This window comes from Geodermatophilus sp. SYSU D00742, assembly GCF_054049935.1.
The window spans coordinates 57,672-146,446 of sequence record NZ_JBJGYJ010000010.1 but is presented as its reverse complement, the minus strand read 5'-3'; the positions used below and the strand labels follow the sequence as shown (position 1 = coordinate 146,446).

Annotated in this window: 72 protein-coding genes and 1 pseudogene (1 of these 73 only partly in view); 39 read left to right on the top strand and 34 right to left on the bottom strand. The window is 73.4% G+C overall.

What is annotated here, in order from left to right:
• Positions 1–85: 85 nt before the first annotated feature.
• The 4 genes from ACI78V_RS09650 to ACI78V_RS09635 form a co-directional block, all read right to left on the bottom strand.
• Positions 86–1,474 carry an MFS transporter gene (locus ACI78V_RS09650; protein WP_456850663.1) on the bottom strand — a complete coding sequence of 463 codons (1,389 nt, stop codon included), beginning with the start codon at positions 1,472–1,474 and terminating at the stop codon, positions 86–88.
• Positions 1,475–1,832: 358 nt separating this feature from the next.
• Entirely contained in the window at positions 1,833–3,437 is a 1,605-nt protein-coding gene (locus ACI78V_RS09645; RefSeq protein WP_456850661.1) for an AMP-binding protein, read from the bottom strand.
• A gap of 138 nt (positions 3,438–3,575) precedes the next feature.
• Positions 3,576–4,055 (bottom strand): hypothetical protein, encoded by a 480-nt coding sequence (locus ACI78V_RS09640; protein WP_456850660.1) that lies wholly within the window; start codon positions 4,053–4,055, stop codon positions 3,576–3,578.
• Positions 4,056–4,300: 245 nt separating this feature from the next.
• Positions 4,301–4,801: a single-stranded DNA-binding protein gene (locus ACI78V_RS09635; RefSeq protein WP_456850658.1), complete on the bottom strand. Its 501-nt coding sequence runs from the start codon at positions 4,799–4,801 to the stop codon at positions 4,301–4,303.
• Between the two features lie 291 nt (positions 4,802–5,092).
• Here ACI78V_RS09635 and recD2 point away from each other — a divergent pair, with 291 nt between their 5' ends.
• The 4 genes from recD2 to ACI78V_RS09615 all read left to right on the top strand — a co-directional run bounded on the left by recD2 (position 5,093) and on the right by ACI78V_RS09615 (position 10,759).
• Positions 5,093–7,345: an SF1B family DNA helicase RecD2 gene (gene recD2 / locus ACI78V_RS09630; protein WP_456850656.1), complete on the top strand. Its 2,253-nt coding sequence runs from the start codon at positions 5,093–5,095 to the stop codon at positions 7,343–7,345.
• A gap of 292 nt (positions 7,346–7,637) precedes the next feature.
• Positions 7,638–7,937: a hypothetical protein gene (locus ACI78V_RS09625; protein WP_456850655.1), complete on the top strand. Its 300-nt coding sequence runs from the start codon at positions 7,638–7,640 to the stop codon at positions 7,935–7,937.
• Between the two features lie 330 nt (positions 7,938–8,267).
• Positions 8,268–9,713 carry a hypothetical protein gene (locus ACI78V_RS09620; protein WP_456850653.1) on the top strand — a complete coding sequence of 482 codons (1,446 nt, stop codon included), beginning with the start codon at positions 8,268–8,270 and terminating at the stop codon, positions 9,711–9,713.
• Positions 9,710–10,759, top strand: coding sequence for a PD-(D/E)XK nuclease family protein (locus ACI78V_RS09615; protein ID WP_456850651.1), 1,050 nt, complete (start codon positions 9,710–9,712; stop codon positions 10,757–10,759). Before ACI78V_RS09620 ends, ACI78V_RS09615 begins: the two co-directional genes overlap by 4 nt.
• A gap of 60 nt (positions 10,760–10,819) precedes the next feature.
• On the opposite strand, the gene ACI78V_RS09610 is transcribed toward ACI78V_RS09615, so the two are convergent.
• Both ACI78V_RS09610 and ACI78V_RS09605 read right to left on the bottom strand, forming a co-directional pair.
• Complete coding sequence (locus tag ACI78V_RS09610; protein ID WP_456850649.1) at positions 10,820–11,365, bottom strand: hypothetical protein; 546 nt, start codon at positions 11,363–11,365, stop codon at positions 10,820–10,822.
• A gap of 298 nt (positions 11,366–11,663) precedes the next feature.
• Entirely contained in the window at positions 11,664–12,887 is a 1,224-nt protein-coding gene (locus ACI78V_RS09605; protein ID WP_456850648.1) for a hypothetical protein, read from the bottom strand.
• Positions 12,888–13,065: 178 nt separating this feature from the next.
• Between ACI78V_RS09605 and ACI78V_RS09600 the strand changes: the two genes are divergently transcribed.
• Entirely contained in the window at positions 13,066–14,067 is a 1,002-nt protein-coding gene (locus ACI78V_RS09600; RefSeq protein ID WP_456850647.1) for a site-specific integrase, read from the top strand.
• A 220-nt stretch (positions 14,068–14,287) separates the two neighbouring features.
• Positions 14,288–14,560 carry a hypothetical protein gene (locus ACI78V_RS09595; RefSeq protein ID WP_456850645.1) on the top strand — a complete coding sequence of 91 codons (273 nt, stop codon included), beginning with the start codon at positions 14,288–14,290 and terminating at the stop codon, positions 14,558–14,560.
• A 53-nt stretch (positions 14,561–14,613) separates the two neighbouring features.
• On the opposite strand, the gene ACI78V_RS09590 is transcribed toward ACI78V_RS09595, so the two are convergent.
• The 9 genes from ACI78V_RS09590 to ACI78V_RS09550 form a co-directional block, all read right to left on the bottom strand.
• Positions 14,614–15,525 (bottom strand): DUF4231 domain-containing protein, encoded by a 912-nt coding sequence (locus tag ACI78V_RS09590; protein ID WP_456850644.1) that lies wholly within the window; start codon positions 15,523–15,525, stop codon positions 14,614–14,616.
• 169 nt (positions 15,526–15,694) lie between these two features.
• Positions 15,695–18,511, bottom strand: coding sequence for an NB-ARC domain-containing protein (locus tag ACI78V_RS09585; RefSeq protein ID WP_456850643.1), 2,817 nt, complete (start codon positions 18,509–18,511; stop codon positions 15,695–15,697).
• Positions 18,508–21,099: a tetratricopeptide repeat protein gene (locus ACI78V_RS09580; protein ID WP_456850641.1), complete on the bottom strand. Its 2,592-nt coding sequence runs from the start codon at positions 21,097–21,099 to the stop codon at positions 18,508–18,510. Before ACI78V_RS09580 ends, ACI78V_RS09585 begins: the two co-directional genes overlap by 4 nt.
• A gap of 230 nt (positions 21,100–21,329) precedes the next feature.
• Positions 21,330–22,376, bottom strand: a complete 1,047-nt coding sequence (locus tag ACI78V_RS09575; RefSeq protein WP_456850639.1) for a hypothetical protein — start codon at positions 22,374–22,376, stop codon at positions 21,330–21,332.
• Between the two features lie 4 nt (positions 22,377–22,380).
• Positions 22,381–23,073, bottom strand: coding sequence for a hypothetical protein (locus ACI78V_RS09570; protein WP_456850638.1), 693 nt, complete (start codon positions 23,071–23,073; stop codon positions 22,381–22,383).
• Positions 23,067–23,894, bottom strand: a complete 828-nt coding sequence (locus tag ACI78V_RS09565; protein WP_456850636.1) for a hypothetical protein — start codon at positions 23,892–23,894, stop codon at positions 23,067–23,069. The genes ACI78V_RS09570 and ACI78V_RS09565 overlap by 7 nt, the downstream gene beginning before the upstream one ends.
• 350 nt (positions 23,895–24,244) lie before the next feature.
• Positions 24,245–25,300: a TIR domain-containing protein gene (locus tag ACI78V_RS09560; protein WP_456850634.1), complete on the bottom strand. Its 1,056-nt coding sequence runs from the start codon at positions 25,298–25,300 to the stop codon at positions 24,245–24,247.
• A 93-nt stretch (positions 25,301–25,393) separates the two neighbouring features.
• Complete coding sequence (locus tag ACI78V_RS09555) at positions 25,394–27,319, bottom strand: M6 family metalloprotease domain-containing protein (protein WP_456850632.1); 1,926 nt, start codon at positions 27,317–27,319, stop codon at positions 25,394–25,396.
• Positions 27,320–27,401: 82 nt separating this feature from the next.
• Entirely contained in the window at positions 27,402–27,593 is a 192-nt protein-coding gene (locus ACI78V_RS09550) for a hypothetical protein (RefSeq protein ID WP_456850630.1), read from the bottom strand.
• Between the two features lie 339 nt (positions 27,594–27,932).
• On the opposite strand from ACI78V_RS09550, the gene ACI78V_RS09545 reads away from it, so the two are divergent.
• The 3 genes from ACI78V_RS09545 to ACI78V_RS09535 all read left to right on the top strand — a co-directional run bounded on the left by ACI78V_RS09545 (position 27,933) and on the right by ACI78V_RS09535 (position 34,542).
• A complete protein-coding gene (locus ACI78V_RS09545; protein WP_456850628.1) occupies positions 27,933–30,077 on the top strand; it encodes a DEAD/DEAH box helicase in 2,145 nt (714 codons plus the stop codon).
• Between the two features lie 231 nt (positions 30,078–30,308).
• Complete coding sequence (locus ACI78V_RS09540) at positions 30,309–31,826, top strand: hypothetical protein (protein ID WP_456850626.1); 1,518 nt, start codon at positions 30,309–30,311, stop codon at positions 31,824–31,826.
• A gap of 121 nt (positions 31,827–31,947) precedes the next feature.
• Positions 31,948–34,542 carry a DUF4062 domain-containing protein gene (locus ACI78V_RS09535; protein ID WP_456850625.1) on the top strand — a complete coding sequence of 865 codons (2,595 nt, stop codon included), beginning with the start codon at positions 31,948–31,950 and terminating at the stop codon, positions 34,540–34,542.
• Positions 34,543–34,800: 258 nt separating this feature from the next.
• Here ACI78V_RS09535 and ACI78V_RS09530 read toward each other — a convergent pair whose 3' ends face one another.
• From ACI78V_RS09530 to ACI78V_RS09520, 3 genes are all read right to left on the bottom strand, one after another.
• Positions 34,801–35,283 (bottom strand): SRPBCC family protein, encoded by a 483-nt coding sequence (locus ACI78V_RS09530; RefSeq protein WP_456850623.1) that lies wholly within the window; start codon positions 35,281–35,283, stop codon positions 34,801–34,803.
• 174 nt (positions 35,284–35,457) lie between these two features.
• Positions 35,458–37,197 (bottom strand): Dyp-type peroxidase, encoded by a 1,740-nt coding sequence (locus ACI78V_RS09525; protein WP_456850621.1) that lies wholly within the window; start codon positions 37,195–37,197, stop codon positions 35,458–35,460.
• Positions 37,194–38,189, bottom strand: coding sequence for a hypothetical protein (locus ACI78V_RS09520; protein ID WP_456850619.1), 996 nt, complete (start codon positions 38,187–38,189; stop codon positions 37,194–37,196). Before ACI78V_RS09520 ends, ACI78V_RS09525 begins: the two co-directional genes overlap by 4 nt.
• A 526-nt stretch (positions 38,190–38,715) precedes the next feature.
• Between ACI78V_RS09520 and ACI78V_RS09515 the strand changes: the two genes are divergently transcribed.
• Both ACI78V_RS09515 and ACI78V_RS09510 read left to right on the top strand, forming a co-directional pair.
• Positions 38,716–38,919 carry a hypothetical protein gene (locus ACI78V_RS09515; protein WP_456850618.1) on the top strand — a complete coding sequence of 68 codons (204 nt, stop codon included), beginning with the start codon at positions 38,716–38,718 and terminating at the stop codon, positions 38,917–38,919.
• 244 nt (positions 38,920–39,163) lie between these two features.
• Positions 39,164–39,865: an AfsR/SARP family transcriptional regulator gene (locus ACI78V_RS09510; RefSeq protein WP_456850617.1), complete on the top strand. Its 702-nt coding sequence runs from the start codon at positions 39,164–39,166 to the stop codon at positions 39,863–39,865.
• 21 nt (positions 39,866–39,886) lie between these two features.
• Here ACI78V_RS09510 and ACI78V_RS09505 read toward each other — a convergent pair whose 3' ends face one another.
• The 8 genes from ACI78V_RS09505 to ACI78V_RS09470 form a co-directional block, all read right to left on the bottom strand.
• Positions 39,887–41,734, bottom strand: a complete 1,848-nt coding sequence (locus ACI78V_RS09505; RefSeq protein WP_456850616.1) for a CHAT domain-containing protein — start codon at positions 41,732–41,734, stop codon at positions 39,887–39,889.
• A complete protein-coding gene (locus ACI78V_RS09500) occupies positions 41,731–43,044 on the bottom strand; it encodes a CHAT domain-containing protein (protein WP_456850614.1) in 1,314 nt (437 codons plus the stop codon). The genes ACI78V_RS09505 and ACI78V_RS09500 overlap by 4 nt, the downstream gene beginning before the upstream one ends.
• An 18-nt stretch (positions 43,045–43,062) precedes the next feature.
• Complete coding sequence (locus ACI78V_RS09495; protein WP_456850613.1) at positions 43,063–46,530, bottom strand: caspase family protein; 3,468 nt, start codon at positions 46,528–46,530, stop codon at positions 43,063–43,065.
• Positions 46,531–46,711: 181 nt separating this feature from the next.
• Complete coding sequence (locus ACI78V_RS09490) at positions 46,712–47,167, bottom strand: hypothetical protein (RefSeq protein WP_456850611.1); 456 nt, start codon at positions 47,165–47,167, stop codon at positions 46,712–46,714.
• A gap of 131 nt (positions 47,168–47,298) precedes the next feature.
• Positions 47,299–49,518 (bottom strand): catalase/peroxidase HPI, encoded by a 2,220-nt coding sequence (gene katG, locus ACI78V_RS09485; RefSeq protein ID WP_456850609.1) that lies wholly within the window; start codon positions 49,516–49,518, stop codon positions 47,299–47,301.
• On the bottom strand, positions 49,515–49,982 hold the full coding sequence (locus ACI78V_RS09480) for a Fur family transcriptional regulator (protein ID WP_456850608.1): 468 nt from the start codon (positions 49,980–49,982) through the stop codon (positions 49,515–49,517). The genes katG and ACI78V_RS09480 overlap by 4 nt, the downstream gene beginning before the upstream one ends.
• A 108-nt stretch (positions 49,983–50,090) precedes the next feature.
• A complete protein-coding gene (locus ACI78V_RS09475; protein ID WP_456850606.1) occupies positions 50,091–50,918 on the bottom strand; it encodes an MOSC domain-containing protein in 828 nt (275 codons plus the stop codon).
• 139 nt (positions 50,919–51,057) lie between these two features.
• Positions 51,058–51,201 carry a hypothetical protein gene (locus tag ACI78V_RS09470; RefSeq protein WP_456850604.1) on the bottom strand — a complete coding sequence of 48 codons (144 nt, stop codon included), beginning with the start codon at positions 51,199–51,201 and terminating at the stop codon, positions 51,058–51,060.
• A 444-nt stretch (positions 51,202–51,645) separates the two neighbouring features.
• On the opposite strand from ACI78V_RS09470, the gene ACI78V_RS09465 reads away from it, so the two are divergent.
• Positions 51,646–52,473: a DUF5602 domain-containing protein gene (locus tag ACI78V_RS09465; RefSeq protein WP_456850603.1), complete on the top strand. Its 828-nt coding sequence runs from the start codon at positions 51,646–51,648 to the stop codon at positions 52,471–52,473.
• Between the two features lie 150 nt (positions 52,474–52,623).
• On the opposite strand, the gene ACI78V_RS09460 is transcribed toward ACI78V_RS09465, so the two are convergent.
• On the bottom strand, positions 52,624–53,514 hold the full coding sequence (locus tag ACI78V_RS09460; protein ID WP_456850602.1) for a universal stress protein: 891 nt from the start codon (positions 53,512–53,514) through the stop codon (positions 52,624–52,626).
• A 589-nt stretch (positions 53,515–54,103) separates the two neighbouring features.
• Here ACI78V_RS09460 and ACI78V_RS09455 point away from each other — a divergent pair.
• On the top strand, positions 54,104–55,555 hold the full coding sequence (locus ACI78V_RS09455; RefSeq protein ID WP_456850601.1) for a CHASE3 domain-containing protein: 1,452 nt from the start codon (positions 54,104–54,106) through the stop codon (positions 55,553–55,555).
• A 306-nt stretch (positions 55,556–55,861) separates the two neighbouring features.
• Here ACI78V_RS09455 and ACI78V_RS09450 read toward each other — a convergent pair whose 3' ends face one another.
• The gene (locus ACI78V_RS09450) at positions 55,862–57,202 is read right to left on the bottom strand and encodes an alpha/beta fold hydrolase (RefSeq protein ID WP_456850599.1); all 1,341 of its coding nucleotides are present in this window, start codon (positions 57,200–57,202) and stop codon (positions 55,862–55,864) included.
• Positions 57,203–57,302: 100 nt separating this feature from the next.
• Complete coding sequence (locus ACI78V_RS09445; RefSeq protein WP_456850598.1) at positions 57,303–57,746, bottom strand: hypothetical protein; 444 nt, start codon at positions 57,744–57,746, stop codon at positions 57,303–57,305.
• A gap of 164 nt (positions 57,747–57,910) precedes the next feature.
• On the opposite strand from ACI78V_RS09445, the gene ACI78V_RS09440 reads away from it, so the two are divergent.
• From ACI78V_RS09440 to ACI78V_RS09430, 3 genes are all read left to right on the top strand, one after another.
• Positions 57,911–58,879, top strand: coding sequence for a GlxA family transcriptional regulator (locus ACI78V_RS09440; protein ID WP_456850597.1), 969 nt, complete (start codon positions 57,911–57,913; stop codon positions 58,877–58,879).
• A gap of 297 nt (positions 58,880–59,176) precedes the next feature.
• The gene (locus ACI78V_RS09435; protein WP_456850596.1) at positions 59,177–60,046 is read left to right on the top strand and encodes a patatin-like phospholipase family protein; all 870 of its coding nucleotides are present in this window, start codon (positions 59,177–59,179) and stop codon (positions 60,044–60,046) included.
• Between the two features lies 1 nt (position 60,047).
• Positions 60,048–61,145 (top strand): lysophospholipid acyltransferase family protein, encoded by a 1,098-nt coding sequence (locus tag ACI78V_RS09430; protein WP_456850595.1) that lies wholly within the window; start codon positions 60,048–60,050, stop codon positions 61,143–61,145.
• 252 nt (positions 61,146–61,397) lie between these two features.
• On the opposite strand, the gene ACI78V_RS09425 is transcribed toward ACI78V_RS09430, so the two are convergent.
• Positions 61,398–62,507 (bottom strand): ScyD/ScyE family protein, encoded by a 1,110-nt coding sequence (locus ACI78V_RS09425; RefSeq protein WP_456850594.1) that lies wholly within the window; start codon positions 62,505–62,507, stop codon positions 61,398–61,400.
• Between the two features lie 432 nt (positions 62,508–62,939).
• Here ACI78V_RS09425 and ACI78V_RS09420 point away from each other — a divergent pair, with 432 nt between their 5' ends.
• From ACI78V_RS09420 to ACI78V_RS09385, 8 genes are all read left to right on the top strand, one after another.
• The gene (locus tag ACI78V_RS09420) at positions 62,940–63,590 is read left to right on the top strand and encodes a hypothetical protein (RefSeq protein WP_456850593.1); all 651 of its coding nucleotides are present in this window, start codon (positions 62,940–62,942) and stop codon (positions 63,588–63,590) included.
• Between the two features lie 300 nt (positions 63,591–63,890).
• Positions 63,891–64,316 (top strand): large conductance mechanosensitive channel protein MscL, encoded by a 426-nt coding sequence (mscL, locus tag ACI78V_RS09415; RefSeq protein ID WP_456850591.1) that lies wholly within the window; start codon positions 63,891–63,893, stop codon positions 64,314–64,316.
• A gap of 44 nt (positions 64,317–64,360) precedes the next feature.
• Positions 64,361–65,959, top strand: a complete 1,599-nt coding sequence (locus tag ACI78V_RS09410) for a CHAT domain-containing protein (RefSeq protein WP_456850589.1) — start codon at positions 64,361–64,363, stop codon at positions 65,957–65,959.
• A gap of 513 nt (positions 65,960–66,472) precedes the next feature.
• Positions 66,473–67,054 (top strand): helix-turn-helix domain-containing protein, encoded by a 582-nt coding sequence (locus tag ACI78V_RS09405; protein WP_456850587.1) that lies wholly within the window; start codon positions 66,473–66,475, stop codon positions 67,052–67,054.
• Positions 67,055–67,340: 286 nt separating this feature from the next.
• Complete coding sequence (locus ACI78V_RS09400; protein WP_456850586.1) at positions 67,341–67,604, top strand: hypothetical protein; 264 nt, start codon at positions 67,341–67,343, stop codon at positions 67,602–67,604.
• A 264-nt stretch (positions 67,605–67,868) separates the two neighbouring features.
• Positions 67,869–68,468, top strand: coding sequence for an adenylate/guanylate cyclase domain-containing protein (locus ACI78V_RS09395; protein WP_456850584.1), 600 nt, complete (start codon positions 67,869–67,871; stop codon positions 68,466–68,468).
• The gene (locus tag ACI78V_RS09390; protein ID WP_456850582.1) at positions 68,468–68,980 is read left to right on the top strand and encodes a Pycsar system effector family protein; all 513 of its coding nucleotides are present in this window, start codon (positions 68,468–68,470) and stop codon (positions 68,978–68,980) included. Before ACI78V_RS09395 ends, ACI78V_RS09390 begins: the two co-directional genes overlap by 1 nt.
• Before the next feature lie 279 nt (positions 68,981–69,259).
• A complete protein-coding gene (locus ACI78V_RS09385; protein ID WP_456850580.1) occupies positions 69,260–70,003 on the top strand; it encodes an adenylate/guanylate cyclase domain-containing protein in 744 nt (247 codons plus the stop codon).
• Positions 70,004–70,331: 328 nt separating this feature from the next.
• On the opposite strand, the pseudogene ACI78V_RS09380 reads toward ACI78V_RS09385, so the two are convergent.
• Positions 70,332–71,269: pseudogene (locus tag ACI78V_RS09380) on the bottom strand (IS481 family transposase).
• Positions 71,270–71,905: 636 nt separating this feature from the next.
• On the opposite strand from ACI78V_RS09380, the gene ACI78V_RS09375 reads away from it, so the two are divergent.
• The 4 genes from ACI78V_RS09375 (at position 71,906) to ACI78V_RS09360 (ending at position 74,927) form a co-directional block, all read left to right on the top strand.
• Entirely contained in the window at positions 71,906–72,109 is a 204-nt protein-coding gene (locus tag ACI78V_RS09375) for a hypothetical protein (protein WP_456850579.1), read from the top strand.
• Positions 72,110–72,198: 89 nt separating this feature from the next.
• Positions 72,199–72,963 carry an AfsR/SARP family transcriptional regulator gene (locus ACI78V_RS09370; protein WP_456850577.1) on the top strand — a complete coding sequence of 255 codons (765 nt, stop codon included), beginning with the start codon at positions 72,199–72,201 and terminating at the stop codon, positions 72,961–72,963.
• Positions 72,964–73,197: 234 nt separating this feature from the next.
• The gene (locus tag ACI78V_RS09365) at positions 73,198–73,803 is read left to right on the top strand and encodes a hypothetical protein (protein WP_456850575.1); all 606 of its coding nucleotides are present in this window, start codon (positions 73,198–73,200) and stop codon (positions 73,801–73,803) included.
• Positions 73,755–74,927 carry a hypothetical protein gene (locus ACI78V_RS09360; RefSeq protein ID WP_456850573.1) on the top strand — a complete coding sequence of 391 codons (1,173 nt, stop codon included), beginning with the start codon at positions 73,755–73,757 and terminating at the stop codon, positions 74,925–74,927. Before ACI78V_RS09365 ends, ACI78V_RS09360 begins: the two co-directional genes overlap by 49 nt.
• A 605-nt stretch (positions 74,928–75,532) precedes the next feature.
• Here ACI78V_RS09360 and ACI78V_RS09355 read toward each other — a convergent pair.
• The 3 genes from ACI78V_RS09355 to ACI78V_RS09345 all read right to left on the bottom strand — a co-directional run bounded on the left by ACI78V_RS09355 (position 75,533) and on the right by ACI78V_RS09345 (position 77,284).
• Positions 75,533–75,673: a hypothetical protein gene (locus ACI78V_RS09355; protein WP_456850571.1), complete on the bottom strand. Its 141-nt coding sequence runs from the start codon at positions 75,671–75,673 to the stop codon at positions 75,533–75,535.
• Positions 75,670–76,047 carry a hypothetical protein gene (locus tag ACI78V_RS09350; RefSeq protein ID WP_456850570.1) on the bottom strand — a complete coding sequence of 126 codons (378 nt, stop codon included), beginning with the start codon at positions 76,045–76,047 and terminating at the stop codon, positions 75,670–75,672. Before ACI78V_RS09350 ends, ACI78V_RS09355 begins: the two co-directional genes overlap by 4 nt.
• A gap of 241 nt (positions 76,048–76,288) precedes the next feature.
• Complete coding sequence (locus ACI78V_RS09345) at positions 76,289–77,284, bottom strand: endonuclease/exonuclease/phosphatase family protein (RefSeq protein ID WP_456850569.1); 996 nt, start codon at positions 77,282–77,284, stop codon at positions 76,289–76,291.
• Positions 77,285–77,760: 476 nt separating this feature from the next.
• Here ACI78V_RS09345 and ACI78V_RS09340 point away from each other — a divergent pair, with 476 nt between their 5' ends.
• The 11 genes from ACI78V_RS09340 to ACI78V_RS09290 form a co-directional block, all read left to right on the top strand.
• The gene (locus ACI78V_RS09340) at positions 77,761–78,585 is read left to right on the top strand and encodes a tyrosinase family protein (protein WP_456850568.1); all 825 of its coding nucleotides are present in this window, start codon (positions 77,761–77,763) and stop codon (positions 78,583–78,585) included.
• Between the two features lie 8 nt (positions 78,586–78,593).
• Entirely contained in the window at positions 78,594–79,115 is a 522-nt protein-coding gene (locus tag ACI78V_RS09335; protein ID WP_456850566.1) for a hypothetical protein, read from the top strand.
• 884 nt (positions 79,116–79,999) lie between these two features.
• Complete coding sequence (locus ACI78V_RS09330) at positions 80,000–80,632, top strand: class F sortase (RefSeq protein WP_456850564.1); 633 nt, start codon at positions 80,000–80,002, stop codon at positions 80,630–80,632.
• Positions 80,633–81,239: 607 nt separating this feature from the next.
• The gene (locus tag ACI78V_RS09325; protein WP_456850563.1) at positions 81,240–82,103 is read left to right on the top strand and encodes an AfsR/SARP family transcriptional regulator; all 864 of its coding nucleotides are present in this window, start codon (positions 81,240–81,242) and stop codon (positions 82,101–82,103) included.
• Between the two features lie 993 nt (positions 82,104–83,096).
• Positions 83,097–83,690, top strand: a complete 594-nt coding sequence (locus ACI78V_RS09320) for a DUF4255 domain-containing protein (protein WP_456850562.1) — start codon at positions 83,097–83,099, stop codon at positions 83,688–83,690.
• Positions 83,687–84,400, top strand: coding sequence for an Ig-like domain-containing protein (locus tag ACI78V_RS09315; RefSeq protein WP_456850561.1), 714 nt, complete (start codon positions 83,687–83,689; stop codon positions 84,398–84,400). The genes ACI78V_RS09320 and ACI78V_RS09315 overlap by 4 nt, the downstream gene beginning before the upstream one ends.
• Before the next feature lie 110 nt (positions 84,401–84,510).
• Positions 84,511–86,013: a phage tail sheath family protein gene (locus tag ACI78V_RS09310; protein WP_456850560.1), complete on the top strand. Its 1,503-nt coding sequence runs from the start codon at positions 84,511–84,513 to the stop codon at positions 86,011–86,013.
• 37 nt (positions 86,014–86,050) lie between these two features.
• On the top strand, positions 86,051–86,485 hold the full coding sequence (locus ACI78V_RS09305; RefSeq protein ID WP_456850559.1) for a phage tail protein: 435 nt from the start codon (positions 86,051–86,053) through the stop codon (positions 86,483–86,485).
• Complete coding sequence (locus tag ACI78V_RS09300; RefSeq protein WP_456850558.1) at positions 86,482–88,200, top strand: phage tail sheath C-terminal domain-containing protein; 1,719 nt, start codon at positions 86,482–86,484, stop codon at positions 88,198–88,200. Before ACI78V_RS09305 ends, ACI78V_RS09300 begins: the two co-directional genes overlap by 4 nt.
• On the top strand, positions 88,190–88,627 hold the full coding sequence (locus ACI78V_RS09295) for a phage tail protein (RefSeq protein ID WP_456850557.1): 438 nt from the start codon (positions 88,190–88,192) through the stop codon (positions 88,625–88,627). Before ACI78V_RS09300 ends, ACI78V_RS09295 begins: the two co-directional genes overlap by 11 nt.
• Positions 88,627–88,775 carry the 5' portion of a hypothetical protein gene (locus tag ACI78V_RS09290; protein ID WP_456850556.1) on the top strand. The gene runs 55 nt beyond the window's last position, so the window shows 149 of its 204 coding nt (coding positions 1–149); its start codon is at positions 88,627–88,629; the stop codon falls past the right edge of the window. The genes ACI78V_RS09295 and ACI78V_RS09290 overlap by 1 nt, the downstream gene beginning before the upstream one ends.

The following is an 88,775-nucleotide window of genomic DNA, read 5'->3' as shown; positions in this document are numbered from 1 at the left end:
CCCCCCCCCCCCCCCCCCCCCCCCCCCCCCCCCCCCCCCCCCCCCCCCCCCCCCCCCCCCCCCCCCCCCCCCCCACGACGGTGGGTCAGGGGGTGGGGTCGGGCAGGGGCCGCGCGCGTGCCACGGGCAGGTCGAGGGCGGACGTGGCCTCACCGGGCAGCGGCGGCGGCGGCGCCGGCTCGGGCTCCGCGTGGATGCGGACGTCCTTCGACAGCAGCACCGGGATGATCGCCAGGAGGAAGACGACGCCGCCGACGATCCAGAGGGTGTCGAGCTGGTTGAGGCCGCTCGCCGAGCCGTTGATCCAGCTCCCCGACGCGTTCACCAGGACGTACCCGAAGGCGACCTGCAGGCCGGCTGCCACACCGTTGAGGGTGCCGGTCAGCTCCGGCTTGGCCACGCCCAGCCAGTAGGTGTTCAGGCTGCCCCAGAACAGCGGGTCGACCATGAAGCCGAGCATCCCGATGGCGAACAGCCAGGCCAGCCACGGCAGGTCGAGCAGGCCGGCGGACAGGAAGCCCACCGCGCCCAGCGCGGCACCGAGCACCATCGGGGGGCGCAGCCGGCCCCGGAACGGGCCGGCGACGGCCCGGCCGTGCCCGAAGGCGTAGAGGATGACCGGGACGGCGGCCAGCGGGGCCACGTAGGTCACCACGTCGGGGTCGATGCCCTGCAGGGTGATCAGGCCGTAGGTGCTCCACGTCCCGATGAGCCAGGTGGGCGTGGTGGCCAGGGCGCCGGCGACGACCATGAACAGCACGCTGCGCGACCTGAACACCTTGGCGATGTCGCGCAGCGGGACGTTGGCCCGGGCGGCCTCGTCCCGGCCGACGTTGATGTGGGCGAGCTCCTCGGCGCTGATGCCGGGCAGCTGGTCGGGGCGGTTCCGGGTGAGCACCACGATGGCGACGATGGCCGGGACACCGAGCGCCGAGATGACCAGGAACGCCACCTCCCAGCCCCAGGCGGAGGTGATGGGCAGCGCGACCAGCGGCGCGACGACCGACACGATCATCAGCGAGGCGACCCACGCCGCGGTCACCTTCGCCGTCTCGATCGGGGCGAACCAGACGGCGAGCATCCGCTGGCACGGGGCCCACAGGAAGCCGAAGAAGACGCCGAAGAGCATGTTGCGCCAGTACATCTCGTCGACGGTCGTGACGAAGGCCATGCTGCCGCCGAGCACGGTGACGCCGGTGAGGCAGATCAGCAGCATCAGCCGCGGCCCGATCCGGTCGGCGAGCACCCCGGCGAGGAAGAGCATCGGGAAGTAGCCGAGCAGGTACGACGCCGAGATGCTGGCGATCTCGGCGGGGCCGGCCCCGAGGTCGGCTGCCCAGAAGGGTGTCAGGACGCTGAACTTGGCGGTGTCCAGCCACACCACGAAGTTCGTGTACAGGACGGCGTAGAACACCCACCGCCGTTTCCCGTCGATCTTGATGGACGGTCGAGCCGCCCCTGTCGTCACGCTCACTCCAGCTCCTGCCCGCATGGGACCGCGACTCGACGCGTGTCCGTGGAGGTGTCCGCCCTGCTCGGCGGTCGGGAGGAACTGTGGAGTGGGTCACAACCAGCGACAATGGAACCGTGTCCATGACGCAGCCCGTCCGGGTGTGCGTTTCCGTCGCGGACGGGGAGCCCTCGCCGCGATGCCGCGGCCGGCCCCTGCCCGGGGGACGGGCACCGGGAGACGCCACGGAGGACCCGACAGGTCCGTTGGGCCGGCGGCCGGCGCCCCGCCGACGACCTCGCCGTCGGGCCCCGGTGGTGGGCGGAGTGGCCCCCGCACGCCCCGCGCGCCTCGTGCAGCGAGGCCCGGGTGTCGGGCGCGGTCAGGCCTGCGCGGTGTGCCGATCCGCCGAGAACTCCGCACGCAGCCGGTACTTCTGGATCTTCCCCGACCCGGTCAGGGGGAACCCGTCGACGAACCGCCAGTGCCGTGGCGTCTTGTGTGGCGCGAGGTGCTGTCGGCAGTGGGCGACGAGGTCGGCCTCCGTGGGGCGCGACCCGGCCGCCGGCCGGACGAACGCGGCGACCTGCTCACCCCACACCGGGTCCGGTACCCCGACGACGGCCACCTCGGCCACCCCGGGATGGGCGAAGAGGACGTCCTCGATCTCGCGCGGGTAGATGTTCTCGCCGCCCCTGATGATCATCTCCTTGAGGCGGCCGGCGATCCGGCAGTAGCCACGCTCGTCCATGGACGCCAGGTCGCCGGTGTGCAGCCACCCGTCGCCGTCGATCACGGCCGCGGTCTGCTCGGGCGAGTCGAAGTAGCCGGTCATCACGTGGTAGCCGCGGGTGCACAGCTCGCCGACCCGGCCCGGGGCCACGGTGGCGCCGTCCGCGGGGTCGACGATCCGCACCTCGGTCGCCGGCAGCGGGCGGCCCAGCGTCTCCGCCCGGTCGTCGGCCGCGTCGTCGCTGCGGGTCATGGTGATGCCGGGCGACGCCTCGGTCTGCGCGTAGATGATGTGCATCGGCACCCCGAGCGTCTGCTCCATCCGCCGGACCAGCAGCGGCGGGACGGGGGCGCCACCGGACAGCGCCCACCGCACCGACGAGGTGTCGGTGCCGGGCAGCGCGGGGTGCGCGAGCAGTGCGAGGAGCATGGTGGGGACACCGGCCACCCCGACGCTGTGTTCCTCCTCGATCAACCGCAGGTGCAGCCCCGGGTCGAAGGAGGGCATGAGCACCTGCGTGCCCTGGCTCGCGACCGCCGACAGCGTGGCCAGGACGCAGCCCGCGGTGTGGAACAGCGGCATGGCGTTCACGGTCGCCTCGCCGGGGCGCATGTCGAGGGTCTCGACGTAGGCCAGCCGCGCGTTGTTGGTGATCCCGCGGTGGTGCAGCACCGCGCCCTTGGGCAGCCCGGTCGTGCCGGAGGTGTACTGGATCTGCGCCGGGTCGTCCGGGGACACGGTCGGCAGCACCTCGGTGGGCGTCCCGGAGGCGCAGAAGCGGTCCCAGTCGTCGAACAGGACGCTCTCCCGCAGGTCGGGCAGGTCCGGTTGCACGGCGGCGAGGGTGTCGGCCATCGGGTTGCCCCGGTAGTCGTGGAGCAGGAACAGTCCGGACGCGCGGGACTGGCCCAGCACGTGGCGGAGCTCGTCGGCGCGCAGCGCGGGGTTGACCGTGACGAGGGTCAGCCCCGCCAGCGCCGCGGCCATCTCCAGGACGATCCACTCGGGGATGTTGTTGGCCCACACCGCCACCCGCTCGCCCGGGGCGAAGCGGCCGAGCAGCGCCCGCGCCGCCCGTTCGGACTCGGACGACAGGCGGTCGTAGGACCACCGGCGGCGTTCGGTGCCGGCCACCCCCTCGACCAGCGCCGTGGTGTCCGGGACCCGCTCGGCGGTGCGTCGCAGCAGGTCCCCGACGGTCTCCTCCCGTACCGACCCGGTGCGTTCGGCGGGCCAGTACGCGCTCGTCAGCACGGCGTCCCCCTTCGTCACGACCCGGCTATCGACGATCGTCCGGGCGCCGCCGCCGGTCCTCCACGGCCCTTCGTCCCGGCCGGCGACCGACGTCGCGGGCCGGCCGGGACCGGGACGGACGGCGGTGGGCCGCCGCCATCAGGCCATGGCGCCGGCCGGGGTCTCCTGCCGTGGGATCGACGGGACGCCGGCGCCCGTCCACGCCCACATGGTCCAGTGGTAGCTGCCGTCCTCGTCGACCTCGTACTCGATGACGTCGGCCACCTCGGCCAGCCGCCCGAGCCGGCCGGTCGCCGTCGGGCAGGAGCCCCAGACCCCGAAACTGGCCTGGTAGCCGGGGCCGGTCTGGCGGCCCACGCCGCCGCCGACCCAGTCGGCGACGTCGCCGTTCGTGGCGATCATGAGCACGTGGCCCTCACCGGCGAGGACGCCCCCGGGACGGAACGTCTGCCGGTAGGTGCCGGTGTCGGTGATCTCCTGCCCGAGGAGGGTCCCCCGGCCCTGGAAGGACACCTCCAGCCACACCTGCTGCCCCTCGGAGGGCAGGACCCGCACGACGGTGAACTTCCCCGAGGACTCGCCCAGTCGATCGCCCAGCATGGCGTCCACCTCCTCCACGTCAGCTCCCGGCCGGTCCCGGCGGGGAGCGGACGTAGTCGGTCTGCTCGTTCGGGATCGAGGCGGGGCGGGGGCGCCGTCGGACGAGTCGGTGGTCCGTGCACCGCCGGACGTCGTCACGGACGTCCCCGGCAACCGCCTCGGGCATCCACCGGTGCCGGGGCGCCGCTGGACACCGACTCCAGCGTGGTGCCGGTGGCGCGGACGGGCCAGGGCCGGAAGGCACTCCTCCACCGGGGTGGAGCTCAGAAGGGCGGTTCCTCGCCGGCGGCGCCGACCGGCGTCGCCCAGGGATCGGCCGGGGCGCGGCGCCCGGCCTCGGCCCGGTCGTCGCCCGCGCCGTTGCCGCCGCCGAACCCGTTGCCGGGGCCACTCCCGGACCGGGCGACCTTGACGACCGACGCCGTCGCGTAGCGCAGCGACGGGCCGATCTCGTCGACCTCCAGCTCGATCACGGTGCGCTTCTCGCCCTCCTTGGTCTCGAAGGACCGCTGCCTCAGGCGCCCCTGGGCCATGACCCGCGAGCCGCGGGTGAGGGACCCGGCCACGTTCTCGGCCATCTGCCGCCAGCAGCTGCAGCGCAGGAAGAGTGCGTCGCCGTCCTTCCACTCCTGGGTCTGGCGGTCCAGGGTGCGCGGGGTGGAGGCGATGGTGAAGTCGGCAACCGCCGCTCCCGAGGGCGTGAAGCGCAGCTCGGGGTCGCTGGTCAGGTTGCCGATGACGGTGATGACTGTGTCGCCGGCCATGATCCGGTCCTCCGTGTCGTCGGTGCATCGCTCGGGTGAGCGTCTGGAGGCTAGGGGGACCTGCCGACAGTTCCGTGCCTGCCGGGGTCGCAGGCACTCCGCCGGGCGCCGCGTCCCGGCCGCCGCCACCCGGTGTCGGCGCGCGGCCCGACCGGGGGGCGGTGCGCGGGCCGCCCCGGGGGCCGCGGCGGTCGGGGTCGCCCGCGTCACGGACCCGCACCGAGGCCCCCGAGGTGTCCCCGGTGCGTGTGACCATCGGAGGGCGGAGGGTCCGGTGGCGGAGGGACGGCGGTGGCAGAGGCGCGGACGGCGACGGTCCTGGAGGCGACGCTGGAGCGCGTCACGTTCGCCAACCCCCAGACCGGCTACACCGTGGCCCGCGTGGACACCGGGCGGGGCGGTGACCTGGTCACCGTGGTGGGCTCACTGCTGGGCGCCCAGCCGGGGGAGACGCTGCGGCTCCGGGGGCGGTGGGGAGCGCACCCCCAGTACGGCCGCCAGTTCCAGGTCGAGGACTACACCACCGTGCTGCCGGCCACGGTGCAGGGCATCCGCCGCTACCTGGGTTCGGGCCTGGTCAAGGGCATCGGCCCGCGACTGGCCGCGCGGATCGTCGACCACTTCGGCACCGACGCCCTCCAGGTCATCGAGGAGCAACCGGCGCGGCTGGCCGAGGTGCCGAACCTGGGCCCCAAGCGGACCCGGCTGATCACCGCGGCCTGGGAGGAGCAGAGGGCCATCAAGGAGGTGATGGTCTTCCTGCAGGGGGTGGGGGTCTCCACCTCCCTGGCCGTGCGGATCTACCGGCAGTACGGCGACGCCGCGATCGGCGTGGTCCGCGCCGAGCCCTACCGGCTGGCCGGCGAGGTGTGGGGCATCGGGTTCAAGACGGCCGACACGATCGCCGCCGCGGTGGGGATCCCGCACGACAGCACCGAGCGGGTCGAGGCGGGGCTGCAGTTCGTGCTGTCCGAGGCGACCGGGCAGGGGCACTGCTTCCTGCCCGAGACCGAGCTGGTCGCCCGGGCGGTCGAGATGCTGCAGGTCCCGGCGGGCCTGGTGGGGCACTGCCTGGCGCTGCTGGTCGCCGACCAGGGGTTGGTCCGGGAGGAGTGCCCGGGCGCGGACGGGGAGCCGCCGACGGTGGCGTTCTACCTCGTCCCCTTCCACCGGGCGGAGGTCTCCCTCGCCGCGGGGCTGAGGAGGCTGGCGGCCGCGGACACCGACCGGATGCCGGCCTTCGCCGGGGTGGACTGGGACGCCGCGCTGGCCTGGCTGCACCGGCGCACCGGCGTGGAGCTGGCGGCCGGCCAGCAGGAGGCGGTGCGCCTGGCGCTGACCGAGAAGGTCGCCGTCCTCACCGGTGGCCCCGGCTGCGGCAAGAGCTTCACGGTGCGCTCGATCGTCACCCTCGCCGCGGCCAAGGGCGCGCGGGTCGTGCTGGCCGCCCCGACCGGCCGGGCGGCCAAGCGGCTGACCGAGCTCACCGGCGTCGAGGCGGTGACCGTGCACCGGCTGCTGGAGCTGCGGCCGGGCGGGGACGCCGCGTACGACCGGGAGCGGCCGCTGCAGGCCGACCTGGTCGTGGTCGACGAGTCCTCGATGCTGGACCTGCTGCTGGCCAACAAGCTGGTCCGGGCCGTACCGCCGGGCGCGCACCTGCTGCTGGTGGGCGACGTCGACCAGCTGCCCTCGGTCGGCGCCGGGGAGGTGCTGCGCGATCTCCTGGCCGAGGGCACCCCGGTCCCGCACGTGCGCCTGACCCAGGTCTTCCGGCAGGCCAGCCGGTCGGGGGTGGTGAGCAACGCCCACCGGATCAACGCCGGCAGTGCTCCGCAGGTCCGCGGCCTCGACGACTTCTTCCTCTTCAGCACCGACGACGCCGAGGAGGCCGCCCGGCTCACCGTGGACGTCGTCGTGCGGCGGATCCCGGCGCGGTTCGGCCTCGACCCCCGTCGCGACGTCCAGGTGCTGACCCCGGTGCACCGCGGGCCGGCCGGCGCCGCCGCGCTGAACGAGCTGCTGCAGGAGGCGCTCACCCCGGCGCGGCCCGACCGGGCCGAGAAGCGCTTCGGTGGGCGGGTGTTCCGCGTCGGGGACAAGGTCAGCCAGATCCGCAACGACTACGACAAGGGCACGAACGGGGTCTTCAACGGCACCCAGGGCGTCGTCACCGCCATCGATCCCGTCGCCCAGACGCTCACCGTCGTCACCGACGAGGACGAGGCGATCGACTACGACTTCGGCGAGCTCGACGAGCTGGTGCACGCCTACGCCGTCACCGTCCACCGTTCCCAGGGCAGCGAGTACCCCTGCGTCATCGTCCCGCTGACCACCAGCGCCTGGATGATGCTGCAGCGCAACCTGCTCTACACGGCGGTGACCCGGGCCAAGCAACTGGTCGTCCTCGTCGGCTCGACCCGGGCGCTCGGCCAGGCCGTACGGGCCACCGGCTCCGGACGCCGGCACACCGCCCTGGCCCACCGCCTCCGCGCCCGGCGACGCTCGCCCGACCACGCCGAGCCGGTGCCCGCCACCGCCTGACCGGGGGCGACCGGGGCCGTTGCTCCGGACCCTCCGCGTCGCGGCTGCTCCCGGCGCCCGTGGGCGGCGCACCCCGCGCGGCCCCCGTGTCGACCGGCGGGTCCTCGAGCGGGCCCCGCCGCCGTCGACGGGTGCTGTCCCGCCCCGTCGGCGGGCGGGGTCGGGCGGTCGGCGTGCGACGGCCCGGGGGCGCGCGCCTCCGGGGGCTGGCGGCGGCGGGGCGGCGCAGCTCACACCCCTGCTGGGACGAAGTGCCCTGGGACAGCCGCGGATCGCCCCGGACCGTGGTCGCGTGAGCCGAGACGAGGCCGAGCACGGTCGGTCCTGGCCTGACCCGGGTCACCGGGCCGGCCGGGTCGAGCGGGAGTACTGGACGGTCGGCGCCGATGCGGTCGCGCCCCGGCCCTGGGAGCAGGAATGGGTCGACATGCCCGCCGGACGCCTGCACGCGGTCAGCGGCGACGGGCTCGTCGTCGGCCGCGCGGTCTGCCTGGCGCCGGTGACACTGCTCGACCCGTTCGACTGGGCGTGGCCCGACGACGGCGACCGCGAGTGGCCGCTGTGCGGCACCTGTCTCGCGCTGACCGACTGACGTCCCCACCCGTCCGCACGCACGGCGGGCAGGCCCCGCAGCAGCAGGCGGCGCGCGGAGTCGGCTGACGAGCACCGGACCCGAGGACCCGATCGACACCCGGTCGACGTCGGGCCCGCGCGCCGCCCGGGTCGGGACGGTGACGGGTCGGCGCGGGTGCGGGTGCGGGTCGGTTTACGCCCACAGCGAACGGCCGACACGCCGACCGGGGCCCTGAGCTGCGTGTTCACCGTCATGCCGCGAGGTGCTTGCGGAAGGGCGCGCGGATGTGTCAGTACCCGTTCCTAGCGTTCGGGTCGACATCTTCCCCGTGTCGGCAAGGAGCTCACGATGGCCATCTCCGGCCTCAACACCCGCAAGCCCACCGGCCGCGTGCCGTGGCCGTGCATCCTCCTCGAGGGCGAGGAGAAGGCTGGGAAGAGCTGGGCGCTGGCCCAGCTCAGCACCAGCGCCCGGATCGGTGCGCTCTACTGGATCGACCTCAACGAGGGTGCCGGTGACGAGTACGGCGCCATCCCCGGCGCCACCTACGAGCTCGTCGAGCACGACGGCTCCTACGCCCAGGTGCTGGCCGCCGTCCAGGCCGTCAAGGCCGAGGCGCGCCGTGCCGCCGACGCCGGCGAGCCGCCGGTGGTCCTCGGCATCGACACCGGCTCGGCGATCTGGGACGGGCTCAAGGACTGGGCGAGCGCGCGCGCCGCGACGTCCGCCCGCAACCGCGAGCTGCTCAAGCGCGATCCCAACGCCGAGATCGTCATCAGCCAGAACCTGTGGAACGACGCCGGCGCCCGCTGGCGGAAGCTGCAGACCGAGCTGCTGACCTTCCCGGGCATCGTCGTGGTGACCGCCCGTGGCAAGGAGGTCACCGAGGTCGACGCCAACGGCCGCCCCGTCGAGGGGCAGAAGACCTGGTCGGTGCAGACCCACCGCGAGTTCCCCTACGCGGCCAGCGTGTGGGTGCGGCTGCGTCGTGGCCGGCGCCCGCTGATCATCGGCGCCCGCAGCGTCCACGTCGGCATCAAGCCGAACGACGACCCGGCCAAGGAGGTCACCGACCCGGCGGCCAACGGCCGGCTGCTCGAGTGGCTGGTCTTCGACGCCCTGAAGTGCGACCCGGGCACGGCCCACGTCCGTGACCTCGTCGCCTTCCACGGCGGCGGGCTGCTCGAGCACGAGCACGCGGAGGAGGCCCGGACCGGCCGGGCCGGCCGGCGCGGCGAGCCCGACGTCGCGGACCTGGTCGCCCGGATCCAGGACGCCGAGGACGACGACGACCTGCGCGACGTGTGGGGCGAGGCCAACCGGGCCGCGCTGCTCCAGGTCGACGTCCCGGGCCCGGGCGGCTCGTACACCGTCGCGGAGCTGATCCAGGCCCGGCACGAGGAGTTCCTCGAGGCGGCGGTGGAGGCCCACCCCGCCGGTCGCCGCAAGGCCCCGGCCGCTCCGCCGGCGCCCACGACGCCGGCGGCGGTGGTCGAGGCCGCGCGGGCTGCCGCGGCGGCTGCCGCGCCGCGCCCCGAGGGTGCGACCGCGCCGGCGAACCCGCTGCTGGAGGCCTCGCCGACCCCGGACGACCCGCGGGAACGGCGGCTCACCGCCGCCCGCAAGGGCGTGCTCGCCAGCCTGGAGAGCCTCGGCGTGACCGACGAGCAGATCGCCGAGCGGTTCGGCCGGCCGGCCGAGCACGTGGCGACGAGGCGGCTGACCGCGCTCGTCCGCGACGTGATCGCCACCCAGCGGGCCGGCCTGGCGGGGCAGCAGGAGATCTCCGCGTGACGGCGGTCCTGCCCGCCCGCGCCAGCGCCGCCGAGCGGCGGGCCGCCCCGAGCCTGGCGGCGGCGGTCCGTGACCTCGACCGCCGCCGGGCCCGCTCCCGCCAGCGGATGATCGGCGCCTCGGAGCTCGGCGAGTGCCGGCGCCGGGCGGCCTACCGGGTCGCCCGGCGCCGGCCGACCAACACCCGCACCGGCCTGCAGGCGTTCATGGGCACCGAGCTGCACCGCGGCGTGCTGCGCGCGCTGCGCCGCCAGTACGGCGGGCTCACCGAGGTCGGGCTCAAGGGCGAGCAGGTCAAGGGCCGCTGCGACTGGTTCCACGCCCCGGTCGTCGAGGACCTCAAGACCACGTCCCGGTTCGGGTTCGAGCGGATCCTCACCCGTGGGGTGCCGACCAAGCACTGGTTCCAGGTCGCCGTCTACGCCTGGCTGCTGCGGACCGGGCAGACCTCCGACCGGCGGCTCCCGGCCGGCACCGGGCAGGAGGTCGACGGACTCCGCATCCGCTACCTCTCCCGCGACTCGGGCGAGGACGTCGTGTTCGAGGCCGACGCCGACCCGTCGCTGACCGCCGAGGCGATCCTGTGGCTCACCGACGTCTACGCCACCGTGGAGGACGAGGGCGTCGACGCCGTCCCCCGCGACGGGTTCGGGCCCGGCGTGGACACCATGTGCGACTGGTGCCCGTTCCTGGACCTGTGCTGGGGGCCGCCCGTGGACACGGAGGCGGAGGGCGACGCCTCACGCCAGTCCCGGCTGACGGTCACCGACCAGGACTACGTCGAGGCGGTCCACGACTACGACGCGTGGCGGGCGGCCGAGAACGAGGCGAGGCGCCACAAGGAGTTCGCGCGGGAACGGCTGCGCGGCCGATCCGGGCCGGCCGACGACCTCCACTGCGAGTGGTCCGGCGGCGGCCTGCGCACGCAGGTCGACAAGGACGCCGCGGTGGAACGGCTGGCCGAGCTGGGCGAGGTCGTGCCCACCCGCCGGATCCGCAGCCCCCGGACGATCCGGGTCACGCGGAACGGCACCCGGCCGGACTGAGGGTCCGGACGGCGCGGCTCGGCCCGAGGGGCGGGCCTCCGGGTCGGGCGCGGCCGAGGGTCAGCTCGCCCCTCGGCGCACCTGCTGCTGGTGCTCGGCGACGGCCTCACGGCCCGCCACCGTCGCCTGGGCCTCCATGTCCAGCCCGTCGAAGGTCTCCTCGACCAGCTCCAGGCGCTCCCACCAGGCCCGCACCGCGTCCGGGTCGGCCAGGTCCGACGGCTCCAGGGCCAGCAGTCCCCGGATCGCCACGTCGGTCGCCTGGAGCACACCGGAGTCGTCGTCCGGAGAGCGTGCCCGGGCCGCCCAGAAGACCTCCGCCCACAGCGCGGCGATGCCGGGGTTCCCGCCCGGGGGCACCTGCACCGGGAAGGCCTGCCGCCGGGCCCGGGCGAGCGCCACCAGCCGCAACGTCAGCAGCCGGCGCACCTGCCGCAGGAACTCCGGAGCCACGGCGACGCGTGCCCGCGCCGACGGGGCGCCGATCAGCCGTGCGCACGCGGCGGCCACCTGCTGCCCCGCCCGTTCCGTGCGGTCCCACAGCTCGTAGCCCGTCAGATCGGCGAGGGCACGGGGCGCATCCTCCGCGTCGAACCCGTCGGTCACGCCGGGAACGCTAGAGCCTCCTGCCGACAGGTCCCGGGCGCCTCGCGGTGGCACCCGCGGAACGGCGGCCGTGACCGGCGGCGTCGGATCGCGGTCGTGAGCGTGCCCGGCGGCGTCCGGGCGGGCGCGACCGGGGCCGGGGAGCCCCGGACGGCAGGCCCCTGCCCGGTGTCGTCCACGCCAGGCACGGGCGTCGGCACCGCCGGAGCCGGCTGCGCAGCGGGCCGCCGCGCGCACCGTGGGTGCACGCCCCACCGACGGCCGCCCGGCGCACTCGCCCGCGGGACGCAACCGGCCCTCAGCCGGCCGGGCCCGGCGGGGAGGGCGGGGTCGGCGTCGTCCCCCCGTCGGGCCGGGCTCGGGCGCCCGCCCCGTCGTCGCTCCCGGCCGGTGGCGTGGCGGTCGCCGCCGCCGCCGGTCGGGCCCGGGCCGCGGCCGCGTCGGCCAGTGCCCGGTCCCGCGCCTCCTCGGCCCGCAGGCGGTCCCGCCGACTCTCCTCGGCCCGGCGCTCGGCGCGCTCGGCGCGGGACTCCTGGGCTCTGGCCTGCTCCGTGGCGGCGGCAGCCCGGGCCGCTGCCGCCTGGACCCGGCCCTCCGCGGCGGTGGTCTCCAGCCGGAGGGCCGCCTCCGCCTGCTCGGCACGGCGGGTCGCCTGCGCTGCCTCCGCCCGCGCCCGTCCGGTCTCCGCCCGGGCCACGCGTTCGGCCTCCACCGCCCGGTCCCGCGCCGACTCCGCGGAGACCGCCCGCTCCCGTGCCGTCGCGGCGTCGGCGTCGGCGCGCTCCCGCGCCTCCGCCGCGCGGGCCGCCTCGGTGCGGGCCGACTCGGCGTCGCGCACGGCCGCGTCCCGCTCCCGTTCGGCGTCGTGTCGCCGGGCCTCGGCCGCGCGTGCGGCCGCTGCGGCCGCGTCCGCATCGGCGCGCGCCTGCTCGGCGTCGGCGCGCGCCTGCTCGGCGTCGGCGCGCGCCTGCTCGGCTCCGGCGTGTGCGGCCTCGGCCGCCTCCCGGGCGGTGGCCGCCTGGTCCCGGGCCGCGGCTGCTGCCTCGCGGGCGGCGGCGGCGTCGGCGTCGGCGCGGGCCGCGACCTCGAGGGCCTCCCGCGTCGCCCGCTCGGCCACCGCCCGCACCCGGTCCGCGTGGGAGGCGCGCTGCTCGGCCTCGGCGACCTCCCGGCGGGCGTCGGTGCGGACGGCAGCTCGCTCGGCCTCGAGCACCTCCGCGTCGGCGGCCCGGCTCAGCACCTCACGGGCTCGGCCCACCTGCTCCTCGATCGCGCCGAGGGTGTGGCGGAGCCGGTCGGCGATCCCGGTCAGCGTCTCCGCGGCCTGCGCTGCCGGCGGGACGGCGGGGTCCTCCGGGGCGGCGGGCACCGAGCCCGCGGCCTGCGCCCGGCGGGCGGCGAAGGCGGTGGAGCGGTTGTGGTCCGGCCGCGAGCAGTAGGACGAGCGCCCTCCGGTGGGCGGGGGCGGGGCCACGGGGCGCTCGCACCCCGGATAGGTGCAGGTGCTCGTCACCGCCGTCATGGCGACCATTGTGCGTCCGTTCGCCCACACGGGCGGGCGGACGGACGAACGGACGACCGATGCCACCCGTCGGACCACACCGATCCGGGCGCCGGACACTCCATAATCAACTGTTATGGAGTCCGAACCGGCGGCGGCCGCGACGCCCACCGCAGCCCCGCGCGGGGGAGTCCCGGCCGTGACGACCGGGTCGGCCGCGCCCGCGGTGCCCGGAGCCACCGACGGGGGTCTGGTGCTCCCGGGGGACGTCGAGTCGGTGGGGCGCTACCTCACCGCGGCCAAGGCCGACTCGACCCGGAGGGCCTACGCCGCGGACTTCCGCGCGTGGTCGGCCTGGGCCCGGCAGCGCGGCTCCACCCCGCTGCCTGCGGCCGACGCCGCGGTGGCGGCCTACCTCGCGGCGCTCAGCGATGCCGGGGCGAGCCCCCGGACCGTCGCCCGGCGGCTGTCCGGCATCGCGCACGCGCACCGGGAGGCCGGGCACCCCAGTCCCTCCGAGCACCCCGGCACCCGCGAGGTCCTCCGGGGCATCCGCCGCGCGGCGGCCCGCGGCGGCCGTCGTCCCAAGAAGGCGCGGGCGCTGGACACCCAGACCATCCGTGCGCTCGTCGAGGACCTCCCGCCCGGCGTGGCCGGCCTGCGCGACCGGGCCCTCATCCTCACCTCGTTCGCCCTCGGGCTCCGGGCCTCCGACGCCTGCGGGCTGGACGTGTCCGACCTGGCCCCGGCCGGGCACGGCGGCCTCGACGTCACCGTCCGGTGGTCGAAGACCGACCAGGAGGGCGCCGGCGAGGTGCTGGCACTGGCGCCGGGGGTACGGGCGCAGACCTGCCCGGTCCGCGCCCTGCAGGCGTGGGTCGATGCGGCCGGTCTCGCCGGCGCCACGGGGCCGCTGTTCCGCAGCGTGGGGCGAGGCCCGCAGCCCCGGATCGGCCGGACGCGGATGGCGCGGTCGTCGGTGCGGCTCGTCCTGCGTCGTGCCGCCGAACACGCCGGCGTCCCGCTGGACGGGCTGAGCCCGCACAGCCTGCGCCGGTCGTTCGCGACCGAGGGCTACAAGGCCGGTGTCAGCGAGCGCGAGCTGGCCCGGACGGGCCGGTGGGCCTCGGTGACCACCCTGCGGGGATACGACGCCAGCAGCCGCTGGGCCGATCCGGCGTCGGCCCGGCTCGGTCTCTGAGCGGCGCCGGGTCGACCCGGCCGCGAGACGGTGGACGGCGCCGCGTCCGCGTGTACGCCCGCCCCGCGCACCCGTGGCACGTCCTGGGACCGGGGGCGGCAACCGTCGCACCCTGGTGTCATCATCGAACACACGTTCGTACGACCGTGGCCGGCCCCGCCGCCGACGAGGGGCACCCGGGGCCGGTCACGCGGTCGGCCCGATGCCCCAGGAGGTCCCGATGGCCACTGTCTCGACGTCCCACCTGCCCGCCGGGGAGCTGGTCCTGACGACTCCCGTGGTCGGCACGGACTTCGGCCTCCCCCTGGTCCGGCCGACCAGGTCCAGGCAGGGCAGCCAGGTGCGGGTGGTGCGCTCGCACTGCAGGGCGCACGGGGGAGTCGTCGTGTGGTTCACCGACGGCACCAAGACCCCGCCGCTGCACGGGCGCACGGCCTGGGTCGTCGCGGAGCACGAGCCGGGTGCGCACCGCCCTGCGCGCGTGGTGGCGTGACGCGCGATCCCGCCACGGCGCAGCGCGCTCGCAGGGCCGTGGAGTCCGGCCGGCTACTGGTGGCCACGGTGGCCGCGCCTGGCCAGCCAGAGGGTGTGTTCCCGGGAGACGGCGTCCTCGGAGTCGCTCACGAAGGTCGGCCAGTCGCTGTCGTCGACGTGGTCGATCCGGTCCCGGATGATGCCCAGTTCACGGGCGGTGATGCGATAGGCCGAGACGAGGGTCCGGTTCTGGTCGAGCTGGTTCCAGGCGATCGCCGCCGACGCACCGGAGGCCGCGACACCGAGCAGGTCGATGTCGATCACACCGAACATCCGCAACGCCGCCGCGAGCACACCGGCGGAACTGGCCAGCGCGGTCACGGCCACCCACGTCCTGGCTGCCCGGTCGTGGTCGTCCGCCCGCTGCGTGTACCAGGTGATCTGGGCGTCGAGGCGATCCCGCTTGTAGACGGCGCGGCGGTCGGCGGACGACGCCGCGCGCACGGCCGCCATCCCCGGCGTCAGCTCGGTGTCCTCCGGTGACGTCGGGGCGAGTTCGAGCTCACGGAGCTCGTGCAGGACCTCGGCGAGGCGGGCGAGGTACCGCGCGGCTGCTTCTCTCTCGTCGAGGCCGCTCGGGAAGGGATGGGCACCGACGGCGTAGCGCCACGCCAGGGTCCGTACGGACTCCGCAGCCGCTCGTCCGCGGTACCAGGCCGCCTCCGGTCGCAACAGCAGGCGCGTCCCCAGGGACGCCAGCGAGACCAGGAACAGGCACCCGGCCAGGCCCGCGAGGACGTCGATCTGTGCCGGTCCCACCCGCAGGCTCTGGACCCCGGCCGCGCCGGCCAGGACGAGGGCGAGCAGCTCGACGCGGACGAGCACCTTGGTCCTGCGCTGGCCGCGGGCCGAGAGATCCGCGGCGCTACGGCAGATCGCGGGCAGATCGGATCTGCGGAGGCCTGGGGACGTGCCGATGGTCATCGCCGATCCGAGGTGGTGCCGGTGTGGGTGTCGAGCGTATCGAGGTCCGGGCCGGCGCCCGGTCGGGAGCGCCGGAGCCCGCCGTGGTGACGGTGGTCCCGGCGGTGCCGGCACCGGCCACCGGTGTCGACCGGTCGATGGTCCTGACCTCGCCGCGCCGCCCGTGCGTTCAGGCCGAGCCCGGGCGGCCGGGGACCCGGGGCCGGAGGCGCAGCTGGAATGCGGCGGGGTGGCCCCCGGTCGCGATGACGATGCCGCCGTCGGTCCAGCTGATGTCGGTGCACTCGTGAACTCGCTGAGTGCTGACACACCGCGCCTCGCGCCAGTTCCACAGCCGGAGCTCGCCCAGCTCGTCTCCGCTGAGGAGGAAGTCGCCGTCCGGCGAGAACGCCATGGCCGTGACCCACGCCCGGTGCCCGTGGAGGTGGGGGAGGGGGTCGCCGGCGGAGGTCCACCGCCGGATGTGCGCCTCGTCCCCGGCGGCGACGACCGAGCCGTCGGCCGCGAACCGCACGCACGTGATCCAGCCACCTGCCGCTGCCTCCAGGCGGTCGAGCGGCCGGAGCGTCTCGGCATCCCACACCAGGACCGAGCCGTCGTCGGACGCGCTGGCGATCCGCCGCCCGTCGGGGGAGAACGACACCGTCCGCACCCATCCGCCGTGCTCGGCCGCCGACGCCCGGTGGTGCGCGCCGGCCGGCGCCTCCCAGACGTGGACGCGTCCGTCGGTTCGTCCGGCGGCGGCCAGGAGGTCACCGGCGGGCGAGAAGGCGACCGTGCGCGTCCTCAGCTCGCGGTCACGGAGGACCACGTCGGTGTCCCGCACGAGGAGCAGGCCGCCGTCGCCGCCCAGCGCGATCACCGCCGGATCCGGGGAGATGGCGATCGCCGTCACCGCCCTCCCCCCGGGCAGGTCGGCGACGAACTCCCCGGCGCGGTCCAGGAGGACGGCGCCGCGCTCCCCGCCGCAGGCGATGCGCGTGCCATCGACCGACGAGGCGACCGCGGTGATCCGGTGGGACGGGTCGGGTCGGTCGTCGCCCAGCCGGCCCCAGCGCACCGTCAGGTGCACGTCGGGCAGCAGCGGGTCGAGCTGATCGGCGGTCGCGGCGAGTCCGGGCGATGCCTGCAGCCACAGCCGCATCGTCGCGGCGACGTCGGCCGTGCGGTCGAGGTCGTCGAGGTGTGCGGAGTGATCGGCGAGCCAGCGGTGCACCGCACCCAGCCGCCCGTCGTCGGGTACCAGGCCGCGGGCCCGGCCCAGGTCGTGGTCGACCCGGTAGGTGCCTCCCACGCTGATCCGCTTGGCGAGGAACCGAGGGTCGCCGTAGGTGTCTTCGACACCCCGGCTGTCCCCCGCGCCGCGGAGGTGGTGGAGCAGGTGGTCCCAGAGGTACGGCTCGTCCTCCGCGAGCTGCCACCACCCCCGGGAGGGCTCGACCAGCGTGTCGCGATAGACGGCGAGGAGGTCGTGGTGCCGGGTCGCGAGCCGGGTGCCGTGCAGCTGCAGGTACTCCAGTACCAGGTCGTGCAGGCGGACGGTCCGAGCGGATCGGTCGTAGGCGATCAGCTCGGCGACGGTCAGCTCGGTCAGGAGTGCGTGGGTCCGGGGATGCGAGGTGCGCCAGTACCGGGCCACGACCTGCACGGGCAGGGCGACGTCCGGTGGGAAGACGGCGAACGACATGACGGCGCGGCGCACCTCCTCGGTCAACGAGGACACGCGGAGCTCGATCGCCTTGAAGGTGTCGGCGTAGGGATGGGCCCCGAAGATCGGCCGGCGCCGCGTCAGGGCGTCGCGGACCTGACGCCAGGACCGCCCTGCCCGCACCGTCGCGGCGACGAGGCCGACCGCGAGGGCGACGTTGCCCACCTCGTGGAACGCCTGGAGGGCCGCCTCGTCCGGCAGGGACCCGTCGAGCACACCCGCAGCCAGGGCGAGCGCCTGGTCATCGGTGAGGGCACCGACCGCTTCCAGCTGCGCGGACACCGCGCGCAACGCCGCGGGATCGCGCGCGGTGTAGAGCACGCGCCCCCGCGGTCCGACGACCCGGAAGGCCTCTGCCGCGGCGACGGTCCACACGTCGTCCACGACGAGCAGCACCTGCTGGTCGGCGAGCACCTGCTCCAGCCGCTGACAGCCTTCCCAGATCGAGTGGATGACCGGGCCCTCGCTCCCCAGGCGGAGGAGGAGCTCCTGCTGCACCGCGGCGAGATCCGCGTCCTGGCCGACGGTGACCCAGTGCACCGCCGTGAACCGCTCGAGCACGCGAGGGTCACGCGCCACCTGTGCGGCCAGGACGGACTTGCCGACGCCGCCCGCCCCCTGCGGTCCGGTCCCGGTGATGCCGACCGCCCCGGTCGAGGACTCCGCCGTGAGGTGGGCGACCACCTGGTCACGCTCGTCGCGCGGGACGAGGCTGCGGGGCAGCTCCGGAACGCCGTCGAGCTCCGCCGGGCGGGGCGTCGTCGCCAACGCGTCCGGAGCCGGCGCGTCGACCTGGCGCCGTTCCGGCGGAGTCCCCGCTGACGGGAGCAGCAACTCCCTGACCCCTCGGGCGACCTCGGTGAGCCGCTTCGTCCGACCCTCGCGGCTCAGGGAGGACAGCGGCTCGTCGCGGCGCTGGTCGTGCGCCCAGGTGATCGTGGTGAGCAGCGGAAGGGCGTCCCATGTGCAGTGCTCGACGAGCATCGGGACCAGCGTCACCTCGTGCCGCAGGAGAGCGGGGAGCTCGACCTCCCGGATGAACCTGGAGTTTAGGAACGCCTGGCTGACGAGGAGAACGGCGACCCGCGACCGGCGGATGGACTCCTCGATGACGCGTTCGAAGTCGTCACCTGGCTTGATGTACTCGTCGGTCCAGACCTCGCACCCGCGGTCCTGCGCGTAGGGCGTCAGCCAGCCGACGACCTCGGTCACGTACGTGCGGTCATCGCTGCGGCTGTAGCAGATGAAGATCCGGTCCCTGCGGTCGAGCGGGATCATCCGTCGAGCCTGCGGCGCCGCACCTGGTCGAGCGCGGCCCTGGCCTCCGCCACGTCGGTGGCTCCCGGGGCCAGCTTCGCCGTGCGGACGTGGTACGCCCTCCGGAGATCGGCCTCCGCCTCGTCGAGCCTCCCTGCGGCGAGGTGGGCCAGACCTCGGCGGTAGACGGTCTCGACGGTCCACAGGTTCTCCGGGCCCAGCAACACCTCCTGCTGTGCGAGCACCTCGCTGAACTGCTCGGTCGCTGCGTCGACGTCACCTCGTTCGTACGACACCCGGGCGAGCAGGGTGCCGGTCCCCAGGACCTGGTCGTTCGTCCGGTCGCCGTACTTCCGCTTCAACCGGTCCCGCAGGTCGGTCAGCCTCCGCTCGGCCGCCGCGAGGTGCTCGGCGCGGTTCGCCGGGTCGCGCCGGGCGGCGTCCAGCTCGTTGCGGCCCAGGTGCTGCATCACGACGTGGGTGAGGTAGTGGTTCGGCCCGAGCACGCGCCTGCGTCTGGCGAGGACGTCGGTCCAGATGTCCACGGCGCCCTGGTGGTCGCCCATCCGGTAGAGGGTCCCCGCCAGCTGGTTCCGGGTGCTCAGCACGTCCCTGTGCGTGTCCCGCTCATCGGGGTGCAACAGTCCGCGACGCCCCTCCTCCACCGCACGGAACTGGTCCCGGGCGGGCGTGAGGTGGCCGCGGTCGCGCAACACGACGGCGAGCTGGTTGCGGGTCTGCAGCGTCTCCTCGTGGTCCTGCCCCAGCAGCCGGACGCGATGTCGCAGGACCTCCTTGAAGAGGGTCTCGGCCTCCTGGGAGCTGGGGCGCAGAGCGAGCGCGAGATTGTGCTGCACGCTGAGCAGGAGCAGGAACAGGTCGCCGTCCTGCCGACCGTTCAGCTCGGCCTTCAGCAGCGCGATCACGCGGCGGAACTCGTCGATCGCCTCGCTGTGCCTGCTGCTCAGCCGCAGCACGCCGGCGATCCGGTTGCGCGTCGTCATGGCCGCGATCTCCGCACGCTCCCCGGTCGAAGCCTCGTGGACCTCGAGGACCTCGCGGAAGAGTGCCAGGGCGTCGTCCCACTCCTCGAGGTCGCGCAGCACCCGCGCGAGGTCGGTCTTCGCCTGGACGGTCTCGACCGCGGCCGGCCCGTACCGCACCCCGCAGGTGCTCACGACCTCGCGCAGCTGCTCCACCGATCGGTGGTGCAGGCCCACGCGGTGCGCGTACCAGGCCGCGCGATGCGCGGCTTCCAGGGCCCGACCGAGCATCGGGTGCTCCACGGCGACCTCGGCCTCGTGGAGGCAGAAGTGCAGGGTCTGTGCCACGTGCGGTGCCCACGCCCGCCATCGCGGCCACGTGGAGGCGTCCTCGGCCTGCAGCCCGTCGACGGCCTGACCCGTGACCGACTCCAGTGCGGCCGCGTATGCCGTCATCGAGGTCCGGAAGTCCGCGGAGGCGCGGCTGGCGTCGCGGACGAGGTCGTGCAGCACGACGGAGCGGTCCGCGGCCGGCTCACCCGGGGCCCCGTCCTCCCGCAGCCTGGTGCGCTCCGCCGAGCCGGTGGATCGCTCCAGCAGCCCCAGCCAGACGAGTGTGGCCGCCGTGTCGACGATGTCGGCCGTTCCTGCGCCGCCGGTGACGGATTCCTCGCCCTCCGGTGCCGGGAAGCCGTCCAGCGGGATCGGGTGGGCCGCCATCGCGGCCATGAGCCGCAGGACGGGGCGTGCGCAGCTCCGCCGCCCGGTGGCCCGTCCGGTGGCCTCCAGCAGGTCGAGTGCGAGCTCGGACGTCGCGCGCACCAGGCGGGCCTCGCGGGTCAGCCCGTCGCAGGCCGCGGCCTCGGCGCCCAGCCGGTCGTCGAGCCGGGCCCGGTACGCGTCGAAGGTCACGGTCTCACCGGACGCGCGCAGGTCGCCGCGATGCTCGGCGGCCAAGCGCAGGTGGGCGGCCGCCACGCTCAGCACGAGCGGGAACCCCTCCAGGCGGGCGCTCAGCGCCCGAGCGTGCTCCCGTCCGCCCAGCTGCTCGGTGTACCCGCCGGTACGGTCGATCAGCATCTGCGCGCCGTCCTCATCCGACAGCGCGAGGACGGGGAAGGTCTGGTACGGGCCCCACCGCCCGGGATCGTCGACGCGGGTCGTCACGACGACGAACCCGTGCGGGCCGGACGGGATCCGCAGCCACGACCCGTCCTGGCGGTCCTCCTCGGGTTCCAGCACGGCCGGGTCGTCGACGTTGTCGAGCACCAGCAGCCAGTCCTGCTCTGCCGAGTCGAGCACCTGCCACGCCGAGTCTGCGGGCGCCGCGACGTTCCAGTCGTCGTCCAGGGCCTCCTCGCTCGGCAGGAGCCGGCCCGCCGCCGCGCGCATCCCGGCCTCCAACCGGTCACGATCGTGGGCGGACACCCACAGGACGGTCGCGCCCGCGCGCTGCGCCTCCGCGGCGATGGCGAGGGCCGCCGTGCTCTTGCCGTACCCCCCGTCCCCGTGCAGCACCGCCACCCGCTCGGTCCGCCCGCGGATGAGCGCCGCGACCGACTGCAGCACGTCGGCCCGGCCACGGATCGGCGGATCGCCAGGCCATCGCCCGGGCTCGGCGCTCACCTCACCACCTGCTTCCGACCGAGCATGACCGGCGGCGAGTCCTCCGCCGACACGGGGCGCAGTACCCGGGTGGACGGGACGAGGAGCCGTCCGAGCGTGTGCCCGCGGGTGGGTCGTCCATGGATCGCACAGCGTGCCGCCCCCTGTCAGCGGTGTCGGGAGGTGGACTCGACGGTGCCGCCGTCGCCTGCCGTCCAGTGCCTGGCAGTGGACGAGCCGTTCGACCCGACTCAGGCAGTCGGCGGACGTGCCCTGGTCAGCTCCTCGACGGCGCGCTCGACACCGGCTCGGCCCCATCGTCGCACCAGCGCGTAGTAGAAGGCCGGCACCGACGCCGGCGTCCAGCTGTCCCGGCGGGCAGGGTCGAGCACCATCGCCAGGACCGGCCCCGGAGCGAACTCGACGGTGTCGTGCTCGGAGTGCTCCCACGGGTCGGCAGAGCCTCGGGACAGCCGGTCGGAGAGTTGGTCCCACGTGAGCGAGTGGAGACGGGCGACGAAGAGCGCGACCCACTGGTGGACGGTCGTGGCGAGGCCGACCGAGAGGAGCTCCAGCGAGTACTCGTGCTCGTCGACCGCCAGTTCCTCGTCCATGCCGCGCCGAGCGAGACCGTAGATGCTGGGGGGCGCGTCCGGTGCTCCGTCCATCCCGCGCGACAGCCCTTCCGACACCGCGGCGCTCCACAGGCCCGGCTGCACCGCGACCCCCTCGCTGCGGCGCGAGACGACGAGCAGGTCATCGGCGGTCACCACGGCGACGTGCGCGCCCAGACTGTTCGCCATGAAGTCCGGCATCTCGCGGAGGGAACGCCCGGCGAGGTAACGGCTGCGCGGGGTCGTGCCGTCGTCGAACGGACGGTCGACCTGCTGCGTCGTCCGGAAGTTCAGGTAGTCACTGTGCCTGAGCCGGATGCGCAGGACCGGCTCCTCCCGGTCGCCGCTGCGGCCGGCCGAGCAGGTCACCACGGCGTAGCGGGCGCCGTTCCACCTGCCCGCCGCCTCGAGTGCGGCCCCGGCCTCCGCGCGCCACGCTCGCAGGTCCGCCGGCAGCTCGACATCGGTCGGGTCGACCGTGACGCTCACGTTCTCCTCCGGGATGACCCGGGAGCCGTCGCCGTCCACGCCGACGTACCCGGTGCGGAGCGGCCCGATGCGGAAGCCGGGCAGCTCCGGCGCCCGGTCGGGGTCCGCCGGTGCGACCGGGGTGCCGGGACCGTGACGCAGCAGTGAGCCGAGACGCTCCCGGACCAGGCGCAGGCCCCGTCGTCCTCGTGTCACGAACTCACCTCGGACTCGGCCACCACGGTGACTGTGCGGGTACGGCGCCGTCGCCGCCAGTCCACACGGGCGGTTGCGCACGCAGCTCAGGAGCCGCGGCCAGCTGGTACGTGCCCAACAGGTCGAAGTCGATCATCGGGATGCGGTTCTCCCGCACGAGCCGGAACGACGTGATCCGTTCGGTGAGGTCCAGGGGGATGCTGTCGGCCTTCGCCGAGAGCTCGTCGATCTCGCGTACCTCCCGGTACCGGGCGATCGAGGTGTGCACGATCCGCGGCGGACGCTTCGTCTGGGGATGCAGCATGACCCCCGTCACGAAGTCCTCCCTGATCCGGCCGAACGTCCCGTCGTCCGTCCCTCGCAGGATGATCGCGTCCGTGCCCACGACGACCTGCTGGAAGCGGACGTCGATCGGTGGGCAGCTCTCCAGCAGTGGTCGGAGGCAGCCGTCGAACTGCGGCCGCACGCGCGCGAACAGCTCCGAGCGTCGCTCGTCGTAGGGCACCAGGGGGGCGATCCAGTCGAGCAGGGTGATGTGCAACGCCTCGGGCGGGGTCATCCACAGCAGGCCCGGCGCGACCTCCGACAGCAGTCGCTGGACACGCCGGATCTCCCCGAGGGCGCGGTCGGACAGCCCGGTGTTGACCATGTACCCCTCGACCTGACGGAACAGGTCGTGGTTCGGCCTGCTCAGCACGTCCCACCCCGCTGCACCGCCGGGACGGCGAACCGGACGTACGCGCGATCGTCGAAGGACGCTCTGCCGATCATCCAGCCCTTGGTCGCGGGTGGCTCCTCGATCAGCAGGGGGTCGCGGTCGAGCCGCGTCCGCAGCCCTGCTTCGGCTTCGGCGAGTGTGGGGGCGGGCTCGGGGTAACCGTCGCTGGTGATGACGACCTCGCACGCGTGGGCGGGGAGGTCGACGACGTCCAGGAACCCCTCCGGTACCGGGCGTCCATCGATGGCGGCGTTGACGTAGTCGGACACCTCGCGGTTCCGGATCCCGACGAGGGAACGCAGGACGCCGTAGACGGCCGCCCGCCCCTGGTCCTCGCGCCGGAGGTCCTCCACCGGGACGCCGTCGGCCAGCAACGCGTGCAGTACGAGCGCCCGGGCCTGGGCCACCACTCCCTCTCCCCTGGTGCGGGCGGGAACCACCTGCCCGTCGATCAGGACGTTCGCCTCACCGACCCGCCACACCTGCCGCGCGCCCAGGTGCACGACGGCCAGGGCAGCGGCGGAGCCCTCCCCGGGAGCGATGGAGGACCCACGGAGGATGGTCGCGACATGGTCGGTCAGCCGGGCGACGGCGTCGCCGGCCGCGATGTCCGGCGGCATCCCGCGGAGGAGGTCGGCGAGCTCGGCAGCGATCCGCTGACCCGTCGGACCGTCGGGCGCGTCCCACGGTTTGGCCGTCGCGCCGTCCACGATGCCGACGACCCCGGGCGAGTCGACGATCACGTCCGCACACTCGGCACCCGCCCCGACGAGGTTCGACTCGATGATGCGGATCGACATGATGCTCACTCCTCCACCACCCGGGGCCCGGCGCCGGTCCCCGGCCTCGCGGCGACCGACGAGTCTGTCAGATCCGTCGGCTACCGCCGCCCCGGGAACAGGGAGCCCGGCCGTGTCCACCGCGGCGGGCCGCATGCTCCCGACGCCCGGGAGCGGGAGGCGGCAGGGCGCACCGTTCCCGGCTCCGGCGCAGGAGGACCGGTGATGGGCAGGTCCGGGACCCCGGCACCGTCCGACGTCCACCGGAGCCGTCACCTCCGTGCTGGAGACGACGGTCCCATGACGCCACGGGGAGCCGGCCGCGGACATCGACGTGGACCTGGAGTCCCCGGTGTCCGGAGCCGCGGCGGTCACCGTCGGCGGACGGACTCCACGAAGGCCCGGATCGACTCCAGACGCTCGTCCGGACTCTCGCGGTAGGACACGTACTCCAGGCCGGCGAGATCGGACGGCAGTTCCACGCCGGCCTGGACCAGGAGCAGCACGTGGTCGAGGCCCAGTCGTCCCCAGAACCAGCCGAACTCCACGGCCACGTTCTGACGAGCCCGTGCCCGGGCGCGGACGTCGTCCGGCCCGAGCGCGTGACCGTCCGGGTCCAGGACGGCGGCCACCTCCTCGTCCGGGGTGAACAGGACGACCGCGGCGTCGGCCTGGCGTGCCTCCCGCTCGAACTTCTCCGGGATGGTGCTCCCGGAACCCAGCCGGTCGCGGAGCACGATGGGTGCCTGGGCCCCGACGGCCTCGAGGATGCTGCGGACGCCGAAGCGGTCCTGGCTGCGTCCGTGGACGAGCATGAGCCGCGGGAACGCCGCCGCCTCGGCAGCGATCGCGGCGAGCACCTCGGCCTCGGTGCCCGTGAGGCGGGACCAGTTCTCCGGTGCGGGGAGCCGCGCGGCCGGCTGGTGCACCGGGTCCCTGAGCTCCTGCCAGAGCCGCTCGCCCGCACCGCGGAACGTCGGCACGGGGATGAGGCGGACGCCGAGCCGTGCGGCGATCCTGCCGGCCGTGTACGCGTTCTTGCCGCCGCCGACGACGATGGCGGCATCGGCTGCCTCGAGCATCTGCAGGTGCGTCGACGTGAGGACGCCCTCGCGGAGGGGGACGAGCCGGAACAGGCCGCCGTACCTGGCTCGCTCCACCGGGTACGGCTCCTGGTCGTGCCGCTCGGCGCGGTGGAAGACCCTGATGCGCGCCTCGTCCGGCGGCGCCGCATCGAGCATGCCCGTCACCACGTGGCGGTCCGCCGACCGCGGCGAGTCGCTCTCCACGAGGACCGAGGAGGACCCCCGCGCCAGTTCACCGCCCAGCCGCCGGCAGAAGTGCTGCAACGCGGCGGCGTCCGGTACCGGGCGACCCACGACGTTGCCGGGCCTGCTCTGCGAGCTGCCGAACACCGCGATGCGCATCTCGCGCCTCCCCCGTCACCCGGACGACGAGTCATCGGCGGCCGTCGACGGCACGCGCGAGCGCACACTCGGGCCGTCGCCGGCGTGCACCGGTCACCCCGTGTGCGGGCAGGCGGCGACGTCGACACCCGTCGGGGTCACGACGTCGCCGCCGTCGGCTGCCTGCACGTTGCGCAGCAGGGCCGACAGCGCGGCCGCGATGGCGTCGATCGACGTCGGAGCGGGCGTGCGAAGGGCGTAGAAGCAGCCCGTGCCGCCTCCCGCGGTGAGGTGGCACATGACTCCCGACATCGCGGAGGCGCTCGCACCGGCGCTGTAGACCAGGTGGGGAGCGTTCGTGAAGTCCCACACCACGGTGTCGCCCACCTGCGCCCAGCGCCCACCGCCGAAGGCGTACGACCAGGTGCCGTCCGCATGGAAGGTGAACGGTCCCGCCGTGGCGACGGTGCCGGTGCACCCCCAGTCGACACCCACCACCGCCCAGCTCCCCACGATGCTCGTCCCGTCGCCGGCCGCTCCCTTGGTCCGCACGTCGATGCCCGGACCCGGGGTGGAGACCTCCTCGATCTCCAGTCCGGAGGCGGTGCCGTCCCACCAGGTGCTGGCGGGCGCCGTGCCGCTCCCGAAACCCGGCGCGGACGGCCCTCCGAAGAGGTCCTCGGTGTCCCCGGGGTTGACGCGGCGTTCGAGGTCGAAGCGGTTGTCGGCCTGTTCGAGCGACAGCTCGTAGTGCTGCGCGGGGGTCATCTGCTCGTTGCTGTTGCTGCCGGTCTCGTCGACGTGCCAGATGGCCAGGCCCGCGTCGGGCAGCGAGGCGTCGCGCCCCGCCTGTTGCCGGTTCTCGAGGATGAAGTACTCGTCGGCGTTGCGGCTGTGGACCAGGAAGTCGTTCGTCCCCGCGTGGACGGTCACCGTCGATCCGGCGGGCACCGGTGTCAGCTTGCTGGTCCAGGACGCCTCGTTCTTCAGATAGGCGTCCACGTGGGTGGGATTGGTGTCCGAACCGCCGTAGCACATCAGGCTGTAGTGACCGACCCCGTAGCTCTCGTTGCCGTAGTCGTACAGGTCGGGATAGCTGCAGACCATGTGTCCGTTCTCGTGGCAGAAGGTCCGCAAGGTCAACTGCGTGCCCATGTCGGTGATCTGGTAGTCGTACAGGCTCGTGCCGGCCGGGGTCGGGTACGGCGCCGCCAGGGACCACTGGTGCGGCCACAGCCCCTCGGACCAGGCGTTCACCCGCGGGCCGGCGTAGAAGACGTTCAGCGCGTAGACGAGATCGGCGCTGTCGCTGGTCAGCGCGGAGAAGTCGTGACCGCTGCCCTTCAGGGAGTCCAGCGCCTCGAGGATGAGCTCCCGGGCGCGCGTGCCGAACGGCACCGCCGGATCGGTGTAGTGGCTCCGGTCGTGCTTCGCGGTGTAGTAGTCCGTGACCTCGTTGGTGTACCGCAGCTTCCCGTCCGAGACGTCGAGGAAGTAGTCGTGGACGGAACCGTTGTTGCCGAACCCCGCGTACCCGGTCTGGTTGCAGAAGGCGTCGACCTCGTCGCGGGTGATGGTCGCCTGGACGTCCGGGAACTGCACGAGCAGGCACAGCCCGACGTAGTCCCCGACGGGAGCGGCCGGCTCGGGGTCGGCCTCGGGTCCGGCCTCCGGAGCGCCCTGCGAGCGTCTGCGCGCCCGTCGCTGCTCCCGGCGCACCTCCCACCGTCTCCGGGGGCCCTCGTCGTGCGCCGCCCGGGCCTCGGACCGGGCCGTCGCCCGCGGCGCTCGCACGTGTCGGGGGAGCCCGAGCGCCTGCGGTGCGGACCGACCCACCCGTGCCCCGGACGGGCGGAGTTCGCTGCGGTCCTCCGACAGGACCGCGTACTGGTAGAAGCCGCTGTCGGGGTCCTTCACCACGGTGTAGCCGTCGAGGGTCTCGAACACCGCGTGGAACTGGTTCCCCCACCCGCGGACCGAGATCTCGGAGCCGTCCGGGTTCGTGAACCGGAAGACCTCACCGTCGAAGGGGGCGGGCATCCCATGCCTCCAGTTGGCCGCGAGACGGAGGACCTCCATGCAGCGAGCACGGACAACCTAGGGCGACGCCGTCACCAGCGCGTCACACCGCCGTCACCTCGAGCGCGGGCTCCGGTGCCGGCGTGCCGGCGGACGGCCCGAGCACGCCGGTCGCGGGCCCTGCGAGTCGGACGCTCGACCGGCCGGCGGGGAGGAGTCGGCGGGGGGAGCGGCTGCCCTCCGGGGGCGGGTCGGCGGTGGATATGATCGCGGTCTGCCACCACGGCAGCGTCATGCCGGCACGGTGGCAGTGGACGTGACCGGGGCGGGGCTGGTCCGGCGGAGGACCGGCCGGGAATCCTCCGCCCGGGCACGCGTTGGGAAGAGCGAGGTGTCGACGACGGGACCGCCGGTCGCCGACGTCGACGGTCGCTGATCACCGACCCGCTCGGCGGCTCCAGGTCACCTCGGAGCCGTTGAGAGGGTCGATCGCCGTGGTTCCGCGGGGGTGGCTCGGCGTCCGGAGGACCGGGCCCGCTCGCTCCGGGGCGTGCCGCGCCCCGTCCGCGGGACCGTGCGGCATGCTGCCGCGGCCACCGCGGCCACCGCGGCCGGCAATCCAGAGGAGGAGTCTGTGGCTCGACCAGGGCAGCGCCAGGCGGGCGCCCGCCGGACCGCCGCGCGCAACCAGCGGCGGGTCCGGTCCCGCGGCGACGTCGTCTCGGTGCTCGCCCGAACCGTCCGTGAGGTCGAGGCGGCCGCCCAGCGCGGCCGCGTGACGCCGGCCGTGCGCACGAAGTTCCAGGCCGTCGCCCTGCTGCTGCGGGACGAGCGCGCCCGCGTCCAGGCCGACGCGTCCAGCAGCGACGGTCATCGGGCCGAGCAGCTCAAGCGCCTGGACGGCATCGCGACCATCCTGGCCACGACCGCGGTGCGGGACGCCGGGCTGCTGGCCCTGCTCGCCGACGACGCCGTCGCCTCCGACGCGGCGCGGGCGCTCAAGCGGGACCTGCTCAAGGCCGGCGGCGTCGAGGCGGCTCCCGAGGAGGTCGCGCCGACGGAGACCCCGGCCGCGCCCGTGACGCCCGAGCGCAGGGTCGTGCCGCAGTCGGTGATCTCCCGGCAGCTGGCCAACCCCTTCCTCGCCCCCGACTTCTCGGCCGTTCCGCAACGCCCCGCCCGCCCGCGCCGCCTGGCCGGCTGGGAGCTGCTCGGCCCGCTGCTCAGCTCCTTCGAGCGCGCCGGCGGCGGAGCCCCCGCGTGCATGGACCTGCCGTTCCCGACCGACCGCTTCACCCCGGCGGGTCTGGAGCTGATGACCCACCAGGGCCGGCTGGTCGCCGCGGCCGCGGCCGGCCACCGCAGCTTCCTGCTCGCCGACGAACCGGGCCTGGGCAAGACGGCGCAGTCGCTGCTCGCCGCCGAGGCGGCGAACGCCTACCCGTTGCTCGTGGTCGTGCCCAACGTCGTCAAGACCAACTGGGCCCGCGAGGCCGCGCGCTGGACGCCGCAGCGCTCGGCCACCGTCGTCCAGGGCAACGGCGACACGATCGACGGCTTCGCCGACATCGTCGTCGTCAACTACGAGGTGCTCGACCGGCACGTGGGCTGGCTCGGCGACTTCGGCTTCCGCGGCATGGTCGTCGACGAGGCGCACTTCATCAAGAACAAGACCTCGCAACGCTCGCAGCACGTGCTGGAGCTGTCCGACCGCATCGGCACCCGCGTCGCGCGGCCCCTGCGGATGGCCCTCACCGGCACCCCGCTGATCAACGACATCGAGGACTTCCGCGCCATCTGGCAGTTCCTCGGCTGGATCGACGAGACCGGACCGGTCGGCGAGCTGGTGGACGCGCTCGAGGAGATCGGCCTCACGCCCGCCGACCCGGGGTTCTACCCCGCCGCCCGCGGCTGCGTGATCGACCTGGGCATCGTCCGCCGGCGCAAGGTCGACGTGGCCGCCGACATCCCCGCCCGCCGCATCGCCGACCTCCCCGTCGAACTGGACGGAGCGGCCGGCCGGTCGATCCGCGCGGCCGAGCGGGACCTCGCCCGCCGCATGGTGGCCCGGTACGAGACGGCGCTGGCCAACCGGTCCTCCGACGCCGTGGTCGAGGGCATCGACGCCGACCTCGTGCGCCGGGTGGCCCGGTCGGAGCTGAAGGAGGCGACCACCGCCCAGGCCGGGGACAACGTCTTCACCATGATGCGGCGCATCGGCCAGGCGAAGGCCGGCCTCGCCGCCGACTACGCGGCGCAGCTGGCCCGCAGCGCCGGCAAGGTCGTCTTCTTCGCCAAGCACGTCGACGTGATGGACGCCGCCGAGCAGACCTTCGCGCAGCAGGGCGTCCGGTTCTCGTCGATCCGCGGCGACCAGTCGCCCACGGCGCGGCAGCGGAACATCGACGCCTTCGTCAACGACCCGGACGTCGCCGTCGCGGTCTGCTCCCTGACCGCGGCCGGCGTGGGACTCAACCTGCAGGTCGCCTCGAACATCGTGCTGGCCGAGCTGTCCTGGACCGACGCGGAGCAGACCCAGGCCATCGACCGCAGCCACCGCATCGGCCAGACCGAGCCGGTCACCGCGTGGCGCATCATCGCCGCGCAGACCATCGACGCCCGCATCGCCGAGCTGATCGACAGCAAGGCCGGGCTCGCCGCGCGCGCGCTCGACGGGTCGGACGAGGAGATCTCGTCGTCGGCCGACGTGCAGCTCGAGGCGCTGGTCACGCTCCTGACCGACGCCCTGTCGGCCGTGCCGCAGTCCGGCGCGGCCTGACGGGACCGGGACACCGAACGGCATGCCGAGCCGTCCGAGGGTGTGCCGCAGGACCTGCCCGACGACGAGGACCGCCTCTCCCGCTGAGGCGCTCGTCGTGCGGGCGGTCGTGGGGTGGTCCCAGGGGCGGGTGCGACGGCGAGCGTGGAGGGCGCGCGGCTCGCTCGCGGTGTGTCGGCGCCGGCGGGTCCCCGCGGTCCGCCGGTCCCCGCGACAGGGCGGACGGTCGTGGTGACCGTGCCCGGCGGCTCCGCCGACCCCGGGTCCGCGGCCCCCGGCGGAGGTGACCGCGCCGGGCGGCGCCGGCGGGTCCTGCTCCTGCTCCTCGCCTGGCTCGGTCCTGCAGTCGTCTTCGTCCTGCTCGACCTCGCCGTCGGCGAGGGGTTCCCGTGGGGCGGGGTGTACTGGGGGCTCGTGTCACCGGTCGTGGTCGCACCGTGCGTCCTGCTGGTGGCGCTCATGAGGGAGTCGGCCAGGATCCGGCGCGACCACGCCGGGCGGTACGGGCGTCCGCCCGGCCTGCTGGCAAGGGCCCGCGCGCACCCCCTGGGCGCGGTCGCGGAGTTCTCGGGCGGCACCGTCTTGGCCGTGGGCACGGGGGTGTCCGCCCGGAGCGACGTCCTCGCCGTGGTGGTGTTCGGCTTCACCGCCTTCTGGGCGGGGACGACGCTGACCGCGACGGCGCTGCGCCACTGCCGGCCGGGGGGAGGAACAGCCCCGTGGCCGAGCGCCGTCTGGTTCCCGGGGATGCAGCCGCGCACCGGCCGGGGGGCGGGCGTGGCCGTCGGGACGGCGCTGCTCGGCGCGGCGGCCGTCCACGTCGTCGGGAACGCCCCCACGGCCGCCGACACGGTCGCCGGGTCCGCCCTCGGCGGCGCTGCGGGACTGGTGCTCGCCACCCGGATCGGGGGGGCCACCGGGCGCCGGGGCGATGTCGACGTCGTCCCCTCGCGGACGGCCTGCTCACCGGGCGAGGTGCTCGCGGTCGGGTGTTCGACCCGGTCGCGGCGCGCCGCCGACGTGCGGTCGGCGACCCTGACGTTGCGCGCGGTCGTCCGGTGCCGCGTCCTCCAGGGGGATGCCGCGGACTTCCTCGTGTCCGAGGACGGGACGACCGTCCAGGAGGTGCTCTCGGTCCCCATGCGGAGGTCGACGGCGTCGACCGGCGGGACGCGGTTCGTGGCCGAGCTGGTCGTGCCCGACGTCCCCCCGAGCGTCGCGACCGGCACGCTGATCGGGATGGCATGGGAGCTCGGCGTCCGGGTCCGGGTCGCGCGCGGTCGTGACCTGCACGGGTCCGTGTCCCTCGAGGTCCGCTCGGCCCCTCCCACCCCGGGTCGTGAGGACGTCGGCGGATGGGTGTCGCAGCCCGGCCTCCGGGCCCGCCTGCGGACACCGCGCGCGGTACCCGTGGGGACGGCGGTGCTCGGGGCACTCGAGGTCGAGTCACCGGTGCCGACCGCCGTCCGTGACGTCCACCTCGTCCTCGCCAGGGAGGAGCGGGTGGTGGCCGGTGGGTTGGCCCACGCCCAGGAGTTCGTCGTCGCTCGCCGGCACGTCACCGACCACGCCGACGTCCCGGCGGAGGCGGTCCTGCGTCTCCCCCTGGACCTCACCGTGCCGGGGGACGCCCCGCCCGGCGTCGTGGTGCGGGACGTCGGTGAGGTGGCCTGGACGGTGCGGATCGGTCTCCTGGGCCCGTCCGGCGGCATGCAGGTGGAGCAGCCCCTGCAGGTGGTGCGTCCGTAGGCGACCCGCTGTGGGCGTCGGGAAGGGCGCCACCCCGGGGGCGGGACGCGGACGGGGCAGCCGCGACAGGGCCGGACGCAGCAACGCGGACAGGTCACCCGCGGGCGGCCATCATGGCGGCGTGTGGTCGCAGCGGCCGGTGACCGACATCCTGACTCCCGACCAGCGGGTCCGGGTCTTCGTCAGCTCCACCATGAGGGAACTGGCCGCCGAACGCGCGGCGGTGCGCGCGGCGATCAGCAGCCTGCACCTGATCCCGGTGCTGTTCGAGCTCGGGGCGCGCCCGCATCCACCCAGGGCGCTGTACCTGTCCTACCTGCAGCAGAGCCACGTGTTCCTCGGCATCTACGGCGAGCAGTACGGCTGGATCGCACCGGGGGAGACGATCTCCGGTCTCGAGGACGAGTACCTCGCCGCCGTCGACAAGCCGAAGCTGGTCTACGTGAGGACGCCGGCGCCGGGACGCGACGCGCGACTGGCGCAGATGCTCGAGCGGATCTCCTCGGACGGCCTGTCCTACCGCCGGTTCGGCGACGCCGAGGAGCTGGCCGGGCTGGTGGTGGAGGACCTCGCCGTGCTGCTCAGCGAGCGGTTCGGTCCACCCGACGCGGCGCGCGCCGCGGTGCCCCCGGGAACCGGGACCTGGACACTCCCGGCACCGCCGAACCGGCTCGTCGGCCGCGCCGGTGAGCTCGCGGACCTGCGCCGCTTGCTGACCGGGTCCGACACCCGGCTGGTGACCCTCGTGGGCCCGGGGGGCATCGGGAAGACCCGGCTCGCGCTGGCGGCCGCCGCGGAGGTGCGCAGCGAGTTCCCCGACGGCGTGGCAGCCGTGCTGCTGGCCGCGGTCGGTTCGCCGGACCTCGTCCCCGCTGCCGTCGCCTCCGCCCTGGGGGCGCCGGAGACGTTCGGGCGCGGGCCGGCCGACGCGGTCGCGGACTTCCTCCGGCCGCGACGGATGCTGCTCGTGCTCGACAACCTCGAGCACCTCGTCGAGGCGTCCCCACTGGTGGGTACGTGGCTGACCGGGGCGCCCGGACTGCGGGTGCTCGCGACCAGCCGCGAGGTCCTGCACCTCAGTGGCGAGCGGGTCGTCCCCGTGCCGCCGCTGCCCGTCGAGGGCCCGGGGAGTGCGGGCGGCGGGTCCCGGTCCGATGCCGTGGCACTGTTCGTGGACCGCGCCCTGGCCGCCCGCCCGGACCTGGTCCTGGACGAGCAGCGACTGCGGACCATCGGCGAGATCTGCCGCCGCCTCGACGGCCTGCCGCTGGCGATCGAGCTCGCCGCGGCCCGGGTGCGCATGCTGGACCCGGACGCGATCCTGCGCCGCCTCGACCGGCGGCTGCCGCTGCTGACCGGCGGGCCACGGGACGTGGCCGCCCGCCAGCAGGCGCTGAGCACCACCGTCCAGTGGAGCTACGACCTGCTGGGGGAGCCGGACCGGGTGCTCTTCGCCCGGCTGGGCGCATTCGCCGGCGGCTTCTTCCTCGACGCCGCCGAGGCGGTGTGCCGGGACGACGCCGTCGTGGTCGACGTGCTCGAGGGGCTGGGCTCCCTGGTCGACAAGAGCCTGGTGCGCCCGGACGGCACCGTCGACGGGGTTCCGCACTTCACGATGCTGGAGACGATCCGCGAGTTCGCCCGCGACCGGCTGATCGCCTCCCCTGAGTCCGACCGGGTCGGCCGGCTGCACGCGGAGTACTTCGAGCGACTGGCCCACGCCTCCCTGGCCGGTTTCGGCGGCGACGCGGAGGTCCGGCGGTTGGACCGGTTCGTCGCCGAGGCGGAGAACCTGCGGGTGGCGCTGCGCTGGTTCCTCGAACGGGACGAGCCGGACCGGGTGACCGACATGGCGGAGGGCCTGTGGCCGATGTGGTGGGGGCTGTCCCGGTTCGAAGAGGGGCACACCTGGATGGAGTCCGCCCTGGCGCGGTCCTCGGTGAGCCCCAGGGGAGCGGCGATGGCGCAGTTCGTCTGCGGCATCCTGGGGTTCGGCCAGGGCGACTACGCCCGTGCCGCAGAGTCGCTGCAGGCCGCCCGCGAGGTCCACGAGGGGCTGGGTGACGCGCGGCGCGCGGCCCGGGACGCCGTCCTGCTCGGCGTCATGACGGCCCTGCACGACCCGGATCGAGGAGAGCGGCTGACACGCGCCGCCGTCGACGTCCTCCGGGAGCGGGGCATGGAGTGGGAGCAGGCCTTCGCGCTGTTCGGGCTCGGCCGCATCCTCGTCGTGCAGGAGCGGTACGCCGAGGCGGTCCCGCTGCTGGAGGAGGGCGTCGGGTTGAACCCCTCGCCCGACCCGCACCTGTTGCTGAGCTACGGCGTGGTCAACCTCGGCTGGGCACGGCTGGGGCTGGGCGACCTCGACGGCGCCCGCGACGCCTTCCGCCGGGCCTACACGGAGGCGGGTGGCGGCGACCGCCAGATCAGCGCCCGCGCCCTCGACGCGCTGGCGGCCCTGGCCGCCCGGGAGGGCACCGCCGCGGTGGGAGCGCGACTCCTCGGCGCCGCGGAGGCCATCCGCCGGTCGATCGGGGTCGGGGTGTGGGTGACCGACTCCGACAGCCGCGACCGCACCCGGCAGGCGCTGCGCGCCGCCCTGGGCGAGGAGACCTACCAGGCGGCGGTCGCGGAGGGACTCGGCCTGTCCGCGGGCGAGGTCGACGCGCTCGTCCGCGGAGCCGGCGGCGTCCCGTCCACGGAGCAGTCGACGTGACGGGCGGCCCACCGGCCGACCCGGTGCACCCCGTCGCCGGGATGCGGTGAGGGGTGACGCGGGGCGGTCGACCCGAGCTGCTCGACGGCTGCGCGGCCGGATGCGCCGAGGACGCCGCCGCGCCGGGCCGGGTCCGCGCCGGCGGCCGGCGCCGGCGGCAGCAGTGAGGACGGCCGGACCGTGCCGGGCCTGCTCGCCGCGGTGCACGCGCGTGGTCCCGGCTGCCTCGCCGTGGAGGGATCCGGCGCGGCGCCGTCCTCAGGCCAGCGCCGCGGCGAGCCGGTCCAGCGTCTCCTCCATCTGCTCGGCCGAGACCCGCGGGTAGAGGCCCAGCGCCCGCTCGTCGCGGACGCCGCTCCAGTCGTAGGTGTGACTCACCCGTGTGCCGCCCGGCGCCGCCTCCAGCTCCCAGCCCCAGGTGTGGCCGCTGGGATCGAGGTCGCCGATGACGTGCGACAGGGAGCCGGCGGGGTGGATCGCCGGGGCCCACGCGATGCGGCGGTCCGGTTCGAAGTCGACCACCTCGTTGCGCATGCGGTACTCCCCGATGCCCTCCTGGTCCATCCGCATGACGAAGGCGTCACCGACCCCGGTCACGGGGGACGGGCCGGACTCCAGGCCGCGCAGCATGCCCGCGCCGTCGATCTCGGTGTGTCGTGCCGGGTCGGCCAGCAGCGCGAAGACGCGCTCCGGTGGTGCTGCGATGTCCCGGCTGACCCGGATCGTGCGCTCGTCGGTCATGAACGGCTCCCGTCTGCGTCGGTGGTGGCCAAGGCGGCCGGGCGCAGTCAAGCGACGGGCCGTCGGGGTGGTCAAGGTCGTGCCGCGCGGCACGGGGGCGATCCGGTGGCGCGAGCGGTGCAGGGCGACGGCGGGCGCGACGGGGGAGACGAGGGCGGCGCCGGCCCGGGCCGGTCAGCTGCCCAGGACGGCGGTGAGTGCGGAGATCGGCGGGGCGAAGAAGTAGCCGCCGCCGGTGGGGACCACCCAGTCCTGTTCGACGGGGATCCGCACCGGTGGCCCGGCCGCGACCGGGACGTCGATGTAGCGGGCGCGGTCCCCCCGGGAGTCGCGCTGGCCGATCACCGGGTCGTGCCCGCCCGCGTTCGGCTGGGTGGGCAGGTTCGACCAGCGACGGGTCAGGAACTCGAACTGGTCCTCGATGCTGGCGCCGTAGCAGAGGAACACCAGCCCGCGGTCGGCGTCGGGGTCCGGATCGTGCGCACCGACGTACGGCGGCCCGTAGGCGATCCCGCGGCGCAGGATCATCCGCAGCACCGAGTCGTGCGGCTTGCCGAGCTCCGTGGCGATGTCGCGCGGATGGGTCTTGCGGATGTGGGCGAAGTGGGGGCAGACCGTCCCCAGCACGTCGCTCTCGGCCTGCCGGTGGCCGTCGCCGGGATAGCCGGGCATCGGGGTCAGCGGCACCGGACGGGTGTCGTCGTCGAAGAGGAAGTGGTTGTTGGCGAACTCGTCGCCGGCCAGCCCGGGGTCGTCGGCGGTCCCCGCCCGCATGAGCGGCGCGCCGCTGGGCCAGCGGCCGACCATCATCGAGGCCACGTGCTGCGGTGTGGTGCCGGTGCGGGCGGCGGCGGCGGCGGCGAAGTCCCAGAACGCGGGCACGTCCTGCCGCAGGCGTCGGCACACCAGGTAGGAGCCGCGCCGCGCCCACGCCGGGTACGTCGGCGGGTCCGGCGGTGGGGCGGGGGCGACCAGGTCCTCCGTGTGCTGCCGCGGCTCGCCGAGCAGGAACTGCCCCGGCCAGACCAGTTGCTGGCCGGGCTTGCCGAACAGCCGGGGCCGCTGGTCGGTCGGGCCCGTGCCCGCAGGATCGAGGCGGCGCGGGGTGATGAACGTGTCGGGCGCCTCGGCGAGCCGGCCACGGACGCCGGGCTGGGAGACCCCGTCCTTGAAGCCGAAGTGCTCGTGCCCGCGCAGGTTGCCCGGCAGTGCCTCACCGCGCTGGTAGTACATGACGTCGAGCCCGTCCAGCCCGGCGAGGATCTCGTCGATCCGGCTCACCAGGTCCGGTTCCTCGTCCGCCGCGACGATGACGAGGACGTCGGCCTCGTCGTCCGGTCCGCCGACGACCCAGTGGTCGCGGTGGCCCGGGTGGTCGGCCGAGGTCGGGTCGCCCAGGTAGGTGGAGCGGGCTGCCAGGCCCTGGCGGAAGCTCTGCTCCCGGAACCGCTCGGCCTCGGCCGGCCCGGCGAGCGCGGCGATGCCGGCCCACGAGAACGCGATGTTGACCCAGGTGGCGGCCATCCCGGCAGGCGCACGCACGCCTTCGGTCAGGCGCCGGGCGCGGTACTCGCGGACGAAGTCCAGCGCCTCGTCCATCGACGTGACGTCCGGCGCGATGCCGGTCACCCATCGCCGGGCCCGCTCGCGGTCGGCGACGCGGAGGAACAGGAAGCGCTGGTGGTCCTTGTTGAACCCCGGCACGATGTTGCCCTGGATGTCGCGTCGCACCGTCCGGTCGTAGACGGGCTCGAACTCGTCGGGCGTCGGCTGGGGCGGCTCCGGCTCGACCGGCTCCGGCTCAGCCGGCTCCCTCGCGGCTGCGCGGCGGTCGCCGACGTCCACCCCGGACAGCAGCTGCGGTTCGGTGGCCGCGATGGCCTCCAGCGTCTCCCGCACGGCGGGCTCGGTCATGACGTCGGCCTCCGTGCGACGACGACCGGCAGGGACGAGGTCATGTGCTCGGCCAGCTGGCCGCCGTGCACCACCGGCCGGCCGCCGATCCGGATGTCGCCCACCTGGAACCCCTCCTCGGGTGGCACCTCGTAGTCCAGGCGCAGCACGGCGCCGGGCCGACCGCGGGTGATCGTCCAGTAGTCGCCGACCGGGGTGCCGTCCGGCTTGGTCCAGCCGGTGTCGTCCCAGCCGTCGATGTAGAGGCCGACGGGGTCGTGGACCGTGATGTCGAGCCCCGAGCGGGCGAGTGCGGCGACCTCGCGGACGAGGTAGTCGTCCGCGGCGTTCTCCCCTCTCGTGGCCATCTCGAAGTTGTCCCGGGCCACCACCGCATCGGGGACGCCCGGGTCGGGGACCGTCGCCGCGGCGCCGGTCTGCGCCAGGCCCACCGCGATCGTGACGTCGTTGGCGCTGTTGACGAAGTGCATGATCCCGCGGGTCGTCGTCCAGCGGTTCGACCGGTTGTACGTCCCGTCGGGGTTCGTGAGCTCCTCCCACCGCACGCGCGGGTCCACGTGCTGCTGGTAGAGCGCCTCCACGCAGCGACGGTCGACCGCGGCCAGCTTGTCGAAGTACTCCGGCGACTCCGTGCTGAACGTGACCTTCGTGACCTTGCCCGTCTCCCGGTCGCGGGTGGTGAACCACTCGAAGTACTCCACCTGCTTCGGCCGGAAGCCCACTTCTGCGTCGCCGGCCTCCTCGGCGTCCTCGAAGGCCTGCGCACGGTCGTCGCGCCGTTGGACGGTCAGCGACGCGCGGGGGAAGCCGATCCACGACAGCGTCCGGACGGCGACGACCTCGGGGTCGACGACGGTCGGGTCGATCCACGGCCCCGTGCTGAAGGGCGTGACCGCTCTGTCGACGACCTCGTGCCACTGCTCGTAGAAGCCCGAGCCCTCCGGGAGGTCACGCAGACCTGCCGGCGTGTCGTACCTGGTCAGCAGAGCCACAGCGGTCCTCCTCGGTCGACGGTCGGCGTGACCGGAGGTCCTGCGGCAGCGGGTGTCCGGGAGGCGGGACGCCGGGTCGCGCGCGTTCTGCTCCTTCCCCCCCGACAGGCCGCAGGGTAGGAGCGGTCCGTCACGGCGGCGTCACCGCCGCGTCACCCGGCCCATGGCCGCGGGCGACCCCGTCGCTCGCGGCCGAGCCGTCGTCAGCGCGGTCCGCGCAGCCGGACGACGGATCCCCGTCACCACGGGTCGGGGCGGCCTGCGGATCTCCGAGGAGCTGCGCGGTGAGGACGTCCTCGTCCGTGCCGACGTACCGCACGCCGCGGTCCCGCCCTGCTGCGGCGTGGCCGTGGACCACGGTCGTCGCGAGCGCACGGCGCACCCCGTCGGTGACGTCAGCCGGACGGGGGAGTGCGCTCACCGACCGTCACGGGGAACCATGGTGCTCCGAGGTGGGGGGCCGGTCCCGGCCCGTCCGCCGTACGCAGTCCGCACGCTGCGTGACCAAGTGGTGCGAAGGGTGGCCGTGACCGACGACCGAAGTGCAGCGCTGCTCGTCCGCGTGTGGCTCGAGGACGGGGACCGGTTCCGGGCACGACTCACCGCCGTGGGACCGGATGCGGCGGAGACCGAGCAGACCGTGGGCCTCGCCTCGTCTCCGAGTGACGTGGTGGATGCCGTGAGTCACTGGCTCGACCAGTTCCTCCGTCACGGACCGACAACGGATTGACACCGTGGTCGGGATGCTCCGAGCATCCCGACCACGAGGCACCTGATCGTCCGCACGTCGTCCAGAGGTGCCCGAGGGGGTGCTCCACGTGCCTGTCGCCCCGGCCCCGCGAGTCACACTGCTCGACGGGTTCTGCGTCCATCTCGGGGAGAAGACGCCACCGGAACCGCTCGAGGGCCTCCCGCCGGGCGCGCAACGCCTGGTCGCCCACCTCTGTCTGTCGGGGCGACCACCGAGGTCGGCCGTGGCCGGGCACCTGTGGCCGGACGTGCCGGAGGACCATGCCCACGGCAGTCTCCGCTCGGCGCTGTGGCGGCTGCACAAGGTGGCCCCCGGACTGGTGGAGGTCTCCGGCAGCGTGCTGTCGCTGGCGGCCGGTGTCCGCGTCGACGTGCGCGAGCTCGACGACTGGGCCGAGCGGGTCCGGGACCCCGGACGCGGCCTGGACGAGGTCGAGGTCCCCGACGTCGGGGAGCGCGGCGAGCTCCTGCCCGGCTGGTACGACGACTGGGTGCTGCTGGAGCGGGAGCGGCTGCGCCAACTGCGCATGCACGCCCTGGAGCTGGTCGCGGCACGTCTGGCGGCGGCCGGGCGCTACGGCGATGCGCTCCAGGCCGCCTACGCGGCGGTGCGTGCCGAGCCGCTGCGGGAGAGCGCGCACCGCACCGTGGTGCAGGTGCACGTCGCGGAGGGCAACCTGGTCGAGGCGCTGCGGGCCTACGACCAGTTCCGCGTGCTCCTGGCCGACGAGCTCGGGGTCGCGCCCAGCGAGCAGATGGCGCGGCTGGTGCGGGGGATCTGCCCCGCGGGGGGTCCGCAGCGGTGCACCCCCGGCGAACGTGACGCCGGTGCGACGGCGACCGCCTGGCGTCCCCCGCGACCGCGGCCGGAGCCCGCGGGGACCCATCCGCCCGAGGGCACCAGGACGGCGGACCTGGCGCTGTAGGCGGCCCCCGGCACGGACAGGTCACGACGGCGGCGGCCTCCCGGCGGCACCGGGACTGGTGATGTGGAACCCCGGGTCCCCGTACAGGGCGTACGTGGCCCAGGTGATCTCGTCCCCGTGCTCGCGGTACCAGTCCTCCCGGGCCAGGCGCAGCGCCTCGCCGACCTTGTTGCCCTGCAGGAGGTACTTGTAGAGGTCGACGGCGAACTCGCCGGCCGACCGGTCGTACACCGGCCACCGCGACCCCACGCAGGCGACCGCACCGCCGTACAGGAACGCCGACGCCAGCCCCTCCGACTGGTGTCCGAGGTACGACGGGACGTCGGGCTCGTTGGCCGCCTTGCTCGACTCGCAGGCGTTGAGGAACACCAGGGGCTGCCCGGTCAGCAGCCGCTCGATCTTGTCCGCGGGGAAGAGGACGTCCTGCTTCAGCAGCAGGCCGCTGCGCTCGGGCCGGTCGTCGTCGAACGCCGCATGGCCGGCGTAGTGGACCACGTCGTACTCCCCGGCGATGAGCGTCTCGTTGAGCAGCCAGGACGTCGCCCGGTCCGGGCCCACGACGTCGACCTCGATGCGGCCCTGCCAGTCCCGCTCGAGCCCTGCGCGGATGGTGTCGACCTCGACCCGCGCACCGGGGAGGTTGCCGACGGGATCGGAGTACCAGAGCAGGAACCGCAGCTTCCTGCCCTCGCCCCGCGCACGCCCCAGCCGCGGCATCGTCCAGCCCAGGGGCATGCGGGCGACGGGGCAGCGGACGGCCAGGTGCTCGTCGTTCCTGCGCATGAGCTCCCAGGGCAGCTCCTGCTCGTTGGTGGTGATCGTCACCTGGCCGACGTGCTCCTTGAGGTCCTCCTGCACCGACCGTGGGATCACCAGCCGGTACATGAGGTCCCCGAGGGTGCACAGCTCCCGGCGGACGTCGTGCGTCGACGTGTCCGGCAGTGCCTGGGAGCCGGCGAGGGCCGCCGGCGCGATGTGCCGCGCCCGGCGCGTGCCCTCGGCCGTCCCGATCCGCGCGGTGAGGGCCTGCATGTGCTCGAAGTCGTCCCTCGACAGCCTCCGCGTGGCCCGCACGCTCACGGTGTGCGTCGCGCCCCGGGGTACGCGGAGGATCGCGACGTAGTCGATGTCCTGCGCGTCCGCCGGTGAGGTGCGCAGCAGGACCAGCTCGGTGTGCACCGAGAGTTCCCGGGCGCGGGCCAGCGCGCTCTCGACCGCGTCCTCCAGCTGCTGGGGGGTGCGCAGCTCCCGCTCGACGGGCGGCTCGGAGGGGCTCTCCTGGACCGGCATCCTCCGGGTGGCGAGCTGGTGCAGGGGCGTCGCGGCGGCGACGAACAGCCCCTCACCGACCGCGCGCGCGGCCTCCCGGACCTTCGAGTCGAGCACGAGGTGCTCGGCGTGCTCGCCGGCGACCAGGGCGTCGAGCCGGGAGGCCTCCTCGAGCAGCGCCTTGAGCCTGGCCAGCTCGGCGAGCCAGTTGTCGACCTGGAGCTGCATGGAGCGCCCGGTCGTGTGGTGCGCCTGCTCCCGTTCGTGCAGCCCGGCGAGCACGTCCTCGGCCAGCCGCCAGTCGACCGCGGTGAGCTGCTCGTCGACCTCTGCCACCGACCGCGCCGCGTCCTCCCCTCCGTGGGCGATCCGGTCGAACGCCGCCCGGGCGGCCGCCAGGTGCTGGTCGAGCCGCTCCAGCAGCTGCAGCTCGCCCGCGACGGGCACGATCCCGCCGCGCCGCAGCGGCTCGACGCGGGTCCGCAGCTCGTCGCGGGTGGTGCGACGGCGCTCGGCCAGCCCGACCAGCCGGGCCAGGCGCACGTACTCCTCCGGCTCGGGCCGGGGGCGCGGCCGCGGAGGGGTGTCCGACGCGGTCACGGCGTCGCCTCGGGAGGGCCGGAGCCGGGGTGGAGCTCGGCCTGGAGCCGGTCCCGCTGGGCGAGCATCGCCTCGGGCGCGGCCGGGCCGAGCACGGCGAGCTGCGCCTCGAGCTCCTGGAGGTTCACCGCGACCAGGGAACGGTGCAGGCTCCTGAGGTCCTCCTCCTGCCGGGCGGGCGGGTCGCCACCGTTGGACATCGTCACCGCCAGGGTCGCGTCGGCCGGCAGCCGGACGACGTCGAGCTCGTGCACCAGGGCGCCGCCGCCGGTGACGTACAGGGTCGTCGCCGCCCATTCCCGTCGTCCGGGGAGCCGCGACTCGAGCTCCCGGCGGGCGGACCAGACGGCCACGTCGACGGGCCGGCCGTCGACCGCGGCGGAGTAGAAGGCCTCGGCGAAGGCGGTGCACCCCGGCACCGTGATCTCCCCGCGGACCCCGACCACGGCCGGCACCGACCGGGACAGCGTCGCCGCCACCTGGTCGGTGTGGCAGGCGCTGAGGTAGGCCAGCCTGAGGTCGGGGAGGCGGGCCAGCTCCGCGCCGAGGAGCTCGGCCGCCACCGTGCGGGCGGTGTCCTCCCCGTCGGTCCCGGGCTCGAGCGCCAGCATCTGCGGTGCCCCGTGCCGCTCGCCGGCCGGTGTCCCCGTGCCGGCGAAGTGCAGGACCTCGAACGGGGGCCCCTCGCGCAGCCGCTCGCGCAGCCTCGACCAGGTCGCGCGCGGCAGCACGTCGACCGACACGTGTGACCGGTCCGCCGCCAGGCCGCGCAGGACGTCGACGTCCTGCTCGGCCCCCAGCGACCCCGTCGGGTCCGCCGTCACGGCGAGCACGCGCAGGGGCATGGTCGCCGGCGTGAGCTCCCGCTCCGGGACGGGCAGGAAGGTCCGCACCACCGCCGAGTCGGTGCCCAGGGCGATGAAGTCCTGCCGGACCGCGTCGTCGTACAGCAGTTCCCACGGCAGGGCGAACGCGGCCAGGTCGTGGGAGGACACGCGGATGCGCACGCCGTGCCCCGGCGCCGCCGTGCGCTCGTACAGGGCCCTGAGCACACCGGCGAACAGGTCGTGGAAGAGCAGCTGGCCGATCTCCACGGCCCGGTCGCGGACCGCCCCCGACGAGCTGCGCTTGATCGCCCGCTGGTCGGAGAAGTACGACGTGGGGGCGTCGAGCGTGAGGTCCTCGTCCGGGACGGCGAAGACCCGCTTCCCCGTTCCCTCCGGCGTCTGCACCCGGGCGGTGTAGGAACCGTCCTGCCTGCGCTCGAGGGAGACCGTGATCTCGCTGGTGCCCGTACCCGCGGCCTGCATGGCCCACCGCCCCGGTCGTCAGCCTTCGCCGAGGACGGCCGCGGCGATGGTGCGCAGCCCGGCCTCCGTCGCGAAGTAGCTCATGTGGTCGCAGCCGACCTCGTGCACCCGCGGTGCAGGCCGGCGTCCCTCGGGGAGGTGCGTGGCACTGCTCCGGCTGACCGCGATGTCGTTGTCCTCGTCGTCGAAGATGTGCTGCAGCGCCGGGTCGACGAGGCGGCGGGGGGAGACCTTCTGCAGCAGCCCGCGCAGGAGACCGCGGCGCTGCTCCCGGTCGGGCGCCGGTGGGACGAGGCGGCGCAGCCCCACGACGACGTCGTAGCGGCAGTTCGGGTCCTCCGCTGCGAAGAGCCTGCTGAGGAACTCCGACCCCGGGGTCATCTCGTCCAGGGCGGTGTCGACCCGCTCGATGATGCCGACCAGCCCGCCGAGCACCCTGGCCGGCCAGGCCACGTCCCCGAGGCGGTTCAGGCCGAAGGCGAGGGCCGCGGTCGCCCACTGCTGCACGTCCGGCCACGGCGAGCCGCCGTTGGGCGTGCCCGCGGTCACCAGGTGCGAGACGACGTCCCGACCGTTGAAGTGCTCGACGAGGTGCCGGGTGACCAGCCCGCCCATCGAGTGGGCCACGACCACCAGGTGCTTGCGGTGCCCCGGGACCAGGCCGACCGCGGCCAGCCGGTCGCGCAGGTCGGCGGCGGTCTTCTCGATGGGGGTGTCGAGGTTCTCGTAGTCGAAGGCCAGCACGGCCTGGAAGCGGGCGCCGATCAGCTGCGGCGCGGGCACCACCCGCGTGGAGGCCGAGCTGCGCGCCATGCCCTCGGTGTCGCCGATGATCCCGTGGACGTACAGCAGCACGTCGGTGGCGCCCTCCACGGCCGCGCGGACGTGGGCCTCGTCGTCGTCGTAGGTCAGCCGCTCGCCGTCGACGCGGACCAGACGCAGCAGGGGGTGGCGGTACTGCGCCCCGAGGCGGCGGAGGACGAGCTTGCGGAAGAGGATCGAGATCGAGCCACGCAGGTCACGTGTCGTCGAGGTCGGCTCCGGCAGCCGCTCGATGACCACGTCGATCCCGCCACCACGGGCGTCGCCCCGCGCGCGGGGGCGCCCGTAGCCGACCGGGAGGTACGCCTCGCCGTCGAAGGCCACGGCCAGGAGCTCCTCGTCGCGGTCCAGCGGCCGGTCGACGTGCAGCCGCAGCGGGGTGTCCTCGGTGACCGCGGCGGCGTCCCGCACGTCGACCAGCTCGAGGACGTCGAAGTCGGGCACCGTGTCGCGGGTGCGCTGCAGCGGGAACGGCTGGGCGTCGGGATCGTCGCGGAGCACCGGTGGCTCCGGTGGGGTCCGGACCGAGCGGGAGATCTCTGCGGCCGAGGCGAGTCGGACCTCCGCGGTCAACGCGGGATGGCGGGCCACGGTCAGGCCGGGGGCCAGGGTCACGTCGGTGTCCGGGGTGATCCGCTGCCCGGCGGCCGGACGGGTCACGGTGACCACCACGTCGGTGGCGAACCAGTCCGCCGCCGCCTCACCGGCCTGGGGGGAGGCGCCGATGTGGCGCGCCGCGATGCGGTTCACCAGGCGGTCCAGCGTGCTGCGCAGCACGGGGGGCGCGGCGCGGGTCGTGCGGTCGACGGTGGTGAGGTCCAGGTCGTCCTGCAGGAGGGCGGCGACGTCGAACTGCGTCGTGCTGACGACCACCTTCAGCAGGTCCCGCAGCTCGGTGATCCCCTCGGCGTGCAGCTCGTCGGGGATGTAGGCGGCCAGCGGGTCCCCGTTGTTGGCCACGAGGACCGCGTGCGGCGGGATCTCCACGGCGGCGGTCTCGTACGTCGCGCTGCCGACGCCGTAGAGCTCGGTGAGGTCCAGGACGGCGCAGAACAGCGTCCGGCCGGTGTCGTTGCGCACCTCCAGCCGGAAGCCGGGAGCCGTGTCGGCGTCGTAGAAGAGGTCGAGCCCGCCGCCGGACCGCGGGCCGGTGCCGCCCGCCGTGGCGGGGACCGGCTCGACGGCGACCACGACCTTGCCGGTCGCCAGCCGCGTCGAGGGGTTGTGCAGCGCGGCGAGGCCCATCCAGCGCGCCATGTGCTCCAGGGCGGCCACGGTGCGGTCCGCGCCGGTCACGTCGCTGACCAGCGGCCGCGCGGCAGTGGGCCGGCCGATCCGGTAGCCGTCCGGCCGGGCGGCCACGCGCAGCGCCGCCTCGGCCGGGGACGCCTCCTCGACGAGCAGGGAACGCCGTCCGGTGCCGCCGCCGGCGAGCGCGGCCCGGAGTGCGTCGGCCGCGGCCGGGTCGCCCTCGATGAGGACGCCCACCGGCGGCAGGGGCGTCGCCACCACCACGGCCTTGTACGTGCGGTCCTGGGCGAGGGCGGCGCCGACCGGTGTGACGTCGACCCGGCAGCGGTCGGGGTCGACCCGGGTCACCCGGGCGGTGGCCACCCGCGCCGCGAGGTCGTCGAGGTCCTGGGTCTCGTGCCCGAGGACGGCGAACTCCGTGGTCTCCGTGCCCCGCGGCGGCGCGATGCCGTGGACCGCGCCGAGGTCGACCTCCCAGCCGGTGGCCCGCGCGTGGGCCAGCGTCCCGTAGGGACGCCGGGCCGTCACCGCGCCACCGAGGAAGGGCCGGCCGAGGTCGGCGGGGTCCGCCGCCTCCAGCTGCGGGGTCTGTTCCCGCACCCGGTTGCGGACGTCGGCGACCACCCAGCGGTGCAGGTCGGTGTAGGTGAGCGAGTCGCCGCCCTGCTCCAGGGCCCGCTCCAGCGCCACGGACATGGCGCCCCGCGGGACGCCCTCGTGGGTGACCTCCTTGGAGGTCTGGCTGGCCCGGCAGCCCGACAGGAGGACGTGCCGGCCGCGGTCGAGGGCGAACCAGCCGCCGTGGCCCTCCCCGCGCGCCAGGTCGGCGGGCGCCGCGGCGAGGGCGGCGGCCTCCTGCGTGGAGGACAGGAAGGTGCTCAGCGGGCGCAGCCGGTCGTCGATCGGTGCCCGGCGGACGGCCGTCCCGTCCTCCAGGTCCGGCGCCTCGCGGGTGGCGTGCCCGGAGTGGCAGCAGTCGAGGACCACGAGGACGTGCGGGTCGTCCCGGGCGACCTCGCCGATCAGCGTCGCCAGCTCCTTGTCCGCGAGGTCGAACTGCCCCGGCTCCCGGCTGTCGACGAGCACGAGGGTCTCGTCGAGGCGGTCGGGTTCGAGGTGCCAGAACTCCGGTGGCGCCGGTTCCTGGGACCCGTGACCGGAGTAGTAGAAGAGGGCGACGTCGTCCTGCCGCGCGCGGCCGAGGTGCTCGCGGAACCCGGTGACCACCGCCTGGCGGGTGGCCTCCCGGTTGCTCAGGACCCGGAGCTGGAGGGTGGTGTCCTCCCCTCCGACCCGCTCCCGGAGGATCCGCGCGACGGTCTCGATGTCGTTGACGCAGCCCTGCAGCGGCGGGACAGGGGGGCGGTAGTCGTCGATGCCGACCAACAGCGCATACACCGCTCGGCTGCCCATGAGCCTGCTCCCACCGCGATCCGCCGGTGACGCGTCGACAGCGCACCCGTGCCGGGGCTTAGCACCCGGGGCGTCACGCCGCCGTCACCACGGCGTCACGCCTCCCCGGACCGGGGCGGGCGTGCGCCCACCCCCGCCACTCCCGCGGGTCTCGTGCACCGGATCGGCCTGCGCTCGTCGGTCAGTGCGGGTCGCGGGGCGGGGGGAGCAGCCGGAGTCCGCCCGCGATCGCCCCGTACACCAGCGCCGGGCCGGTGTGCGGCCACCGCCTGCCCGAGGCCGCCCGTGCCTGTCCCCGGCGGAAGACCCACCGCTCCGCGGCGAGCACCCCGCCGGCCGCACCGGCGAGCACGGCGGCCGCGGACCCGAGGACGGCGACCCTGGTACCGGCGGGCAGCGCGCCGAGGGTCTCCGAGAGGGAGGCCTCGCCGTCGAGTTCCTGCCGCTCACGAGCGGTGGCCCATGCCGCCCGGAACTCCGGCACGGCTGCTGCGACGGAGACGGCGGTGAGCCCGGCCTTCGCCCAGCCACGAGCCGTGCGGGAGCGGATGAGGTCGGGCGTGGCGTAGTACAGGGCGGTCACGGCACCGGTGACCAGGGCGGCACCGGCTCGGGAGGGCGTCGGTCGGCTGCTCATGCCGCCATCCTGTCGCGGGACGGCGAGGAGGACGCCGCCAGCGGCCGTCGGCGTGCTCGGGCCGGGCCGGCCGGACGCGCGGACGCCCCGGCCCGCGGGATGCGGGCCGGGGCGTCCGGAAGGGGTGGTGTCTACCGCAGGTCGAAGCGGTCGAGCTCCATGACCTTGACCCAGGCGTCGACGAAGTCCCGCACGAACAGCTCCTGGGCGTCGTCGGCCGAGTAGACCTCGACGATGCCGCGCAGGATGGAGTTCGAGTTGAACACCAGGTCCGCGGCGGTGGCGGTGCGCACGACGTTGCCGTCGGCGTCCAGCCCCTCGTAGACGCCCTCGCCCTCGACCGCGGTGCGCCAGGAGATGCCCAGGTCGAGCAGGTTGCGGAAGAAGTCCTGCGACAGCACGCCCGGACGGTCGGTGAAGACGCCGTGCTGCACGCCGCCGGTGTTGGCGCCGAGCACCCGCAGACCGCCGACCAGCAGCGTCATCTCCTTGGCGGTGAGCTCCAGCATGTAGGCCCGGTCGACCAGCAGCGTCTCCGGCTGGAGCTTGCTGCCCGGCGCGATCCAGTTGCGGAAGCCGTCGGCCCGCGGCTCGAGCCAGCGGAAGTTGTCGACGTCGGTCTGCTCCTGCGAGGCGTCGGTGCGGCCCGGGTGGAACGGCACGGTCACCGCCACGCCGGCGTCGGCCGCGGCCTTCTCCACCGCCGCGCTGCCGCCGAGCACGATCAGGTCGGCCAGCGAGACCTGCTTGCCGGTCTGCTGCTCGAACTCGCCCTTGACCCGCTCGAGGACCGGCAGCACGTCGCGGACGCCCTCGTTGACCGCCCAGCCGATCTGCGGCTCCAGGCGCAGCCGGGCGCCGTTGGCGCCACCGCGCTTGTCCGTGCCGCGGTAGGAGGCGGCGGCGGACCAGGCCGTGTGCACCAGCTGCGGGACGGTCAGCCCGGACGACAGCAGCCGCTGCTTGAGGTCGGCGATCTCCGCCTCGCCCACGAGCTCGTGGTCGACGGCCGGGACCGGGTCCTGCCAGATGAGGTCCTCGGCGGGCACGTCCGGGCCGAGGTAGCGGACCTTGGGGCCCATGTCGCGGTGCAGCAGCTTGAACCAGGCGCGGGCGTACATGTCGGCGAAGTACTCGGGGTCGTTGCGGAACCGCTCGGCGTAGGCGCGCAGCTCCGGGTCGACCTTGAGGGCCATGTCGGCCGTGGACATCATCGGCGGGTTCTTCTTGCCCGCGATGTGCGCGTCGGGGACGAGCTCCTGCGCCTCGGGGTTGACCGGCTGCCACTGCTTGGCGCCCGCCGGGCTCTGGGTCAGCTCCCAGTCGAGGTCGAACAGCGTCTCCCAGTAGGAGTTGTCCCAGGTGGTCGGCGTCGGGGTCCAGGCGCCCTCGAGGCCGCTGGTGATGGTGTCGGGGCCCTTGCCGGTGCCGTGCTGGCTGATCCAGCCCAGGCCGTTGCCGTGCACCGGGCAGCCCTCGGGCTCGGGGCCGACGAGCTCGGGGTTGCCGGCGCCGTGGGTCTTGCCGAAGGTGTGGCCACCGCCGATGAGGGCGACGGTCTCCTCGTCGGTCATGCCCATCCGGCGGAAGGTGACCTTGATGTCGTGGGCGGAGGCGAGCGGGTCGGGCTGGCCCTTGGGACCCTCGGGGTTGACGTAGATCAGCCCCATGGTCACGTTGGCCAGCGGCCCCTCGTCGAGGTCCAGCGGCTCGTCGTTGGCGTAGCGCTCGTCGCCCAGCCACGTGTCCTCCGGCCCCCAGAAGACCTCCTGGGGCTGCCAGGTGTCGGGTCGGCCGAAGGCGAAGCCGAAGGTCTTCAGGCCCATGTCGTCGTGGGCGACGTTGCCGGCCAGCAGCAGCAGGTCGGCCCAGGACAGCGTCCGGCCGTACTTCTGCTTGACCGGCAGCAGGAGACGGCGGGCCTTGTCCAGGTTGGCGTTGTCCGGCCAGCTGTTGAGCGGGGCGAAGCGCTGCCCGCCCTCGCCGCCACCACCGCGGCCGTCGGCGATGCGGTAGGTGCCGGCGGCGTGCCAGGACATGCGGATGAACAGCGGGCCGTAGTGGCCCCAGTCGGCCGGCCACCAGTCCTGCGAGGTGCGCATGACCTCGACGATGTCGCGCTTGACCGCCTCGACGTCGAGCGTGGCGACCGCGGCCCGGTAGTCGAAGTCCGCGCCCAGCGGGTCGGAGTCCTTCGACGGCTTGTTCAGCACCGACAGGTCGACCTGGTTGGGCCACCAGTCCCGGTTGCTCTGCGGCCGCCGGTTGGTGACCTGGGTCGGGCCGGGGATCGCCGGGTTCTCGCTCTCGCTGGTGCTCTCGCTCTGGTTCTTGTCGATCTCGTTGGTCACGACGTGCCTCTCTGTGTGGTGCGGGGGGACGGGGCAGGAGGAGGGCCGGCTGCGCACGAGGAGCAGCGTCCCCAGAACAGGACCTCAGCCTCGTCGATGACGAAGCCCGAGTCGGCGGAGGGGGTCAGGCAGGGTGCGGCGCCGATCGTGCAGTCGACGTCGGCGATGGCCCCGCAGTCGCGGCAGACCAGGTGGTGGTGGTTGTCACCGACGCGGGCCTCGTAGCGGGCGTCGGAGCCCTCCGGCTGGATGCGCCGCACGAGGCCGGTGTCCTCGAGCGCACGCAGCACGTCGTACACCGCCTGGTGCGACACCGCACCGAGGCGGGCACGTGCCGCGCTGATCAGCGCCTTGGTGTCGAGGTGCGGCTGCGCGTGGACGGCGTCCAGCACCGCCAGTCGCGGCCGGGTGACCCGCAGGCCCGCCCCGCGCAGTGCGCGCTCGAGGTCTGCGGTGTCCGGCACGGCAGCGATCCTCACAACTTTCCTTGATCGAGTCAACAAACGGGCCCGGGGTGGTCGGCCGGCTCGCGCCGAGCAGGGGACGCACCGCCCGCCGTCCGGGGCGCGAGGTCAGCGATCGACGGGCGCCGCCGCCGCGAGCTGCTCGACGCGGTCGCCGACACCGACCGGCCCCGGCTCCTCGACGGTGGCGTACACACCGAAGACCACCGCGCCGTTGTCCGGGAGGTGTGCAACCGGGGTGGTGAGGTCGGTGGCCAGGTCGCCGCGGTAGCGCGCGATGGACCTGAGGGTGCTGAAGTCCACCACGCCGCTGTCGGGGTTCTCGTTGGTGACCACGCAGCGGGGGACCGGGCCGACCACCCGCACCGTCGCCCCGCCCAGCCGGACCCGCCGGCCCACCCAGGTGTCCTCCTCGTGCACCCCGCACCCGTCCACCTCCACCAGCATCCGGAACCGCCGGTGGTCCAGCCGCTCGCCACCGGGGGTGACGCTGCGCAGGTGCTCGATGGTGGCCGAGGAGATCAGCGTCACAGGGTGCACGTCGACCGCGTCGCCCGGGGTGTCGACGGCGACGAGGTGGACCGGCCGGCCGACGAACTCGGACAGGGCCGCTGACCACGGACCCGTGACGAGGTGACCGGCCACGTCCCGCCCGTAGAAGTCGGTGACGACCGGATCGCCCAGCTCGGTCGTCGTCCCCTGGACCGGGTCACGGCCGGGGACCTGCAGGGACAGGTGCTGCCGCCGACCGTCGTACTGCGCGGTGAGCCGGACCAGTGGCCCGTGCTGCTTGCCGTTGAACAGCCGGCCCCGGGCGTCGACGAGGTGGAACCGCCGGTTGTCCTCGACGCCGTTCCGGGTGAGCGCCAGGCTGGTCGGGTGGTGGAGGGCGGTGCCCTTGAGGGGGGTGGTCGACAAGCGTGAGACGACGGGCATGGGTCTCCATCCGGTCAGACGTGGCCGGCCCCAGCGTAGGGAGCCGCCCTGTCCGGGCCGGGACCGTCGTCGGCGACCGGCGCGCGGGCCCCCGGTGCCGGCGCGCGGCGTGGTGCGTCCTGGCTCGCCCCGCGGCCGGTCAGCTGCCGTGCCGCCGAGGGTGCATCAGCCGCTCCATCTCCGTGGCGGCCCGCTGCTTCTCCTTGCGCTCGCTGCGCTTGACCTTGACGGCCTTGCCGGACTTCTTCGCGGCGTGGTTGTCGTGGGGCGACTTGTCGGCCATGGGAGCGCTCCCTCTCGACAGACGGAACGGCTCCTCCTTACATCCCGGGGCGCAGCTTCGCCAGGGTGTCCGTCCTCGTGTCGCGGGGTGACGTCCCCACCACGACCGCAGCGCCGGGACGGCTGCCGAGGAACGCGCCGAGGAAGCGGCGCCGGCGGACCGGGATCGAGAGCAGAAGGTCCCTGGACCGACGCCGAGCGGCTCCGGGAGCCTCGAGTCCCGGAACAGCGGCGTCCCCCGTCGTGTCGGCGCCGCCTCGGGAGCGCGGTCAACCCCGCCGCACCGCTTCCCGGTCCGACCGCGTGTCCGGAACCCGTCCCGCCCTCGCCCACGGAGGCGCCGGTCCCCGCGCGGGCGGCGTCGTGGCCGTCGGTGCGGGCCCCAGACGGCCGGAGCCGGTCAGCACCCCGTCTGTTCGACACCCGATCCAGAGAGGTGAGGGCTATGGCCGCTCACCGCACCCTCCGCGGCGCAGTACTGACCGTGGCCGCCTGTGCGGGTCTGAGTTCTCTCGCCGGCTGCGGCGCCGACGTCGCGCGGTCCAGCAGCACGCCGCCGTCCGACGGCGGCACCTACTCGGGCCCGTCTCAGGAACTGGGGAACGGCACGGTCGAGACCTACGTGACGCTGGACGACGGTCGACGCCCGACGGAGGTGGGCCTGCGTCTGACGCCCGCCGCCCTGGAGGGACTACCCGAGGCGGGGACCACGCTGATGCTCGACTTCCCCGATGAGGCGGCGGACACCGCGTTCGACCACGTCATGCTGAACTGGAACCCCCAGGGCCACGAGCCGGCCGAGCTGTTCGGGCGAGCCCACTTCGACTTCCACTTCGACATGGTCGACATGGCGACGATGGAGGGCATCACCCCGGACGACCCGGCCTACGCCGTCAAGGCCGAGACCCTCCCCGAGGCGAGGTACGTACCCCAGGACTACGCGGTTCCGCCGGGCGCGCCCGCCGCCGCGCAGGCCGTCCCCGGCATGGGCGTGCACCTGGTGGACTCCAGCGACACGAGCCTCGTCCCCGGGGAGTACGACTTCACGCGGATCATCATCAACGGCGTGTGGGACGGCCGGTACATCTTCGTCGAGCCGATGATCACCCGGGACTGGCTGTTGACCGGACCGAACTCGGAGGAGCCGCTCAAGCTGCCCGAGGCGTACCAGCAGACGGCCTACTACCCGACCACGTACGCCGTCCGCGTCGACCAGGAGACGGAGGAGTACGTCGTCTCGCTCGGGGACCTGACGTCGCGCGACGCGTCGTAGCCCGAGGCGACTCGGTCGATACGCACCGGGCAGGAGTCCCCGGGACGGGGCTCGCACCAGAGGGCGTGGGGGTCGTGCGGCACGGGGGCCATCCGGGAGGCCGAGCGTGCCGGGGACGAGGACGGTGTCCGCGGCCGGCCCCGACAGCCGTCACGCCCGGAGCGGGACGACGGCGACCGGGCACGACGCGCGGTGCAGCACGCCGTGCGTGGTCGACCCCAGACGCGCCACCCAGCTCCGCTGCCGGTGGCCGACGACGAGCAGCTCGGCGGTGGTCGCCGCGGTCAGCAGGGCGGTCGACGGCCGGTCCCGCACGACCACCTCGCGGAGTTCGACGTCGGGCGCCTCGTCCCGCCAGCCGGCGACGGCCTCCGCGAGGAGCCGCCGCTCCTCGTCCTCGACACCGGTCCAGTCGACCAGCGGCCCGAAGCCGCCGACGGCGGCCTCCAGCGTGACGTCGCGCCAGGCGTGCACGGCCGTCAGGCCGGTCGTGCGGGACGCGGCCTCCGCGACGGCGAACGCGAGCACCTCCTCGTCGCCCGGCCGTCCCTCCACGCCCGCGACCACCGAGTGGCGCCGGTCGGCGTCCCCGGGCTCGTCGGGCAGGGCGATCACCGGGCACCGCGCGTGCTGGACCACCGCGCCGGCGGTCGAGCCCAGCAGGAGGCCCGGGACCCCACCCAGGCCGCGCCGGCCGATCACCAGCAGGGCCGCCTCGGCCGAGAGGGCCAGCAGGCCGTCCACGGGGTGGTCGTCGACCACGGAGGCCGACACCTCGGTCATCCCGGTCGACCGCCGGACGGCGTCGGCCGCGGCCTCCACGAGGTGGGTGGCGCTGTCGTGGAACCGCGACCGGACCTCGGGGGCGCTCATCGGCCGCGGTTGACCGGCCGCCTGCCAGGGGGTCACGTGCACCAGGAGCAGCGGCAGGCCCCGGCGGTGGGCCGCGCCGGCGGCGTACACGGCGGCCCCGACCGACGACTCGGACCCGTCGACACCGGCGACGACCCGTCGGCCGGCGACGGTGGTCGGTCCGGTCACCGGGCACATCCCGTCGCGGCGGCGACGCCGACCGGCACGGCCCGGGCGTCACCGTCTGCCGTGCGCCGCGGGCCGACGCGCGGGAGGGTGCCGGTCCGCCCCCGGTCGGGGGGTCGTGGGCGGGTCCGGCGACCTCCGCGCGGCACCCGCGTGGCCGAGGTCCAGATCTGCGCTCGCATCGGTCGACTCCCTCGGTCATCGGCCAGGCAGGGCCCTGGCGCCGGATCCTGGGCGAGCCTCGCCGAACCGTGGCTGCTCCGGCTCCGGTCGAAGGCCGCGGGCGGTCGGGACCTCCGCCCTCGACGGGGCGGCCGCTGCCGTGCAGGGTGGGAGCGTCGATCGGGAGCAGCCCGGGGGCCACCGTGGCAGCGGCGGGGTCCTCGCGTCCGCCCCGCCCGGGAACGCGACGGGACCACGTGCGGCGGCGTCACCCATCGCGGCGGGACGGTGCGCGCCGGCGGGGGACCGCCACCGGGCAGGCCCGCGGTGCCCGGCGTCGTCGTACCGGACCGGCCGACCAGGTCGGTCTTCTGGCACGTCGCGGCCGGGAGTAGGTTCCCCGACGCCCGCGGCCGCGCAGCCGAGCAGGATGAGTGGGGACGACGTGGTGGCCCTGAACCCGCGCCTCGGCTCCCTGCGTGCCGTGGTCCACGTCGTGGTCGCCGTCCTGATCGGCATGCTGGTGGTCAGTGCCGTGGTCACCGGAGCGGCCCGTGCCACGGTGGCCGCCGCGCAACGGACGCTGTCCGACGAGGTCCTCCCCGCCCGGCAGGCCACCTCCGACCTGGTCACCGCCTACGTGAACCAGGAGACCGGTCACCGCGGCTTCCTGCTCACCGGTGACCCGGTGTTCCTCGAGCCGTACGACCAGGGCCGCGCCGCGGCCGACGGGCTGCAGTCGCGGCTGGCCGATCTCCTCTCGGACGACGCGGAGGGCCTCGCCCTCCTGGAGGACGTGCAGGCCGCCGGCGAGCGCTGGCAGCGGACCGTCGCCGAACCGGGGAACGCAGTCCGCGGTGCGGGTCCCCTGGCGGATGCGGAGGCCCGGTCCCTCGCCGTCGACGGCAAGGCGCAGTTCGACGCGCTGCGCGGGCGGGTCACCGCCCTCGAGGACCGCACCGTCGAACTGACCACGGCCCAGCTGGCCAGGATCCGGGGAGCCCAGTCGCTGGCGAACGTGATCGCGATCAGCGCGGCCGTCCTCGCCGTGGCCGTCGGGCTCGGTACGTGGCTGTTCCTCCGACGCCGCCTGACCCGGCCCCTGCAGCGACTGCTCACCGACGTCCGGGTCGTCGCCGACGGCGACTACGACCACCGCATCGACCGCCGCGGCCCGCAGGAGCTGTCCCTCCTCGCCGACGCCGTCGACCGCATGCGGGTCAGCGTCGTGGCGAGCGGCCGCGAGCGGGTGGCGGCCCAGCACGAGCTCACCCTCCGTCAGGAGCACGACCGCATGGCCGCCGACCTGCACGACCTGACCATCCAGCGGGTCTTCGGTCTGGGGTTGCGGCTGGCGTCCGCGGGTCTCCGGCACCCCCAGCTCGCTCCGGTGGCCGACCCCCTGATCGAGGAGACCGACCGGATCATCCGCGAGCTCCGGACGGTGATCTTCGAGTTGAGCCGACACGGGTCGGACTCCGGCGAGACACTGCGGGGCGCGACCATCGGCGTGGTCGAGGGCGGTGTGCGGGCACTCGGGTTCACGCCGTCGCTGGAGTTCTCCGGCCCCGTCGACACCCTCGTCCCCGACGAGACCGCCGTCGAGGTCCTCGCCGTGCTCCAGGAGTCGCTGAGCAACGTCGCGCGCCACGCCCGCGCCACCCGGGCCGACGTCAGCCTCCGGGTCCGGGACGGGTTGCTGGAGCTCACCGTCAGGGACGACGGCGTCGGCGTCGACTCGGCCTCACCACGCGGGAACGGTCTGACGAACCTGCACGCACGCGCACAGCGCCTGGGCGGCGAGGCGGGGGTCGGTCCCGGGCCGGACGGCCGCGGGACCGTCGTCACCTGGCGGGTGCCCGTCACCCGGCCGGAGGGCTGACCGCGGTCCACCGGCACGAGCCCGCGCCGGCGCCGACCACGCGCAGCGTCCCTGCAGCCCGGCCGCCGGCCGACGCTCCGCGGCACCGGCGCCCGCCGGCATGACCGACGCAGTCGTGCCGACGCCGCCCTCCGGGTGGGGCCGACGTCGCCGCCCCGCCGCGCATGTCCGGCGCTGCGGAGCCAGGCGCCGTGCCCGGGGTCGGGACGGTCCGACACGGTCACGGGGGTGGCCGCGGCGTCCGGCGCTGGTCCGGCCGGGGCGCCGGGAGCGGCGCGCGGGCCCATGCCGGGGAACCGCCGGGGGTCACTGCAGTGGCGTGCCGGCGCGCACGGCCCGGACGACGTCCTCGACCGCCTGGACCGAGCCGGCGGCGCCGCGCGCCTCGTCCAGCAGAGCTCCATGCCCGGCAGCTGCGTACCGGTGCGCGCTGTCGGTCGACAGCGCGGCCATGCGTTCCTGCGCGGCGAGCCAGGCCGGGTCGTCCTCGTTCCCGGCGGCGGTGACCACGACCAGCGGCGTGGCGCCGAGGGTGGTCAGCGCACGGGCCTGCCTGAGCAGGGCGGGCATCGTGGCGATCTCGTCGCGGACGTTGCGCCAGCCGCGGGGACCGGAGCTGAACACCCGTACCTGCCCGGCGGCCGGCTCGGGGAGGACGGACCAGTACGAGGTGGGGAGCAGCCGCCCGACACCGAGGCGGGCGAGGCTGGGCAGGACAGCCATCGCACTGGGGGGACCGCCGCCGACGCGGTAGGGGTCGGTGGCGTCCAGCAGGACCATCCCGGCGACCTGCTCGGGGTAGCGGGCGGCGTAGGTCATCGCGTGGTCCCCACCGATGGAGTGCCCGACCAGCACGTAGGGACCCCGCTCACCGGCGCTCTCGAGCAGGGTGTGCAGGTCGGCTGCGGCCTGGTGGCCGTCCTGCGGCTGCGGTCCGTCCTCGCTCCAGCCCTGCCCGGCCCGGTCGTAGGCGCAGACCCGGGCACTGCGCCCGACGCCCGGGGCGACGCGCGCCCAGTTGGCCGACGTCAGCCCCAGCCCGTTGAACAGCACCACGGTCGGGCCGCCGGAGCCGGTGCAGTCCAGGTGCAACCGGTAGCCGCCGACGTCGTGGGTCTGCCCGGGCATCGTGCGGCCAGGATCGTCGGAGGCCGGCCCGACGGTCTCCAGGGCGCCGCCGACCGCCGCGGCGGCGATGACCACCACGACGGGGTAGAGCAACCAGCGGCCACTGCCGGCGGCCAGGGCGCGGCGGAGCCGGATGCCCATCCAGACGGCCAGCGCCAGCAGCACCGGGGGCCACACCCATCCGGCGGCGGTCAGCCCCGGGTTGCCGGGGGCGACGACCAGGAGCCCGAGCCCCGTCGCGGCGAGGCCGGCGGCCGGCACCCGTGCCCACCGCTGCGGCTGGCTGGTCATCCGCGCCGACAGTGCCGCCAGCAGCGCCCAGCCGGCGGCGAACCCGAGCAGGGCCGACCCGGTGATCACGTGTTCGGGCGCACCGGCGAACACGACCAGGGGGAGTGCGGCGGCGAGCAACCCCCCGGTCAGCAGTGATCCGGCGACGATCCGGCGGACGGGGCCGGTGTGTGCCGGGGGTCCGACGGTGGGCCCGGTGGCTTCGGCGGTCGGGGCGGGAGCGGGCACGGGTGGGGTCTCCTGGTCGGGTTCGGTCGGTCCGGGACCGACGGTCGACGGTGCTCCCGCTGCTGGAACCGGCATGTGCGCCGGATCCGTCGCGGCCGGGTCAGGTCGGGAGCAGGTGCACGGTCAGCGCGACCGCGATCAGGGCGGCGGCGACCCAGTCGACCGTCGCGCAGAACGGCGGCCACCAGCGGGTGCCGGCCACGAAGCCGGTGCGGTGCTGCCACAGGTCCTTGCAGCCGTGTCCGGCCAGGCCGGCGACGACCAGCCAGGCCGAGCCGGTTCCGGCGGCGGCAGCGACCACGAAGACCGACGCGACGACCGTCTCGACGACCAGCACGTGCCGGCGCCCGTCGGCAACGGCGAAGCCGACGTAGACCGCGGCGATGAGGGTGAGGCCGAGGGCGTAGACGGTCGCCGGGTCCAGCCAGGAGAACGCCAGCGGCGAGGCGGCCTGCAGGACACCGAGGACGACACCCCAGACCAGCGGTGCGCGCAGACGACGGTGAGTGGAGCCGGACGAGGTGGCCGGCGCAGTGGGTGGCATGCGGTCTCCCGGCGGCTCCCGGTGGGCGAGGCCCGATCGGGCGTACTGGCGTTCCGGAGGGCGGACCTGCGTTCCGGGCACGGGACGACGATGGGGCCGGAGCCTCGAGTGCGCCAGGACGTGGGCTTGACGATCTCGGACATGCCGAGCCGTACAGTGCGGGGGTGGCTGCCCTCGACGTCGCGGTCGTCACGTTCCCGTCGGCGCAGATCCTGGACGTGACCGGCCCCCTCGAGGTCTTCTCCAGCGCCACCCACCTGCTGCCGTCGGCGGAGTACCGCACGCAGGTGGTGAGCACGTCGGGCGGTCCGGTGCTGGCCAGTTCGGGGCTGTCGTTCGGCACCACCGCGCTCTCCCGCGTCGTGGAGCCGGTCGACACGCTCGTGGTCGCCGGCGGGCGGGACATGGACCAGGCGCGCGCGGACGAGGACCTGCTGGCCCACGTCCGGCGGCTGGCAGGCAGCGCCCGACGGGTCACCTCGGTCTGCTCGGGGGCCTTCGTCCTCGCGGCCGCCGGGTTGCTGGACGGGCGACGGGCCACCACCCACTGGGCGGAGTGCCAGCTGCTCGCGACCGCGCACCCCGAGGTGTCGGTCGACGGCGACGCGATCTACGTGCGCGACGGCGACGTCTGGACCTCCGCCGGGGTGACGGCGGGCATCGACCTGGCGCTGGCCCTCGTCGCCGACGACCACGGCGCGCGGGCGGCGGCGGCGGTCGCCCGGCACCTAGTGGTCTACCTGCGGCGCTCCGGTGGGCAGGCGCAGTTCTCCACGCTGCTCGCCGCGCAGGCGGCGGAGAGCGAACCGGTACGGGAGCTGCTGGCGTGGCTGCCCGACCACCTCACCGCGGACCTCTCGGTGCCCGCCCTGGCCCGCCGCGTGCACCTGTCCGAGCGACAGTTCAGCCGGGTGTTCAAGGCCGAGGTCCGGGTGACGCCGAGCGAGCACGTGGAGCGGTTGCGGCTCGAGGCGGCCTGCCGGCTCCTCGAGACCACCGGCCACGCCGTCGACCACATCGCTCGCGTCTGCGGGTTCCAGACGCCGGAGACGATGAACCGCGCGTTCCGTCGTCGGTTGAACACCACCCCCGGAGACCACCGCCGGCACTTCGGCCACGTCGCCGTGCAGTAGCCCACCACCGCACCGGCGACGTCGGCCTCCGGCCGCTCACGGTGACCGCCGACGTGCGGCGGAGCGACCAGCACGGCGGCCGGAGCGCAGGCGAGGGCGCCGGGGGCGCCGGGTGCTCGACCGTTGTCTCCGGGGCCTCACCCCACCCCGCATCAGGACGTTGCTCGTGTCTCCGCCCGCGGATCCAGGGGCTTCCTGGTCGGGCCAGCGCATCGGAGCAGGCCCGATCCGACCGCTGTCCCGGCCGGTCCCGATCCGCGCTGTCCGCCCCCCGCCTCGGATGACACGATGCGGGCCATGGCCTCGCCAGGAACGCCGGCCGGCACGGGGGGCACGGCCTTCGTCCTCGGTGGCGGGGGAGTGCTCGGCGCGGCCGAGGTCGGGATGCTGCAGGCTCTGTTCGAGCACGGTGTGCGGCCCGACCTGGTCGTGGGCACGTCGGTGGGCGCGATCAACGGCGCGCTGGTCGCCGCCGACCCCGCGCCGGGCACCGTGGATCGATTGCGTGGCGTGTGGGAGGAGCTGTCCTCCCAGCGGATCTTCGCCGGGTCCGTGCTGGGCCGGGCGCGCACGCTGGTGCGGACCCGCACGCACCTGCACCCGCGTGAGCCACTGCGGGACCTGCTCACCGCGCATCTCCCGGTGCGCACCTTCGCCGAGCTGCGCGTGCCGTTCCAGTGCGTCGCGGCCAGCATCGAGCGGGCCGCCGAGCACTGGTTCACCGAGGGTGCGCTGGTCGAGGCGGTGCTCGCCTCGTGCGCCGTGCCCGGGCTGCTGCCGCCCGTGGAGCTCGACGGCGAGCACTACCTCGACGGCGGGCTGGTGCACAGCATCCCGGTCGGCCGGGCCGTCGCGCTCGGCGCCGACGTCGTCTTCGTGCTGCACGTCGGGCGGATCGACCGTCCGCTGAGCCCACCGACCGGACCGTGGGAGGTCGCCCAGGTCGCCTTCGAGATCGCGCGGCGGCACCGCTTCGCCGCGGACATGGCCGCCCTGCCACCCGACGTCACGGTGCACGTGCTGCCCTCGGGGGACCCGGCTCCGTCCGGGGCCGTCAGCCTGCGCTACCGGGACTTCTCCCGGGTGCAGGCCCGGATCGACCAGGCGTACCGCGCGACCCGTACCCACCTGGACCGGATCGGCGCGTCCCGGCACGGGGGAGCCTGAGGTGCTGCCGCCACGCCACGTCCGCCGGGTCACCGGTCCCCTCCTCGTCGCCGCGCTGCTGGCCGCGGTCGTCCTGGCGCCCGCGCTCGTGGCCGTGGCGGTGGTCGTCTCGGTCTTCCTGCCGGGCCGGCTGCGCGCGCTGCGGCTGCTGGCCTTCGCGCTGGTCTACCTGGCGCTGGAGGCGGCCGGGCTCGCGGTCGCGGCGGTCCTGTGGGTGCTCAGCGGCTTCGGCCGCCGGTTGCACACACCGCGGGCCCGGGCGGCGCACTACACCGTGCTGCGCCTGTTGCTCGACACGCTGATGCGGGTGGCGCAGCGGCTGTTCGCACTGCGGCTGGTCACCGACGGCACGTCCTGGTCGCCGCTGGACGACGGGGTGCCCGGTTCGACCAACGCCATGGTCGTCCTCTCCCGGCACGCCGGCCCGGGCGACTCGTTCCTGCTCGTGCACACGTTGATGAACCGCGACCACCTGCGCCAGCCGCGGATCGTGCTCAAGGACGTGCTGCAGGCGGACCCGCTGATCGACGTCTACCTCAACCGGCTGCCCAACCACTTCGTCTCGGCCGATCCGGCGGGGTCCAGCTCCGAGGAGGCGATCGCCGACCTGGCCCGTGACCTGGGTGAGGAGGACGCGCTGCTGATCTTCCCCGAGGGGGCGAACTTCACGGCGCGGCGCCGGATCCGGGCCATCGAGCGACTGCGCGACCGGGGGCTGCTCGCCGCGGTACGCCGGGCCGAGGAGATGCAGAACCTGCTGCCGCCGCGTCCGGGCGGGGTCATCGCGGCGCTGCACGCGGCCCCGCACGCCGACGTCGTGTTCGTCGCGCACACCGGACTGGAACACCTGAGCACGGTCCACGACCTGTGGCGGAACCTGCCCATGGACAAGACGCTGCACCTGCGCTGGTGGTTCATCCCGGCCGCCGAGGTGCCGCAGGACGAGACACAGCTGACCGACTGGCTGTACCGCTGGTGGGAGACGATCGACGCCTGGATCACCACCACCTCGGCAGCTCAGCGGGCGCAGGACGTACGTGGCAGCGGTGTGCCGGGGGTGCTCGGCGCGGGCAGCGGGCTCAGGAGCGAGCCGTCCTAGCGGGACGTCTGCGTCGCCGGTACGAGCCGGTGGCTGCTGGTGGGAGGGAGTGCCGCCAGGTCGTGCCGTGCGGCCCACCAGCCGGGTCGCAGTCCGTGGAGTGGAGCAGGTCGGCGGCGGCATGGAAGGCGAGGACCTCCGGATCGTGGGTGGATGCCGGCGGCGGCTCCAGTCCACGTCCGGAGGTCCTCCCCGAGGAAGATCGGTCGATCCGTGCCGTCACACGCTTCGACCGACGTCCCCGGGCAGTACCTAGAACGATCGCTTGGTCAGCCGCCAGACCTGCCCGTCGGTGCCCGGCGTACCGGTCCCGGTGCCGGGGGAGAGCGAGTTCACCGCCACGTACACGTTGCCGGGCTGGTCGACGACCACGCCCGCCGGCGACGGCACAGGCAGCGTGGCCCGTGCGCCGTTCTTGGGCACCAGCACCACCTGACCGGTCCGGTCGGCGCCGCCGCGCAGCTCGCTGACGTACAGGTTGCCTGCCTGGTCCTGTGCGGCACCGGTCACGCCGGTGAAACCGGTCCAGGTCTGCTGGATCGCCCCGTTCCGGCGGTCCAGCTCCCAGACCCGACCCGCATCGGGAACCAGCGACCCGAGGCCCGCGACGATGATGTCCCCGTCACGACTGAAAGTCAGCGATGTCGGGACCGGGTCGCAGAAGGAGCCGCCCTGGTTGGTCCGAGTGTCGCAGGCGCCACCGCTGATGTTGGGCAGGACGGCGAACACGCTGACCTCGCCGCGATCGTCGACGGCGAGGATGTCGTTGCCGGCGGCGTCGGCCACCAGCACCCGGTCGCCGAGGTCGAGCACCGCGTACGGGTTCGACTCGACACCCTGGCCGTCCGGGTCGTTCGCCGTCTCGAAGGCGCGGATGTCGGCGACCACTGCGGCCGGCTGCCCCGCCGCCGCGCGCAGCAGCTTGCCCTCCTGCTCCTCCGGCAGCCCAGCGATGTCGTCCGGGACGTCGACGTCCTTGGCGACGAAGATCCGGTCCAGGGACCGCGCGCTCGCCCCGTCGTTGCCCGTCGCGCCGATCCCGGACGGACCGGCCTCGGACAGCAGACCGGTCACCACGCGCTCCGCGGTGACCCCCTGGACCTTGCTCGGGCGCCGCACGATGCTGACCGCCCCGGTGGTGCCGACGCACACGAACTGCCCGCCCGCGACGGCACAGTCATCGCCGCCGGTTCCGGACTCCGCGATGACCAGCACCCCGTCAGCGGTCAAGTCCAGCTGCCGCGGGTTGTCCAGCTGCCGCGCCACCGGCACCGGAGCCAGCGGTGCAGCGACGGCCGGACTGATCAGCAGCGTCGGGATCGCCAGGCTGGCGGTGGCCGCTGCACACACGAGACGTTTCATCGTTCCCCTAGCAGGTCGAGGATCAGGGCCGTCGGTGCGGCCGATGAGGGAGCCGAACATTCGCAGGGCGCCCCGGGGCCGTCAACCACCACGTTCGTCATCCGCTCGGGAGAAACTGCTGGTGACACGTCCGTCGGCCCATGGCGGTCGGCTGCCGTTGCCAGCTGAGCACGTGCCGCTGTCGCGTCGGCATCGCCCGGTCCCGCGCCTCCTCGGCCCGTCGGAGGCTCGCCTCCCGAGTGCGGGACTGCCCCACGTGGGAGCCGGCGCAGTGTCCTCGGCTTGACGGATGTCCAGGGTCCGGACCCCATCTCGTCGAGCGATGCGGTGGACGCCGTCGAGTCCGTTCGTCCCCGTGGTGAACGCGCACCGGCGGGTGTTGGCTGGAGGCGTATGTCGGTCCCGCATCCCGGGAGGGGGCACCCCGTGAAGATGACCGGATCTGCGTCGTGGCAGCTCACCGAGACCGAGGGGGACCGGGCGCACGTCCTGCTCTACATCCGGGACGTCGCCGCACTCGAGGTGCCGACGGAGGTCGAGGCCCCGCCCCGCCTCGTCGGGCTGCCTCCGCAGGGGTCCCTGGTCCTGGACGATGACCGACGTCGGCGAGCCGGCCGGGAGTGGGCCGACTGGTGGCATGCGCTACTCGAGGTGGAGGGGCGGGAGCAGACAGGAACGGACGACGACGACTCGTCGTTCTGGGCTCGGGCCGAGGACCTGGGGCGGGTCTGGGACGCGCCGGAGTTCTGGTCGCTCGCCGACCAGCGGGCCTTGCGGGAGGCGACCCTGGCGCTCTACCCGGAGGCGCGTCGCTGGGTTGACGCCGGCCCGAGCAGCCCTTCCCGGCTCCGTGGTGGGGGCCACTTCCCGTGGGCGACGGTCAGGGACACCGCGGAGGAGGTCGCCGCCGAGCGCGGAGTGAGCCACGGAGAAGTGCGGGGCAGGGTGATGGTGCTCGACGTCGAGGGCCTGTGGTGGCGGCGGGTGGCCCCGGGGACGGTCCTCTGCTCGACCGCGGCTACCGAGGACTCGCCAACGGCGAGGACGATCCTGAGGGACGCCTTCGGGTCCGGCTCCGGCTGACCGCAGTGTCGGCTCGCGCAGGTGGTTGACGGCTTCGTCGCCGAGCCTCCGGCTGCGACGATCCGCGCGGCACGCCGCCGGAGAGCCGAACCGACGAATCCCCACGTAGGAGTGTCCGAGGGGGCGACACGGTACATACGCACACGCCTTCGCCCGTGACCGGCTGGCGTAGAACGGGACCGCGCGACGGGGCGCCGGACCCACGCGCGAGCGCGAGGCCGGCCCGCACTCCGGCTGTGGCACCGGCCCGCGACACCGCCCGGTGCGTTCTACGCTTCGCTCCCTGACCCAGGAGGACTCGTGCGCACGCTGCTCCGCAATTTTCGGAACTTCGCCTTCTCCGGCAGCCTCGTCGACCTGGCCGTCGGTCTGGCGATCGGGGTGGCCTTCGCGACGGTCGTCGAATCCCTGGTCGGCGACGTCATCCTGCCGCTCGTGGCGGCGATCTTCGGACAGCCCAATTTCGACGCGCTCGTGCTGACGGTGAACGGCGCGGGGATCCGCTACGGGTCCTTCCTGACCGCCTTGGTCTCGTTCCTGCTCCTCGCCCTCACGATCATGTTCCTGGTGCAGGCCATCCGGCGGGCCACCGGCCGCGAGACCGCCGGCGCGCAGGGGAACAGGGAGTGCGACCACTGCAAGAGCTTCGTCCCGGTCGACGCCACGGTCTGCATGTTCTGCACCCGGGACATCGATCCGATCGTCCGGAGTCCGAGGCGCGACTGATCCTCCATCCGTACTTTGACCGCTGCCAGCTGGTTGTCGGCCACGTGCTCGCCGGGGCCATCGACGACGTGGTCCCGACCTGGCTCTACGACCTGTTGTTGGCGCGCAAGGGCGTGCTCGCCGAGCGGCAGGGACTGGCGTGGCTGCTCGCTCGACAGGACCGCGGCGCCACGGCGGCGCTGCTCGATGAGGTGCGGCAGCTGCGCGCCGAGGCAGCGCACATCGACCTCGATGGCGCCGGCGCTGGCGCCATCACGCGAGCCCGCCGTCATTACGCCGAGGCGCTGGACCGGCTAGCGGCCGCCGAGGTCGAGCTGATGCGGCAACTCGGAGCCAGCGCCCAGCCGGCGGTGGTGCGGACCGCCGACGTGCAAGCGCGCGTCGACGCAGGGACGGGCGTGGTGGACCTGGTGGCCGGCCGGTGGCCGGACGGTGAGCAGCACTACGTCGCGATTCATGTGGCCGCCGACGGTCCGCTGCGCTTCGACGACCTCGGTCCGGCGGCGCCGCTCAACGACCAACTTAGCGCGCTGGTCGAGCAGCTCGCGACCCCGCCGCACCGGGCGATCGATCCGCCGGCGGCCAGCGGCCCGGTCGGGTGGGTGACGCTCACCGCACGGGTGCTGGCCGACCGCGTCGTCGTCGCTCCCACCGGGCTATGGGGGCGCGTCCCGATCGGCGCGATGCCAGACGAGCTCGGCCGGCCGCTGCTCGACCGGCACGAGGTTGACGTGGTGCCCAGCGTCCGCTGGTGGGTGCTGCGCGACGTCGCCGGCGACGGCAGCGCCGGGCCGCCGGTCGTGCTTGGCGACCCGGACTTCGATCTCGACGTGACGGAGGACGTGCCGTACTTCCTCTCCATGCGGCTGCCGCGGCTCCAGCACGCCGCGGAAGAGGCGCGCGCGGTTGCGGACGAGCTCGGTGTCGCACCGGTCCTCGGCCGTGACGTCACGCGTAGCCTGCTGCTCGGCGTGCACCGTCCGCGTGTGCTACACGTCGCCACCCACGGTTCGTTTCTCGATGCGATCCGCAGCATCGAGGAACAGTCTGAACCGCGCGTCACGCTGATGCGGTCGGTCGGTGGCCAGGTGGTCGTCGAGGACGCCGAGGAGGACTGGCGCTGGCTCGGCGAGGCTCCGCCGTCGCAAGCTCCCAGCGCTGTGGATGTGCATCGCAGTCGGGTGCGCTGGCTGCGCACAATGGGTCCAGCTGGCCAGCTGACCCGCTCGGCGCTGTTGCTCACCGGTTTCAACCGGTGGCTGGCGGGGCTTGACACATCGAACGAGGTCGGCACCGGCGTCGTGACTGCCTCAGAGCTCGCTCTGCTCGACCTGTCCGGGACCGAGTTGGTAGTGCTGTCGGCGTGCGAGACAGGCGTCGCTGCGGTCGACTTCGCCGACGGCACGATGCTCGGGCTGCGTACCGCCGCCCTCGCCGCCGGAGCGGCGCAATGTGTGAGCAGTCTCTGGGAAGTCGACGACGAGGCGACCACAGCCCTGATGAGATCGTTCTATGGCCGGCTGCGCTCCGGGTCATCCCCCGCGGCTGCGCTGCGAGCGGCGCAGCTCGATGTGCGCGAGCGGCGTCCCGAGCCGTACTACTGGGCCGGCTGGCTGGCCGAGGGCAGTGGAGCGGCGCGCTGAGCAGCGACGGTCCGCGCTGGCGCTGCGCCGAGAGCTGCAGGTGATCGACGTCGTCCATCCTGCGCACCGAGCGGGGTACTGATCAGCTGGCCCGTCCGCGACACGTGGGCCGCCCCGCGGTTGGTTGCCGCCCCGACCCCCGGCTGAGGGGCGGCACGGTCACCACACTGCCCGCGGTCGGTGGGGGCTGCTGGGAGTGCCTGCAGTGGCACCGCGCCGGCCGCATCGTCCCGTGGCCGGGCCTGCCCGAGAGGACGGCAAGCTGACGCCCGTTGGGTGCTCCCACCCCGCCTACATCAGCGGCTGGTCGACCTCGGCCAGGTCGCCCCAGCACTCCGCAGGCACCGCCCTGATGCTGCTCACCGCTGACCTCACCGGTACTCCCGTGGTGGGCTCACGCTTCGGCGATCTGCAGGTCCTCAGCCGGTACCGGCGCTAGCGCCCTGTGCGCCCGCGCTGGCAGGCCTGCTAGTGCCGTGACCACAAACCTTGCCGGTGGGTCGATGCTGGAGCATGGCCGAACGCGTGAAGGCGAGGCGCCTGTCTGACGAGGAAGGGCAGCGGCTGCTGCGGATCGTGCGCCGCGGTGAGCCGAAGGCGGCCAAGAGCGTGATCCGTTACCGCCGGGCGATGGTGGTGCTGGCCTCGGCCGGTGGAAACACCGTGCCGGCCATCGCCCGGCTGGTCGCCGCCGACGAGGACACCGTCCGCGAGGTGATTCACCGGTTCAACAAGCTCGGGATGAGATCGCTGGACCCTCGCTGGGCGGGTGGCCGTCCCCGCCGGATCAGCGCTGAGGACGAGGCCTTCCTCATCGAGACGGCCACCACCCGCCCGGGAAGGCTGGGCCAGCCGTTCACCCACTGGAGCCTGCGCAAGCTGGTCGGCTACCTGCTCGACAACCCGCGGCGGATCGTGCGCATCGGCCGGGAGCGGGCCCGCCGGCTGCTGGCCGCCCACGAGATCACCTTCCAGCGCACCAAGACGTGGAAGGAGTCCCCCGATCCCGAGCGGGAGGCCAACTGGCCCGCATCGAGACCGTCCTCGAGCGGTATCCGGACCGGACCTTCGCCTTCGACGAGTTCGGTCCGCTGACCATCCAGCCGGTCTCCGGGGTCGGGTGGGCGCCGAAAGGCAGACCGGCCCGGCTGCCGGCGAACTATCACAAGACCGCCGGGGTGCGGTACTTCCACGGTTGCTACTCAATTGGCGAGGACCGGCTGTGGGGCGTGGTCCGCGCCCACAAGCGCGCGGCGAACACCCTCGCCGGGCTGCGCTCGATCCGCGCCGCTCGGCCCGACGGCGACCCGATCTACGTGATCTTGGACAACCTGTCGGCGCACAAGGGCCCGAAATCTGCGCCTGGGCAGCCCGGCACGCCGTGGAACTGGATTTCACCCCGATCTACGCCTCCTGGGCCGACCCGATCGAGCCGCACTTCGGGTCGCTGCGCTCCTTCGTGATCGCCGGCTCCGACCATCCCAACCACGTGGTGCTCACCCGCGCTCTGCATGAGCATCTGCGCTGGCGTAACGCCCACGCCCGCCATCCCGACGTGCTCGCCGCCCAACGCCGTGAACGCGCCCGAGTCCGCGGCGAGCGCCACCGGGGCTGGGGCCAGCCCCGGCAGCGAACCGCAGCCTGATCACAGCGCTGTCATTCGCCATTCCGGCGAACGTTCGTGGTCAGGGCACTAGCGAGCCGGCCGAGGTCTCGAGCTTCCTGTAACTAGTACGTGATGTCGTGACCACAGGGACTGTCCGACCCTCCCGATACCCTGCGGACACCGACGAGCGGGGACCTAGGCGTGGCGCTGAGCAGGGAAGTCCAGGACGGTATCGACGGAGTGCTGGCCCCGGAGTGGGTCGAGCGCACAGGCAGGGTGGTGCCGTAGGCTGAGGACATCACCTTGCGCGACGGTGCGGTGAGGTTGAAAGCCACCTACCTGTACGCCGACATGGCCGACAGCACGGGTCTGGCGCAGAGCTACTACGACTGGGCCGTCGCCAAGGTCATCCGCTGCTACCTGAACGCTGCCACCCGGTTGATCCGAGCCCGCGGCGGTGCCATCCGGTCCTTCGACGGCGACCGGGTCATGGGGATCTTCGTCGGACCCAACGCCGACGACCTCGCCGTTCAGGCGGCCATGAACATCCACTGGGCCGTGCGGTCGGTGATCCAGCCGAAGCTGCAGGCCAAGTGGGACAGCTTCAAGTGGACGATGGACCACGGCATTGGCATCGACTCAGGCGAGGCCCTGCTCGTGCGTGGCGGTGTTTTCGGCGACAACGACCTGATCTCCATCGGCAGCGCACCCAACATCGCGGCCAAGCTCAGCGAGGAGCGCGTCTACCAGAAGTACCTGTTCGTCAGCGAGACCGTCCACAACTCGCTTATCGACGCGACCCGCTATGCCGAGGGTGTCAACATGTGGCAGCAGATGGGCGTGAAGAGCTACGGCGGCAAGTACATCAGGACCTACGCCTCCAACTACTGGTGGGAGCCCTGATGTCCCACGACCCGATCCAGCACGGCTGGATGGTTCACCAGGCCGTCCAGACCTGGACCAGCCAGTCGGAGACGAAGGCCAGCTTCATCCTCCGTATCGAGGCGGCGCTGTTCGTCTTCTTCGGTGAGCGGGCGGTCAACCCGGGCGAGGACGTCGAGAAGGAGATCATCGACCGGGTGCCGGTGCTCGTGATCTTCTCGCTCGGCCTGGTCTGTCTCTTCGCCGCGCTCGGCTTCGTCGTCCTCGTAGTGATGCCCCGGCTGCGGGAGAAGTTCCTGGCACGAGAGCGGCACGATCACGGGATCTTCTTCGGACACCTCAAGGGACTAGAAGAGGACCGCATCAAGGAGCTGCTGACCGGAGCGACGGTGCTCGACCAGCTGGCCCACCAGCTCAAGGTCGCCAGCGCCATCGCCTGGACGAAGCACAAGCGACTGCAGGTCTCCATGGTCTTCGGCGTGGCCGGCATCTCCTGCGTCGTCCTGGCCTACGCCCTCACCGTCTTCACATGAGAAAGCCGCCGGTCATGGCGTGGGTGGGCAATTACAAGTGCCTTCCGCGTCCGCAAGAGGGCCGGCCCAGAATCATTGGACGACCCATTCGGGAGGTAGCGCGGCGGCTGGCCTATCCGTCACAACGATTCTCGTCACCGGACAAGCAAAAAGTCGCCCAAGGCGCGTGCGATGTGGACCTAGCCCCTCGATCTTGAGATCGGGGGGCCACGGGGCCCGCCCGCGGCCGTCGGCTGCCCCCTACCATGAACTGCCCGGAATCCCCACGGAGAGGAACCGATGTCGACCTTCTCGGACAAACTCACCAAGTCAATGTCGACGTTGATGACGACCGCCTGGGATGAGGAGGAGAGTGACGAGGTCCCAAAGACGGCTGATGTCAAGCTCGCCGACGGAGCAGTTCGCGTGCAGGCGGCGTATCTCTACGCTGATCTGGCGGAGTCGACGCTTCTGCAAAAACGTTACAAGGATACCTTCGCCGCGAAGGTCATTCGAATGTTTCTCAACGGATCGAGCCAGGTTATTCGAGAGAATCACGGTCGAATAAAGAGCTTCGATGGCGACCGTGTCATGGGGGTGTTCACCGGCGGAAGTACGTGCAACAACGCCGCCAATGCAGCATTGAAGATCAACTGGCTGGTCAGTGAGTGCATCAACCCCATCGTCACCAAGCGGCTAGACGACACCAAAACTGACGCAAAGTGGACCGTGAGCCATGGAGTCGGCGTCGATGTCGGCGAGGCCTTCATTTCTCGTGCTGGTGTGCGCAACTCTGCAGGGGAGGCAACGCACAATGACCTGATCTCTGTGGGTCGCGCTCCTAATGTTGCAGCCAAGTTGAGTGCGCTTCGCGACCTAGGGAAAGGCCCTTCAATCATCACGTCCGACGTATACGGTTACCTCGCGGAGTCGCAGAAACTGGGGGGCAAGGATAAGGATTCAATGTGGACTGGTCCACACTTGCAGTCGGTTGGCCCCTACACGTTGAGTCTGTATGCCAGCACCTGGTGGAGGCGGCCATGACCAAGAACCGGTCTCAGGTCCTGTCTCACCGTGCTTCATCGCAGGGCTGTCCACTCGTGGCGAGGTTATGACTTCTACGACCTCGTGGCGGCTGCGGCACCGAGCCACCTGCCGGCGGGGTGCCGCCAAACGGCGACCTGTCCCAAGCTGTTGTCATAGCGGTCGACTGCGCGCCCGGCGGGCGCCGAGCCGTTGAAGCACGGAGGGCGCGAGCAGCATCTGCCGGAGATGACGTTCGGCCGCCGGCTCAAGGATGGGTCTGCTGTCAGCGGGGACCGTCGTCCTTGAAGCGCAATGGTGCCTCCCGCTAGCCCCGACGCTCCGCGCTCTAGGTGTAGTGCCCCGGCAGGTTGTTGACGGGGATGCGGCTGATCGGGGGTCGGCCTCCGAGCGCGGTGTGGGCGCTCCGAGCGCGGTGTGGGCGCGGTGATGGTTGTAGGTGTGCAGCCAGACGGGCAAGGCATCCGCGCGTTCCTGGCCTGAGCCGAAGGGCTGGGCGTAGGCCCATTCGGTGAGCAGGGTGCGGTTGAGCCGTTCGACTTTGCCGTTGGTCTGCGGTCGATAGGGCCGGGTGCGCTTGTGGCTGATCCCGGCGGCGGCCAGGTGCTCGCGCCAGTGCCGGGAGCGATAGCAGGCCCCGTTGTCGGTCAGCACCCGTTCGACGGTGACTCCGTGCGCGGCGAGGAACGCCTGCGCTCGGGCCCAGAACGCCACTGCGGTGGCGGCCTGCTCGTCGGGCAGCACCTCGCTGTAGGCCAGCCGGGAGTGGTCGTCGACGGCGGTGTGCACGAACTCGTGGCCGATCCGCTCGCCTCGGTTGCGGGCGGCTTTGGCCCGCAGCTCGCTGTCGCTGCCACGGCCGTGCACCCGCCAGCCGCCGCCGTGGCGCAGTCGGCCGAGTTTCTTGATGTCGACGTGCACCAGTTCGCCGGGGCGGTCGTGTTCGTAGCGCACCGGGGTGCCGGTCGGGCGGTCCAGCCAGGCCAGCCGCGGCATGCCGTGCCGGGAGAGAATCCGGTGCACCGTCGACGGCGCCAGGCCGAGGATGCCGGCGATCCGCGCCGGTCCCAGCCGCCGCTCCCGGCGCAGGGCCAGCACTCGCTGCTCGACGTCCTCGACGGTCTTCGTCGGGCTACTGCGCGGCCGGCTCGAGCGGTTGCCCAGACCCGCCGGGCCCTCCTCGCGCCAGCGGCGCCACCATTTGTAGCCGGTCGCCCGGCTGACCCCGAGCTCGGCAGCGACATGCGCCACCGGCCGACCCGACATGACCCGCTGCACGAGCAACCAGCGTCCGTAGACGGACAGCTGCGGCCTAACCTCCAAGACGAGACCTCCGGCGTGGTGAGTCCTAGACACACCCACTACGTCCGGAGGTCTCCTTCTTGATCAACCCGCCACGCCGTCAACAACGTCCGTGGGCACTACACCTAGGGCTGATCGTCGCCGCGCTTCTGACGACCCGCTAGACCGCAATGCGCCCTGTTCGGGACGATTCGCCACCGGGTCCGGTGGGACTTCTGACCGAACGGTCACGACGATCATGCTCAACAAAGACGGCGCGTGGCCCTCAGCGATGCGTTCCGCAGTTGCGCGGGAGGGGCGAATCCCGATCGCAGGTCTAAGTGACGCGCTGCCGTCTGCACAACGTCCGGACGGCGATGCGGCGCGGGTCGCGCTCACGCCCGTCAACAGGCGGGGCGCGGTGTGGATCCGGCACCTGGTCGTGGGCGCTGACCCGATTCGAGGCGCCACCCATCCGCGCCGTTGACTTCAGCCAGCCGGGGGAGTGCACTCACCCACTGTCACGGGAAACAATGTGTCTCTCCTCGGTCGACGGTCATGACCTGCCCGTCTACCGCACGCACCTTGACGCTGCGTGACTAGCTCATGTGAAGGGTGGCCGTGACCGACGACCGTAGCGCTGCGCTCCTCGTTCGGGTCTGGCTCGAGGAGGGGGATCAGTTCCGAGCCAGGCTCACCGCCGTGGGGCTGGACGCGGCGGAAGCCGAGCAGGCCGTCAGTCTCGCCGCTTCTCCGAGTGACGTTGTCGAAGCCGTGCGTAACTGGCTCAACCAGTTCCTTGATTACGGAACCACAACGGATTGACGCCGGGAGCGGAATGCCCCCAGCATCCCGAATTCAAGGCACCTCATCGTCCGCACGTCGTCTGGAGGTGCCCGAGGGGGGTGCCCCACGTGACTGTCGTCCCGGCCCCGCGGGTCACACTGCTCGACGGGTTCTCCGTCGATCTCGGGGAAAGAACACCGCTGGGACCGCTCGAGGGCCTTCCGCCGGGCGCGCAACGCCTGGTCGCTCACCTCTGTCTGTCGAGGCGATCACCGAGGTCGGCCGTCGCCGGGCAACTGTGGCCGGACGTGCCGGAGGACCACGCCCACGGCAGTCTCCGCTCGGCCCTGTGGCGGCTGCACAAGGTGGTTCCCGGACTGGTGGAGGTCTCCGGCAGCGCGTTGTCACTGGCGGCCGGTGTCCGTGTCGACGTGCGTGAGCTCGGCGACTGGGCCGAGCGGGTCCGGGATCCGGAGCGCGGCCTGGACGAGGTCGAGGTCCCCGATGTCGGCCTACGCGGCGAGCTCCTGCCCGGCTGGTACGACGACTGGGTGCTGCTCGAGCGGGAACGCCTGCGCCAGGTACGCATGCACGCCCTCGAACTGGTTGCGGCACGACTGGCGGCGGCCGGGCGCTACGGCGATGCGCTCCGGGCCGCCTACGCAGCGGTCCGTGCCGAGCCCCTCCGGGAGAGTGCGCACCGCACCGTGGTGCGAGTGCACGTTGCGGAGGGGAACCTGATCGAGGCGCTGCGGGCCTACGACCAGTTCCGCGTGCTCCTGGCCGACGAGCTCGGTGTCTCGCCCAGCGAGGAGATGGCCCGGCTTGTGCGGGGTCTCTGCCCATCGAGGGGCCGCTTCGGTGCATCCCCTTTGGCCGTGACGCCGCGGTGACGCGGGCGTGACACCGCTTACCTAACGTCATCCGGGACCGCGGCTGGAGTCCTCAAGACACATCCCGCCGGAGGGACCGAGATGAGCGGACCTGGCGCGAGCTCGCCGCTCCGGGGACCCGCGGGTCCACAGCTCAGGTGGCGGGCCAGCCCCGTCGCCCTCGCGCTCGAGGCCAGCCGCCGAGCTGCTGCCGGGGAGTCGCCTGGGGCCTTCTGCGCCGAGGTCGGCCGGCGCATGCTGTTGGCCCAGCTGCAGTTCGGCGAGTGGGTCCTGCGACGCGTGGAGACGATCGCCTTCCAGGACGAACGGAACGTCGCCCGAAAAATGACCGTCAATCTCCGAGTCCGAGACGACGCGCCGGTGTTCGTCGACGACTCGAACGTCGAGTACTGGCTGCTACCCCTGACGCTCATGCGTCGGCGCACCCTGGTCGACTTCCACGTCCAGACCGAGGACGGCCAACCGGTCACGATGCCCGGCTTGCGCCTGGCCCAGCAGCTCGACCAGGCTGTGCTCCTCGCTGCTGCGGCCACCGCCGCCCGCGAGCCCGCCGCGGTGGCTGGAGACGACGCCGCGATCGTCACCTCGTTTATCCAGGAGCTGGTCGTCGGCCGACGGGAGGAGGTCCGTCGGTGCTGGGAGCGGTTCCGGCGGGTCGACCCGGCTGGGGAAGGGGCACTGGAAGCGCTCCGGGCATCAACCGTTTTTTCTCCGCCGCCCGGAAGCTGCGCAACTCCTTCACGCTCTACGCCTTTCTGCCCGTCGAGGCCGGTCGGCACCGGCTCCTCCACGTGTCCTTCGTCGAGCCGATCCGCTGGATCTACCAGCGCCCGGAACTGATCCCGCCGGCGCAGGAGTCCCAGGCGTGGGAGTACCGGGCCAACCAACGGGTTCCCCTCCGGTACCGCTGGGACCGCATGGCTGCGGCGCTGGGGTGGGCGTCGACCCGAGTCCGCTTCCAGGTCCCCTCCGCCGAGCGGGCGGCCAGCTACCACGTGGAGATCACCGCACCACCCGGCGTCCGCATCGGCCGAGCAACCCTATTGGCCGGTCGCCCCAACGAACCAACGCACCGCCTGACCGCCGACCACGAGGAGAACGACACGCTGACCATCGGACTCCACGGTGTGGAGATCCCGCGCGGGTCCTTGTGCCGTGCGCAGGTCGATCTCCGGGTGCAGTCCGCGGGGTGGCTGGCGACCATGGCCATCGCCGGCCTCGCCGTCTGCGCCGTCCTGGCCTCCGCCGCGTGGCACCTGGCTCGTCAGGAGCAGCCGGGTGAGGACCAGGCCAACAACATGGTCGTCCTCCTCCTGACGACCGCGGCGGCTGCGGCCACCCTCGTCGCCCATCGTGAATCGGGCGGCGTCGCGTCCCGCCTCGTCGTCGGGGTCCGCACGGTGGCCGCCATGTGCATCGCCCTGCCGGTGCTGGCGGCCGGATTCATCTCGTACACCGAGAAGCAGCCCGGCGAGCGGCCCGAGCCGTCGACGTACCCCGCGCTGTTGTCGCTCACCGTCGCGGCGGCCGTGCTCTCCCTGGACTTGGTGGTGGTGTGGTTGCTCTCGCGCCGCGTAGAGCGGACCGGTCGTCCCCGGTCGCCGTGGGACATGACCGCCGATCCACCGCGACGCCGATGGTTCCGCGGCCCCCCGCCCGCCCTCCAAGGGCAGCCGCCGGACGACCGGCACCTGCTGGACGCCATCAGGGCACACCGCTTCGATCGGCCGGCCATCAGCATCCGATCGTCGGAGGCGTGGCACGAGTACTACGACGTCACCGACAGCAGTCACGCCTCGGCGGTCGCCCGCCTGAAGGCGCTCCGCGACACCTCCGGCGCGACGCCGGCCTTCACGTGCAGGGCCCCGACACAGTGCCCGCGGCGGGAGACCGGCGCCTGCCTGGTAACGACTGGGGACGGAGCCCGGTGGCACGGCCTGCGGCGAGGCGGATCCCACCGGTAGGGCAGGAGGCACGTGCATGTCGTCACCGCGGCAAGCCGTCGTCGTCATCCACGGCATGGGAGAGCAGCGACCGATGAGCACCCTTCGGGGTTGCGCCGATGCTGCCGTCCCCGCGCGGCGCGATGACCGGCCGCGGTACTGGAGCAAACCGGACGAGCTGTCCTCGTCGTACGACCTGCGCCGCTACGTCGTCGCGTCCACCACGACGCGACCTGTCACCGACCTGTACGAGTTCTACTGGGCCGACAAGATGGCCGGCAACAGGCTCAAGGACCTGCTCCCGCTGGTACGAGCCCTGATGTGGCGCTTGCCGTGGCGGATCCGTGGCAGCGTCCGGTGGTTCTGGGCGCTGGGTTGGCTGCTTGTCGCGGCTGTCGTTGCCGTCGTCGTGATGACGGTCGTCCAGCGTGGTCCGCTCGCCCTGCGAGGGTGGGCCGGCGCATGTCCCCGCCGGACTCGGCGAAGATGCGCTCCACGACGGGTGGGTGTTCCAGCGCGGAGAACAGCGCGAGCAGGTCGCCCAGGGACTCGTGCAGCGCTGCGGCGTCCAGCTCCGAGGAGTACAGGAACAACGACCGGAAGGAGTCGAAGACGGCGTGGCCGAGTTAGTGCGCGACGATGTCGTGGGAGAGACAGGTCCACACCGTCGCCGCTCGGATGGGGGACCGGAAGTAGCCGAAGTTCAGCGACGGGGACCTCCCGTCGTAGTAGGCATTTGCCCCCTCGAAGGCGTGTGGCCGGATCACCAGGGGACCTCCGTGGCGCCAGCGGATCTGCCGGCCCAGTGAGTCCTCGACGGCCCGGAGGTGTGGCCGGCGACGGCGAAGGCGTTCACCTGGTGGAACTGTGCGTTCTCGAGGATCGGACGCTCCGTGCGGCCCTCGTTGAACTTGCCGTACGTCAAGGTCAGTCCGGGGTCCGCCCAGTCCCCGGACTCGAAGACGGGGTTGTCGTACTGGTCGGTGTCACGCACCACGAACTTGCTGGACCCCGTGCCGAGCAGATAGTCGGTGTCCAGCGGGAACGGCCAGTCCTCGTGCAGGTACTCGCCGTCGGCGTCCCTGATGGAGGGGTCCTGCAGCAGCATGGCCATCGGCTTGGTGGCCTTGTATTCAGTCATCCCGTGCCCTCCTTGGCTGGACATCAGTGGTGGGTGAGCCGTCGCTCAGCACGCACGGTGCTCGCCGAGTCGTCACCCCGCGTCAATCCGGCGTCACGGTGGACCAGGGTGCGGGTCCTCCTGAACCAACGTCGGCCCCCCGGGTGCGGGGCACTGAGATCGGAGCTGGTCGGCGAGGTGTCGACGGCCGGGATGGTCATTGGGCGGGGGGACGACAGGAACGGGCGTGCGGCGACGATCGTCAGCGCAGTCTGATCTCCGCGACGAGCTGTCCGTGGTCGGAGGCGACACGAGCGGAACGGTCGTCGCTGAGTTGGCTGTCGACGAGGTGGTCGTTGAAGTACCGAAGGTTGATCACGTCCCCGATGCGTTGCGGGTTCCGGTCGTGGAACTCCTGACTGACGAGGATGTGATCGAGGTTCTCGTACCGTCCGTTGAAGATGTGCGTGTAGCTGACGTCGCGTCCGACCTGTTGAGCGTTGAGCTCGTACGTCGAGTAGAGGAGCCGGTCGACGTAGCCCTTGCGGTCGCCGGCCGACTTCGGCCAGGACCTGGACGGGGCGTCACCCATAACGATGTCCGTGGACACCGCTCGCGCCGCGTCGTTCAGGTCCCCGAGCACGATCACCGGTTCGGCGTTGCCCATGATTTCGTCGAGGACGAGGAACCGCAGGGCGACCGCCTCGGCAGCACGACGGATGAGCGCTCGTGCCTTGCCGAGGGCCTCCTCGCGGGGATCGTGTTCCGGTGCCTGTGGATCCCGGATCGGCCGTTTGGACTTCAGGTGGACGACGAACACCGTCGTCGTCGTCCCCTTCGCCGAGTCCAACACCAGGCGGGCGCGGACGACCGGGCGGCTGAACGTCCCCACGGGCAGAGTGACGCCGTCGACCGTCGCGTGCACACCTGCGGGGAAGTCGACGACGGTCGAGATCGGTCCGTCCAGCGACAGCCGGCTGGCCAGGCCCAGTCGTGGGCCACTGACCCCGTCCGCGCCCGGGGCCACCACCGTGGCGCCGTCGAAGGACTTCGAGCGGTCACACACGTCGCGCAGCGCCTCCTCGTGGAACACCTCCTGGAATCCGACGACATCCGCCTGCATCTGGCGCAGCTGGGTGGCTGTCCAGTTGGCTTTCTGGTCGTACTCGTCCTGGGAGTACGGCTCCTCGTTGGCGTAGAAGCGCTCTCCGGGTCGCGCGAGATTCATCGCGTTGAAGGTGGCGACCTCGACGTTCACGTCGATACCTCCGTGGAGCTCCCCCGAGCGGCGACGGGGCCAGTGACGGTAGGGCAACCCGTGTCACCCGGCCGTCACGTCGTCGTGCGGCCGCCGCCGGCTCCACGCCGTGGGATGGAGCCCGTCACGACGCCATCCGTTCGTTATCACGGCACTGCGGAGGTCTTTGCTCCCTCTGGTCGCGGCGGTGCGTGTCCTCGAGTCCCGCGTGCCTTCGCCGACGAGGCCGCTGGCCTTCGACGCGATGGATGGTGCGGCTGGTCGCCCCTCCCTGTCGGGTGCGCTCCGTAGGCACCTTGACCGGATGTGCCCCGGCGCGCGTGACGCCGGTGTGACGGCGCTCGCCTAGCGTCGTCCGGACGTGGCCGATGGCCCCGTCAGCACGCCGCGCAGCTCGTCCCCATCGGCCGTGGCGGCAGCCCGTCGGTGCACCGAGCCTCGGTAACGATCGCGGCCCGGTATGGGAGGGGGCGTCCATGGCCGTGGGAACCTCGCCCCGGTCAGCGAATCCGCCGCTGCGGTGGCGGCGAAGCGCTCGCCGGCTCACCCCCGGGCAGGCCGCGCTACTGCGCGAGGCGTTCACCGCGACGATGGCCATCGGCGACGAGCGGGGTTACAACTACTTCGCCGGTCTGCACGGCCTCCCTCGGCCCATGGACTGCACCGTGGCGCACGGGCGACCGTTCTTCCTCCCTTGGCACCGCGCCTACCTTTACTTCTTCGAGCGTGCGCTGCGCGACCAGGTCCCGGACGCCATGCTGCCGTGGTGGGACTGGCGGACGCCGACGATCCCCGCGATCTTCGCCGTTGAGCAGGATCCCGAGGGCCGGACGAACCCGCTCTTCTCGGCGCGCGTGGATCCCGTGGCGCTCCGGCAGGGCGCTGATGCCCGGCCGCCGATCCGTGCGGGGGAGTGGACGGAGCGGGATCCCGGAGCACCCGGCACGCCTCCCCTTCCCACGGCCCAGGACGTGCAGGTGGCTCTCGAGCAGACCGACTACTGGTCCTTCACCCAGGTGATGGACGAGCTGCACAACCGGGTGCACCTGTGGACCGGTGGTCGGTTCGGGCACATGCGGCTCGTCGAGTTCTCCAGTTTCGACCCGGTCTTCTGGGCACATCACGCGATGGTCGACCGGCTCTGGCGGCTGTGGCAGTTGAGTCATCCCGGCGGTCGGCCACCGGCGTCGATCCTGCGTACAGCACTGCCGCCGTTCCCGATGACCGTCGAGCAGACACTGGACACGACCGCACTCGGATACGACTACGCCGTGTCGACCAGCTCGGCACCGAACACCTGAAGAAGGCCATGGAGATCTACACATCGCCACCGCTCGACCTCGTCGTCCCGAGCACCGCAGCAGCGGCGGAGAGGCCCTCCTTCGACCGGGCGGATCTGATCTTCCACGAGGTCGACCACTCCGGCCCGTCGTTCACCGCACGGGTGTATGTCGACAACCCGGAGGCGAACGCCGACACCCCGACGACCGCCGAGGCCGGCTACGCCGGCTGTTTCACCATCTTCGGGCACGGCGGTTGCGTGGGCACCGACGACGGCCACTGCAACCCCAAGGCCAGGACCGTCGACGAGTTCGACATGCGCATGCCGCACCCGCTGCTCCCGCAAACCAAGGTCGTGACCATCACCGAGGCGCTGCGCCGGTTGGGGCCGGTCAGCCAGGTGACGGTCACGGTGGTGCCCGTCGTGCCCGGTCAATCGGCCCCCGAGCTCACGGACGCCCTGGAGTTCGGCACCGTGCGGCTGGCCACATACCGGCACGACAGCCGCCTGGAGGACGACGTGGAAGAGGACGAGGCGTCGGCCATCTAACTCCCGTGCGGTGACTCTCCGGTGACGGCGGCCCGGAAGGCTGGTCCGAGGGAAAGAACCTCGTCCGCCTGCGCCACGGCGGGCAGCCCCGGTCGCGCACGAGGGGATGCCACCATGTCCACCTACGGAGGAGACCGGCCGAGCTACGGAGGCGATCGGTCGGACCCGGGGCAGGGCAGCTCCGGCTACGGGGCCGAGGGCCCCGGCCCTGGTGCGGGCAGCTCGGGGCACGGTGGTGGGGAGCCGCCCTACGGACCCGGCGGTCCTCCGGCCACGCCACCGGGACGCCGACGTCCGTCCTGGCTGCTCATCCCGCTGGTGCTGATCGCCCTCGTCGCGCTTGCCGGGCTGTTCCTGCCACCCCCTGAGGGGGGCGGCAGGAACGCCGGCGAGACGTCTGGGGTCACCGGGCCCTCGGGTCCCCCGGGCCCGCCAGGATCCTCCGGCGTCGCGGGACCCAGCGGACCGAGCGGCCCGCCCGGCCCCAGCGGCCCGCCGGGGCCGAGCGGACCCAGCGGCCCGCCCGGGCCCGCCGGGCCCGCCGGCGGGGCCGGCACCGGCAGTGCCTCGAACCCGGGCGGCACGCCCGCGTCCGTCACTCCCGTCGGTGCACCGGACACCGGAGGGGGCGGCACGTCCTCGTCCGCAGGCGTCGTCCTCGTCGCGGCCGGGGTAGCCGCCCTGGTCGGCGCGGCGTTCCTGGCCGGCTGCGTGGCGCGGCGCCGAGAGGACGAGAGCGTCGCGCACGGATCCCCGCAGCCCGGCCCGAGAGGCCCGTGACCGGCCGCCCCCATCGCTGCCCTCTCGGCAGCTGGCGGCACCCGTCACCGACGCCGCGCCGCTGGGCTGGCTGGGCCGGCGCCATCCTGGGCGCAGCGGGCCTGGTGCTGCTCCTGTTCGGTCTCTTCGTCTCGCCGGAGGCCGCGCCTGCCCGCGCCCCGGTCCTGGACGCCGACGGCTCCCAAGACCCGACCAGCGACCCGGTCGCGGTCGCCGGTGGGACGCACGCCGCGACCCCGGGCCCGGACCAGCCGCGGTCCGAACCCGTCCACCTCGACATCCCACGCATCGGGGTGCACACGGACGTGGTCCCTGTCGGCCTGAACCCGGACGGCACCGTCGGCGTCCCACCCCTGGACACGGCAGCCCCGGCCGCCTGGTACCGGCATCTCGCCTCGCCGGGGGACCCCGGAGCCGCCGTTCTCCTGGGGCACGTCGACACCTACCGCGGACCCGCGGTGTTCTACCGGGTCCACGAGCTGCGACCTGGTGACGCCATCCACGTGAAGCGTTCCGACGGCCGTGGCGTCGACTTCGCCGTCGACTCGGTGCGCACCTACCCGAAGACGGAGTTCCCGACCCAGGCCGTCTACGGTCCGTCCGCTGAACCGGTGTTGCGGCTGGTGACCTGCGGCGGGACGTTCGACGAAGAGGGCCGGAGCTACTTGAGCAACGTGGTGGTCTTCGCGTCCCTCGTCGCCCTGGCTCCCGGGGCGACGGGCGGCCGCGCCCAGTGACAGGTGGGTGACGAGAGGTCGGGACGCTGACCCGGTGGCAGTGTGGACGAGCCCGGCCTCGGACAGCAGCGGCTGTAGGTCGTCGCCTCGGCGGGAGGTCGGAGTCCGGAGCTGCGCTCAGCGCTGTTCGGCAGGGACGACGACGGCCGGCGCGCTCGGGGCCGCGCCCGGGGGAGATAGTCGGCCATGAGTCCGACCGGGTCGGGCGGGCGCCGGCCCCACCCTCGCCGTGGTCTGCGTCCCGGCGGAGTGCCGGGTGACGTCGAGCGGGCGCCCGGTCGCCCGGGACGGGGCGAGCTGCGCCGCCCTGACCTCTCACCAGCGCCTGGGCCGGCGCCCGCCCGCACCGGCGTCTGCTACATCCGCGTGCAGGTCCAGAGTACGGGGGTCTGGTACCGGGTCGTGACGACCCCAGACGTGCTCGACCCCAGGGGTGACCGGACCCACGACCTCGGGGACCCGCGGGAGATCTTGCAGCTCGTGCGCGATTTCCTCGCCGCATTCGAACCGCCCGCGCAGTCCGATGACGCCGGTGTGACAGGTCGGTGACGCGGGATCCCTAGGGTCGAGCGGGCCAGCGACCGCGCAGGATGTGAGCGGGGATGTCATGACCGTGCTGCCCTCTGAAGCCTGGGTACCGGCGAACGCCATCGCGACCGGCTGTGTGCTGCACCTCCTGGGGGACCAGCCCTACGTGAGCGCCGAGGGTCGCCGGTACGAGGTCCCCGAGGGCGGCAAGCGGCTCTTGGTCTTCCTCGCGCTGAACCGTCGTCGCGTCGAACGACGCCGGGTGGCCGGAGCCCTGTGGCCGGTCGGTAGCGAGGAGCGGGCCGCCGGCAACCTCCGGTCAGCGCTGTGGCGGCTACGGGGGGCCGACATCGGCGTGCTGCTGGCGGACAAGACGTCGGTGAAGCTGCGCGAGGAGGTGACCGTCGACTTCGAGCTCGTGAGCGCGTGGGCGACGCGGCTGATCGACGGTTCGATGCCGACGCAGGACCTGGCCCTGTCGCCCTACTGGACCGAGGCCCTCGACCTGCTCCCCGGGTGGTACGAGGACTGGGTGCTGATGGAGCGTGAGCGGCTCCGCCAGCGTGTGCTCCACGCCCTCGAGGCCCTCAGCCATCGGCTGCTGGTCGCCGGCCGCTGCGCCGAAGCCGTCGACGTCGCCGTCACCGCGGTCGCCGTGGAACCGCTCCGTGAGAGCGCGCAGCGAGCCCTCTTGGCCGCCCACCTGGCCGAAGGCAACCGCATTGAGGCGCTCCGCTGTCTCACCGCCTACCGGACCCTGGTGCGTCGGGAGCTCGGCGTCGAGCCAGCCGCGGATCTATTCGCGATGGCCCGGCTCGGCGACGGCAAGGTCAGGCGGCCGCCGCTCCCGCAGCCGGACGACAGCGCACCCTGGTCAGGCGGGGACCCGCGTGACCAGAGTGTACGGAGACTGACCGATCGAGCCCGGTCGGCGACGGCCTGACTGGCGGTGGTTGATCAGCGTGGCGGCGGGTTGGTTGCGCTGCTAGATGATGGTCCGGCAGACGTGCCTCTGCTCGTGAGGGGACGTGCTGCGCGCCGGCTGCGCCTGGCGACCACGTCCCGGAGACCCACTGGGGGAGCCACCTGGGCAAGGGGTCGGACCTGATGGCTCCCGGGGTGCACGGGTTCACGATCGGCTGGGGGGCGACGGGGCACCTGCCCGCTCCGACCACCGCCCGCTTCAACAGCCCGTCAGCCGCGCCCCTGTTCGTCGCCGCCGCGCCTGCGTGGGTGCTCCTACGCCCTAGCCGTCCAGGCGATGGAGGAGCATCCGGACCCCGGATCTAGTCGGACTGACCTGGGCCCGAGCCACCGGGACGACGATGGCCCGCGGCCGGTGACCCGGAGACAGCGCGCCGGGAGGGGCGAAGTACCGAGGCGACAGCACGTGTTAGGTAGGGACCGGTAGGGGATGGACGTCTTCGGGGTGCACCCGTCAGAGGTCTCGAGGATGACCGCGACGCGGTCTGCGCCTCGCGAGTCCGACGTGGTCTCGAGCAAGTCCTCGTCCGTGTGGCGCGCTTGCCCAACGACCCTGCCATGGGGCGGGAGTCCGATCAGTCCCAATTCGGGACGGTCCCACGGTCCCGTTGTCCGCTCGGCGTGCTCCGCGGGCAGGTCCACGACAGGGCCGACCGAGGACCGCGCGACGCCACCCCGGGGCCTCACGGTGGATACGCTCACGTCGACACCCCTGCGGGTGCTCCCCGTGGAACACGTCGCACCCGCCTCCACCAGCTGTCTGGGTCGACACGTCCTCGAACAGCTGCGCGTTGGGCGACGCCGCGAGGCGCGTTGGGGGACCAGCGGGGAGCCTGCGAACACGCCTCCGTCGTGGGAGCGCACAGCCCGGCTGGTGACTGTCGTCGGACACGCCGGACGACGCGGCGCGGCCGCAACGCAACGGTGACGGTCGCGCCGGAAGCTCACCATCGTGAGCAGTCACCTCGTCCTCGCGGCGGTCAGCAGCGGGATCCGACGCCTGCTCTGGAACTCGATCTCCACCGACACCACCGTGCGTCCGCTCGTCGGCACGGAGGAGGCCATCGTCTTCCTCAACCCCACGCAGGCCGCACGAGACTCGGGCAACCGGTTGTCCTTGTGGCTGTACCAGATCGCCGAGAACGAATTCACGAAGAACAGCCCGCGGCTGCGGACGGCCGACGATGAGGAGCGGTTCCCGCCTCTCAGCCTCGATCTTTTCTACCTTCTCACGCCGTTCGGCCCGTCCAGCGAGGCAGATCTGCTCATCCTCGGACGCAGCATGCAGGCCCTGTACGACAGTGCGCGGACCACGCTGCTCAATACCACGGCTCGCGTTGCTGAGGATCTCGGCATCACCCTGTGCCGGCGCACCCTCGACGAACTGAGCCGGATCTGGGAGGCACTGCAGGAGCCCTACCGATTGTCCGTCTGCTATCAGGTCCGCATCACCCGGATCGACAGCCTGCAGAGCGCCACCGTCCATCCGGTCCTGGAGATGACCGACGGGTTCTCGCCCGTAGTCGACACCGTGGGTGCCCGATGACCGTTCCAACAGTCGATGTCCGCACCCGCAGCGCGTCCGCGGTCTTCACCCCGGTCGACACGTTCGTCCGTCTGCGGGGCATCGACGGAGACGCTGCAGCTCGGCGCGCGCGAGGCGGACTCCGGTTCAGTGTGACGGCTGTCGGACCTGCCGTCGCGAGTCGTCAGCTGGCGCCGGGCTGGACCTTGCACGTCCTGGAGACCGCATCCGGTCACTTCCTGAGCGATGGCATCCTCATCACGCCTGAAGGGCGGCGGGTGCGACCGGTGGGAGGGGACGTCGACGTCGCTCTGGTGGTCGAGGGTCCGGCCTATCGCCGGGTTCGTGTGCCGGCCGTCCGCCTGGTGAACCTCGAACCGTCCGCGCCGGCCGACGCGCCGGTGCCGGTCCAGGTGCTGCTCCACCCCGGCTACGGCTACCCGTTCCCTGACCGGCCGCAACGGTACAGCCTGCTGTGGGGCGCGGTTCTGCGGACCCCGCGCGGGCCGGGGATCGCGGACGCGAGCGTCGAGGCCAGCGCCACCCGGGGGCAGTTCCCCGGGAGCACCTACGTCACCGATGCCAGCGGTCAGTTCGTCGTCGTCCTGCCCGACGACCGGGCCGGTCCGGTCTCGGTGACTGCACGCACACCCAACGGAGAGACCTCGTCGACGACGGTCGGCGTGCCCGTCTCCAGCACGGCCGCCGTGCCGCCCTTCATCTTCCGATAGTCACGGACGGAGCCATTGGGATGCCTGAATACCTCGCCCCCGGGGTCTACACCGAAGAGGTCAGCACTGGCCCAGTCCCCATCGAGGGTGTCAGTACGAGCACCGCTGGCATGGTCGGTCCCACGCTCAGAGGGCCGGTCTACCCACGCCTGGTCACTTCGTGGCTGGAGTTCCAACGCTGGTACGGCGGCCTGGCCGATGCCACGAGCCCGGCCGTGTACACGACCTGGGCGGCCCGGGGGTTCTTCGACAACGGTGGCACGCGGCTGTTCATGGCCCGCGTCGCGGGCGCCGGCGCCCGGCGCGCCCAGCTGCAACTCGCCGGCAGCAACCGGATGACCATCGCAGCCGCAGGCCCCGGCAAGCTCGACGACCAGATCTTCGTCCGGGTGACCGATCCGACCGCACGGGACCCGAAGAGCACGGCCACGCCACGTCCGGCCGACCCAGCGCGCGTGCGGGTCACTATCGCCTTCTACGACCGGCCGTACCAGCAGTCGCAGTTCATCGACCCGACAGACCCGGCCAAGCGGTCGGACCCCAACCGTCGAGAGCCCACCCAGCTGGAGGACTACGACGACGTCCTGGTCCAGGACCTGGAGACCGCCGTCCTGAGCTCGTCACTGGTGACCGCCGCCTTCGAGACGGGCAAGCCCATCGCCCGGCCGACGAACGCCGCCTTCACCCCGCTCACCAACGGAGCCGAGGGCGCGTCCCTGGCGGTCAGTGACTACCTCGGCGACGCCACCAAGCCCGCTGAGGAGCGCCAGGGTCTCGAAGGGCTCAAGACCGTCGATGAGGTGTCCCTGCTCGTGGTGCCCGATGAAGCGGTCACGGCCGGCCTCACCGAGGAGGTGCGCAAGCAGTGCGACGAGCTCCGCGACCGATTCGGGATCCTGCAGACCCGGCGCGACCAGGTGAACCCGAGTGCCATCATCCCGCCGTTCACGTCCTCCTACGTCGCGCTCTACTTCCCCTGGATCCGTGTCATGGACCCGGTCACGCAGGCGACGCTGCTCGTCCCGCCGGCCGGGCATGTCGCCGGCGTGTACGCGGCGACCGACCAGACCAGGGGAGTGCACAAACCGCCCGCGAACGTCGACCTGAAGGGCATCGTCACCAACGACCTCCCGGGCAACCGCAAGCCGCTGGGGTACACGGCGTCGAAGGGGGACCAGGACGTCCTCAACCCCCGCGGCGTCAACGTCATCCGTGACTTCCGAGCCGACCGGCGGGGGATCCGGGTGTGGGGAGCGCGCACCCTGGCCGACAACGCCCAGTGGAAGTACGTCAACGTCCGCCGGCTCTTCATGTTCGTCGAGGAGTCGGTCGAACAGGGCACGCAGTGGGTGGTGTTCGAACCCAACGACGAGTTCACCTGGGCGAGGGTGCGCCGCAGCATCGAGAACTTCCTCACCAGCGTCTGGCGGGGCGGGGCGTTGATGGGGACCACCCCGGACGAGGCGTTCCAGGTCCGTTGCGATCGCACGACGATGACCCAGGACGACATCGACAACGGCCGGCTCATCTGCCTGATCGGCATGGCGCCGGTCCGCCCGGCCGAGTTCGTGATCCTCCGGTTCACCCAGCGGACCGTCGAGGCGACGTCCTGATCTCCGACCCCACCGACACGGCCACGGGAGCAGCGCCATGCCGACGAACGACCGCAACGACCCGTACACCGCCTTCAACTTCCTCGTTGAGATCGACGGGGTCGTGGTCGGCGGCTTCTCGGAGTGCTCGGGCCTGCAGACGGAGACCCCGCCGATCGAGTACCGCACCGGCGCCGAGGACATCACCGTCCGCAAACTCCCCGGCCTGCGCAAGAACCCGAACATCGTGCTCAAGCGCGGCTTCACCGCCAGCAAGGAGCTGTGGGAGTGGCGCAAGAAGGTGATCAACGGCAAGACCGATCGCCGGTCCGGATCGGTGACGCTGCTGGACGAGGCGCGGCAGAAGGCCCTGGAGTGGAAGTTCCGTGAGGCCTGGCCGTCGAAGTGGGACGGGCCCACGCTCAACGCGAAGAACAACGAGATCGCCATCGAGACCCTCGAGATCTGCCACGAGGGGTTGGAACTCGCATGACCGCCCCAGCCACGGCCGGTGCTCTCCCGCGCGGCGCCCCGGGCGTCGACATCGAGTGGGTGTCCGCCGACCGGCCGGTCCCGGCAGCGCGCCGCACCGACGTGGCCGCGTTCGTCGGGTTCGCCTCCCGGGGACCGGCACACGAGCCCACCCGGATCGGCAGCTCCTCGCAGTTCCGCGCCGTGTTCGGTGGCCACGACGCCCGCTTCTGGCTGGCCCACGCCGTCGACGGGTTCTTCGCCAACGGTGGGGACACCTGCTGGGTCGTCCGGGTGGTCGACCCGGATACGGCGGCGCCGGCCACGGCCTCGCTGCCCGGGACACCGGGCACGCTCTCGGTCACGGCCACGGCCACGAGCGGGGGAGGCTGGGCGAACGGGACCCGGCTGGTGGTCGACGTCGACGCCGACCGCTTCACCTTGACGATCGACTCGCCCGCGGGCCGCGAGGCATGGCCCGACCTGAGCCTGGACGGCGACAGCGCCCGGTTCGCCGGGACGCTGGTCAACGACGAGTCGCGTGGCTCGCGGATCATCCGGCTCGGCGTGCCGCCCACCCCGGGGCTCAGCTCCGGGGGGACACGCCTCAGCGGGGGGCGCGACGGCCTCGCAACCGTCGGCCTGCGCCACCTGCTCGGCGACGGCGGCCGTCCCGACACACCTCTGGGCCTGGCGGCACTCGACGCCCTCGCCGAGGTCAGCCTGGTCGCACTGCCCGACGCCGTCCCGCGGGACGTCCGGCGCACCCCGGTACCACCGGCACCGCAGCCGGTGCCGTGCTGCTCGGAGGCGACCACCCTGCCGCCGACCACCCTGCCGCCGACCACCCTGCCGCCGACCACCCCGCCCGACGCCGGCGAGCAGCCGCCGGGGTGGACCCGGGAGGAGGTCGGGGCCTCGTGCGCCACCTTGCTCGACAGCTGCGCCCGGCATCACCGCTTCGCCCTGCTCGACGTGCCGGACGCCCGCGTGCAGCCCGACGGGGCGATCGCCTGGCGCGACCACCTCGGCCTGCGCAGCAACGCAGGCGCCTTCGGCTGCCTCGTCTACCCGTGGATCCTCACCGCGGACCCGCTCGGTGCGCCCGGCGACGTCATGGCCGGGCCGACCTGCGGGCACGTGGCCGGGATCGTCGCTCGCAGCGATCGCGCGGTCGGGGTGCACAAGGCGCCGGCCAACGAGACCGTCGCCGGCGCACTCGACGTCGCCTACGTCGTCGATGATCCGGCGCTCGGAAGGCTCAACGACCGGTCGGTCGACACCGTGGCCACGCGCCCGGGCCGAGGGATCCGGCTGATGGGGGCACGGACGCTCGCCGGGGATCCGGCGTGGCGGTACACGAATGTGCGGCGCCTGGTGAGCATGGTGGAGCTGTCACTGGAGACGCTGCTGGCCTGGCTCGTGTTCGAGCCGAACCTCGGCAGCCTGTCCGCCGAGGTCGAGCGCGAGGTCCGCGCATTCCTGACCGCGTTGTGGGAGCGCGGCGCGCTGGACGGGGCGCGCGTCGAGGACGCCTTCAGCGTGCGGTGCGTCCCCTCGAACAGCGGCGCGCAAGACGCGGACCCCGGCCGCCTGCTGTGCCTGATCGGCCTGCAGCCGCCGTTGCCCGCCGAGTTCGTCACGGTCCGAGTGGCGGTCACCGAGGCCGGCGTGCAGGTCGACGGCGAGCAGGGCCGCCAGGTCCGCTCCGTCTCGGGAGGTTCTAGTGCCCGCTGACGACCGGCAGGACCCCTTCCTCGCCTTCCGCTTCGAGGTCCGGCTGGCCGGCCTGCCGGCGGCGGGGTTCTCCGACTGCTCCGGGCTCATCATCGAGACCGAGGTGCAGGACCACCCCGAGGGTGGTCTCAACGATGCCGTGCACAAGCTCATCGGCCGGACCAAGCAGGCCAACCTGGTGCTGAAGCGGGGCATCGTCGACCGGCGCATCTGGGACTGGTACGCCGACCTGATCGCCGGCCGCGTCACGACCCGCAACGGATCGGTGGTCATCCGGTCCCTCGACGGTGCCGAGGCCGTGGCCGAGTGGGAGTTCTCCAACGCGCTCCCGGTCAAGTGGTCGGGGCCGGACCTCAACGCCAACCAGTCCGCGATAGCCGTCGAGACCGTCGAGCTGGTGCACGGCGGGCTACGCAGGAGGACCTGATGCCCGTGCACATCGAGGAGCTCTCCGCCGAGGTGGTGCTGCACTCCGGGGAGGTACCGCTGACCGCCGAGCAGCTCGACCTGATCGCCGACCACGTCCTGCGGCGCCTGGCCGAGCGCCGGCGGGAGGAGAGCCGGTCGCGGCGCGC

Coding starts and splice junctions, on each gene's coding strand:
- ACI78V_RS09635 (WP_456850658.1), bottom strand. CDS start 4,801: ATGGCCGGCGACACAGTCATCACCGTCATCGGCAACCTGACCAGCGAC.
- ACI78V_RS09605 (WP_456850648.1), bottom strand. CDS start 12,887: ATGACGGCGGTGACGAGCACCTGCACCTATCCGGGGTGCGAGCGCCCC.
- ACI78V_RS09585 (WP_456850643.1), bottom strand. CDS start 18,511: ATGATCCCGCTCGACCGCAGGGACCGGATCTTCATCTGCTACAGCCGC.
- ACI78V_RS09550 (WP_456850630.1), bottom strand. CDS start 27,593: ATGACGCTGCCGTGGTGGCAGACCGCGATCATATCCACCGCCGACCCG.
- ACI78V_RS09305 (WP_456850559.1), top strand. CDS start 86,051: ATGCCGACGAACGACCGCAACGACCCGTACACCGCCTTCAACTTCCTC.
- ACI78V_RS09405 (WP_456850587.1), top strand. CDS start 66,473: ATGGCCGAACGCGTGAAGGCGAGGCGCCTGTCTGACGAGGAAGGGCAG.
- ACI78V_RS09455 (WP_456850601.1), top strand. CDS start 54,104: ATGAGTGGGGACGACGTGGTGGCCCTGAACCCGCGCCTCGGCTCCCTG.
- ACI78V_RS09490 (WP_456850611.1), bottom strand. CDS start 47,167: ATGAGCAGCCGACCGACGCCCTCCCGAGCCGGTGCCGCCCTGGTCACC.
- ACI78V_RS09340 (WP_456850568.1), top strand. CDS start 77,761: ATGGCCGTGGGAACCTCGCCCCGGTCAGCGAATCCGCCGCTGCGGTGG.
- ACI78V_RS09530 (WP_456850623.1), bottom strand. CDS start 35,283: ATGACCGACGAGCGCACGATCCGGGTCAGCCGGGACATCGCAGCACCA.
- ACI78V_RS09525 (WP_456850621.1), bottom strand. CDS start 37,197: ATGACCGAGCCCGCCGTGCGGGAGACGCTGGAGGCCATCGCGGCCACC.
- ACI78V_RS09595 (WP_456850645.1), top strand. CDS start 14,288: ATGGCCACTGTCTCGACGTCCCACCTGCCCGCCGGGGAGCTGGTCCTG.
- ACI78V_RS09445 (WP_456850598.1), bottom strand. CDS start 57,746: ATGCCACCCACTGCGCCGGCCACCTCGTCCGGCTCCACTCACCGTCGT.
- ACI78V_RS09425 (WP_456850594.1), bottom strand. CDS start 62,507: ATGAAACGTCTCGTGTGTGCAGCGGCCACCGCCAGCCTGGCGATCCCG.
- ACI78V_RS09390 (WP_456850582.1), top strand. CDS start 68,468: ATGTCCCACGACCCGATCCAGCACGGCTGGATGGTTCACCAGGCCGTC.
- ACI78V_RS09365 (WP_456850575.1), top strand. CDS start 73,198: ATGCTGTTGGCCCAGCTGCAGTTCGGCGAGTGGGTCCTGCGACGCGTG.
- ACI78V_RS09565 (WP_456850636.1), bottom strand. CDS start 23,894: ATGTCGATCCGCATCATCGAGTCGAACCTCGTCGGGGCGGGTGCCGAG.
- ACI78V_RS09475 (WP_456850606.1), bottom strand. CDS start 50,918: ATGCCCGTCGTCTCACGCTTGTCGACCACCCCCCTCAAGGGCACCGCC.
- ACI78V_RS09500 (WP_456850614.1), bottom strand. CDS start 43,044: ATGCAGGCCGCGGGTACGGGCACCAGCGAGATCACGGTCTCCCTCGAG.
- ACI78V_RS09620 (WP_456850653.1), top strand. CDS start 8,268: ATGGCCATCTCCGGCCTCAACACCCGCAAGCCCACCGGCCGCGTGCCG.
- ACI78V_RS09325 (WP_456850563.1), top strand. CDS start 81,240: ATGACCGTGCTGCCCTCTGAAGCCTGGGTACCGGCGAACGCCATCGCG.
- ACI78V_RS09495 (WP_456850613.1), bottom strand. CDS start 46,530: ATGGGCAGCCGAGCGGTGTATGCGCTGTTGGTCGGCATCGACGACTAC.
- ACI78V_RS09590 (WP_456850644.1), bottom strand. CDS start 15,525: ATGACCATCGGCACGTCCCCAGGCCTCCGCAGATCCGATCTGCCCGCG.
- ACI78V_RS09435 (WP_456850596.1), top strand. CDS start 59,177: ATGGCCTCGCCAGGAACGCCGGCCGGCACGGGGGGCACGGCCTTCGTC.
- ACI78V_RS09560 (WP_456850634.1), bottom strand. CDS start 25,300: ATGCGCATCGCGGTGTTCGGCAGCTCGCAGAGCAGGCCCGGCAACGTC.
- ACI78V_RS09300 (WP_456850558.1), top strand. CDS start 86,482: ATGACCGCCCCAGCCACGGCCGGTGCTCTCCCGCGCGGCGCCCCGGGC.
- ACI78V_RS09335 (WP_456850566.1), top strand. CDS start 78,594: ATGGAGATCTACACATCGCCACCGCTCGACCTCGTCGTCCCGAGCACC.
- ACI78V_RS09420 (WP_456850593.1), top strand. CDS start 62,940: ATGACCGGATCTGCGTCGTGGCAGCTCACCGAGACCGAGGGGGACCGG.
- ACI78V_RS09465 (WP_456850603.1), top strand. CDS start 51,646: ATGGCCGCTCACCGCACCCTCCGCGGCGCAGTACTGACCGTGGCCGCC.
- ACI78V_RS09555 (WP_456850632.1), bottom strand. CDS start 27,319: ATGCCCGCCCCCTTCGACGGTGAGGTCTTCCGGTTCACGAACCCGGAC.
- ACI78V_RS09310 (WP_456850560.1), top strand. CDS start 84,511: ATGGTCGGTCCCACGCTCAGAGGGCCGGTCTACCCACGCCTGGTCACT.
- ACI78V_RS09385 (WP_456850580.1), top strand. CDS start 69,260: ATGTCGACCTTCTCGGACAAACTCACCAAGTCAATGTCGACGTTGATG.
- ACI78V_RS09315 (WP_456850561.1), top strand. CDS start 83,687: ATGACCGTTCCAACAGTCGATGTCCGCACCCGCAGCGCGTCCGCGGTC.
- ACI78V_RS09470 (WP_456850604.1), bottom strand. CDS start 51,201: ATGGCCGACAAGTCGCCCCACGACAACCACGCCGCGAAGAAGTCCGGC.
- ACI78V_RS09350 (WP_456850570.1), bottom strand. CDS start 76,047: ATGACTGAATACAAGGCCACCAAGCCGATGGCCATGCTGCTGCAGGAC.